This window comes from Pandoraea cepalis (assembly GCF_902459625.1).
GTDB lineage: Bacteria > Pseudomonadota > Gammaproteobacteria > Burkholderiales > Burkholderiaceae > Pandoraea > Pandoraea cepalis.
Window position 1 is genome coordinate 115,107 of the sequence record NZ_CABPRY010000005.1, and the last position, 115,343, is coordinate 230,449.

General features: G+C 64.0%; 93 protein-coding genes (1 of these 93 only partly in view). 41 read left to right on the top strand and 52 right to left on the bottom strand.

What is annotated here, in order from left to right; translation table 11 throughout:
- Nucleotides 1–820, top strand: partial view of an NAD(P)H-dependent flavin oxidoreductase gene (locus tag PCE31107_RS13070; protein ID WP_150608914.1) — the 3' portion only. 359 nt of this gene lie to the left of the window's left edge; only the last 820 of its 1,179 coding nucleotides appear in the window; the start codon falls outside the window, past its left edge; its stop codon occupies nt 818–820.
- 6 nt (nt 821–826) lie between these two features.
- Here the strand turns inward: PCE31107_RS13070 and PCE31107_RS13075 are convergent, their stop codons facing one another.
- Nucleotides 827–1,468 carry a hypothetical protein gene (locus PCE31107_RS13075; RefSeq protein WP_150608916.1) on the bottom strand — a complete coding sequence of 214 codons (642 nt, stop codon included), beginning with the start codon at nt 1,466–1,468 and terminating at the stop codon, nt 827–829.
- Between the two features lie 112 nt (nt 1,469–1,580).
- On the opposite strand from PCE31107_RS13075, the gene PCE31107_RS13080 reads away from it, so the two are divergent.
- Complete coding sequence (locus PCE31107_RS13080; RefSeq protein WP_150608918.1) at nt 1,581–1,970, top strand: LysR substrate-binding domain-containing protein; 390 nt, start codon at nt 1,581–1,583, stop codon at nt 1,968–1,970.
- Nucleotides 1,971–1,991: 21 nt separating this feature from the next.
- Here the strand turns inward: PCE31107_RS13080 and PCE31107_RS13085 are convergent, their stop codons facing one another.
- The 4 genes from PCE31107_RS13085 to PCE31107_RS13100 form a co-directional block, all read right to left on the bottom strand.
- Nucleotides 1,992–2,432 carry a hypothetical protein gene (locus tag PCE31107_RS13085; RefSeq protein WP_150608920.1) on the bottom strand — a complete coding sequence of 147 codons (441 nt, stop codon included), beginning with the start codon at nt 2,430–2,432 and terminating at the stop codon, nt 1,992–1,994.
- A 106-nt stretch (nt 2,433–2,538) separates the two neighbouring features.
- On the bottom strand, nt 2,539–3,960 hold the full coding sequence (locus PCE31107_RS13090) for a short-chain fatty acid transporter (protein ID WP_150608922.1): 1,422 nt from the start codon (nt 3,958–3,960) through the stop codon (nt 2,539–2,541).
- A 153-nt stretch (nt 3,961–4,113) separates the two neighbouring features.
- Nucleotides 4,114–5,058 (bottom strand): bifunctional Delta(1)-pyrroline-2-carboxylate/Delta(1)-piperideine-2-carboxylate reductase, encoded by a 945-nt coding sequence (lhpI, locus tag PCE31107_RS13095; RefSeq protein ID WP_150608924.1) that lies wholly within the window; start codon nt 5,056–5,058, stop codon nt 4,114–4,116.
- A gap of 34 nt (nt 5,059–5,092) precedes the next feature.
- The gene (locus PCE31107_RS13100; RefSeq protein WP_150608925.1) at nt 5,093–8,554 is read right to left on the bottom strand and encodes a molybdopterin-dependent oxidoreductase; all 3,462 of its coding nucleotides are present in this window, start codon (nt 8,552–8,554) and stop codon (nt 5,093–5,095) included.
- 98 nt (nt 8,555–8,652) lie between these two features.
- Between PCE31107_RS13100 and PCE31107_RS13105 the strand changes: the two genes are divergently transcribed.
- A complete protein-coding gene (locus PCE31107_RS13105) occupies nt 8,653–9,579 on the top strand; it encodes a LysR family transcriptional regulator (RefSeq protein WP_130025311.1) in 927 nt (308 codons plus the stop codon).
- A 41-nt stretch (nt 9,580–9,620) separates the two neighbouring features.
- Here the strand turns inward: PCE31107_RS13105 and pdxA are convergent, their stop codons facing one another.
- The 3 genes from pdxA to PCE31107_RS13120 form a co-directional block, all read right to left on the bottom strand.
- Nucleotides 9,621–10,622: a 4-hydroxythreonine-4-phosphate dehydrogenase PdxA gene (pdxA, locus tag PCE31107_RS13110; protein ID WP_150608927.1), complete on the bottom strand. Its 1,002-nt coding sequence runs from the start codon at nt 10,620–10,622 to the stop codon at nt 9,621–9,623.
- A 91-nt stretch (nt 10,623–10,713) separates the two neighbouring features.
- On the bottom strand, nt 10,714–11,988 hold the full coding sequence (locus PCE31107_RS13115; RefSeq protein WP_150608929.1) for a four-carbon acid sugar kinase family protein: 1,275 nt from the start codon (nt 11,986–11,988) through the stop codon (nt 10,714–10,716).
- Complete coding sequence (locus PCE31107_RS13120; protein WP_017235457.1) at nt 11,985–12,974, bottom strand: 2-keto-3-deoxygluconate permease; 990 nt, start codon at nt 12,972–12,974, stop codon at nt 11,985–11,987. The genes PCE31107_RS13115 and PCE31107_RS13120 overlap by 4 nt, the downstream gene beginning before the upstream one ends.
- A 337-nt stretch (nt 12,975–13,311) precedes the next feature.
- On the opposite strand from PCE31107_RS13120, the gene PCE31107_RS13125 reads away from it, so the two are divergent.
- The gene (locus PCE31107_RS13125) at nt 13,312–14,076 is read left to right on the top strand and encodes a DeoR/GlpR family DNA-binding transcription regulator (protein WP_017235456.1); all 765 of its coding nucleotides are present in this window, start codon (nt 13,312–13,314) and stop codon (nt 14,074–14,076) included.
- 54 nt (nt 14,077–14,130) lie between these two features.
- Here PCE31107_RS13125 and PCE31107_RS13130 read toward each other — a convergent pair whose 3' ends face one another.
- From PCE31107_RS13130 to PCE31107_RS13140, 3 genes are read right to left on the bottom strand one after another with little or no spacing between them, the layout of a single operon-like run.
- On the bottom strand, nt 14,131–15,456 hold the full coding sequence (locus PCE31107_RS13130; protein WP_150608931.1) for a dicarboxylate/amino acid:cation symporter: 1,326 nt from the start codon (nt 15,454–15,456) through the stop codon (nt 14,131–14,133).
- 44 nt (nt 15,457–15,500) lie between these two features.
- Nucleotides 15,501–16,415, bottom strand: a complete 915-nt coding sequence (locus tag PCE31107_RS13135) for an ornithine cyclodeaminase family protein (protein ID WP_150608933.1) — start codon at nt 16,413–16,415, stop codon at nt 15,501–15,503.
- Nucleotides 16,412–17,338 carry a PhzF family phenazine biosynthesis protein gene (locus PCE31107_RS13140; RefSeq protein ID WP_150608935.1) on the bottom strand — a complete coding sequence of 309 codons (927 nt, stop codon included), beginning with the start codon at nt 17,336–17,338 and terminating at the stop codon, nt 16,412–16,414. The genes PCE31107_RS13135 and PCE31107_RS13140 overlap by 4 nt, the downstream gene beginning before the upstream one ends.
- 322 nt (nt 17,339–17,660) lie before the next feature.
- Here PCE31107_RS13140 and PCE31107_RS13145 point away from each other — a divergent pair, with 322 nt between their 5' ends.
- Nucleotides 17,661–18,560: an AraC family transcriptional regulator gene (locus tag PCE31107_RS13145; RefSeq protein ID WP_017235452.1), complete on the top strand. Its 900-nt coding sequence runs from the start codon at nt 17,661–17,663 to the stop codon at nt 18,558–18,560.
- A gap of 21 nt (nt 18,561–18,581) precedes the next feature.
- Here the strand turns inward: PCE31107_RS13145 and PCE31107_RS13150 are convergent, their stop codons facing one another.
- The 6 genes from PCE31107_RS13150 to PCE31107_RS13175 form a co-directional block, all read right to left on the bottom strand.
- Entirely contained in the window at nt 18,582–19,334 is a 753-nt protein-coding gene (locus PCE31107_RS13150) for a cupin domain-containing protein (protein ID WP_150608937.1), read from the bottom strand.
- A gap of 89 nt (nt 19,335–19,423) precedes the next feature.
- Nucleotides 19,424–20,896, bottom strand: a complete 1,473-nt coding sequence (locus tag PCE31107_RS13155; RefSeq protein WP_150608939.1) for an NAD-dependent succinate-semialdehyde dehydrogenase — start codon at nt 20,894–20,896, stop codon at nt 19,424–19,426.
- A gap of 87 nt (nt 20,897–20,983) precedes the next feature.
- Nucleotides 20,984–21,478 (bottom strand): Lrp/AsnC family transcriptional regulator, encoded by a 495-nt coding sequence (locus PCE31107_RS13160; RefSeq protein WP_130025303.1) that lies wholly within the window; start codon nt 21,476–21,478, stop codon nt 20,984–20,986.
- Between the two features lie 119 nt (nt 21,479–21,597).
- Nucleotides 21,598–23,001 carry an aminotransferase class III-fold pyridoxal phosphate-dependent enzyme gene (locus PCE31107_RS13165; RefSeq protein ID WP_130025302.1) on the bottom strand — a complete coding sequence of 468 codons (1,404 nt, stop codon included), beginning with the start codon at nt 22,999–23,001 and terminating at the stop codon, nt 21,598–21,600.
- Nucleotides 23,002–23,165: 164 nt separating this feature from the next.
- Nucleotides 23,166–24,092 carry a 2-hydroxyacid dehydrogenase gene (locus PCE31107_RS13170; RefSeq protein WP_130025301.1) on the bottom strand — a complete coding sequence of 309 codons (927 nt, stop codon included), beginning with the start codon at nt 24,090–24,092 and terminating at the stop codon, nt 23,166–23,168.
- Nucleotides 24,093–24,105: 13 nt separating this feature from the next.
- Nucleotides 24,106–24,990: a GNAT family N-acetyltransferase gene (locus PCE31107_RS13175; RefSeq protein WP_130025300.1), complete on the bottom strand. Its 885-nt coding sequence runs from the start codon at nt 24,988–24,990 to the stop codon at nt 24,106–24,108.
- Nucleotides 24,991–25,323: 333 nt separating this feature from the next.
- Between PCE31107_RS13175 and PCE31107_RS13180 the strand changes: the two genes are divergently transcribed.
- The 11 genes from PCE31107_RS13180 (at nt 25,324) to PCE31107_RS13230 (ending at nt 38,134) form a co-directional block, all read left to right on the top strand.
- Nucleotides 25,324–26,802, top strand: a complete 1,479-nt coding sequence (locus PCE31107_RS13180) for an aldehyde dehydrogenase family protein (RefSeq protein WP_150608941.1) — start codon at nt 25,324–25,326, stop codon at nt 26,800–26,802.
- A 310-nt stretch (nt 26,803–27,112) separates the two neighbouring features.
- Nucleotides 27,113–27,781 (top strand): haloacid dehalogenase type II, encoded by a 669-nt coding sequence (locus PCE31107_RS13185; protein WP_130025298.1) that lies wholly within the window; start codon nt 27,113–27,115, stop codon nt 27,779–27,781.
- A gap of 48 nt (nt 27,782–27,829) precedes the next feature.
- Nucleotides 27,830–29,107, top strand: coding sequence for an NAD(P)/FAD-dependent oxidoreductase (locus tag PCE31107_RS13190; protein WP_130025297.1), 1,278 nt, complete (start codon nt 27,830–27,832; stop codon nt 29,105–29,107).
- 74 nt (nt 29,108–29,181) lie between these two features.
- Nucleotides 29,182–30,795: an ABC transporter substrate-binding protein gene (locus PCE31107_RS13195; RefSeq protein WP_150608943.1), complete on the top strand. Its 1,614-nt coding sequence runs from the start codon at nt 29,182–29,184 to the stop codon at nt 30,793–30,795.
- 115 nt (nt 30,796–30,910) lie between these two features.
- A complete protein-coding gene (locus tag PCE31107_RS13200; protein WP_130025295.1) occupies nt 30,911–31,867 on the top strand; it encodes an ABC transporter permease in 957 nt (318 codons plus the stop codon).
- Nucleotides 31,864–32,808, top strand: coding sequence for an ABC transporter permease (locus PCE31107_RS13205; RefSeq protein WP_130025294.1), 945 nt, complete (start codon nt 31,864–31,866; stop codon nt 32,806–32,808). Before PCE31107_RS13200 ends, PCE31107_RS13205 begins: the two co-directional genes overlap by 4 nt.
- On the top strand, nt 32,805–34,691 hold the full coding sequence (locus PCE31107_RS13210) for an ABC transporter ATP-binding protein (RefSeq protein WP_246181823.1): 1,887 nt from the start codon (nt 32,805–32,807) through the stop codon (nt 34,689–34,691). The genes PCE31107_RS13205 and PCE31107_RS13210 overlap by 4 nt, the downstream gene beginning before the upstream one ends.
- Nucleotides 34,688–35,062: a (2Fe-2S)-binding protein gene (locus PCE31107_RS13215; RefSeq protein WP_150608945.1), complete on the top strand. Its 375-nt coding sequence runs from the start codon at nt 34,688–34,690 to the stop codon at nt 35,060–35,062. Before PCE31107_RS13210 ends, PCE31107_RS13215 begins: the two co-directional genes overlap by 4 nt.
- Nucleotides 35,047–36,486 carry an FAD/NAD(P)-dependent oxidoreductase gene (locus tag PCE31107_RS13220; protein ID WP_150608947.1) on the top strand — a complete coding sequence of 480 codons (1,440 nt, stop codon included), beginning with the start codon at nt 35,047–35,049 and terminating at the stop codon, nt 36,484–36,486. Before PCE31107_RS13215 ends, PCE31107_RS13220 begins: the two co-directional genes overlap by 16 nt.
- Nucleotides 36,483–37,700, top strand: a complete 1,218-nt coding sequence (locus PCE31107_RS13225; RefSeq protein ID WP_150608949.1) for an NAD(P)/FAD-dependent oxidoreductase — start codon at nt 36,483–36,485, stop codon at nt 37,698–37,700. The genes PCE31107_RS13220 and PCE31107_RS13225 overlap by 4 nt, the downstream gene beginning before the upstream one ends.
- Nucleotides 37,701–37,792: 92 nt before the next feature.
- Nucleotides 37,793–38,134, top strand: a complete 342-nt coding sequence (locus PCE31107_RS13230; protein ID WP_240756283.1) for a helix-turn-helix domain-containing protein — start codon at nt 37,793–37,795, stop codon at nt 38,132–38,134.
- 26 nt (nt 38,135–38,160) lie between these two features.
- On the opposite strand, the gene PCE31107_RS13235 is transcribed toward PCE31107_RS13230, so the two are convergent.
- The 3 genes from PCE31107_RS13235 to sauS form a co-directional block, all read right to left on the bottom strand.
- Nucleotides 38,161–39,537 carry an MFS transporter gene (locus tag PCE31107_RS13235; RefSeq protein ID WP_017235450.1) on the bottom strand — a complete coding sequence of 459 codons (1,377 nt, stop codon included), beginning with the start codon at nt 39,535–39,537 and terminating at the stop codon, nt 38,161–38,163.
- A gap of 137 nt (nt 39,538–39,674) precedes the next feature.
- A complete protein-coding gene (locus tag PCE31107_RS13240) occupies nt 39,675–41,282 on the bottom strand; it encodes an AMP-binding protein (protein ID WP_150609119.1) in 1,608 nt (535 codons plus the stop codon).
- A gap of 8 nt (nt 41,283–41,290) precedes the next feature.
- Entirely contained in the window at nt 41,291–42,754 is a 1,464-nt protein-coding gene (sauS, locus tag PCE31107_RS13245; protein ID WP_150608951.1) for an acylating sulfoacetaldehyde dehydrogenase, read from the bottom strand.
- A 287-nt stretch (nt 42,755–43,041) separates the two neighbouring features.
- On the opposite strand from sauS, the gene PCE31107_RS13250 reads away from it, so the two are divergent.
- On the top strand, nt 43,042–43,806 hold the full coding sequence (locus tag PCE31107_RS13250; RefSeq protein WP_017235448.1) for an IclR family transcriptional regulator: 765 nt from the start codon (nt 43,042–43,044) through the stop codon (nt 43,804–43,806).
- Here PCE31107_RS13250 and PCE31107_RS13255 read toward each other — a convergent pair.
- The 6 genes from PCE31107_RS13255 to PCE31107_RS13280 form a co-directional block, all read right to left on the bottom strand.
- Nucleotides 43,796–45,184: a four-carbon acid sugar kinase family protein gene (locus PCE31107_RS13255; RefSeq protein ID WP_150608953.1), complete on the bottom strand. Its 1,389-nt coding sequence runs from the start codon at nt 45,182–45,184 to the stop codon at nt 43,796–43,798. The two genes, PCE31107_RS13250 and PCE31107_RS13255, sit on opposite strands and share 11 nt — an antisense overlap.
- Nucleotides 45,185–45,219: 35 nt before the next feature.
- Nucleotides 45,220–46,500 carry a ribulose-bisphosphate carboxylase large subunit family protein gene (locus tag PCE31107_RS13260; RefSeq protein ID WP_150608955.1) on the bottom strand — a complete coding sequence of 427 codons (1,281 nt, stop codon included), beginning with the start codon at nt 46,498–46,500 and terminating at the stop codon, nt 45,220–45,222.
- Nucleotides 46,497–47,051 carry a VOC family protein gene (locus PCE31107_RS13265; RefSeq protein ID WP_026132269.1) on the bottom strand — a complete coding sequence of 185 codons (555 nt, stop codon included), beginning with the start codon at nt 47,049–47,051 and terminating at the stop codon, nt 46,497–46,499. Before PCE31107_RS13265 ends, PCE31107_RS13260 begins: the two co-directional genes overlap by 4 nt.
- A gap of 163 nt (nt 47,052–47,214) precedes the next feature.
- Nucleotides 47,215–49,134: a TRAP transporter large permease gene (locus PCE31107_RS13270; RefSeq protein ID WP_130025285.1), complete on the bottom strand. Its 1,920-nt coding sequence runs from the start codon at nt 49,132–49,134 to the stop codon at nt 47,215–47,217.
- Nucleotide 49,135: 1 nt separating this feature from the next.
- The gene (locus PCE31107_RS13275) at nt 49,136–50,188 is read right to left on the bottom strand and encodes a TRAP transporter substrate-binding protein (RefSeq protein ID WP_130025283.1); all 1,053 of its coding nucleotides are present in this window, start codon (nt 50,186–50,188) and stop codon (nt 49,136–49,138) included.
- 112 nt (nt 50,189–50,300) lie between these two features.
- Nucleotides 50,301–51,116, bottom strand: coding sequence for an SDR family NAD(P)-dependent oxidoreductase (locus tag PCE31107_RS13280; protein WP_150608957.1), 816 nt, complete (start codon nt 51,114–51,116; stop codon nt 50,301–50,303).
- Between the two features lie 215 nt (nt 51,117–51,331).
- On the opposite strand from PCE31107_RS13280, the gene PCE31107_RS13285 reads away from it, so the two are divergent.
- Nucleotides 51,332–52,354 carry a LacI family DNA-binding transcriptional regulator gene (locus tag PCE31107_RS13285; RefSeq protein ID WP_017235441.1) on the top strand — a complete coding sequence of 341 codons (1,023 nt, stop codon included), beginning with the start codon at nt 51,332–51,334 and terminating at the stop codon, nt 52,352–52,354.
- A gap of 126 nt (nt 52,355–52,480) precedes the next feature.
- Here the strand turns inward: PCE31107_RS13285 and galE are convergent, their stop codons facing one another.
- The 11 genes from galE to PCE31107_RS13340 form a co-directional block, all read right to left on the bottom strand.
- Nucleotides 52,481–53,503 carry a UDP-glucose 4-epimerase GalE gene (gene galE / locus PCE31107_RS13290; protein ID WP_150608959.1) on the bottom strand — a complete coding sequence of 341 codons (1,023 nt, stop codon included), beginning with the start codon at nt 53,501–53,503 and terminating at the stop codon, nt 52,481–52,483.
- Nucleotides 53,504–53,533: 30 nt separating this feature from the next.
- Nucleotides 53,534–55,366 (bottom strand): glutamine--fructose-6-phosphate transaminase (isomerizing), encoded by a 1,833-nt coding sequence (gene glmS, locus PCE31107_RS13295; protein WP_017235439.1) that lies wholly within the window; start codon nt 55,364–55,366, stop codon nt 53,534–53,536.
- Between the two features lie 162 nt (nt 55,367–55,528).
- The gene (locus PCE31107_RS13300) at nt 55,529–56,428 is read right to left on the bottom strand and encodes an endo alpha-1,4 polygalactosaminidase (RefSeq protein ID WP_150608961.1); all 900 of its coding nucleotides are present in this window, start codon (nt 56,426–56,428) and stop codon (nt 55,529–55,531) included.
- A 20-nt stretch (nt 56,429–56,448) separates the two neighbouring features.
- A complete protein-coding gene (pelG, locus tag PCE31107_RS13305) occupies nt 56,449–57,828 on the bottom strand; it encodes an exopolysaccharide Pel transporter PelG (RefSeq protein WP_150608963.1) in 1,380 nt (459 codons plus the stop codon).
- The gene (gene pelF / locus PCE31107_RS13310) at nt 57,828–59,375 is read right to left on the bottom strand and encodes a GT4 family glycosyltransferase PelF (RefSeq protein WP_150608965.1); all 1,548 of its coding nucleotides are present in this window, start codon (nt 59,373–59,375) and stop codon (nt 57,828–57,830) included. Before pelF ends, pelG begins: the two co-directional genes overlap by 1 nt.
- Nucleotides 59,375–60,376 (bottom strand): tetratricopeptide repeat protein, encoded by a 1,002-nt coding sequence (locus PCE31107_RS13315; RefSeq protein WP_017235435.1) that lies wholly within the window; start codon nt 60,374–60,376, stop codon nt 59,375–59,377. The genes pelF and PCE31107_RS13315 overlap by 1 nt, the downstream gene beginning before the upstream one ends.
- A complete protein-coding gene (locus PCE31107_RS13320) occupies nt 60,369–61,781 on the bottom strand; it encodes a PelD GGDEF domain-containing protein (RefSeq protein WP_150608967.1) in 1,413 nt (470 codons plus the stop codon). Before PCE31107_RS13320 ends, PCE31107_RS13315 begins: the two co-directional genes overlap by 8 nt.
- A gap of 11 nt (nt 61,782–61,792) precedes the next feature.
- A complete protein-coding gene (locus PCE31107_RS13325) occupies nt 61,793–62,338 on the bottom strand; it encodes a penicillin-binding protein activator LpoB (protein WP_130025275.1) in 546 nt (181 codons plus the stop codon).
- 30 nt (nt 62,339–62,368) lie between these two features.
- A complete protein-coding gene (locus PCE31107_RS13330; protein WP_150608969.1) occupies nt 62,369–66,541 on the bottom strand; it encodes a tetratricopeptide repeat protein in 4,173 nt (1,390 codons plus the stop codon).
- Nucleotides 66,534–69,377, bottom strand: coding sequence for a bifunctional glycoside hydrolase/polysaccharide deacetylase family protein (locus PCE31107_RS13335; RefSeq protein ID WP_150608971.1), 2,844 nt, complete (start codon nt 69,375–69,377; stop codon nt 66,534–66,536). Before PCE31107_RS13335 ends, PCE31107_RS13330 begins: the two co-directional genes overlap by 8 nt.
- A 747-nt stretch (nt 69,378–70,124) precedes the next feature.
- Nucleotides 70,125–71,408 (bottom strand): MFS transporter, encoded by a 1,284-nt coding sequence (locus PCE31107_RS13340; RefSeq protein ID WP_150608973.1) that lies wholly within the window; start codon nt 71,406–71,408, stop codon nt 70,125–70,127.
- Nucleotides 71,409–71,523: 115 nt separating this feature from the next.
- Here PCE31107_RS13340 and PCE31107_RS13345 point away from each other — a divergent pair, with 115 nt between their 5' ends.
- The 4 genes from PCE31107_RS13345 (at nt 71,524) to PCE31107_RS13360 (ending at nt 77,020) form a co-directional block, all read left to right on the top strand.
- Nucleotides 71,524–72,471 carry a LysR family transcriptional regulator gene (locus PCE31107_RS13345; protein WP_150608975.1) on the top strand — a complete coding sequence of 316 codons (948 nt, stop codon included), beginning with the start codon at nt 71,524–71,526 and terminating at the stop codon, nt 72,469–72,471.
- A 163-nt stretch (nt 72,472–72,634) separates the two neighbouring features.
- Entirely contained in the window at nt 72,635–73,051 is a 417-nt protein-coding gene (locus tag PCE31107_RS13350) for a DUF2946 domain-containing protein (protein ID WP_130025269.1), read from the top strand.
- 82 nt (nt 73,052–73,133) lie between these two features.
- Nucleotides 73,134–75,434, top strand: coding sequence for a TonB-dependent receptor (locus PCE31107_RS13355; protein ID WP_150608977.1), 2,301 nt, complete (start codon nt 73,134–73,136; stop codon nt 75,432–75,434).
- Between the two features lie 26 nt (nt 75,435–75,460).
- The gene (locus PCE31107_RS13360) at nt 75,461–77,020 is read left to right on the top strand and encodes a PepSY-associated TM helix domain-containing protein (protein WP_246181824.1); all 1,560 of its coding nucleotides are present in this window, start codon (nt 75,461–75,463) and stop codon (nt 77,018–77,020) included.
- A gap of 192 nt (nt 77,021–77,212) precedes the next feature.
- Here PCE31107_RS13360 and PCE31107_RS13365 read toward each other — a convergent pair whose 3' ends face one another.
- Together PCE31107_RS13365 and PCE31107_RS13370 are read right to left on the bottom strand one after the other, a co-directional pair.
- Entirely contained in the window at nt 77,213–77,662 is a 450-nt protein-coding gene (locus PCE31107_RS13365; protein ID WP_174966654.1) for a DoxX family protein, read from the bottom strand.
- 44 nt (nt 77,663–77,706) lie between these two features.
- Entirely contained in the window at nt 77,707–78,528 is an 822-nt protein-coding gene (locus tag PCE31107_RS13370) for an alpha/beta fold hydrolase (RefSeq protein ID WP_150608979.1), read from the bottom strand.
- Between the two features lie 573 nt (nt 78,529–79,101).
- Here PCE31107_RS13370 and PCE31107_RS13375 point away from each other — a divergent pair.
- Both PCE31107_RS13375 and PCE31107_RS13385 read left to right on the top strand, forming a co-directional pair.
- Entirely contained in the window at nt 79,102–79,653 is a 552-nt protein-coding gene (locus PCE31107_RS13375; RefSeq protein WP_150608981.1) for an antibiotic biosynthesis monooxygenase, read from the top strand.
- 247 nt (nt 79,654–79,900) lie between these two features.
- Nucleotides 79,901–80,926 (top strand): serine hydrolase, encoded by a 1,026-nt coding sequence (locus tag PCE31107_RS13385; RefSeq protein WP_150608983.1) that lies wholly within the window; start codon nt 79,901–79,903, stop codon nt 80,924–80,926.
- Nucleotides 80,927–80,987: 61 nt separating this feature from the next.
- Here the strand turns inward: PCE31107_RS13385 and PCE31107_RS13390 are convergent, their stop codons facing one another.
- A complete protein-coding gene (locus PCE31107_RS13390; RefSeq protein ID WP_150608985.1) occupies nt 80,988–87,110 on the bottom strand; it encodes an autotransporter outer membrane beta-barrel domain-containing protein in 6,123 nt (2,040 codons plus the stop codon).
- 318 nt (nt 87,111–87,428) lie between these two features.
- On the opposite strand from PCE31107_RS13390, the gene PCE31107_RS13395 reads away from it, so the two are divergent.
- Both PCE31107_RS13395 and PCE31107_RS13400 read left to right on the top strand, forming a co-directional pair.
- Entirely contained in the window at nt 87,429–88,151 is a 723-nt protein-coding gene (locus tag PCE31107_RS13395; RefSeq protein WP_130025264.1) for a response regulator transcription factor, read from the top strand.
- A gap of 143 nt (nt 88,152–88,294) precedes the next feature.
- Nucleotides 88,295–90,112, top strand: a complete 1,818-nt coding sequence (locus PCE31107_RS13400) for a sensor histidine kinase (protein ID WP_165385248.1) — start codon at nt 88,295–88,297, stop codon at nt 90,110–90,112.
- 151 nt (nt 90,113–90,263) lie between these two features.
- Here PCE31107_RS13400 and PCE31107_RS13405 read toward each other — a convergent pair whose 3' ends face one another.
- Entirely contained in the window at nt 90,264–91,079 is an 816-nt protein-coding gene (locus tag PCE31107_RS13405; RefSeq protein WP_130025262.1) for a DNA-binding transcriptional regulator, read from the bottom strand.
- Nucleotides 91,080–91,366: 287 nt separating this feature from the next.
- On the opposite strand from PCE31107_RS13405, the gene PCE31107_RS13410 reads away from it, so the two are divergent.
- The 5 genes from PCE31107_RS13410 to PCE31107_RS13430 all read left to right on the top strand — a co-directional run bounded on the left by PCE31107_RS13410 (nt 91,367) and on the right by PCE31107_RS13430 (nt 97,370).
- Nucleotides 91,367–93,220, top strand: coding sequence for a bifunctional 3-(3-hydroxy-phenyl)propionate/3-hydroxycinnamic acid hydroxylase (locus PCE31107_RS13410; RefSeq protein WP_150608987.1), 1,854 nt, complete (start codon nt 91,367–91,369; stop codon nt 93,218–93,220).
- A gap of 3 nt (nt 93,221–93,223) precedes the next feature.
- Entirely contained in the window at nt 93,224–94,183 is a 960-nt protein-coding gene (locus tag PCE31107_RS13415; protein ID WP_130025260.1) for a 3-carboxyethylcatechol 2,3-dioxygenase, read from the top strand.
- Between the two features lie 15 nt (nt 94,184–94,198).
- Nucleotides 94,199–94,984: a 2-keto-4-pentenoate hydratase gene (gene mhpD / locus PCE31107_RS13420; RefSeq protein WP_130025259.1), complete on the top strand. Its 786-nt coding sequence runs from the start codon at nt 94,199–94,201 to the stop codon at nt 94,982–94,984.
- A gap of 109 nt (nt 94,985–95,093) precedes the next feature.
- Entirely contained in the window at nt 95,094–96,380 is a 1,287-nt protein-coding gene (gene mhpT, locus PCE31107_RS13425) for a 3-(3-hydroxy-phenyl)propionate transporter MhpT (protein ID WP_150608989.1), read from the top strand.
- Between the two features lie 111 nt (nt 96,381–96,491).
- Nucleotides 96,492–97,370, top strand: a complete 879-nt coding sequence (locus PCE31107_RS13430) for an alpha/beta fold hydrolase (RefSeq protein ID WP_150608991.1) — start codon at nt 96,492–96,494, stop codon at nt 97,368–97,370.
- A 269-nt stretch (nt 97,371–97,639) separates the two neighbouring features.
- Here PCE31107_RS13430 and PCE31107_RS13435 read toward each other — a convergent pair whose 3' ends face one another.
- Nucleotides 97,640–97,930, bottom strand: coding sequence for a YciI family protein (locus tag PCE31107_RS13435; RefSeq protein ID WP_174966655.1), 291 nt, complete (start codon nt 97,928–97,930; stop codon nt 97,640–97,642).
- Between the two features lie 21 nt (nt 97,931–97,951).
- Entirely contained in the window at nt 97,952–98,959 is a 1,008-nt protein-coding gene (locus tag PCE31107_RS13440; RefSeq protein WP_370363615.1) for a quinone oxidoreductase family protein, read from the bottom strand.
- A gap of 84 nt (nt 98,960–99,043) precedes the next feature.
- On the opposite strand from PCE31107_RS13440, the gene PCE31107_RS13445 reads away from it, so the two are divergent.
- A complete protein-coding gene (locus tag PCE31107_RS13445) occupies nt 99,044–99,958 on the top strand; it encodes a LysR family transcriptional regulator (protein WP_150609127.1) in 915 nt (304 codons plus the stop codon).
- Between the two features lie 754 nt (nt 99,959–100,712).
- Here PCE31107_RS13445 and PCE31107_RS13450 read toward each other — a convergent pair.
- Both PCE31107_RS13450 and PCE31107_RS13455 read right to left on the bottom strand, forming a co-directional pair.
- A complete protein-coding gene (locus tag PCE31107_RS13450) occupies nt 100,713–101,084 on the bottom strand; it encodes a type II toxin-antitoxin system VapC family toxin (RefSeq protein ID WP_150608993.1) in 372 nt (123 codons plus the stop codon).
- The gene (locus PCE31107_RS13455; protein ID WP_150552341.1) at nt 101,081–101,278 is read right to left on the bottom strand and encodes a type II toxin-antitoxin system VapB family antitoxin; all 198 of its coding nucleotides are present in this window, start codon (nt 101,276–101,278) and stop codon (nt 101,081–101,083) included. The genes PCE31107_RS13450 and PCE31107_RS13455 overlap by 4 nt, the downstream gene beginning before the upstream one ends.
- Before the next feature lie 295 nt (nt 101,279–101,573).
- Between PCE31107_RS13455 and PCE31107_RS13460 the strand changes: the two genes are divergently transcribed.
- Nucleotides 101,574–101,882 (top strand): hypothetical protein, encoded by a 309-nt coding sequence (locus tag PCE31107_RS13460; RefSeq protein WP_130025246.1) that lies wholly within the window; start codon nt 101,574–101,576, stop codon nt 101,880–101,882.
- A 52-nt stretch (nt 101,883–101,934) separates the two neighbouring features.
- Here PCE31107_RS13460 and PCE31107_RS13465 read toward each other — a convergent pair whose 3' ends face one another.
- A complete protein-coding gene (locus tag PCE31107_RS13465; protein WP_150608995.1) occupies nt 101,935–102,123 on the bottom strand; it encodes a hypothetical protein in 189 nt (62 codons plus the stop codon).
- A 37-nt stretch (nt 102,124–102,160) separates the two neighbouring features.
- Here PCE31107_RS13465 and PCE31107_RS23805 point away from each other — a divergent pair, with 37 nt between their 5' ends.
- Together PCE31107_RS23805 and PCE31107_RS13475 are read left to right on the top strand one after the other, a co-directional pair.
- The gene (locus tag PCE31107_RS23805; protein WP_150608997.1) at nt 102,161–102,613 is read left to right on the top strand and encodes a site-specific integrase; all 453 of its coding nucleotides are present in this window, start codon (nt 102,161–102,163) and stop codon (nt 102,611–102,613) included.
- A 220-nt stretch (nt 102,614–102,833) separates the two neighbouring features.
- Complete coding sequence (locus tag PCE31107_RS13475; RefSeq protein ID WP_150608999.1) at nt 102,834–103,187, top strand: hypothetical protein; 354 nt, start codon at nt 102,834–102,836, stop codon at nt 103,185–103,187.
- Nucleotides 103,188–103,362: 175 nt separating this feature from the next.
- Here the strand turns inward: PCE31107_RS13475 and PCE31107_RS13480 are convergent, their stop codons facing one another.
- Nucleotides 103,363–103,881 (bottom strand): helix-turn-helix domain-containing protein, encoded by a 519-nt coding sequence (locus PCE31107_RS13480; protein ID WP_174966656.1) that lies wholly within the window; start codon nt 103,879–103,881, stop codon nt 103,363–103,365.
- Between the two features lie 488 nt (nt 103,882–104,369).
- Between PCE31107_RS13480 and PCE31107_RS13485 the strand changes: the two genes are divergently transcribed.
- The 6 genes from PCE31107_RS13485 (at nt 104,370) to PCE31107_RS13510 (ending at nt 110,215) form a co-directional block, all read left to right on the top strand.
- Nucleotides 104,370–105,257 carry a transketolase gene (locus PCE31107_RS13485; RefSeq protein WP_150609129.1) on the top strand — a complete coding sequence of 296 codons (888 nt, stop codon included), beginning with the start codon at nt 104,370–104,372 and terminating at the stop codon, nt 105,255–105,257.
- Nucleotides 105,254–106,285: a transketolase family protein gene (locus PCE31107_RS13490; RefSeq protein WP_150609003.1), complete on the top strand. Its 1,032-nt coding sequence runs from the start codon at nt 105,254–105,256 to the stop codon at nt 106,283–106,285. The genes PCE31107_RS13485 and PCE31107_RS13490 overlap by 4 nt, the downstream gene beginning before the upstream one ends.
- A 13-nt stretch (nt 106,286–106,298) precedes the next feature.
- Nucleotides 106,299–107,147: an NAD(P)-dependent oxidoreductase gene (locus tag PCE31107_RS13495; RefSeq protein WP_150609005.1), complete on the top strand. Its 849-nt coding sequence runs from the start codon at nt 106,299–106,301 to the stop codon at nt 107,145–107,147.
- A gap of 115 nt (nt 107,148–107,262) precedes the next feature.
- Nucleotides 107,263–108,585 (top strand): MFS transporter, encoded by a 1,323-nt coding sequence (locus PCE31107_RS13500; protein ID WP_150609007.1) that lies wholly within the window; start codon nt 107,263–107,265, stop codon nt 108,583–108,585.
- 297 nt (nt 108,586–108,882) lie between these two features.
- Nucleotides 108,883–109,881: an aldo/keto reductase gene (locus tag PCE31107_RS13505; RefSeq protein ID WP_150609009.1), complete on the top strand. Its 999-nt coding sequence runs from the start codon at nt 108,883–108,885 to the stop codon at nt 109,879–109,881.
- Nucleotides 109,882–109,972: 91 nt separating this feature from the next.
- A complete protein-coding gene (locus tag PCE31107_RS13510; protein ID WP_150609011.1) occupies nt 109,973–110,215 on the top strand; it encodes an RraA family protein in 243 nt (80 codons plus the stop codon).
- A gap of 375 nt (nt 110,216–110,590) precedes the next feature.
- On the opposite strand, the gene PCE31107_RS13515 is transcribed toward PCE31107_RS13510, so the two are convergent.
- The 5 genes from PCE31107_RS13515 to PCE31107_RS13535 form a co-directional block, all read right to left on the bottom strand.
- A complete protein-coding gene (locus PCE31107_RS13515) occupies nt 110,591–111,247 on the bottom strand; it encodes a class II aldolase/adducin family protein (protein WP_150609013.1) in 657 nt (218 codons plus the stop codon).
- A complete protein-coding gene (gene otnK, locus PCE31107_RS13520; RefSeq protein WP_150609015.1) occupies nt 111,244–112,548 on the bottom strand; it encodes a 3-oxo-tetronate kinase in 1,305 nt (434 codons plus the stop codon). Before otnK ends, PCE31107_RS13515 begins: the two co-directional genes overlap by 4 nt.
- A 135-nt stretch (nt 112,549–112,683) precedes the next feature.
- A complete protein-coding gene (locus PCE31107_RS13525) occupies nt 112,684–113,403 on the bottom strand; it encodes a haloacid dehalogenase type II (RefSeq protein ID WP_150609017.1) in 720 nt (239 codons plus the stop codon).
- A gap of 1 nt (nt 113,404) precedes the next feature.
- Nucleotides 113,405–113,755, bottom strand: a complete 351-nt coding sequence (locus PCE31107_RS13530; protein ID WP_150609019.1) for a putative quinol monooxygenase — start codon at nt 113,753–113,755, stop codon at nt 113,405–113,407.
- The gene (locus PCE31107_RS13535) at nt 113,752–114,873 is read right to left on the bottom strand and encodes an isocitrate/isopropylmalate dehydrogenase family protein (protein ID WP_150609021.1); all 1,122 of its coding nucleotides are present in this window, start codon (nt 114,871–114,873) and stop codon (nt 113,752–113,754) included. The genes PCE31107_RS13530 and PCE31107_RS13535 overlap by 4 nt, the downstream gene beginning before the upstream one ends.
- Between the last annotated feature and the right edge of the window lie 470 nt (nt 114,874–115,343).

A 115,343-nucleotide genomic window follows, 5' to 3' on the forward strand; every position in this document is an offset into this window, starting at 1 on the left:
CGACGCCATCGTCATGGGCGCCGGATTGCCGCTCGACCTGCCGGAACTCACGGCGTCTCATCCAGGCGTCGCGCTCATCCCGATTCTGTCGGACTCGCGCGGCGTCAGCCTCGTGTTGCGCAAGTGGCAGAAGAAGGGCCGCCTGCCGGACGCCATCGTCATCGAGCATCCGGCACATGCGGGCGGGCATCTCGGGGCGTCGCGCATCGAGGAGCTCGGCGACGCGCGCTTCTCGTTCGAGCGCGTGCTCGCGGAGTGCCGCGAGATCTACGCGACGCTGGGCATCGAGTGGGCCCGCGTGCCGTTGATCGTGGCTGGCGGCATACACCGTCACGAGCAGGTTCGCCACTGGCTGGGACAAGGCGCGGCAGGCGTGCAGTTGGGCACGGCGTTTGCGGTCACCGAGGAATCGGACGCGCACCCCGCATTCAAGGCGGTGTTGGCGAGCGCACGGCCGGAAGACATTGCCGAGTTCACCAGCGTGGCCGGGCTGCCTGCGCGTGCGGTGTTGACACCGTGGTTGAGAAAGTACCTCTCGCGTGAGACCGCCCTTCAAGCAAAGGCGAAGGTGCGGCAGTGTCTGGAGGGATTCGACTGCTTGCAGGCCTGCGGGCTGCGCGACGGCGTGGCGCGCATCGGGCAGTTCTGCATTGATCTGAAACTCGCCCAGGCGGTGCGTGGCGATGTGGCGCGCGGACTCTTCTTCCGCGGCCGCGACCCGTTGCCCTTCGGTGAGCGCATTCGCCCCGTGGGCGACCTCATGCGTTACCTGCTGACGGGCGAGCGGCCGGAGGACGGCGACGCGGTCGCGGTCGCATAGCCGTGCTCACTTGGCCGGCGCCGCCGGTGCGGGCGGCGCGCTGGCGGCGGCGTCCGCCCCCGGGTTCGGAGGGCTGGCCCCCCCGGCATCGCCCGCACTCACGGGTGCGGCACGTGCCGCAATACGCCGGTCGAGGAACGCGGCGAGCGCGGGGTCGTTCACCTTGAGATCGAACTGACGGTCGTCCACCGCCGAGAAATAGCCGTCGCACAGATCCGCTTTCGCGCTCTCAGTCGGCTGATCGTCGATGCTGCGGGAATAGACGACGAACTGGCGCTCGACAAGCATCGGCAATTGGGTGCGCAGCAAGTCGTCGAAGCGCGCGCGTTCGTCGGGGTCGGTATAGGCGGATTGCAATTCGGCGCGCACGCGACGGCCCTCGGCGAGATAGTCGCGATGACGCGTCTGCCATGCGCGCAATGCCGCATTCCCGTGGGTTCGCGTGGCGTCGCCGTAGAGCCCGCACTTCTGCACGAGCCGCGCGAGCACCTCACCGACACCTTCGGGCGCCGCGATCGCCGCGCCCATCAACTCGGCGTCGTTCTTGTACTGCGGCGGTTGCGCCAGCGTGGCAGCCGTGTATAAGCCTGCCGCACCCACGATCGCGCAGGCGACCAGGCGTCGCCCACCGTTGCCAAATGGCTTCATTGCCGGATTGTCGGAATGGCGGGCTCGAACGGCCTCGCTCTCGGAGCTATCGCATCGGCCACGACGTCGATGCTTGCATCTTAGCCGAAGTGACGTTCCGAGGTGCCCCACTGTGGCGTCGCCCGCCGAACGATACGTCGCGTTCGGGCATGTCGTGGCGTCGCGGCACGGCGCCGGGCGGGGGCCTGTCGATGTCGCGCTTGACGCGTTGGGTCTGCACCGCGATATTGTCGCGGTGGTGCCAAGCTTTCCGGCCGCGTTGTCCGTGGCGCAGGCGTCCGACTTGATCGCGCTGGTGCCCGCATCACTCATGAGGCAACGCGCCGCACGGCGCGTCGCAACCTCATCCGCGTCGGTCCACGTGGTCGACCTGCCGGTGACGACCGGACAGATTGCCGTGTCGTTGATGTGGCATCCCCGAATGGACGCGGACCCCGTTCATCGCTGGCTTCGACAACAGGTGCTGTCGGTGTGCCGCCCGGACGATGCCGCATCGCGATAATCGAAAGCGGTAAGACGGCGCTTATCGTGAGGGGGTCGCCCCACATTGCACCTGCCCCGACACCGGATCTCGCTTGCAAGCGGTGGGCCCCTGCTCGTTGAAGTAGACCGCACCCTGCGCGTTCGTCGACGCGCCCGGGAAACGACCTTGCGGCGCGCGTTGCGGATCCGTCAGTTGCCTCATCTGCATATCGTTCGTCGCGGACGACTCACGCTGGCGTTGTGCCTGCCGCTCCCCCTCCGCCATGCCCTGCTTGAACCGTGCGCCAACGCCGCCCTCCCTGTCATGTGTCGACGCGGGTGGCGTAAGCCCCACGCCGGGCTGACCACCCGGCGCGGCCTGATTCGATTGGCGGATGCTGTTCAGATCGCCACTCTGCAAGTAGGATTGAGCGGCCGCGCCACCGGCCACCGATATTCCTGCGGTGGCCAGGCAGGCGATCAGCAAGGTTCTGGCTGACATGTTTCGAACTCCCCCGTGAAGTGCGCAATGACTCTTTTTCTCGGGGCACAGTGTAGCGCCAATCGCAATCCGCTTCGACGTCCGAAGTTGCGCGACAGCCTGCACCTCACGGCATCACCGGCGGGTGATACGTCAATGTCTGCGCGAGCAGCCACAGCATGACGATGACCACGGGGAAGTGCACCAACAATTGCGTGAACGTGTATCCGACAATGTCGCGCGCGCGCAGACCGAGCACCCCCAGCAGCGGGAGCATCCAAAACGGGTTGATCAGGTTCGGCAGCGCTTCGGCTGCGTTGTACACGGTCACCGCCCACCCCAGGTGCACGTGCAGGTCGTTGGCCGCCTGCATCACGTACGGGGCCTCGATGATCCACTTGCCGCCGCCCGACGGCACGAAGAAGCCCAGTACCGCCGAATACACGCCCATCACACCCGGGAAAGACGTCTGTGACGAGATCGCCACGAAGAAGCTCGACAGGTGGTGCGAAAGCGTCGCCCCATCGATGCCCGGCGCTTTGGTCAGCAGGTAGGCAATGCCGCCGTAGAGCGGGAACTGGATCAGCACGCCCGCCACGGACGGCACCGACTTCGCGATCGCATCGAGAAACCGGCGGGGACGCCAGTTCAGCAACATGCCCAACATCAGGAACACGAAGTTGTAAGTGTTCAGATTGGAGATCGCCAGCAACGGATCCTTTGTCGTGAACTCATGTCCGATCCAGAGCACACCCAGCGCCACGATCAGCACCGTGACTACCGGGCTGTGTTCAAGCCAATCCCCCGGGCGTTGCGCACGCACGTAAGGCTTCGCCATATCGTCGAGCGACACACCGAGCTGGGCCGCGACGGTGGCGCGGTCGTCGCGCGGTGCCGAGTAGTAAGCCAGCGCCACCGACACCACCGTCAGCACGGCGGCAATCGCCATCGATTGCGGCAGGAAGATGGTGTCGGCGAACGGAATGACGCCGGTGATCTCGACCAGCGCCTTCGGCAAGCTTGCCGGGTTGGCCTGCAACTGTGCCGCCGACGAACTCAGGCCGAGCGCCCACGTCGCCCCCATGCCCAGATACGCCGCGGCGCCCCCCGCACGGTAGTCCATGCGAATGTCGTCGCGGCGCGCAATCGCGCGCACCAGCAAGCCGGCAAAGACCAGGCTGATGGCCCAGTTAAACAGCGAGAGCACGATACTCACAAATGCCACATAGGCCACCGCGCTACGACCGCTGCGCGGCAGCGTGGCCATCTTGCGGATGAGCAACGCCGCGGGCGGCGAGACGGCCACCACATAGCCGGAAATCGCCACGATGGCCATCTGCATCGTGAACGGGATCAGGCTCCAGAAGCCGTCGCCAAAGGCCACGCCCACTTTGACCGCCGGGACACCGATGGCGAGCGCGCCGCCCGCGCATACGATGACGGCAAGCGCCGCGAAAAGATAGGCGTCCGGAAACCAGCGCTCGGACCAACGCGTGACCGCCGCCGCCAGACGTTCCAGAAGTCCGCCGTCCCGCGGCGTCTCCGACATGCTCGAAAGTGAATTTCCCGGTTTCATTGCCTGTGTTCCCTTAGGTTTGTCATGATCGGCACCGCCGCACCTCGCGATGCTCGCCCCGTGCCCTGCCCTGCGACAGCGACTTATCATCTCCGCCGTCGTCCATCGCCAGTTGCCTGCGTCGTGTCAAGCGTGTCGTGTCGCCTGCCAGACGAGCGTGGCGGCCGCGAGATCTTCCAGCGCTGTCCCTACGGCCTTGAATACCGTGCGCTCACCCTCGCCGTTACGACATCCGCGTCCTGCGCGACACAGGTCGGCCAGCGTGCCGCGCACGTCCGACGCGGCGAACACGCCGCGCGACATCGGGCCGAGCAACTCCCCCGATTTCGCCAGCGCTTCGTCGGTGTCGACGTACAACGACGCGCCGGCAAAGCAGAGATCGTCGGCTTCGCGCATCTGCGGCGTAAAGCTGCCGATCAGATCCAGATGGACGCCCGGCGCCAACCAGTCGCCCTGCACGACGGGCTCGGTCGCCAGCGTTGCGCAGGTGACGACGTCCGCGCCCTCGACGGCCGCCTTCGCGGTATGGCACACGACCGCGTCGAGACCTTGCGCATGCAGGCGATCGACCAGACGCCCGGACGCCTGCAAATCGCGATCCCACACGCTCACACGTGTGATGGGGCGCACCGCACGATAGGCCAGCGGCACGAGCGCCCCCACGCGTCCCGCGCCGAGCAGCGCGAGATGCGACGCATCGTCACGCGCCAGATACGATGCAGCCAGCGCAGAGGCTGCCGCCGTGCGGCGCGACGTGATCTCGTTGCCGTCCATTTGCGCCAGCGGCACGCCCGTCGTGGCGTCATAGAGCAGATAGGTCGAATGCAGACCCGGCACGCCGCGCTGCGCATTGGCCGGTGCGATGTTGACGGTCTTGATGCCGAGATATCCGCCGGGCTGCCACGCGGGCATGATGAGCACGGTCATCGCATCGCGCGAGCCCGATTCTGGGATGACGTGCGTGTGGCGCAGCGGCACTTCGCATCCGGTGACGAACAGGCTGCGAAGCGCGTCGAGCAACGGGCCGAAAGCCAATGCCTCGCGAGTGGCGTCGGCGTCGATGAATTTCATGAGTACAGCTCCTCGTCGAGGTGGAAATGAGATGTCAGGCGTCGAGCACGATGGCTTCGCGCGGCACGGCCTGACAGGCCAGACACATGCCGGGCTCGTCGAGCGCCACGTCGCCCAGGTGCTCGACCTCGCCGGCCAGCACACGCACCGCGCAACTCTCGCATTGCCCGACACGGCAACCGCTTGGCAGTGCCAGCCCCAGCGACTCGGCAAACGACAACAGGCTGCCGTGCGAAGGCGTCCAGACAGCCTCGCGGCCCGAGCGGACGAACGTAACGGGCCACGCGGCCCCGGCGTCCACACGCGCAGCGCTCGGTGAACGGAACGCCTCCTTGAACATGTCGAACGCGGGTACGCCACGCGCCGCCAACCCCTCCATCACGGCCGTCATCATGGGCGCCGGACCGCACAGGTAGAAGCGTGCGCGTCGCTTGATCAGTTCGTCGGACACCACGGCCGCAGACAGCCGTTCTGCCGATGCGTAGTCGCGACCGAGAACATCCGCCTCGCGCGGCGCGTCGTAGTAGTTGACGACGCGCACGTTGGGCAGGCGCTGCGCAAGCGCCGCCAGCCGATCCCGGAAGGCATGCGTGGCGCCATTGCGGTTGGCGTAATGCAGCCAGACCTCGGGCAGCGGCAAGGGCGCGCGCTCGGCCTGCGCCGCCAGCGATTCCAGATAGCAGAGGAAGGGCGTGATACCAATGCCGCCGGCGAAGCACACCACCGGCTGACGGCTGTGCAGCGGCATGACGAAACGCCCCGACGGCGCGCCCAGTTCGATCACGTCGCCCACGCGAGCGCCGGTGTTCAGCCAACTCGAGACCACGCCATCAAACGGTGCGCCCTCGGACGTGCGCCCCTGCTGATGACGCACGGCAATGCGATAGCCGCGACGGTCGCGCTCGCTGGAGGGACCGGTGAGCGAGTACGCGCGTGTCACGGGCTGCCCTTGCCCGGGGATCGATACGCGCACGGTCACGTGCTGTCCCGGCAGATAGTCGGGTAGCCCCACGTCGTCGAGCGGATCGAGCGCGATGGCGCACACCCCCTCGGCCGCGGCATCGAGCGCGGCAATGCGAAAGCGCGCCATGCCGCGCCATGGCCGGCGGGCCGGATCGCTCGTCGGATCGCGCGCAACGTCGCATCGAAACGAGCGCAACGGCGACGCACCGCTGATCGGGTCGATGTCCTGCGTCGTCACCAACGCGTTGAAGTTGCTCGACGCATCGCCCGCCGTCGCAAAACCGTCACGTCCCACACTGTCGCAAGCCTGCCACCAACCGTATTCGGCAAGCAGCACGTCGTCGCCCAATCCCGTATCGAACGCGGCGCGAAAGCGCGCGACCCCGGCCGGCGTCGTCACCCGTACCCAATCGCCCTCTGCGATGTGCTTTCGCGCCGCCAGCGACGGATGCAGATGCACCACGGGATCGGGGGCGCGCATGCGCAGGCTCGCGAGTCCGCGATGCTGACTGTGGCAGTAGTAGCCGTTCTTGGTCGAACCGAGCAGCAGCGGGAAGCGCTGCGCCTCGTCGTCGCTCACGGCACGGGGCGCCACGTGCACCGGTACCGGCGGATATCCGTGACGCAGCAGATGCTCGGAATAGAGCTCCACGCGCCGGGTTTCAGTGGCGAAGCCGCGCACATCGCCGGCCTCGGCACGCGCGTATTTGCGCTCATATTGCGGCTGCGGACGCGAAATGCCCTCGGGATGGGCGCGCAACGTCTGCACGTCGAGCCCGAGCGGGGCGAGTTGATGATTCCAGCCGGCATCGAGACTGCCGCCGAAAAAGGCGTCGCTCATTCCCAGGCGCACCGCGAGATCGAACACGATGTCGTTGTCGCTGCGCGACTCGCCGCGTGGCGACACCATGCGCTGGCGAAGTTGGATCAGTGCGTCGGCGCGATCGTCGATCTCGAAGCCGGCGCGCAAGCCTTCGCGTTCCCACGGCGTGTTCACCGGCAGCACGATATCGGCGAAACGCGCCGACGGCGTCTCGAACAGATCGCAATGGACGTGAAACTCGAGCGCTTCGAGCGCCTCGCGCGCCATCGCATAATCCGCCTGCGACGCCAGCACGTTGGTACCGAAGCAGAACAGCGCGCGCACACGATAGGGCGCGCCATCGAGAATCGCGCGGTAGGTATCGCGCGCGGTCACCCAGCCGCGCGCAGGCGGTCCCAGCGGACGTTCGTCGATGCCCAGCGCCCTGGCCTGCTGCTCGGGACTCAAAAGATCATGCTGACTGACGGCATTCAACGGTTGACGCGTCATCACGCGATTGCCCCCGCGTCTGTCGAAGCTGCCGGTCAGTGCATACAAGACCGCGATGGCGCGCTCGATTTGCGTCGCGTTCGCGTGCTGCGCGACACCCGACCATGCGTGATAAGCGACGCGCTGTGCCCCGGTGAAGAGGTCGGCGGCGGCGTCGAGCTGCGCCAGCGAAACGCCGCAGAGTGCGCTAACGGACGCCGCGTCGTAAGCGGCCAGCCCCGCGCAGAGATGATCGAACGCCGGCCGGCAGGCAATGCGCGATCCGTCGCTGGACGTCACCGCAAACTCGCCGCGCAGGGCGGCTTCGTTTGCCGCATCTCGGCTCAGCGTATGGGTCGTATCGTAGGGTTGCGGTGCCGAAGTCGCTTCATTCCAGATAACGAAAGCTTCCGGCGGTGCGCCAGCGTCCGTCGCCGCCAGATCGCACGCGCGCAGGAAATGGCCGTTGTCATTGCGCACGAGCAACGGCGCGTTGGTCCACCGGCGCACGAACGTCTCGTCATAGCGTCCGCTGTCGATCAGACGACGGGCGAGACCGAGCGCCAGCGCCGCGTCGGTGCCGGGCCGCACGGGCAGCCAGGCGTCGGCGTCGGCGGCAAGCGGTGTCTTGCGCGGGTCGACGACGAGCAGCTTGGCGCCACGCGCGCGCCCTCGCCCGATCGCGTTCGCCTGACTCAACCACGTACTCGTGGGGTTGTGCCCCCACACCATGATGACGTCAGCCTGCGCGTAATCGGCGGTCGGCATGCCGCACCCGAACGTGAATGCGTGCGCAAAATCCTTGTGCCAATTGCAGATTTCCGTCGCGTAAACCGTGTTCGGGCTACCGAACACCCGGATGAAGCGCTCGATCCAATCGATGCTGTCCGATAGTGGCGTGCCGCTCGGTGTCGTCACGCCAAACGCGACGGCATGCGCACCGCTCTCGCGACGGATGTCGCCCAGGCGCGCCGCAATCTCGGCGAGCGCGTCGTCCCACGAAATGGGCGTCCAACCCGGGTCGTCCGCCCCTTTCGGCGCCGTGCGGCGCAGCGGCGTGGTCAACCGGTCGGGGTGATGCACCAGCTCCGGCGCCGCCTTGCCCTTGCGGCACATCGCGGCGCCATTCGGATGCGACGGATCGGGTTCGACCGCGATCAGCGCATCGTTTTCCACGCGAGCCAGTGTGCCGCAGCGGGAGCGGCACAACGTGCAGAACCCGGGCTTGACCTCCTGAACCATGTCTCATGCGTCTCTATAGGAATCGATGTTCCGATGCTATACAGCCGTCACTTTTATTACTAATATAAAAAATATAGTTTGCAATATTGATTTTTTAAATGAAACCAACCCTGCGTCAGATCGAGTATTTCGTGGCCGTGGCCGAGACAGGACAGGTGATGCGCGCGGCCGAGCGATGCAGCGCGTCGCAGTCGTCGCTGACGATTGCCTTGCAGAATCTGGAGGTGATCGTCGGCACACCGCTTTTCGTGCGGCATGCGAAGGGGCTGCGCCCGACCGAGGCCGGCGAGCGATTTCTGCGTCACGCCTACCGAATCCTCAACGCCACCGACGACGCGCTGCAAGAGGCCCGCACGCTTCCGGACGATGCGGGTGGCCGTCTGCGACTGGCCGTCACCGAAACGATTTCGGCGTATCTGCTGCCATCGGTGGCCAGCACCTTGTCCAAGCGCTTCCCGAACGTCGAACTCACGTTGATCGAGGGCGACCGCCGCGAACTGGAAGCGGCCGTACTGGGGGGCAAGGTCGATCTGGCGTTGCTGTTAGTGTCGAACGTCGTGGCTGACGGACTCGTCTCGCACACGTTGCTGCGCTCGACGCGCCGGCTGTGGACCAGCCCCGGACATCCGCTGCTCGACAAACCAAGCGTCACGCTCGACGACGTGCGCGGACAGCGCTTCCTGCTGCTTGATATGGATGAACACGTGCAGACGGTCGAGCGCTACTGGCATGCCGCGCAAGTCGAACCGGTCGTGCACTTCCGGACTCGCTCGATCGAGGCAATTCGTAGCCTCGTGGCGCAGGGCTATGGTGTATCGATTCTCTCGGACCTCGTCTATCGCCCCTGGTCGATCGACGGTGGGCGAATTCTGCGACGGGATTTGAGCACGGGCGTGCCGTCGATGGATGTGGGACTCGTATGGGCGCAGCGACGTCCGCCTGAGGGATTGACCGAGCGCATCGTCAGCGCGTTGCGCTCGCTGATCCGCGAAATCAACGATCGCGGACACATGGGGGTGGAATGATCAACTGACGACGACGCTCGACGCGCCGGCGTCAGCGGCATTCATGCCCGACGCGTAGCCAGTTCAGACCCTTGGCGCAGCGCTTCGAGCAGGCTGCGCTCGTCGGCAATGCCCTTGCCTGCGATGTCGAACGCCGTGCCGTGGTCGACCGACGTGCGCACCACCTGCAAGCCGACCGTCACGTTCACGCCCGCCTCCAGGCCCAGCACCTTGACCGGGCCATGCCCCTGATCGTGGTACATGGCAACCACGAGATCGAAATCGCCGCGTCCGGCGCGGAAGAACAACGTATCGGCGGGCAACGGACCTTCGATATCCCAGCCGCGCTCACGCAAGCGTTGCACGGCCGGCACGATCTTCTCTTCCTCTTCCCCGTAGCCGAACAAGCCGTTCTCGCCCGCGTGCGGGTTGATGCCGCACACGGCGATGCGGGGATTCGCGATGCCCGCCTTGACGAGCGTAGCGTGACCGCGCTCGATCGTACGCTGGACCAGACCCGGCTCGATCTTGCGAATCGCATCGATGATGCCGATGTGAGTCGTGACGTGAATCACCCGCAGGTTCGGCGCGACAAGCATCATCGACACCTCGTCGATACCCGTCAGGTGAGCGAGCATCTCGGTGTGACCGGGGAACTTGTGCCCGCCCGCGTGCAGCGCTTCCTTGTTCAGCGGTGCCGTGCAGATCGCGTCGATTTCCCCGGCTTCGGCCAGCTTCGCCGCGTGCGCGATGTAGCGGTACGCGGCATCGCCCGCGATCGCCGACAGTTGGCCAAACGGCAAGTCCTCGGGAATCAGGCCCAGGTCGATGCACTCGATCACGCCTGGCGTGAAGCGCGCTTGCGCGACCGTCTCGATACGACGCACGCTCAGCGGCATCTTGACGATGGCGATGGCCTGCTCGAGACGTCGCGCGTCGCCGATCACGACGGGGCGGCATTGCTGGTAGACGCTGTCGTGCGCCAGGCTCTTGACGATAATTTCCGGGCCGACGCCAGCCGCGTCACCCATGGTGATGCCAATGACGGGGAGATATTGATTCATGGCGTTTGCGTTGATATCCATTTCGTTGGGATGACGTCCGGAACCTGTTCCGGGATGATGTTCTGTTGTTGCGCTACCGACTCGCGTTGCCTCAACGGCGCTCGCGCAGGTCGGGCGTCGTGCGCAAATATTGGTAGGCGCTATGCAGCGCCGCTTCGCCGCCGAAAGCGCCGGCCTTCGTCACGATGCGCATCGGCGCACCATTGGCCGGCCGCCCCACGGCGACACCAGGCTCCACTTCCGCGAGCAGCTCGAGCGCGCCGATACCCACCGCGCTCAACATCGCGCGCGCCGTCTCGCCGCCGGTGACGACAAGGCCCGACAGGCGCGCGAAGTGCGGCGCGATCAACGCCGCCAGCGAGGCCGACAATTGCGCCCCCTCCTGCGGATCGAAGGCATCGTCACGCCCGATTCGCACCAGCAGGTCGCTTCCCTGCCCAAGGGCATCGCCAATCGCCGCACACCAGCGTGCGCTGTCGGGATGCGACGCGCCGGCGCGCAGAACCGCGGGCGGCACGATCCATTCGACCACCGCGTGCTCCGCGCACAAACGCGCGCACTGCTGCTGCGACACGGCGGACAGACTGCCCACCAGCGTCAGCAAGGGGCCGGTCGTTCCGGCGTCGCTCGTCACATGTGCATTGTCTCGCGCGCCCCCCGTGCCATGCGTCGGCGCGAACAATGCCGATTGTTCGGCCAGTGCGCGAGCGAGACCGCCCGAGCCGACCCAGAAGATGTCCGTCAGCCCGACGCTCGCGCGCGCCAGCATGACGAGATCGTCATCTGTCTGCGCATCAACGATCAACGCCGTCACACCGTTGGCGCGCGCCTGCGCAACGACATCGGTCAACGCTTCACGCGCCGCCGCAAAATCCTTGCGCAGCAGCGCCGAGGGCACGATCTGCGCGCTCACCCCCGCCGCCGCCAACATCGGCGCGAGTCGCGCCTCCTGAGCGTCATGCTCCAGTCGCCAGGTGTCGGTCTCGGCCAATGGCACACCGCGCACGAACACTTCTCCGTCTCGCACGACACGCCCCGTGGCAGGGAAAGCCGGCGCCACAATGGCAAGGCCCGCAAGCGGCTGCAGCGCAGCGACTTCCGCGACCCAGTTGCCACGCAGTGTCGAGTCGATCTTCTTGTAGAGACGCCGTTCTGGCGCGGCAAGCCGCTGCCAAGCCGCGACTGCGCGTGCGGCGGCCTCGTGCGCCGTCAGACGGCGCGTGTCGATGTCGATCGCCACCACTTGCGCCGTCGCATTGAAGCCTTCGATATCGAGCGACACGACGCTGCGACGACCGGCGTTGGTAAAGCCGATCGCGCAGTCGGCCGCGCCGGACAAATCGTCGGCGACAATGAGCATGCTCACTGCATCGCTCCCTTGGCCGCAGCCCCCAGACCCCGGGCCGCCACACGCTTGGCGACCGCTGCCGTCAGGATCGGCGAGACGATGGCCGTCACCACCACACAGGCTGCCACCAGCAGCGTTGCGCTCTTGGCGGCGGCCTCGTAGACCGGATTGGCGGCAGCGATCAGCGCCGGTACCGCGGCGGCATTGCCAGCCGTGTTCGCGGCGGCCGTACCCGCCACGCCCGTCCCGCCCGTCAGGCGGTCGACGATGTAAAGCGGAATACCGGTGACCACGACGACGGCAAAGCCAAGCAGGATGCCCAGCAGGCCCGCCTGCCAGACCTTGTGCAGATCAAGCCCCGCGCCGAGCGCCAGCGCGAAGAACGGAATCATCACCGGCACGGCACGCCCCAGAAAATCGCGCATTTCACGATCAAGATTGCCCAGCAACATCCCTACGGCCAGCGGCAGGATACTACCCACCAGCGTCGGCCACGGGAACGCGGACAACCCCGCGACGCCCAGCGTGACCATCGTCAGAAACGGGCCCGATTCGAGCGACATGATCGTGTAGGCGCCCACGTCTTCCGAGCGACCGTACTGCCCCATCAGCGCCATGTACAGGCCACCATTGGTGTCGTTCATTGCCGCGACCACCGCCAGCGTGGAAATGCCCGCGAACATGCCCGACGCGACCGGTGCCTCACCCAGGAAATGCCCCAGCACGATACCGACCACAATCGCCGCGCCGATCTTGGCGGCGAACAACGCCCCGCCTTTCTTGATCAGGTACGGCGTTGCCTTGACATCGATACTGGCGCCCATACAGACGTAGAACACCGCGAGGATGGGCAGCGCGCCCGTGAACAGCGCGTTGGTAAACGAGCCGAAGAACGTCGGCATCCCCGGCATGAAGGTGGCTATCAACGAACCGATCAGCAAGGGAACGATCATCATCCCCCCCGGCACGCGCTCGATGGCGCGCTTGATACGAATTTGAGCCATGGTTGTCTCCCGACCAATGTGGATATAAACCAATCGATCATTATTTTGATCGATTTGATCAGACGGAAGTCTAATCGCTGCCAGAAAAATGTGCAAACATTGTGACCATCGGGGAATTTCCAGGTGAAACCCACTCCCCGAGGGCTTTCATCACGTCGGGATTGTCGACAAAATGATCGAATCAATCATTTTTTCGGCACCAGCGTGAGCGTATCGTCGTCGTTCGGGGCGGCGCGTTGGACGATTGCCGCACGCGGGGACGCTACACTATGCGCGCCGCGCGGCGAACACGTCCTTCGCTCGCATTTCTCTCGTTTTGCTCAGCACCGATCCACCCATGAAAGTTGCGAACCGCCGTGAGGCGATTTTCAAAGCCGTCCTGTCAGGCATGACGGATGTCGCTGCCTTGTGCGCCCATTTCGGCATGTCGGAGGCAACGGTGCGCCGCGATCTGCGCGCCCTGGCCGACGAGCGTCGCGTCGTGCGCACCTACGGCGGCGCCGCCGCGCCGATACGCATGCACGAACCCGAGGAATCGTTGGAGCTGCGTCGCGAGAGCTTCCGCGAACAGAAAGATGTCATCGCACGTGCCGCCGTGGCACACGTCGTCGACGGCGATACGATCTTTCTCGATGGAGGGACGACCACCGAAGCGATGGCGCGTTTTCTTGCCGGGCGTGAGGGGGTGCAGGTCGTCACGAACAACTTGCTCGTCGTCGGTGCGCTGGCGGCCAACAAGGTGCCTGTGACGCTGATCGGCGGCGACGTGCGACCGTCGAGCATGAGCGTACTCGGGCCGTTGGCACAACTGGCGCTCTCTCGCGTGTCGGTCGACAAGGCATTTCTGGGTGCCGACGGCGTCGTCGCCGGACGCGGTCTTTGCGAAGCCTCCGCCGAACAGGCGTGGCTCAAGGAGTGCATCGTCCGCCAATCGGCCGACGTGTATGTGCTGGTCACCGCCAATAAGCTCGACCGTGCGAGTCAGCAACACTGGACGCCGCTGGAACGACTCTGGACGCTCATCACGGAAGCGCGCGCCGACGATGACAGACTGGCGCAATTCCGCACGCATCCCGAGATCACGATCGAGTCCGCGGGCTGACGCACGGCCGACTCGAGAGGCCGCCGTGCCGATTCGCGCCCATGATCGACGGGTTCAAACGTGATTAGGCTCACTTTCCAACGCCAGGCCGAGCCCGGCCGGTTCGCGCAGCTCATCCGGCGTGAGGCCCAGCGAAGGCGTCGAGTCGTCGTGTGTCGCCGGGGCAAGCACCCCTTCCCATTTGGCCACGGCCGCCGAAGCCACGGCGTTGCCCAGCACGTTGGTCGCCGTGCGCCCCATGTCAAGAAAGTGATCCACGCCCATCACCAGTAACAGTCCGGCCTCCGGAATATTGAACTGGCTCAACGTCGCTGCGATCACCACAAGCGAAGCGCGCGGCACCGCCGCCATGCCTTTGCTCGTCAACATCAGGATCGCCAGCATCGACAGCTGTTCGGCAAACGACAGGTGTACGCCATAGGCCTGTGCGATAAACAGCGTCGCGAACGTGCAGTACATCATCGTGCCATCGAGATTGAATGAATAGCCGATCGGCAGCACGAAGCTCGCGATCCGCGTGGGCACACCAAACCGCTCCAGCTGTTCGAGCGTCTTTGGATAGGCGGATTCGCTGCTCGCGGTACTAAACCCCAATAGCATCGGTACGCGCATATACCTCACAAGCGAAAAGACACGGCGACCGAACATTACACCGCCGGCCAGGACAATCAGCGTCCAAAGCAGTAGCAACCCGCCGTAGAACTCGCCCATGAAGCGACCGTAGGTCACGAGGACCGACAGCCCGCGCGTCGCAACGACATTCGCCAGCGCACCGAAGACAGCGAGCGGGGCGGCGGCCATCACGTATGACGTGACCCGCAGCATCACGTGCGAGGTCTGGTCGAGCAGGCGTACGATACTCTCCCCCTTCTCGCCCAACGCCAACAGGCCGGCACTGAAAAATGCGGCAAATACGACGATCTGCAGAATCTCGTTGCTCGACATGGCCGCAACGATGCTGCTTGGCACGAGATGTACGACGAATTGATTGAGCGATAATCCGCCGGCGTTCAAACCGGTTGTCACGTCGGCGGGCGGCAACGGCAGATCCAGCGCGGCGCCGGGCTTCAGCCAATTCGCCAGACCGGCACCCAGTGCCAGCGACAGAAAGCCCGCCGCGAGAAACCACGCCAAGGTGCGCAGGCCAATGCGCCCCGCGGCACGCACATCCCCGATCTTCGTCACGCCGATCACCAGCGTACAAAAAACCAGCGGCGCGATGATCATCTTGATGAGTCGAAGGAACAGCTCGGCCAGCAGGGAGAAATAACCACCGGCACGCGCGGCTTCATTGGCCGGCAGCCAGGTGTGGCAGGCATAGCCAACGGAGATGCCAAGCAGCATCCCGATCAATATGCGTAAGGTGAGAGGAGACTTCATGGTGGATTCCTTGACTTCAGCCGGCATTGCCGGCGAATGGTGCATTACGCGGTGAGGCGCGAGTAGGCAAGATAGGCAACAGCGGCATCCTGCAACGCGATGCCGACGGCTTTATAGATCACGATGTCGGTAGCGTCCGCACTACGGTGCTCGTCCGCGGAAATCACCGTTGAGAGATCAATGAGGGCCGACGATGCGAGCCATGTCTGCGCGGGCAGGCATAGGTCTCCGGTTTCGTGCGGCGTTTGCCCCGTCCAGTCGACAACGATGCGTGATGCGCGTTGTAACGATGCATCGTCCATTTCGCGTTGATCCGGGCGCGTCGCACCGATGCTCGCCACGAAAGCGCCTTCACGCAGCCACGCGCCACGGATGACCGGCGCCGACGCACGCGTCGCAAGCACGACGATGTCGGACGAGGCGGCCGACCTGGCGTCGGTGACCTCCGCCGCCAGGCCGTGGTCACGTTCAATGTCGGAGGCGAGCGCCTGGGCGCTGGATAGGTCGTGACTATGGATTCGGACGTTGCGCAGGTTAGGACGGCTCGCAAACGCCAACGCGTGCGCCCTCGCCTGAATGCCACTTCCGATAATCCCCAGCGTGTAACTGTCGGGACGCGCCAGATGGTTCGCCGCGAGTAGCGTCGTCGCGGACGTGCGGAACCCCGTGATCGCATCGCCTTCGAGCAGCGCGATCAGCGCGCCGTCGTCGAGCGAGAGCAGCGCGACGTAAAATCGAAAACGACCATCAATCGTCGTATAGAGCTTGCTCGCCGCGATGCGCTGCGAGCCGAGCATTGCGCTCATCGCACTGAACTTGACGTCATCAAGGCCGATTCGCACACGCGGCTGCACCGCTGCGGCATTTCTCGCCATGTCGAGATAGGCTGCGCGAATCGCCTCGGCCACCGACGCAACGTCGAGAACACTGGCCACTTGTGCATTGCTGAAGGTCTTCATGTCGTCGGCTCCAGCATGGCAAACTCCACTGCGCCACTGATCCAGCACCCCGCCTCGATATGAGCGGCATCACGTAATGCCACGCGGATACACGACGGACGCCCCATCGCGAAGCCCTGATAGACCTGCATCGACGATTCGCCTTCGTTCAGCAAACCATAGTGAATCGCGCCGTACAGCGTTGCCGCGGCAGCGATACCGGTGGCCGCGTCTTCCGGATAACCCGACAACCGTGGAAACTGGCGCGCATGCAGCGTCAGAGGCCGTGCTCGCTCGAGCGCGAACGGATACAGCCCCGTCGAGTCCAGTGCGTCGCACAAGGTGCGCACGTCTTCCAGGGCGGGCGACAACGCATTGAGCACCTGCACAGATCGGACCGGAATCAGCGTTTTCGTGCGACTCGTTCGAGCGTTGACGATGCCAAAGGGCGCAAGATCGTCCGGATCGAGTCTGAGCACCCGACGTACGGCGTCCACGAGTGACCGATCGCCAATGGGCTCGACAATGCCACGCGGCTGGCCGACATCGATACGTCGCGACGTCTCGTCGTAACGTACGTCAACGAGGCCGCTTAGCGTCTCGACGGTGGCATCGGGGGTCGTCCACCGGCCGGCGTGGCGCAACAACCACATCGCGCCGAGCGTCGCATGGCCGCACATCTCCATTTCGTGCGCCGGCACGAAAAAGCGGAGCCGAACGGTGTGGCGCGGGTCGCGGCTTTTGCAGACGAAGGCGCTTTCGTGGCCATAGCGCGATGCGATGGCCATCATCTCATCGGATGACAAGCCGTCTGCGTCGAACACGACAGGCGCAGGGTTACCGCCGCCCGCACCTGCGGAAAACACGCTGACGAAACGCAAATCCGGCGCATCGTGGCGGCGCAAGGGGAAATCGGTTGGGGGGATCGTGTGTTCCAAGGTCATCGGGGCGTTCCGGGAGTCAAGTAGCGCAAGCATGCCGAAGCCCCAAAAAAACGTCGCGCCCGATCGGGCCACTCGGCACGCCCTATCCGGCCAAAGGCGGGCGACGCCCGTATTTTCGCCCCCAAGATTCGACGGTCGCCTCGCAGGGATGCGGCAGCCGTTGCCGTTTTCCGTCACCCGGCAACCTGATGCCGTCGCGCCTCTCATCGCGCTTCGTCAAGCGTTATACTGAGCGTCGACTGCCCCACGCCATCCACTGCGTTGCGTTCACGGCCGTCTGCACGGGCTGCGAGTGTGTCCCGTCACGCAAAGGAAGCGCCTGGTGAAACCCTATCCGACTGCCCCTCGTCATCTCGAAGGCGACCGCGTCGCCGATGTCCGGCATGTCTCGGTCGGCGAATACCGCACGCGTCCGCATCGGCACGACGACGAGTTCATGTTCCTTCTCCCCAGGACGGGACAACTCGTACTCAACGTCGAATCGAATGTCGCGCCGGTACGCGTTGCGCCGAAATCGTTCGTCGTCGTGCCGCCTCAACGCCTGCACGACACGCGAGGCTATCGCCCCGATCAGGCGCATGTGGCGGTGTACGTCGCCAGCGATTTCGTGGTCTTTTGCGAACGCAAGGCGCGACGCAAGCTATCGTGTGCGCGCATATCGATATGGTCGGCGCCACTGCTGTTGCTCGACGCAGCACGCGTCGCCACGGGAACGGCGCGCTCAAGTGAGGACCCGACGAGCGAGCTTGCGGAATTCCGCGCGGAGCTTGCCGCCCGCACCTTGGCCGCGAGCTGTGTGCAAGCCGGCTTGATGGCCGCCGCGTTGCCATCAAACCGCGCCGATGCACGTGCCGACATCGTGCGCGACATCTGCGCATTTCTCGATGAAACGCTTGATCAGCCCATCTCCCTGGAGCGTATCGCCTACGAATTCGGGCTATCGCAGCGTTCCCTGACGCGAGTCTTTCGCGAGGCCACCGGCGAGTCCGTCGTCGACTATCAATCCCGGCGACGCGTGCAAATCGCAGCAACGCTTCTGAACTCGCCTGGTATGACGGTGCTCGCGGCCGCTGCGGCCGTTGGCCTGGAGTCACCGTCGTATCTCGCGCGGCTATTCAGAAAGTATGGCTATGGGCCGCCTAAGGGTTATAAGGGAGACGCCACGCCGATCGGGTCTGCCGCCCCCCTTGCCGCGATTACGCGCGGCGTGCCAACGTCGTGACGTCACCGGCGGCAGGCGGCGTCAGGTGGGGCGGTAGATCGCGTACACCTTTGCCACGTTGCCCCGACTTTCCCAACTGCACTGCGCGTTCTGTTCGACGAGAAAGATGTCGCCGCACGAGAACGTGCCGCTGCGTCCGGTTTCGTCCACGAAGGTCACGCTGCCCTCGAGCAGATGCATGAGTTCGTAGTGGGCGTAACGCATCGCGATGCGATGATAAGGCGTCGAATCCCACGTGCCGCACGTGAATGTCGCATCCGATGAGCGAAAGTCCGTGAAATTGCGGCACACGGGCGCCGGCGTCAGAAGCAGTTCAGCGGCAGGCGCCCCCGAGGGCGCCAACGACGGGCTCGGATCAATCTGCACGAGACTGCGCTCGGCAACATTCCCGCCCTCGCAGCGCATGAAGACGATCGATGTGGAGCCCTGCGTCGACCACGTGAATGCCGAGCCCTGTGGGAGCACCGCGCTGCCCCCCGGCCCGAGCGTGAATGCGTGCGCCCCCTGCTGGAACATGATCGCGCCTTCGCAGACGATGACGAATTCGTCCGCCGGGTGAGACGACACCGCCCCGTTCGCCGCGTCGAGGGCAATGACGCCGACCGTCACAGGACCCGGCAGTAGATCCGCCAGACGGCGGCTTGCCAGAAAGCGGTCGTCGCTTGCCGACGTCGCCGGGGCAGTGCCCTGGCGCTCATCCGACGCAAAGGCCTTGAGGTCCAAAAACGATCGGGGGCGATCACACGGCGCCATGGCGCGTTGCAGTTCGGGCATTTTGTCTTCCAGCGAGGTTCATTGGGTGAGCGCGGTTGCCGCCCGGGACTCGGGGACGGCACCGAAAGTCTTCGTGCAGGCAAATCCCGTCAGCCCAGATTGCCCTGACAGAGATACTTGATGGCGAGATAGTCGTCCAACCCGTACTTCGATCCTTCCCGACCGTATCCCGATTCCTTGATACCGCCGAATGGCGCCGCCTCGCTCGCGAGCGCGCCCTCGTTGATACCGACAATACCGGCTTCGAGCGCGCTCGCCACCCGCTCGATGCGCCGCAGATTCTCGCTGTAAAAGTAAGCCGCGAGGCCGAAAGGCGTATCGTTGGCGCGCGCAATGCCCTCGCCTTCCGTCTCGAACCGGAACAGCGCCGCCACCGGCCCGAAGGTTTCCTCGCATGACAGCGCCATGGCTTCATGGGCGTCGCACAACACGGTGGGCGCATAGTAGTTCGGCCCCAGGGCCGCAAGACGTTGCCCGCCGGTCATCACGCGCGCCCCCTGAGCGAGCGCGTCGTCCACGTGACGCGCAATCTTCTCGACCGCTCGCGCATTGATCATCGGGCCGATCTGCGCGAGGGCATCCGTCGCGGGCGCCACCCTGAGCGAGGCCACGGCCTCGGTCAGCAACCCGGCAAAGCGGTCATAGATGCCCGCCTGGACATAGATCCGATTCGGGCTCACGCACGTCTGACCGCCATTGCGGAACTTGGCCGCCATCAGCCCGGCGACGGCCGCCGGCAGATCCGCATCGTCGAAAACAATGAACGGCGCATTGCCTCCCAGCTCCAGCGACAGCTTCTTGAGCGTGGCCGCCGACTCACGCGCCAAATGCTTGCCGACCGGTGTCGATCCCGTGAACGTCACCTTGCGCACACGCGGATCGGCGAGCCACTGCGCCACGGCATCGACCCCCTGCTCTCGCGACGCGACAATCATATTGAGTACGCCGGCCGGCAGACCCGCCTCGTGCGCGAGATAGGCCAGTGCCAGCGCAGTAAGCGGTGTGTCCTCGGCGGGTTTGGCAACCACGGTGCAACCGACGGCGAGCGCCGGGGCGATCTTTCTCGCAATCATCGCGAGCGGAAAATTCCACGGTGTGACGGCCGCGACAATCCCGATCGGTTCTTTCACGGCGCTCATGCGCTTGCCGCGCGTCTGGGTCGGGAGTAGATCGCCGTACACTCGCGTCGCTTCGTCGGCAAACCACGCGACATACGACGCGCCGTAGTTGACCTCCCCAAGTGCCTCGGCCAGCGGCTTGCCCTGCTCCCGCGAAATGAGGCGAGCAAGATCGTCGCGATGCGCCACGATCGCCGCATGCCAGCGCCGCAGGAATGCGGCGCGCTCGGCGGGTAACGTCGCTCGCCACGCCGGCAGCGCGCGTTCGGCGGCGTCGACCGCATCTCGCGCATCGGCCGGTTGCGCATCCGACACCATCGCAACGGTATCGCCCGTCGCCGGGTCGACGACCGTGAAGCGCTGCGCCGTGGCGGCGCCCCGCCAATGTCCAGCGATCCATTGTTGTGTGCGCAGCAAATCGCTACGCGTGAGGTCAAGCGTCATGATGGGGTTCTCCGACTTGCGGGATAGGGTCGCACGTCAACCGCCCCGCCATCGGGGGGCAGACGATTGCGCAAGCCGACGACGATGTCAGCCTTGCGGCGGGAATAGGGTTTCGAGCGGGTAGTGCGTCTTGACGAAGGGTGACTTGATGATCACGAAGCTGAAATACTTCTCGATGCCGATATCGCGTTCGAGCAGCCCCTCGATGATGCTTTGATAGTGACTCACGCTGCGTGTGACGAACTTGAGCAGGTAGTCGTAGCCACCACTGGCGAGATGGCATTCGACGATCTCGTCGACGTCTCGGATGGCATCGACAAAGCGGATGAAATCCTCTCGTCGATGGTCGGCGAGCGTGACCTCGGTAAACACGATCTGAATGTCGCCGAGCTTTTCGAGTTGAATCCGTGCGCCGTAGCCGACGATATAACCCGCCTTCTCCAGGCGCTTGACGCGAATCAGGCAGGGGCTGGGCGACAAGCCCACGGCGTCGGCGAGTTCCACGTTCGTGATACGCCCGCGCTTTTGCAGTTGGCAAAGAATGCGCAGATCGATGCGGTCGAGTTTGCTGTCCGTGCCCATCGTAATTTCGAAGCGCCAACAAGGGCGCGGTCAATCGTGAATCGTGAACGATCTTAACACAGCGGATTGGCCGCACAGGCTTGACCCTAACCGTATCGCCTATCACGTCAATCTCCTGTTTACGCGGCTTTCCGGGCACCTAGCGCGGCGCGCCGAGCGGCACTGACCGCATCGTCCGCCAGCACTTCGTCGAGCGTCGCTCTCACCCGCTCGACCATGAGTGCTACATCCTGTTCGGTGAAACAAAGCGCCGGCGCAAATCCCAGAATGTTGTCGGCGAACGCTCGGAAGATCACGCCGTTCCGATACGCCGCGGCCGAAATCTTGTCGGCCAGTCGCAGCGACGGATCGAAACGCGCCTTGCTTGTCTTGTCCGCAACGAGTTCAAGGGCACCCAGCAATCCGCGATGCCGCGAATCGCCGACCAGCGGATGATCGAGCAGGGAATCCAGCCCGGCTCCGAATGCGTGGGCCACGGCCTGGCCATTGGCGATCAGACCGTCTTCGTACAGGCGAATCACCTCGAGCGCCACGGCGGCACTCACGGGATGCGCGGAATAGGTCTGGCCGTGCCCCACCACCTGCCCCTGCTCGCCGTCGGCGATTGCCTGATAGATGGCGTCGCTCATGAGGACTGCGCCCATCGGCGCGTAGCCCGCGGTCAACCCCTTCGCGATCGTCATCATGTCGGGCTCGACGTGCTCCGCCTCGCATGCAAACATCGGCCCGGTACGACCGAAGCCGGTGATGACTTCGTCGGCGACGAACAGGATATCCAGGCGGCGGCAGGCATCGCGCATCGCCTTGAGCCAGCCCACGGGGGGCACGATCACACCACCGGAACCCTGTATCGGCTCACAGAAGAATGCAGCAACGTGGTCGCTGCCGCCCAGTTCGGCCACCTTGGCTTCGAGCGCGGCCACACTTGCCGCGATGAGGGCCTGCCCGTCGCGCCCGAGCGGGTCGCGATACGCATAGGGCGACGGAAGGTAGTGTTGCGTTGGCAACGGCACGTCGAAGCCGCGATGAAACGACGCGATCGCCGTCAGACCCGCGCCGATCGACGACGAACCGTGGTAGCCGCGTTCAAGCGAGATGAAATGCTTCTTCTCCGGGCGGCCCGTCACATTGCAATAGTGCGTGATGAAGCGCAGCGCTGCGTCCACGGCATCTGAACCACCGAGTGAAAAATACACATGCTGCAGCGAGCGCGGCGCGATCGACACCAGCTTCTCGGCGAGTTGCGCGGCCGGTGCGCTGCCGAAGTGAAAGTAGCCCGTGGCATACGCCAGTTTCGCCATCTGGGCCGAGGCAGCGTCGACCACACTCTGCTGTCCATACCCGACGTTGACGCACCACAACCCGGCAAAGGCATCGAGCAACTCGTTGCCGTCGATGTCGCGCAGATAAACACCGTGCCCGGATTCGAGCAGCGTCGCCCCTTGCTGCTCGTGGGCGCGAAAGCTGACGACGGGATGGATGAGATGCCGGCGGTCGGCATCGAGGAGTGATTGCTTGGACATGGGATCTCTCGGCGTGTCGGATGGGACGGGGGGATGAACCTGTGTCCATACTAAAGAGCCGGCAGCGCAGATGCGTCGCCAAATTAAGCCGTAAAAAAAACGCGCGCCGCGAAATTGCGGCGCGCGCAGCATTTTGTGCTGCCGGTGTGGGCACCCCGGCGCGCTCAGTACCCGTGTGTGCGATCGATCTGCCCGATCATCGGTAAGCCGGCGCGATGCCTGCGCAGGTTTTCCAGTACCACTTCCACCGCAGTCTCCGGTCGCGTGGCGCTGGCGATATGCGGGGTGATGCGCACCTTCGGATGCGCCCACAGCGGATGCGACGGCGGCAGCGGTTCGGGGTCGGTGACATCGAGAATCGCGCCCGACAGATGCCCGCTGTCAAGCAACTCCATGAGCGCGTATTGATTGAGATGAGGACCACGTCCGACATTGATCAGCCAAGCACCGCGCGGCAATCCGCTCAGCAAGCGCTTGTCGAGAATGCCACGGGTCGCCGACGTCAGTGGCAGCAGGCAGACAAGGATGTCGGTGCGGGCAAGGAAGGCACCGAGCGACTCGTATCCCGCGTAGCAACCGACCCCATCCACCTGCCGCGGCGTTCGGCTCCACCCCGCGCAGTCGAACCCGAAAGCATGCAGGCGCGACAGCACTGCCTGCCCGAGCATGCCGAGACCCAACACCCCCACACGGCGCTCGCTTGCCGGCACCACGCTCAGTTCCGTCCACTCACGCGTGGCTTGCTGCCGCGCATAGGCAAAGATGTCGCGGTGAATCGAAAGGACCGCCTGCGTCACGTACTCGACCATGCCTTCGACGATGCCGGGCTCGACCATGCGAACGACCGGAATATGATCCGGCACCCGCGACAGGTCGAACTGGTCGATGCCCGCCCCCGTCGAGAATACGACTTCCAGGTTCGGCAGCAGCGTGTCGATATCTTCCGGCGGCTTCCAGGCAGCGAGGTAACGCACCTCGCGCGCGTCGCCAACATCGGGCCACAGTCGGAACGCCGTCTCCGGCGCCCGCTGGGCGAACAACTGCGCCCACACCGCGCCGCGTGCCGGATCGGCCTTGTAAAGAAACGACATCTGCGCTCCCGCGTCAGCCGATGGCTTGATTGATGATGGCGAATTGCCGAACCTCGTCGTCGACGACCGGCGTGCCGTTACGGGCCATCTTCACGACCGTGTCGACGCGCTCGAGTCCAAGCACCTCGAGCCACTCGGTCAGCCCGCTGTCGGAGGGCGTGTCGATGCGCACAAAACGGCCTTCATGCAGCGTCAGCCAGTGGGCGATCATGGCCTCGGCACGCGCACGGGTGAGTGACTCGGCGTCCGAGCCGCTGACGACGACCACCGGGCCGATCGCAAAGCCGCGGCCGAATCGCCTGAACAACGAGAAGCCGAGCAGCTCGCCGTCGCGTTCGATGGCAATGCCGTCGGCGACATCGAGAAGCGCGGGCAGAATGCGCCCCCTGTCGAATCCGCTCGCGCGGCTGGCGAGGGTGACGAGCCGGTCGGGATCGTTGGTACTCAACGGCCGCAAACGTTCGCCCGGCGGCAGCTCCATGAGCGGCGGGCGACGCGCCGTTCCCTGGTGCTGGTCGATGCTGCCCACCGCTTTGAACCCGAGCTTTTCATATAGCGGTTGTCCGGCCGGGGTGGCATGCAACAGCGTCAGGCGGGTTCCCAGTTGATCAAGCATGCGCTCCATCAACGCGCGCCCGATGCCGCGCCCTTGCTGTTCCGGCGAAACGATCACCATACCGAGCGAGCCGCCGGCCTCACCGTGCTGCCAATACAGTGCGGTACCCACGACATCGTCGCCATCCAGGGCGACGAAGCCTTGTCCCTGGCGCGCCAGAAATCGCCAGTCATCGGGTTTGTGCGGCCAGCGCACGGCGCTGGACAGACGATAGCCAGCCGCCACATCCGTGTCGGTAAATGGCCGGTAGACGAGTTGGGAAGATGCATGGAATTCGGACACGCCGAGCCTCCTTGGGGCATTGCCGGATGCGAAACAGTGGGCCACGCCCACCACGACTGCACTATGGCGACCTGAACAGACGCTGCATAGGACGATTCTGTTGTTCGCCCGCACGATCGAAGGCCGCGGGACAAACGGCGCATTCATGCCGCCATCGCGCGCAAAAAACCATGCCGCGTGCGGTCCACGTCATTGTTTCGATGCAATCTGCCGGCCCGCTGCCCCTACCATGAAGAGCGTCGCCATGCTCAGGCGGCCACGATTACCCGTGCCCCTCCCCTTTGTCGATTGCCCGCCCCGGCGCGTGCGCCGTAACGGCTCCGGAGAATCATCATGGACAGTTTCGATCCCGCGCAGGTGGGTATTCCCACCGGTCATTTCATCGACGGCAAGTTAGTAGAAGCCGGCGGCACCACACTGGACGTCATCTGCCCGTCGAGCGGTCGCCCCTACGCCGACCTCTCGCTAGCCTCACCCGACACGGTAGCCCGCGCGGCAGACAGCGCGTGGCACGCCTTTCGCCACAGCGGTTGGGCCACCTGCGCACCGCGCGAGCGCGCGCGCGTGCTGCGTCGCCTCGCCGATCTCGTCGAGTCCGACGTGCGCACACTCGCGCCGCTGGAGGCCATCGGCTCTACGCGCCCGGTCCGCGAAGCAGCGGCCTGGGACGTGCCCTACACCGCCGAGTGCCTACGCTTTTACGCGGAGCACGCCGACAAACATGGGGGCGAGCTGGCGGCCACCGACCCGTCGCACCTCGGCATGACGATCACCGAGCCGATCGGCGTCGTGGCGGCCATTGCGCCGTGGAACTTCCCGCTTGTCATGGCCGCCTGGAAGATCGCCCCAGCACTGGCGGCAGGCAATGCGGTCGTGCTCAAGCCGTCGGAGATGACACCGTTCTCGGTACTGCGTCTCGCCGAACTTGCCATACAGGCGGGCGTCCCGGCCAATATTCTCAACGTCGTGCAGGGAGACGGCAGGACGGCCGGCGACGCACTCGTGCGCCACCCACGCGTCGGGAAAGTCACTTTTACCGGATCCACGCGGACCGGGGCCGCCATCATGGCGGCCTGTGCGCAATCGGGGACCAAGCCCGTGACGCTCGAACTGGGCGGCAAGAGTCCGCAAGTGGTCTTTGCCGATGTGCCCGATCTGGACGCGGTCGCACGACGCGTTGCCATGGGCATCACCGGCAATGCGGGCCAAGTGTGCAATGCGGGCTCGAGGCTTGTGGTCGAAGCGGGCATCGCCGACGCACTGCTCGAAAAGCTGCGCGCCATCTTCGCGTCACTGCATCCGGGCGCCACGTGGTCGGCGGGCACAACGCTCTCCCCCATCGTCAGCGAAGGCCAGGCGCAGCGAATCGACGCGCTTGTCGCGCGGGCACGCGACGCGGGCGCCAACGTGTACTGCGGCGCCGAGCGCGCGGCCGCCGATCAGGATGGCGCTTGGTATGCCCCCACCGTCCTGACCGGCGTCGCGCCGCACGCCGAGATCGTCCGCGAGGAAGTGTTCGGCCCCGTGCTCACGGTGCAGACGTTCACATCAGAAGAAGAAGCATTGCAACTGGCGCAGCACGACGACTACGGACTGGCGGCGGGCGTTCACACGGCCAACCTGGGGTGCGCCTTGCGCATGGTGCGCGGCATCGACGCGGGCAACATCTGGGTCAACCGTTACGGCCGGTCGTCGGACTTCGTGCTCCCCACGGGCGGCTTCAAGCGCTCCGGCCTGGGCAAGGATCTCGGCCGTCAGGCGTTCGAAGCCAATCTGCGAAGCAAAGCCGTCCTCATCGACTTGAACGGATGAGCGTCTGGCGTTCGCGTTTGCCGCAGCGCCTTGTTGCCCAGCGTTGATGCGGGTTAACACGGCATCGGAAAAGCACAAAGCATTTCGTGCTGTTCATGCCCCCCAAAACGCATCGAATTCTATTTTTGCCTTGGATATTTCAACGCCAAGCCGAGATTTTGACCTGATTTAATTTTTCACAGGGATGTCGCAGATCGCGCATCAGGCCGCAAGCCCGCTTCGCCAGTCTCGACCCACGCCGGACCGCTTTAACTCAAGCCCTTTTGCCCAAGAATCCCTCGGGATTCGCCCTACACAGAGGATAAAGATCATGATCGACTTCGAGCCGAAATTCATTACCTTCGATTGCTACGGCACGCTGGTCAAATTCCGCATGGCCGACATGGCCCGCGAGATTTACGGCAACCGTCTGCAGGGCGAGGCGCTCGAGAATTTCGTCAAGGTGTTTGCCGCCTATCGTCGCGATGAAGTTCTCGGCGCATGGAAGCCGTATCGCGACGTCGTCGTCGATTCGGTGCGCCGCACCTGCGAACGCACCGGCGTGGTGTTCAACCTCGACGAGGCCGAGCAAATCTATCTGGCCGTGCCGACCTGGGGCCCGCACCCGGACGTGCCGGAAGGCCTCTCGCGCCTGGCCAAGAAATACAAGCTGGTGGGCCTGACGAACGCCGCGAACGAACAGATCATGAGCAATATCGAGAAGCTGGGGGCCCCCTTCCACGCCGTGATCACCGCGGAAGAGGTCGGCGCTTACAAGCCTCGCATGCAGGGCTTCGAGTACATGTTCAAGAAGCTCGGCGTGCAACCGCACGAAATTCTGCACGTCTCGTCGAGCCCGCGCTACGACCTGATGACGGCCCACGACCTCGGTATCAAGCACAAGGCCATGGTGCTGCGCGGCCACGAACCCGAAGCGCCGTTCTACGAATACACGCCGGTCAAGGACATCATCGATCTTGCCGTGCAGCTCGGGTTGTAACCGACGCTTGCGTTGCCCTTCCCTGCGGCCTTGGACCCTCGCCCCGACATGAAACTCGAATCGTACTGGCTCGACACCGTTGCACGCTTTACCAGCACCCAGGAGGGCCCGGTGGAGGGTCGCGCCGACGTGGTGGTGATCGGCGCGGGCTTCACGGGACTGTCCGCTGCGCTGGCGCTGAGCCAGCGCGGTGCAACGGTCACCGTGCTCGATGCGGGCGCGGTCGGCGCGGGGGCATCAGGTCGCAACGGCGGCCACTGCAACACCGGCGTGGCGCAGGACTACGTCGCGCTCACGGCGCAACTTGGTGCCGAGCGTGCGCGGGCCTGCTATCGCGCCTATGCGGCGGCCGTCGATACCGTGGAACGTGTGATCCGGGAGGAAAGCATCGACTGCGACTACAGCCGTCGCGGCAAACTGAAGCTGGCCGCCAAGCCTCACCATATGGCGCATCTGGCGGCGACCGCCGAGTTGATCGCGCGCGATGTCGATCCCGACGTTCAACTGATCGACCGCGCCGGCATTGGCGCCGAAATCGCCTCGGACGCCTTCCACGGCGGCCTGCTGCAACGCCACGGCGGACAGATGCACATGGGCAAGTTTGCGGCAGGTCTGGCGTCGGCCGCCGTCCGTCACGGCGCTCGCCTCTACGAGCATGCGCCGGTGACACAGATTGCGCGTCAGGGCGACGGGACGTATCGGGTCAAATCGGATCGCGGCGAAGTCGTCGCCACGCAAGTCCTCGTCGCCACCGGCCCGTCCCGTCATGGCCCATTCGGTTGGTATCGCCGGCGCATGGCGCCGGTCGGTTCGTTCATCATCGTGACCGAGCCGCTTGGCGCCGCAACGCTCGACCAGCTCCTGCCGAACCGCCGCGCCTACGTCACCAGCCGCCTGATGCACAACTACTTCCGCACCACCCCGGATCACCGGCTCGTACTCGGCGGGCGAGCCCGCTTCACCGCGTCGGAGCAACCTTCGGACGAGCGCAGCGGACGCATATTGCGAGCCAACCTCGCCACGCTGTTCCCGCCGCTCGCCCAGGCACGCATCGACTACTGCTGGGGTGGACTGGTCGACATTACCGCCGACAGGCTGCCTCGCGCCGGACAGCACGACGGCATCTATTACTCCATGGGCTACAGCGGTCATGGCACGCAGATGGCCACCCACATGGGGCAAATCATGGCCGATGTGATGAACGGCCGCGTCGAGGCCAACCCCTGGCGTGATTTCGACTGGCCCGCGATCCCGGGACATACCGGCAAACCGTGGTTCCTGCCGCTCGTCGGCGCGTATTTCCGCATCAAAGATATTTTCTATTGATTTACCCGGCGCGCAATCGCCGATGAAGGCTGGCAGTCCTGATCCCTCGGCAACCCCACAAGTGGAGATGTGCAATGAATTCAGATAAATCGGTCAACGGTGTCGACCTGAGCGCAGCAGCGGATGAGAGCCTGAGTCAGCGCGGCGCCCAGCGCCGGGATCTGCTGCGCGCGATGGCCGCCAGCGGGCTGCTGACCCTGACCGGCACGGGCCTGCTGAGCGTGAGCGGTCAGGCCTTTGCCCAGACGCCGAAGCGCGGCGGCAAGATTCGCGTCGCCACGCAATCGGCGTCGGCCGCCGATACGCTCGATCCGGCCAAGGGCGCCCTCGCCACCGACTACGTCCGTGGCAACATGATCTACAACGGGCTGACCGAACTGGATTCGAAGCTTGGCGCCAAGCTTGCGCTCGCTCAGTCGATCGATACCAAGGACGCCAAGGTCTGGGTGATCAAACTGCGCAGCGGCGTGCAATTCCACGACGGCAAGCCCCTGACGCCGGCCGACGTCACGTATTCGATCCTGCGACACAAGGACCCCGCGACCGCGTCCAAGGCGAAAACGCTGGCCGACCAGATCAAGGAAGCGAAGGCGACCGGACCCAACGAGGTGACCATCACGCTCGAAGGCCCGAACGCCGACCTGCCCGTGATTCTCGCCACCTCGCACTTCCTCATCATCAAGGACGGCACCAAGGATTTCACGACGGCCGTGGGTACGGGGCCGTTCAAGGTGAAGGAATTCTCGCCGGGGGTGCGCACGGTCGGGGTGCGCAACGAGAAGTACTGGAAGTCTGGACAGCCTTATCTCGACGAAATCGAGCTGATCGGCATTGGCGACGAATCCGCCCGCGTCAATGCCCTGCTCTCCGGCGACGTTCAACTGATCAACGCCGTGAGTGCGCGCTCGACCGAGCGTATCAAGACCACGCCGGGATACACGGTGCTCGAAACCAAGACGGGGCAATACACCGACCTGATCATGCGCGACGAGGGCGGCATCACCGGCAACACGGATTTTCGCCGGGGCATGATGCATCTGTTCGACCGCGAACAGATCCGGAAGACCGTATTCCGCGGCTTTGGTGCGATCGGCAACGACCAGCCCATCGACCCGAGCAACAAGTACTACATGGCCGGACTGCCGCAACGTACCTACGACCCCGAGAAGGCGGCCTGGTACTTCAAAAAGGCCAACCTGCCCACGGCGCCGCTTCAGGTCTACGCCACGCCCGCCGCCGAAGGGTCGGTTGAAATGGCGATGATGCTTCAGCAAATCGCCCCGAAGGCCGGCCTGAATCTGCAGATCACCCGCGTACCGGCCGACGGCTATTGGTCGAACCACTGGATGAAGCACCCGCTCACTTTCGGTTCGGTGAATGCTCGCCCGAGCGCCGACGTACTGCTCACACAGTTCTTCCGCTCGGATGCCCCGTGGAACGAAGCGAACTGGAAGAACCCCAAGTTCGATCAGTTGCTCCTGGCCGCGCGTGGTGAACCCGACGATGCGAAACGCAAGGCGCTCTATGGCGACATTCAGACGCTGATTCACCAGGACGGCGGCATCGGCATTCCCATGTTCCTCTCGTCACTCGACGCCCACACCACCAAGCTCAAAGGGTTGGGGTCGATCCCGCTGGCCGGTCTCATGGGCTTCGCCTTCGCGGAACATGTCTGGCTCGACGCCTGAGATTGACCGAGCACTGCAGCAGTAAGAGGGCGATGCGCGCCGCCAGGCACGGCGCGCATCGGTCTGACACCGTCGTTTCCCCACGAACGGCGTCGTATAACGGGAGAGGTTTCCGATGAAATCCCAAGTGCAACGACTTATCGCGGCACGCTTCGGCCTGGCCTTGCTGACACTGGTGCTGGTGTCCGCAATCGTATTCACGATCACGGCCCTGCTGCCGGGCGATGCCGCCCAGATGGCGCTCGGTCAGGCCGCGACCCCCGAAGCCGTCACCGCGCTGCGTCACCAGCTCGGCCTGGACCAGCCAGCGGTGACCCGTTACTTCCAGTGGCTCGTTCACATGAGCGCGGGCAACTTCGGCGAATCGATGTCGAACAATCTGCCGGTCGCGCAACTCATCGCCAGCCGTCTGCCCAACTCGCTCGTACTCGCGGGGCTGACCACGCTCGTCTCGGTGCCGCTGGCGCTGGCCATCGGCATCGCCGCCGCCATGTGGCGCGGCTCGCTGCTCGATCGCGTACTCAATATCCTGACGCTCTCGGCGGTGGCCGTGCCGGAATTTCTGGTCGCCACCATCGCCGTGCTGATCTTCGCCGTCAAGCTGCGCTGGCTGCCGGCACTGTCGTATTTGTCGTCCGTCAATTCGTTCGACGATCTGGTACGGATCTACGCCATGCCGGTCATGACCCTGTGCTGCGTGATCGTCGCGCAGATGGCGCGAATGACACGCGCCGCGGTGATCGATCAATTGAGTTCGTCATACGTGGAGATGGCCATCCTCAAGGGGGCGTCGCCCATGCGCGTCGTCTGGCGGCACGTGCTTCCGAATGCCATCGGCCCAATCGCCAACGTGGTCGCCCTGAGCCTGTCGTATCTGTTCGGCGGCGTGGTGATCGTCGAGACGATCTTCAATTACCCGGGTCTCGCCAGTTTGCTGGTCGACGCCGTCACCAACCGCGATCTGCCGCTCGTACAAGGCTGCGTCATGGTGTTCTGCGCGGCCTATCTCTTGCTCGTGTTGATCGCCGATCTGTGTGCGGTCGTCTCCAATCCGAGGCTGCGTCAACGATGAATCCGATATCTCGCCCTCCTGTCAGCCCCGCGGAAGCCCTGCCGCCCGCCCTGCCCGCCCCTGCGGCGCCCGACACCGTCACCTCGCCTGCAGCCCCTCGATCGAGCCGCTTCGCCGGTCTGCGCGAACGCGTCTCCTGGCTTGGCATGACCGGTGCAGCGCTGGTGCTGTTCTGGCTGGTGATCGCCTGCATCGGCCCGCTGATCGCGCCGCATCCGGGCGGCGCCTTCACGTCGGCCGATGTCTTCGCGAGCTACAGCGCCGCGTATCCGCTCGGCACCGACTACCTCGGGCGCGACATACTCAGCCGGATCCTCATCGGCACGCGCTTTACCGTCGGCATCGCCTTGGCGGCCGCCGTACTCGCCAGCACGGCGGGCACCTGCTTCGGCCTGTGTGCGGCGGTCGCGCCGCGCTGGGTGGACGAGGTGCTCTCGCGCGTGTTCGATGCGCTGGTGTCCATCCCGAGCAAAGTGCTGGCGCTCGTCGTCATCGCGGCGTTCGGCTCCGGCAACACGCTCCTGATTCTGGTCACCGCATTTGCCTATATTCCGGGCGCATTTCGCATCTCGCGTTCGCTGGCGGTAAATCTCATGACGCTCGAATACGTGCAGGTCGCCCGCGCTCGCGGCGAAAAGCTGCTCTACATCGCCCGCGTGGAAGTACTGCCGAACATGATTCATCCGATGCTGGCCGACTTCGGGCTGCGCTTCGTGTTCATCGTGCTGCTGCTCTCCGGCCTGTCGTTTCTCGGCCTCGGCGTGCAACCGCCAAACGCCGATTGGGGCTCGCTGGTCCGCGAAAACATCGGCGGTCTGGCCGAAGGCTCGCCCGCCGTGCTCATGCCGGCCCTGGCGATCGCCTCGCTGACCATCGGGGTGAACCTGCTGATCGACAATCTTCGCCGGCGCGGTGCGTTCGGCACCGGAGCACCGAAATGACGATGCAGCCCTCAGCAGGCACCTCGTGCCCACCCGTGATGATCGACGTTCGCGCTCTGCGCGTCGTGGCCCGCAGCCGAGGGGTCACCACGGAGATCGTACGCGGCGTCGATTTTTCGGTACGGCGAGGCGAAGTCCTCGCGCTTATCGGTGAATCCGGTTCCGGCAAAACGACCATCGCGCTGTCCTTGCTGGGGTATGCCCGCAACGGCTGCGACATCGCGGGGGGGCAGATCCGGATCGGCGACGTCGACGTGCTCTCGCTCGACGACCGGGGCCGGCGCGCGCTTCGCGCTCGCACGGTCGCCTACGTGGCGCAAAGCGCCTCGGCGGGCTTCAACCCGGCACGCACGATCATGGATCAGGTGATCGAACCCGCCCTGCTTCATAAAACCGCCACGGCGGCGCAAGCGCGCGTGAAGGCCGTCGAGCTGTTCAGGGCGCTGGCGTTGCCGTCACCGCAAACCATTGGCGAGCGGTATCCGCACCAGGTCTCGGGTGGGCAGTTGCAGCGATTGATGGCCGCCATGGCGCTGATCACCGATCCGGCCGTGGTGGTGTTCGATGAGCCGACCACCGCGCTCGACGTCACGACGCAGATCGAAGTCCTCGCCGCGTTCAAGAAGGTGATTCGCGAGTTGGGCACCACGGCGGTGTATGTCTCGCACGATCTCGCCGTCGTGGCGCAGATGGCCGATCAGATTGTCGTGCTCAACGGCGGCACGGTCCGCGAGATCGGTACGACCGCGAAAATACTGCGCAGCCCCGACGATGCCTACACCCGCGAGTTGCTCGCCGCACGCCGGCACGACGATCTGTCGGTCGCAAGCGCGGCACGCAGCGAAACGCCCGCCCCGCCGCTGCTCGAAATTCGCGGGCTGCACGCGGGATACGGCAGTCGCGACCGGCATGGCCTGCCGGCGACGCGCGTGCTCGACGATGTCAGTCTTCGCATCGCCAAAGGCAGCGCGCTGGGCGTGATCGGCGAATCGGGTTCCGGAAAAACGACGTTGGCCCGCGTGGTCGCGGGCCTGGTATCCCGCGCGCGCGGCGAAGTGTGGTTCGACGGCCAGCCGCTGCCCGATTCGCTGAGCGAGCGCAACGCCGAGCACTATCGCCGCATCCAGATCGTCTTCCAGAACGCCGACACCGCGCTGAATCCGAGTCACACCATTGCCGACATTCTGGCGCGTCCGCTCAAGCTGTACCACGGCCTGCGCGGCAACGCCGCGAAGCAGCGAACGTTGGCGTTGCTCGACCGGGTTCGGCTACCGGCCACGCTGCTCGATCGCACACCGGGCGGCTTGTCCGGCGGGCAGAAGCAGCGCGTGAATCTGGCGCGCGCGCTGGCGGCCGAGCCGTCGCTGATCCTTTGCGACGAAGTCACCTCGGCGCTCGACACCGTCGTGGGCGCCGCGATCATCGATCTGCTCGCGGAACTGCGCCGGGAACTGGGCCTGTCGTATCTCTTCATCAGCCACGATATTTCGACGGTGCGGGCGATCTGCGACGAAGTGATGGTGCTGTATGCCGGCCAGCGAGTGGAATCGGGGGCGCGCGAAGTGCTGAGCTCGCCTCCCTGGCATCCGTACACCCGGATGCTCGTCGAGTCGGTGCCGGACTTGCGTCAGGGCTGGCTCGACGAGCGTCGCGCGTGCGTCACGAAGCCCCTCCCGCCCTTGGCAGCCAGCGCCGACGTGGCGGAATTGTGCGCGTTTCGCGATCGCTGCCCGGTGCGTATCGACGGCAAGTGCAACGTGACGCCCCCGTCGCTCAAAGTGCTCGACAACGGTGCCGCCATTCTTTGCCACCATGCGGGCGGCGACCTCGATGCGCTGCAGGTTGCTCATCGCATGCCACGCGAACCGGAGCTGAGCGCATGAGCCCCTCGCGAGATCCCTCGCAAGCACGCTTCGTACGCGTTGCCGAAACCGGGCGCGCGACGGTGTCCTTGCACGTCGATGCCCGCCCCGTGCAAGCCTACGAAGGCGATACCGTCATGGTCGCCATTCTGACGACGCAGGGCGGCCTTCGCGATGCCGAATTCGGTCCCGAGCGCCGCGCCGGCTTCTGCGTCATGGGCGCGTGCCAGGACTGCTGGGTCTGGACCCGCACCGGGCAACGGTTACGCGCCTGCACCACGCCCGTGAGGGCCGGCATGGACATCGTCACACGGCTCGTGCGCGGTGACGACGACACCGCGCCGATGCGCGCGACGACCGGCGGCGAGGAGGCACTATGGCCGCTCGCGTGATCGTCATCGGCGCCGGCCCGGCCGGCGTCCGCGCGGCCGAAGCCCTGGTCGAAGCGGGTGTGCGGCCGCTCGTGATCGACGAAGGACGCCGCGACGGCGGCCAGATCTATCGCCGTCAGCCGGACGGCTTTCGCCGCACCTACGCTGCCCTTTATGGTACGGAAGCCGCACGGGCTCAGCGCCTGCACAGTCGCTTCGACGCGCTGCGTCCCCACATCGACTATCTGCCGGAAACGCTGGTATGGAATATCCGAGAGGGCGTCGTCCATCTGGCCAATGCGCACGGTGCGAGCCACGCCCGCTTCGACGCGCTGATCGTATGCACCGGCGCCACCGACCGGCTCATGCCGGTACCGGGTTGGCAGTATGCCGGCACCTACAGTCTCGGCGGTGCCCAGGTCGCCCTCAAGTCGCAGGGTTGCGCCATCGGCGAGCGAACGGTCATGCTTGGCACCGGACCCCTGCTGTATCTGCTCGCCGCCCAGTACGTGAAGGCCGGCATGACGCCCGCCGCCGTGCTGGATACCTCTCCCGCACGTGCGCGCCTGCGCGCATTACCGCAATTGCTGGTCAAACCGGCCGTTCTGCTCAAGGGCGCGGCCCTGCTGCGCACGCTGCGCGGGGCAGGCGTACCGATACACCGTGGCGTCACGCCGGTACGCATCGACGGCGATGACGAGCTGGGCGTGCGCGGCGTCCATGTGAAATTGGCCGACGGCACAGCGCTCGACGTGCCGGCCAATGCCGTCGCGATGGGCTTTCACCTGCGCCCCGAAACGCAGATCGCCGATCTCGCCGGTTGCGCATTCGCCTTCGACGACGCCGCGGGACAGTGGCTTCCCGAGATCGACGAAGACGGGCGCAGCAGTGTCCCGGGCGTCTACCTTGCGGGAGATGGCGCACGCGTGCGCGGCGCCGATGCCGCCGAGCGCGCAGGGCGGCTTGCCGCGCTGGCCGCGTTGCGCGACGCAGGCGTCGAACCGAAACACGACGACGCCGCGCGACTGCGTGCCGAACTGGCTCGCTTCTCTCGCTTTGCGGCCGGGCTGCGTGCGGCATTTCCCTGGCCGGCCCACCATGCGCGGCAATTGCCCGACACGACGGTGGTCTGCCGCTGCGAGGGCATCACCGCCGGAGAATTGCGCCGCGTTTGCACGCAGGACGGCGCCGCGGAGGCCAATCGGGCGAAGGCGTTCTCGCGTGTCGGCATGGGGCGATGCCAGGGCCGTTTTTGCGCGCACGCAGGGGCGGAGGTGATGGCTGCCGCGCTGGCAGTGCCACTGGCCGACGTCGGCCGGCTGCGCGGTCAGGCACCGGTCAAGCCGCTCGCGGTCGCGCTCGACCCCGCGCCGTGCGCAGACGTCACCGTCGCAACACAAGACAACGCGGCGAGCGCAACGCCCCGCAGCATGGAGCTTTCATGAGCACGCATGCTTCGCACACGGCACATGCCGACGTCATCGTGATCGGTGGCGGCATCATGGGCTGCAGTACCGCCTACTTCCTGCGCCGCCACGGGCTATCCGTGGTGCTTCTTGAGCGCAACATGACCGGGCAGCAGGCCAGCGGCACCAACTTCGGCGGCGTACGCAGGCAAGGCCGGGCGCTGCCACAGTTGGCCATGTCCAATCGCGCGTTGCGGATATGGCGAGCTTCTCGCGAACTGCTCGGCAGCGACGTCGAGTTTCTGCCCTCCGGGCATACGCGCGTGGCCTATCACGCGCACGATGCCGAGTATTTCGACGACTATGCCCGGCAGGCGCGCGACTACGGGCTCGACCTCGAGGTGCTGCACGGTGCAGCGATGCGCCGCCGCTTCCCGTTTCTCGGACCGGACGTTCTCGCCGCCTCGATCTCGCCGCTCGACGGGCACGCCAACCCGCGACTGGCCGCCCCCGCTTTCGCGCGCGCGGCGCGCGCACTAGGGGCCGACATTCGGGAAAATGCGTCCGTACGCCGGGTCGAGCGAACCGCGACGGGGTTTCGCGTCGAGACCTTCTCCGGCGAGTCCTTTGTGGCCGAACGCCTCGCCATTTGTGCAGGCGCATGGACGAATGCGTTGGCATCGCAGTTCGGCGAATCCGCGCCGCTGACGTTGCGCGGTCCGCAGATGGCCGTCACCGAGCCGGTGCCCTACGTGTTTCGCTCGTCGATGGGCGTCTACACATCGATCAAGGAAGAGAGCATCTATTTCCGGCAGATCCCCCGCGGCAATCTCATTTTGGGCGGGGGCCCGCCGGGTCCGGCCGACGCGGCAACATCGCGCGCTGCCGTATTGCCCGAGAACACGCTCGGTCAGTTGCGGCAGTTCAGACGGCTGGTGCCGGGCGTTGCGCCGCTGCACATCATTCGCGTCTGGAGCGGCGTCGAGAGCTATCTGCCCGACGGCGAGCCCGTCATCGGCAAAAGCGGCACGACCGACGGACTTTATTACGCGTTTGGGTTCAGCGGTTCCGGCTTTCAGATTGGCCCAGGCGTGGGCGAGACGCTGGCGGAACTGATTGCCACCGGCCGATCGGAGATTGATCTGCAACCGTTCCGGATCCAGCGCTTCGACGCTCCCGGGCCAAGTACGCCGGCATCGGCGCCGACCATGGCGCAAGGCGGCCCGCCCTCCCCCACGGTAACCTCGTCATGAACGCGACCTCAACTTCATGCTCGTCGGCCTCAAGGGCTGTGGCGTATCGCAAACCCGCGCCGACCGGCACGCTCGACGACGCACGCGCGTTCATGGAATCGCATTTCAATGAAGCGCTCTCCGTACCGCAGTTGGCCGAGATGTGTGCGCTGTCGGTGTCGCGTTTCGCCACGGCATTTCGACAGCGATTCGGCGAGGCGCCCCATCGCTATCTGTGCAGCGTGCGCGTTGCTGCTGCGCAGCGACTCCTGCTCGCTGGGGTGCCGGGCTCCCACGTGGCCACCGATGTCGGGTTCTTCGACCAGAGTCATCTGGCACGCCATTTCAAGCGCCTGTGCGGCGAGACCCCGAGCGAGTTCGTTCAGCGGCATCGAACTCACGAGCGGCACCGCCCACGCGTGAGGTGGGCGGACACGTCCTTGCCTTTACGGTGAAGCCGGCGGCGCCGCCGCCGCCCCCCTTACCGGCGCCACCGCAACGGCCGGCGCAGCGGATGTCGCTGCGGTCCGACCCCGACCCAGGCCGGCGCGGCGTCAGCCGCTCCAGCGATCGCTTCGCGCTCCGCCGCTTCCTCATCCTTCTCGACGGTCTTGCTCGTGTCGATGAACAGTGCCGCAATCACGCCCACCCCGAGCAACGCGGCCGAGATCGCGAACGGCACGTTGTAGCTGCCGGTCGTCTCGATGAGATACCCGAACGCCACCGGCGAAATCATGCCGGCAAGGCCGAAGCCGGTGTTCATCATCCCGCCCGCGGTGCCCGCATATTTGCCCGCAATGTCGAGCGGCAGCGTCCAGAGCACCGGGTTGGTGATTTCGAGGAAGAAGAACGATGCCGAGAGCAAAAACACCGCCACCATCGGATCGGACACCCGCGTCATCGGCAACAGGAAAGCCAGCGAACCGCCCATGCCGACCACCATCACCGATACCCGCGCGAGGCGCAACCGGCCGGTCATCTTGTACAGCTTGTCCGAGACCACGCCACCGAGCGTGTCGCCAATGACGCCGGCGAGCAGCGGCAGCGACGTGAACAACGCGAGTTGCTTGAGATCGAAGCCCTGCGATTCACGCAGATAGGAAGGCATCCACGTGAGGTACACCCACAGCAGCCAGCCATAGCAGAAGTCCACGAACGTCACCAGCCACATGCGACGCACGAGCTTGCGCCACGGCGTCGACGCACGTTTCGCCCGTTCGCAATCGCCCGCGCGGTAGCCGATCTCGGCCGTCTCCTCGGGCGTGATGCGACGATGTTGCTCCGGCGTGTTGGTAAACACCTTCATGTAGAGCATCGTCCAGGCGAGGCTCACCACCCCGAGCACGATGAATGCCTCGCGCCAGCCGAACGCCACGACGATCGCCAGCACCACGGGCGGCGTGATGGCGCCCCCCAGGCGTGCGAAGCTGTGCGTGATGCCCTGCGCGAAGCCGCGTTCGCTGACCGGCATCCAGTACGTGAAGGCGCGCGTGGCCGTCGGAAACGCGCCGCCCTCGCCTACGCCCAGCACGAAGCGCAACGCCACCAGCGTCGCGATGCTGCCGGCAAACCCGGTGGCCAGCGTTGCGGCGCCCCAGATCAGCGAGAGCACCGTGAGCACCAGCTTCGGCCCGAAACGGTCAGCCAGCCACCCGCCAAAGATCTGCATCGCGGCATACGGATAGGCGAACGCTGAAAACACGAGTCCGAGTTGCACCGTCGTCAGCCCCATCTCCTGTCGGATGAACGGGCCGGCGACGGCGATGTTGACACGATCGATGTACGAGATGAAATACATCAGGCACATGACCGCCAGGATGATGTGGCGCGTCTTCACGCGACCGGTGCGCTTGTCCATGTTGTCTCCTATGTATTTACGTCACACGCGTCTTGCGCATGCGATCGTGTCCTGCAAAGTGAAGCGGGTTGCCCTCGCGGGCCTTGGGTCTTTCTTGAGTCTTGGGTCTTGAGCTTGCGTCCTTGCGCTGCCGCGCGTTAGCTTTTCAGCAGCTTGAGGCGTTGCACCTTGCCCGAGGGGCCACGGGGCAAATCCGTCACGAAACGAAATTCCTTTGGCGTCTTGTAGCGCCCCAGCGTTTGCAGGCAGTGTTCGCGAAGCGCCACCGCATCGGGCGGCGCGCAGTCGCTGCCGTTGGCGTCACTGCCCCGCTCGCGGACCACCACGAACGCCACGATGTCTTGTCCATACGCGGGATCCGGCACGCCTACCGCAGCCGCCTCCAGCACGCCCGGATGACGCATGAGGGCTTCGTCGATCTCGCGCGGCGCAATGTTTTCGCCGCCCTTGATGATCAACTCCTTGGCACGTCCGGTGATATAGAAATACCCGTCGCTGTCGCAGTAGCCAAGGTCGCCGGTACGCAGCCAACCATCGGCCGTGAAGGTGGCCGATGTCTCGTCCGGGCGCTTGTAGTAACCGCACATGACCTGTGCGCCGCGCAACACCAGTTCGCCGGTCTCGCCGGGGGCCGTCGGTGCGCCGTCGCGCCGGATCACCTTCGCCTCGCCGCCCGACGGCAAGCCGATGCTGCCCACGCGTCGCCGGGTCGCGTCGAGCGGATTGCTGAACACTGGGGCCGCCGTCTCGGTCATGCCCATCGTCTCGATGATGCCGATACCGAAGCGCGCCTCGAAGGCTCGATGGTGATCCGCCGGTAGCGCCGCCGAGGCGCTTCGGCAAAAGCGCAGCGCCGCCAGCGCGGTGCGGTCCGGCACCTCGCCTTCGAGCAGATAGGCCACGATGGTCGGCACCACATTGATCCACGAGCATTGCGCGGCCGTCACGTCGCGCCAGAACGTGCGCGCCGAAAAGCGCGGCGCCATCGCGACCGAGCCGCCGTGAAACAACGGCGCGAGCAGTGTGACCACGAGTCCGTTGATGTGATAGAGCGGCAGCGACGCGAGCACACGGTCGTGCGGCGTCAGACAATGCTCCGCGCTGATGAACCCCGCATTGGCCAGCAGGTTCCCGTGCGTGAGCATCACCCCTTTCGGCACGCCTGTCGTGCCCGACGTGTACATGAGCAACGCGACGCCGTGCATCTCCGCCGGTACCGGCGCGGCAAGTTGCGTCAGCGGGGCAATCTCGGGCAACGTTGTCGCCTCGGGCGAAGTGCAGACGAGCGCCACGGGTCGCGTCATGCCTTGCGCGCGCAACGCGTCCACCGCTTGCGCGATGGCGGGCAGCATCGCCTCGGACACGAAGATCAGGCGTGTGTCCGAGTGCTCCACGATGTACTCCATCTGCGCAGGCTGGCACAGCAGGTTGATGGGGTTGACGATCAGGCCGCTGTACATCGCCGCGAGAATCAACCGTGCCGTCTGAAGGCCGTTGCCCATGCAGACCGACACGATGTCCCCCTGGCGCAGTCCGGCGGCGGCAAATCGTCGGGCGAGTTCGCGGCAATCGTCGCGCAAGCCGGTAAAGGTGAGCGTGACGGTGTCGTCGCCCGTCTCGCGGGTCGTCAGCAGGTAGGTCTTTTGGCCGAACGCGTCGGCTTGGGTGTCGATGAGCTCGCGCAGCGTGCGCGGCGTCCTCTGGGTTTCGTGGGCTGTGACGTCGGCGACCGACGCCAGATTCATGGGCGCGTTCATCGTCCGACGCTCCCGAAATAGTCGCCCAGCAGATCGTCGACGTCGGGCACGGCCGATGCGATGGGGAACGCCACGCGTGTCACGTTCAGGTACTGACGAAAGCCGAGGTTGTCGGTGAAATTGTTCTTCCCCCAGGTGCCGCAGCCCATCGACAACGAGAACGGCAGGCCGTTGTCGAAATTACCACCCGTTGCGAAGCAATGCGCCTGGTTGACGATCACGCGTGCGACCGGCAACGTCTCGGCCAACGTCACCGCCTGCGCCGGATCCGACCCATGCAGTCCGACGGAATGGCCCGCGCCCATGTAGGCGTAGATCCGCTCGACGAGCGATGCCGCCTCGGCAAAGTTCCCGGCACGATAGACCGTGAGTACCGGCGAGAGTTTTTCGCCCGAGAACGGATGATCGGCGCCCACGCCCGACTCCTCGACCATCAGGAACGCCGGTCGCTGCGCCGCCACGTCGTCGAGCCCGGCCAACTGCGCGATCGTTTGCGCCGCTTTCGCCGTACATCCGCCCGCCAGCTTGCCGTCCACCCACATGACGTCCTGAAGTGCGCGCTTCTGGCTGGCGCTCAGCAGCACGCCGCCGGCGGCACGCAGCGCGTCGATCATGGCGTCGTAGACCGGGTTTTCGATCACGACACTGTTCTCCGACGAACAACTCGTCGCGTTATCGAAGGTCTTGGAGCGCGCAATCTTGCCCGCCGCATCGGTCAAATCGGCGCTGGCCGTCACGATCGACGCCACGTTGCCCGCTCCGACGCCGAACGCCGGCGTGCCGCTCGTATAGGCCATGCGCACGTTCGCCTGCGAGCCGGTGGCGACGATCAGGTCCGCCTGACGCATCAGCGCCGCCGTGGCGGCCTTGGTGATCGGCGCAGGCAGCATCTGCACGAGGTCCGGCGACAACCCGGCCTTGGCGAGTTCCGCGTGAATGAATTCGAGCAATAACGCGCACGCCGAATGTCCCTTGGGCGACGGCGCGACGATCACCGCATTGCCACACTTGAGCGCGTTGACAATCTTGTTCGCGGGGGTGGCCGCGGGGTTGGTGGACGGCGTGATCGCCGCGACGACGCCCACCGGACGCGCAATCTCTACGATGCCTTTCTCTGTGTCCCGCGCGATGACGCCATGCGTCTTGCGCCCGTGCAGATCGCGCAGCAGGCCGAGTGTCTTGCGGAAGTTCTTCTGGAACTTGTCGTCGACGTTGCCGAGTCCGGTGTCGCGCACCGCGAGTTCGGCCAGTTGGCGATTGCGCGACGGCTCCATGATCGCCCACGCCGCCGCGCTGGCCGCCATGTCGAGCGTGTGTTGCCCCGCGCTCGCGAAGTCGCGCTGCGCCGCTTGCGCGCGGGCGACGAGTGCCGCGACCTGAGCGTCGACGTCCTGCTGCGCAAGCGCGTCGGCGCGGGTGCCGGTTGGAGGAACGATGGCTCCGAAGGCCCGTGAATTCATGTGATGTCTCCTGATGCGCAAGGCGCCGGTTGTGGCTTGGGTTCGCGACTCCAATCTAGCCAACCGGGTGGTGTCGCAGGTCTCAAATTCCCGGACAAACCGGACACATTGGACAGGTGTATCGGTCGTCTCGATATTCGGGACCGATGTGGTCCGCAAAAGTGATGAAAACGATGCAAAATCACGTTAAACAGCGAAGCCGGAATGTGGGAGTCGCAGGTGCGGCGAGTCGGAACCCGTCGCATCGGCAGACCGGGACTGCGCGAGGCATGGCATCAGGAGACGACATGACGGCATCGAATCAATCGAACGCAGCCGCGGTGCGGGCGTTCCGCGTGCTCGAGACCCTGGCGACGGCTGGCGGGCCGCTCTCGATGATGGATCTCGTCAACGCGCTGGATTTGCCGAAGCAGACGGTGCATCGCATCCTCACCCAGCTCAAGGACGCCTGGCTCATCACGCGCAGCGCCAACGACCGCCGCTACGAATGCTCGCCGCGCGTTCGTGCGCTGGCGATCAACGTGCTGATGCAGACCGGCGCCGCCGCCGCGCGGCACGGCTTGCTCGAGCAACTGGTCACGCGTATCGGCGAGACGTGCAACCTCACGATGCTCTCGGGCAACGACGTGATTTATGTGGATCGTGTGGAGACGGAATGGCCGCTGCGCATGCACCTGCAGCCGGGTTCGCACGTGCCGATGCACTGCTCGGCCAGCGGCAAGCTGCTACTGAGCTTCCTGCCGAAGGAACGGCGTGAACGGCTGATCGAAACCCTGCCGCTGCGCAAATTCTCGGAGCAGACGTTGACCGACCGCGGTGAATTTCGCACCGAACTCGAGCGCACGCGCCGGCGCAAGATGGGCATCAACAATCAGGAACACTTGCAGGGCTTGATTGCGATTGCGGTGCCGGTCATGCTCAACCGCAATCGCGCCTGCGCGGCCATTGCGGTGCAGGCCCCCATCGGACGGCTGACGCTCGATGATCTCCTCGCCTTCGAGCCGGAGCTGAGATTCGCCGCCGAGGAGACGGCGAAAACCTTCAAGAACTGAGTGACTCGTTGCGTGACGATGTGCCACGCACCAGACGTTCGAACAGATCGACCCCGCCCATCTGCCCGCCTTTGAGCAGTATCTCCATGCCGTCGAGCGCTGGCGCATCGCTGCGAAGCCGGCACAAGGGCGCCCCCGGCGACACCATGCCCGCGTAAGCCAGCCCCCAGGCATCGAGCGCGCGCACGCCGTGGCTCGACGTGTCACCGCCGGCAATCGCCATGCGGGAGACGGGCACCTCGTCCAGCACCTGCCTGAGCAGCCGCCCGCCCGCTTGCGCCAATGCCAGCGCAGGGACCGCCCGATTCTGCGTCGACGGTTGGGGGGGGGATTCAGTCGATGCGTCGGCGAACGGCACGGTGCAGGCGAGCATGTGGCGTCCGGCGCGAAGGTGCGTGGCCAGTTGCGCGGCGGCCTCGCGGCAGTAGCGACCATCCGGCTCGATCAGTCGGGCGGCGTCGAGGCGCACGACCTCGAACGACACCGCTGCCGTCACCTGGGCCGCCGTCACCGGCGACAGGCTTCCCGCCAGCACCAGCACTGGACCCTTCGCCGGCGGGACATCGTCATTCACTGCCTCGCCGCTTCGCGACATCGCGCTTGCCAGCGCCTGCGTCACGCTGCTCGGCCCTACGGCCAGCAGCGGTGAGCGCCGCGCCGCGCCCCAGAGCTGCGCGCCGATCTGCGGCAAGTCACCCTGCCGGGCCACGTCCCAGAGCACGTTGACCACACCCTCGGCCCGTAATGCGTCGACACGCGCCGACATGGCATTGGTCGCAGCGGTCTCCCCAACGTCGTCCCCCGGCGGAGTGTCGTAGCATGTCCAAGGCACGAGACCGATATCGTTCAGGCCCTGCTGCGCCAGATGACGCCGCAGATCGGCTTCATGCATCGGCGTCACCGGATGACGGCTCATCGTCGGATGCCGGTCGATGCGTACGACTTCACCGCCCACGCCGGCCGCAGCGAAGAGATTGCCGAAAAGGCAGTAGCGGCCAAGATTGGGCTGTCCCCCGACGATCGCGACCCATGGGCTCGGCATCGACGACGACAACACACTCACGGCCTCGCCAATGCTTCCGACCTCCGGCGCGCTATCGAACGTCGAGCAGGTCTTGTAATGCAACACCGTGGGTTGCAAGTGCCGGGCCAGCGCCGCAATCGGCGCCAGCTCTTCACGCATGCGGGCCGGCGCGAGCGAGCGCGACACGCCGGCGATTCCCAGGCAATCGAGTGGCCCGAGCGTCGTGAGACGCGCCGCATCCGGGGGCGCGAACAGCAGAATGCTGCGCAAGCCTGCGCGTGCCGCACTCGCCAGGGTATCCGTCGCACCGGTGAAGTCATCGCCGTAATAAAGCAGTTGGGGACGATGTGTCATATCCGCCGGAGATTCGATAGGCATGGCAGCACCGGTCAATGGCCAAAGAATCGCAACGCGGCCGCCAACGCGGGCGCATCGCGAGACGCCTCTTCGAGCGACTGGCCGGCACGCACCGCCGCCCAAGCGTCGCGCAGACTCCGCACGCCCGCCGCCGGGCCATCGGGATGCGCCAGAATGCCGCCGCCCGCCATGAAGAGCAGATCGTCGCGGCCGACGGCGCGCCAGGTCGCCGGCACCGTGCCGGCCCATTGCCCCGACGAGAACGCCGGCATCACCTGGTCTCGCCCGATGTCCTGCTCGGCAGCATCGACGGCCAGCGGCGCATAGCAGTCGTGCGCCGACTCGATCACCTCCTCGTCGGCCTGCGCGAACTTGCCTTGCAGGCCATGCACATGCATGTGATCGACACCGGCCAGTCGCCAGAGGGTTTGATAGGCCTGAAAGCCCATGCCCAGCATCGGATCGCGCGACATCGCACCGTAGCCGTTCCGATGCGCGTGGATTGCCAGATCGGTGTGACGGCGCAGCGTCTGCACGGCAGAGAATCCGCACCAGTTCAGGCTCACCATGACGCAATTGCCGCCTTCGCGCGTCACGAGATCGGCATGACGTCGCATCGCATCCGTTTCGTCGGTGATATTGAAGGCCACCATCACCTGCTTGCCGGTGCGCGCCCGATGCTCGCGTACGGCAGCCATCACCGCGGGCACCCGCTGCGCGAGCGGCGCGTGCACGGGGTTGGCACACACTTCGTCATCCTTGATGAAGTCCACGCCCGCCGCGCACAGTCGCGCGACCAGCGCCGCCGTTTCCGCGGCGCTCATGCCGACATTCGGCTTGAGGATCGTGCCGACCAGCACGCCTTCGCGCACGCCCGTCGCCTCGCGCGTGCCTGCGATGCCGTAGCGCGGAAAGTCGAACTGCTGTCGGTAGCTCGCCGGCAACGCGATGCGCTCCAGCCGCATGCCCGTCACTTCGCCAAGGTCATACAGATTGCCCGCCAGCGTGGCCGCGAGCGTTGGCAGATTGACGCCGACGTTGTCATACGGAAACGCTATCCGAACACGGGCCCGATGCCACGGGCCACGGATGCCCTTGCGCTCGAGAAAGGCGTTCGGCAACGACGGCTGCGCAACGTCGCCCACGAGGTCGACCGCTTCGACCACGGCGCGCGCGCGCTCACGCAGCGCATCCGTCTCTCCCGCCACGCGGGTAAATGTGCCGCAGGACTGCTCGCCGGCCATGACTTCGGCGACCTTGCGCGGATCGAGCGGCGTCTCGATCAGATAGGTGGCAGACAGGGTCGCGCTCATAGCGTCGTGAGGTCCGGAAAGGCGCGCACGGGATCGGTGCCGTCCCAGGCGGCCGCAGCCTCGCGAATCATCGTGAAGAGCTTGCCCTTCGGGCCGGCGACTTCGGACAGCTCGATCGTCGTCCCGGGATGACAGCCGGGGTCGGCGCTGCGGTCCTCGAAATAAACGAAGCGGCCGTTCTCGCCGACTTCACCGCTCATGCAGACTTCGAACCCGGCGTCGCGCGCGCGCGCCAGATCGGCGTCGAAGTCCTCGGTCCAGTACGCCACGTGCTGCGCCCCGCTGCGCCCGGCATTGAGGAAGTCGCGGTACATCGACGGCACGTCGTTGCGGATCTGCAGCAATTCGATCTGCAACCCGCCCGCGTTCGCCAGCGCCACGGCGTTGTGCGGTTCGAAGCGCTCGCCGCGATAGGTGTAGTTGCGGATCGGCACCTTGGGGTTGTAGTACCACGGCCCGACACCGAGTACGTTTGACCAATAGGTCATTGCCGCCTCGATGTCCGGCACAAGGTATGCCACCTGGCGAATCTCGCCGAAGAATCTGCTCATGGTCTTCTCTGTAATCGTCTTTTGCGTAAGGTCCGGATGGGCGGCGCCACGCGAGGCGAATCGACCCCGCCCGCCGCCATCCTTGAATGTGGTGATGCATACCACTGCATGGTTCACTTGCCGCGCCGTGGTGTCGTCGGTGTCGGCGGTGTCGGCGGCTTCGTCAATGAAGGAAGCCGATCGAGATCCAGGGAATTGCCGCCACGCAGATCAAACCGACGATGAGCGCCGCGAGATAGCCCCAGATCGCCCGCATGCCTTTCGCGGGGTCGACCTTGCCGATGGCACAGGCGGCGTAATACCCCACGCCGAACGGTGGTGCGAACAGCCCCAGCCCCATCGAGAGCACCACGATCATCGCGTAATGCACCTCGTGCACGCCAACCGCGCGGGCGATCGGAAACATCAGCGGTCCGAACAGCACGATGGCCGGAATGCCCTCGAGCACGCTGCCCAGCACGATGAACGCGACGATGGACACCACGATGAAACCCGCACTTCCACCGGGCACGCGTTCCATCGCGGCCGCGAAGTCCTGCGCGAAGCCCGATTGCGTGAGTCCCCACGCCATGCCGGTCGCCGCACCAATGATGAAGATGATCGCGCCCGACAAGGCTGCCGTCTCGATCAGCATCGGCAGCAGCCGCCGCGTGTCGAACCTGCGATAGAGCAGCAAGCCCGCCACGACCGAATATGCGATGCCGATGGTCGATACCTCGGTGGCCGTCGCAATGCCCTCGACGACCGCCGCACGAATCACGAACGGCAGCGCCACCGCCGGCAATGCGTACACGAAGGCGCGCCACACATCACCCTTCTTCGCCTTCTCCACACCGGACAGATCCTCGTGGCGATAACGCCACCACACCACGCTGCACAGCGCAATGCCGAGCACCACGCCGGGCAGCAAGCCCCCGGTGAACAGCGCCGAAATCGACACCCCCGTCACCGACCCGATGGTGATCAGCACGATCGAGGGCGGAATGGTCTCGGTCTGCGCGCCCGTCGTCGAGAGCAACGCCACGAGATCGCCGGGATCCGCCCCGCGCTTCTTCATCTCGGGGAACAGCACGGGCGCGATGGCCGCCATATCGGCCGCCTTGGAGCCGGAGATACCCGACACCAGGTACATCCCGCCGATGAGCACATAGCTCAGGCCGCCACGCACATGACCGAGCAGGCTCGCGAGAAACTGCACCATCGCCCGCGCCATGCCCGTCATCTCGATCAGCAACCCGAGGAAGACGAACAGCGGCACCGCCAGCAGGATCAGGTGCGACATGCCTTCGTCCATCCGGCCCACGAGCACGACCATCGGCGTGTGCGTTGTCAGCGCGAGAAAGCCGAAGGTCGCCAGGGCGAACGAGAACGCGATCGGCACGCCCGCGAACACGCACGCCCCGACGACACCCGCGAAGAAGATGACCAGATTCCAGCGCCCGAGCGGCGCCAGCACCGGTCCGAGCAGCCAGAAGCCGACGCACACCACGCCCACCAGCGCTACGGCCTGGATCACCCGCGCGGCGGGCGCGGTGCGCAGCAGCCGCAATACGCTCACCACGAGCATCAAGGCCACGCCAACCGGCAACGCCGCCGCGCGCCAGACGTTGCTGATCTCCATCGCGGGCGTGATCACGAACGCCTCCTCCGACGCGTACTCGTACGCCGGATGCACGATGAGCAGCAGGAACGCGAGCGCGGCGGCGATCGCCAACACGTCGAGGAATGCCCGTGTCGACGGCGATGCCTTGCCGACGAACGCCGTCATGCGCATATGCTCGCCGCGCCGCAACGCGACCACGGCGCCGAGCATCGACATCCAGAGAAACAGGATGCCGGCGAGTTCGTCGCCCCAGACCAGCGGGGCATGGAACACATAGCGGGCGATGACCCCGGCGAGCATCACGAGGATGTCCGCGAGCACGAGCAGCGCCGCGGGAATCTCCGTGAGCCAACCGATGGCGCGATCGAGGCTGCCGACGAACGCCCGCCAGCCATGCAACGGCAGGTCGGCGGCACCGCTCGCCGGCAGCGAGTCCCCGGCGGGCGCGCCGTGCGGGGAATGCGCAGGACGGGGAGTCATCTCAGGCCACCTTGCCGGCCGTCGCTTCGAGAAGCGCCCACGCTTCCGGGCCGAATTTCTTCTTCCACTCGGTGTAGTAGCCCGACTTCTGCAACTGGGCGCGGAACGTCTCCGGCGCAGCGGCATTGAACGCGAGCCCCTTGCTCGAGAGCGCGTTCTGCAGGCCCGTGTTGAGCTTGTAGACGTCTTCGCGCTGCTGGATCGCGGCCTCGTTGAAGGCCCGCGCGGCAATGACCTTGAGGTCGTCCGGCAGCGCGCGCCACGAACGGCCATTCACGACAAGGTGATAGCCGTCCCAGCTATGGTTCGTGACCGAGCAGAACTTCTGCACTTCATAGAGTTTCGCCGTCTCCACGATGGCGAGCGGGTTCTCCTGCGCGTCGACAACATGCGTCTGCAGTGCTGAGTAGACCTCGCTGAACTGAAGGCTCGTCGGCGACGCCTGCAGCGACTTGAACAGCGAAATGCCCATCGGGCTCACCGGCACGCGAATCTTCATGCCGGCAAGATCGGTCGCCTTCGTGATGGGCTTGTTGCCGCTCGTGATCTGACGGAAACCGTTGTCCCACATCTTCTCGAAGGTGTAGAGCCCCGTCTTCGCGAAGGTCTCGCGAATGCTGTTGCCGAGCTTGCCGTCGACCGCGTGCCACACCTGGTCGTAGTTGGAGAACGCAAAGCCGACCGCCGTAATGGCACTGATCGGCGCGAGCGTCGCAATCACCATCGTGCCGGCGTTGAAAATGTCGATACCGCCGTTGCGCACTTGCGCGAGCATGTCGGTGTCGCCGCCGAGCTGATTGTTCGGGAAGATGCGCAGTTCCATGCGCCCCTTGCTCTCCGAAGCGATGCGCGCCGCGACCTCCTGTGCCCGCACGTTCAGCGGGTGGCTGACCGGCAGATTGTTGCCGTACTTGAACACGTATGCCGGCGCCGCGGCACGCGCCATGCGCGGCAGCGCGCCCGTCACACCGGCAACGCCCGCGACACCCAGTGCGGGCAAGGCGGAAAGCGCGCGCAGAATGTTGCGTCGGCCCTGAGAAGTTGAGTCGGTCATGCGCATGTCTCCTGATTTATGGTTTTTTACACAAGCGTCGGCGCGGCGTTAAGCGCGACGGCGCGAAATGCCGACACCCCGTTCGCCGATTGATCCTCCCGGCGGCGTGGCGTCAGTTGCAGCGAACGTGCATGCCGCCGTCGACGAGCAATTCCACGCCGTTGATGTAGCGCGCCTCGTCCGACGCCAGAAATACGGCCGCATTTGCCACGTCCCAACCATCCCCCATGCGACCGGTCGGGGACAGACGGTTGCGCGCCTCCACCATCGCCTGCGCGCTCGGGTAAAAGCCGGAAATTTGTTGATAGATGTGCGGCGTGTCCATCACGCCCGGCAGAATGCAGTTCGCCCGGATGCCCTTGGCCGCATACTGCAATGCCACGCTCTGGGTGAGCGAATTCACCGCCCCCTTCGATGCCGCATAGGCGCAATAGGCATAGCCAGTCCAGCGCACGCCGCCGAGCGCGCCGATGTTCACGATCGCGCCGCTGCCCTGGGCCTCCATGAGCGGCAGCACGGCCTTGCACGTGAGGAACATGCTCTTGACGTTGACCGTCATCACGCGATCCCAGACGTCCTCGGTGGTTTCCACGGGCCCGCCCTGGGAGGTAATGCCGACATTGTTGTGCAGAATGTCGACGCGACCGTAGGTCTCGATGGCGGACGCCACGGCACGCTGCACGTCGTCCCAGCGCGTAACATCGGCGGCCAGCGCAACGGCGTCGTTGCCTTCGTCGGCGATCACACGGCATGTGACGTCAGCCGCTTCCTGCGCTCGGTCCACGGCCACGACCTTGGCGCCGCTGCGGGCATAGGCCACGGCAGCCGCCTTGCCATTGCCCCATCCATCGCCGACCGATCCCGCGCCGAACACCAACGCCACGCGTCCCGCCAACCGACGCGGCGCCGACTCACCGACTGCTGCCATCACAATGTCTCCTGTGCATTCGCGTACCGGCCTGGCGGTACGTTCGTGGATGTCTTGAAGACGTACGATAGGTCGCAACGCCATGATCGACCAACTCTGAATCATGATGTGATTTGATGTGTTTTGATGAAGTATGCTGTGATCGTCGACGCGACGGCACGTCAAGCGAGACCGCCGCCGCACATCACATCGAGGGGAAGCAAATGAGACGAAACATGCCCAATCTGGCCGACATCGCACGTCTGGCGGGCGTTTCCACGGCCACGGTCGATCGTGTTCTGCATCGCCGCGAGGGCGTGCGGCAGACGACCGTGCAGCGCGTGCTGCATGCGGCCGGTGAGCTGCAATACCTGCCTGAGCCGGCACTGGAAGCGGTTCGCGCGGTGCCTCCCACGCAGGTGCTGTTCGTCCTGCCCGGTCGCAGCAGCAAGTTCCTTCGCATGCTGGGCGAATGGGTACAGTGCTCGCAAAACCAATGGGCGCCGTATCACGTGAACTGTCGCGTCCAGTTCATCCAGGGGTTCGATCCGGACGCACTGTCAGCCGCATTGCTGCGGCGTGGACGTGGCTGCAACGGGGTAGCCTTCATGCCGCTGGAGCATCCCAAAGTGCGCGAGGCGGTCGACACGCTGGCCGACGAGGGTGTGGCGGCCGTGACGTTGGTGTCCGACCTGTCGCACTCGCGGCGCATCGCCTATGTCGGGTTGGACAATGGCTCTGCAGGGCGAACGGCGGCGTATTTGATCGCGCGCTTCGTCGGCGCGAAGCGGCACGCGAAGGTGGCGCTCATCGCGGGCTCGCTCAGTTACAAGGCGCACGTTGAACGCGAGGCGGGATTTCTGCAGCTCTTCTCAGAGCAATACCCGCAGATGCAGGTCGTCGGGCTTCGCGAAGGCTACGACGACGAAGCGGTCAACTACCGACAGACGCGGGCGCTGCTCGAACAGCATCCGGATCTCGCGGCAATCTACAACATCGGCGGTGGTTCGGAAGGCGTTGGGCAGGCGCTCAAGGAAGCGGGAATGCAACACAAGGTGGTCTTCATCGGGCACGGACTGACGCCTGACACCCGCGCGCTGCTCATCGACGGCTCGATGGATGCCGTCATCACCCAGAGCCCGCAAAGCGCCATCATGAACTGTGTGCGCATCTTCGCCAATCTGCGCGAAAAACGCGATCTGTCCGCCGGCATCGAGGCGAATCGCAGCCAGGTGATCTTTCGCGAGAATCTGCCGTAAGCCATCGCACGGCGGCGAGGCGTTGCTCGCCGTGCCCGCAGGTTTGCGTGACGCGTACCGACGCGTCGAACCCGTGCCCCCTTCCCCGTGCTCGACACGTCGGCCGACCAAGACGAAACACCAGGCTCAGCGATAACCGTTCGGGTTGCGCATCTGCCAGCGCCAATGATCGGCGCACATGCGATCGATACCGTATTCGGCTTCCCAGCCGATGAGATCGCGCGCCATCGCGGTCGCCGCGTAGCAGCTACCGATGTCGCCGGCGCGTCGCTCGACGATTTCGTACGGCACCGGCTGGCCGCTCGCGGCTTCGAACGCCTTCACAACCTGCAGGACGGTGTAACCGTGCCCGGTGCCCAGGTTAACCGTGAAGCCGCCATCGCGTTGCTTGAGCGCATCGAGTGCGGCCAGGTGCCCGCGCGCGAGATCGACCACGTGAATGTAGTCGCGCATGCCCGTGCCGTCCGGCGTCGGCCAGTCGCCGCCGAACACCCGCAGGCGCTGGAGCTTGCCGACCGCCACTTGCGCCACGAACGGCATCAGGTTGTTCGGCACGCCGGCGGGATCCTCGCCAATGCGCCCGCTCTCGTGTGCGCCCACCGGATTGAAGTAACGCAACAGCGCGATACGCCAGCTCGGGTCCGCCTTGGCCACGTCGTTCAGGATCGTCTCGGCCATGAGCTTGGTCTGACCGTAGGGATTCGTCGCCGACAGCGGGAACGATTCGTCGATGGGTACCGTTGCCGGATTGCCATACACGGTCGCCGACGAGCTGAACACGAGATCCTTGACGCCATGCGACTGCATGGTCTCGACCAGCGTGAGCAGGCTGTCGATGTTGTTGCGATAGTAGGCGAGCGGCATCTCGACCGACTCCCCCACCGCCTTGAGCGCGGCGAAATGAATTGCGCCGGTAATGCCGAAGCGCGTGAACAGGTCGTCGAGCACGGGCTTCGAGCATGCGTCGCCTTCGATAAAGACCGGGGCGCGCCCGGCAATTTCACCGATGCGCCGCACCGCCTCCCGATGGCTGTTGACCAGATTGTCGAGAATGACCACGTCATAGCCGTGCGCGAGCAACTCGACGCAGGTATGCGAGCCGATGTAACCGGCGCCGCCGGTCACGAGAATGGTTCCGAGTGTATTCATGCTTTGCCCTTGAGGCATCTCATCCGTTGGCTATTCGACGGTCACCGATTTCGCCAGATTGCGGGGCTTGTCGACGTCGGCGCCCCGGGCACACGCCGTATGATAAGCCAGCAATTGCAGAGGCACCACGTGGAGCACCGGCGACAGCTCACCGTAATGCTCGGGCATGCGGATTACACGAATACCGTCCGCGCTGGCAATGCGCATATCGCCGTCGGCCAGCACGTAGAGTTCGCCGCCACGCGCGCGCACTTCCTGCATGTTCGACTTGAGCTTCTCCACCAGCACGTCGTTCGGGGCGACGGTCACCACCGGCATCTGCTCGCTGACCAGCGCGAGCGGGCCGTGCTTGAGTTCCCCTGCGGGGTAGGCCTCGGCGTGGATGTACGAAATCTCCTTGAGCTTCAGCGCCCCTTCGAGGGCGATCGGATAGTGCAGCCCGCGCCCGAGAAACAGCGCGCTCGGCACGTCGGCAAATTGCGCCGCCCAGGCAATGAGCTGCGGCTCGAGCGCGAGCACGCTCGTGAGCGCCGCCGGCAAGTGACGCAACTGCGCGAGGTGGCGTGCCGCTTCGTTCGCATCGATGCGCTTGCGCTCGACACCGAGCGTGACGGCCAGCATGAACAGCGACACGAGTTGCGTGGTGAACGCCTTGGTCGACGCCACGCCGATTTCCGTGCCCGCGCGCGTGATGAACGACATCGCCGTCTGCCGCACAAGCGCGCTGGTCGCCACGTTGCAGATCGCCAGCGTGCGATCGTGTCCCAGGCTCTGGGCATGCTTGAGCGCGGCAAGCGTGTCGGCCGTCTCTCCCGACTGCGAGATGGTCACGACGAGCGCTTGCGGATTGGGCACCGACTCGCGATAGCGGTACTCGCTAGCGATCTCGACCTGCGTGGGAATGCCGGCGAGCGCTTCAAGCCAGTATTTGGCGGTGAGCCCCGCGTAGTAGCTGGTGCCGCAAGCGAGAATCAGCACACCGTTCACCTGCGGCAAGACGTCGGCGGCGCCTTCGCCGAACAAGGCCGGAGAAAACTCGGTGATATCGGCAATCGTGTCCGCAATCGCCCGCGGCTGCTCGAAGATTTCCTTCTGCATGTAATGCTGATACGGTCCCAGCGAGACTTCGGACTGGTACGCCGCCATCGCGCGCACCGAACGCTCGACCTCCACGCCCTGCGCGTCGAGCACCGACACGCGCGCGGGTGTGAGCAACGCCACGTCGCCTTCCTCGAGATACATGAACCGGTCGCAGTGACCGGCGAGCGCCATGGCGTCGGAAGCGAGGAAATGCCCATCCGCCGCAAAGCCGATCACGAGCGGCGAACCTTGACGCGCGCACACCATGCGCTCCGGTTCGTCCTTGCTGATGACGGCGATGGCATAGGCGCCCCGCAATTGCGCTACGGCCGAGCGCACGGCGTGCACGAGCGTGCCACCGTCGTTCGCCGCGAAATGCGCATCGACCAGATGGGCGATGACCTCGGTGTCGGTCTGACTCGTGAACTCGTAGCCTTTGGCCCGCAGCGCTTCGCGCAGCGCCTCATGGTTCTCGATGATGCCGTTGTGCACCAGCCCGATCCTTTCGCGCGAGAAGATCGGATGCGCGTTCTCGGTCGCCGGCGCGCCGTGCGTCGCCCACCGCGTGTGCGCGATGCCCAGTCCCGCGCCCATGGCCGCGTCGGCCAGTTGCGCCTGGAGTTGCGCCACGCGCGACACGCTGCGCACGCGCGTGAGCCGATGCGCTGCGTCGAGTACGGCCACGCCGCACGAATCATAGCCACGATATTCGAGACGGCGCAGTCCTTCGACCAGCACCGGTACCACGTCACGGCGTGCCACGCCGCCCACGATTCCACACATGACTTCCCCTCAACAATCAATTGGATGAGCGCAGCACGACGCCACCGCCCGAATGGTCGGTTGCGTTCGCCTGCGTGTTGACCTGTCTGATGTCCGGCGTGGTGATGACGGCTCGCCGGGATTGTCTTTCGCCTTCTTCGTTGTCTCGCGCGGTGCGCTGCGTCAGTTCTGCGCCGCGGCGGGATTGACCTGCATGAGGTGACCGTCGCCCACGTAAGGAATGAGGCCCTGCGCACGAATCTGCGCAACGGCTTGCCTGGCGCACTCGGTATCCGAGGGGGCGCAGTAATCGATAGCAATCACCGGCAGGTCGTAGCGCTCGCGCACTTCGCGCGCCCGCGCGAGCAACCACGCGCGATCGTCTTCCGGCACCGCCACGTAGCGCTGATTCCCCTCGTCCCAACCGCGATAGAGCGATTCGAACGCCACGGCCGCCACGTCGCCGTGCACCTCGGGCATCAGCACGAAACCGCGATTCAGAATCAGTTCGGCGCGCGGGAAACGGCGCCGAATTCGCTTGATGACCGCGACCAGCCCGGCTTGCTGACGCGCACGCTCGGCATCGGTCTTGGCGACCAGTTCGTACGAATCGAGCGTGTCGAGGAAAAAGCCGCGATAGCCCTTGGCCCATAACGGCGCGATGACCTTCTCCACGAAAAACTGAGGCCAGCCCGGGGCGGCCTGATCGATCACTTCCGATTTCCAGTCGCCATTGCGGCCAATGCGCCACGCTTTCGGGATCGCGGCGTAGTAGTCGCGCGTGGACAAGACTTCGCCCACGCTGACGTAAGCGATCCAGCGCCGGCCCTTGGGCTCGGTGGCCGGGTCGACGGCCTTCGGCACGAAGCCGTTGTCGGGCTCGATCACCACCTGATCGTAGCCGGCAAGCGCCTTCGGGTCGAGCGTCGCGCCATAGAAAAACGCAATGCGCCCGAAGACAGGCGGCTGCGCCGATGCGGTGTTGAGGAAGAAGCCGGCAAAGACCCCCACCACCCCGCCCATGAATCGAGCCAGTGGGCAGCGCCACCAAGTGGCGTGCGGTTGCGTCGTGTTGTCAGACATGGCGATCGGCAGCGGCAGTGTCAGCGCTGCTGTTGCAGCATGTAGGTTTCATATTCGAGCGCATCGAGCCGGCGATCGAGCAACTGCATCGCCACCATCACGACGACCAGCAGCGCCAGCGCGAAACCGTAGCCGTAGGCATTCGGTCCGAGCATCAGCGTGGCCCACGTGAACAGGCCGTTGGCGACGACCATCGCGGCGGTGAGCGCCAGCACCGTGCCACGCCGGTCCAGATAAAAGAAGATGTTCAGAATTCCGAGGAAAAGCACTTGCAGGCTCGCGGAAATGACGTCGATGTGCAGCAGCGGCAGATACAGCACCGAAATGCCGATGAGCCGTAACAGCTTGTCGCCGAACGCGAAGATCAGCAGCGTAACGACCGCCTGGATCTTCAGGATTTCGTACAGACCGGTGCGGACCGAGCGCACCATCATGTCGCGCGATTCTTCGATGTACTTGAGCGTGCCGCCGGTGCGCACCGCGTTGAAGAATTGATCGTAGTACTCGACGAAATCCGTCTCGATACGCAGCAGAAACACCGCCATGCCCGGAATCACGCACAGGTACGAGAGGAACACCGGCAGATCGTAGATCACCGACGCGCGCAGCGGGCCAATCACGTCCTGCCCGGTGACCGGATAGAACCAGAACATCAGCTTGTCGAGCCAGATGCCCAGATTGAACAGCAAACCCACGAACATCAACGACGGATACGAGAAGCGACGCGCAAAGACCTGCCAAAGCAGATATTCGTCCGTGCGGTAGTTGCGGTGAATCAGACAGACCATGCCGAGCAACAGGATCAGGTGACCGATGACGAAACCGCCGAGCAGCCCTTCGAGTCCGTAGCGGTTGAGCAGCACCGCACTCACCACCGTCACGGTGTAGCCGACGAAGAAGATCGCCAGCACGGCACGGTATTGCTTCACGCTCGTGAGAAACAACACGCCGATCCAGATATTGCTCACGATCACGAAGCCCGTGAGCATCAACAGCCGATAGCCCGTCGACTGGCCGCGGAACACGGTCAGCGCGAGGATGAGACCGATGATGCCCGTGCCGACCGTCGTGACCAGTGCGACCGCGTTGTAGTTCGGCAGCACCAGATCGGGACGCCGCTCGAACAGCCGGTCGCTCAGAAAACGCGTGAACGAGAGTTGAAGTATGCCCGTGACGATGAGGCTGAACGCGATCAGATACGTCACCGACACCTGGAACTGCACGATGAGGCCCGGCGGTTGCACGACCGCGAGGCTCATCAGGCCGATGAGCAGAATACCGAGAATCGAGAGAATCAGCGGGCCCGCGCTGATGACCCCGGCGTAGCCATAGGCCGCCAGCGTGCTGGTCAGCGTGTCGCGCCGGAGAATCTTGCGAAGTTCAAAGCCAATACCGGCCATCAGTGGTCTCCCGCAACCACCCCGGCGGCGGGACGCGCCAGCAGTGTCTCGTACAGACTGCGATAGGCGTCCTGCATCTGGGTGATCGTGTAATAGCGTTCGACGCGCGCGATCGCCGCGCGCTGGGCCGCATGCCAGGTGGTGGGCTCGAGCACGTCGAGCAGCGCCTGGGCGAATTGCTCCGGGTTGGCGATCTGCACGACCTTGCCGGCAGGCCCGAGGGCGCGATCCTCATCGCCCAGGCCTTCGACCAGTTGACGGCACGAGCCGACGTCGGTCGTCACCACGGGCACGCCGGCCGCATAGGCCTCCAGCACCACCAGCGGCAACGCTTCGGAAATCGACGACAGCGCCATGACGCCGACCTGCGGCAGAATGTCGGACACCTTCTGAAAGCCCATGAACCGAAGGCTGTCTTCCAACCCCAGGCTCGCCGCAATGTCACGACACTCCTGCGCGTAGGCCGGATCTTCTTCCTCGGGGCCGACCACCCACCCCTGCAGCCCCGGCATGTGGCGGCTGGCGATGAAGATCGCCCGAATGAACGTCTTGATGTCCTTGATGGGCACCACCCGGCCGATCAGCGCCACCACCGGCGGGATGTCGGCCGGACGCTGCTCGCGCAGCGGCGCAAACTGCGCCACCGAGATGCCATTGGGCGTGTTGCGGGTCTTGTGCTCGGGCGCGCCGTCGGCGATCTGGCGCAGACGATTGCCCTCGAAGAGCGCGGTGATCTCGTCGGCCGCCTCGTAGCACACGCGTCCCATCGCTTCGAAGAAGCGCACCCACAGGTTCTGGAAATAACCGACCTGCGAGATGTCGCGCTCGAACAGGCCCCGGTTGTCTCGAATCCACTGGCTCTGCAGCAGATCGATCTTGCGCTCCTTGGTATAAATGCCGTGCTCCGAGACCAGCAGCGGACGCTGGTGCTTGAAGCGCAGCAACGCGCCCAGGAAGCCCGCGTACCCCGTGGAAACGGTGTGGTACACCTTGGCCGGGATCAACTGGTCGCAAATGCGCGCGAGTTGCCACAACGGCTTGTGCATGATCCGAATCGTCCAGAAATAGTCCGTGAACGACGGATCCAGGCAGTACTTCTTGTAGCGATCGGTGATCATGTCCCACGAGCGCCGGCTGTGCAGGAAATTGGCCTCGCTGATCTCGCCGTCTTCGGCGAGCATCGGAATCACGTCGTGAATCAGCTTGCCGATGCCTTGCAGGTCGTCGCGCCGACGCAGCATGTCATGCATCTTCTCCATCTTCTCGAACGCCTGCGCGTCACCCTCGGCGGCGCGCATCGGCGCGGGCGCCTCGAATTCGTAGAGATAATGCGCCTCGAAATGCACGATGTTGTCGTACATCGGATAGACCATGTCGCCATAGTCTTCGCGACGACTGCCGATGAACACGACGGCAAACGTCAGATCCGGGAATGCGCGGATCATTTGATCCACCCACGACGACACGCCGCCCCGCACATACGGGAACGTGCCTTCGAGCAGCAAAGCGATGTCGGCCGAGTCAGCGCGACGTTCGTTGGTACGCATTAGCGGGTCCAGAAACGCATGACGGGCTGCAGCATCGGGGTGGCCGTGCCATTCCCGAGCCCGGCGAGCATCTGCCCGACCCGTCCATATTGATGTTTGAGGAACGCGACTTCGGCAAGCCAGGGCACGAGTCGGTCCGCAGGAAATTGATGGAACTCGGCACGCTGCAGACACTGTTCCGCTTGCTCCGGATCGTGACGCATCAGCGCGCAACGGCCCAGCAGGTACCACATGACCGCATCGCTCTCGCGATGGGCGAGCGCCTCGCGGGCAAATCGCTCCACGCGCTCCATCGTGAATCGGTACACCTCGCCACGCACGAGGTTCTGATAAATCAGCTCCCAGTACAACTCGGCGAGCCGATGGTTCGCGTCGGCACGATCATCGTCGTTCTCTGCACGATCGCGCTGGGTGCGCGCGTCGAAAATACGCTGCATGATCTGCTTTTCCACGCCGTCGATAATCCCGTAGGCGAGCAACCGGATCTCTTCCACCGGATCGGCCAGCAGGTCACGCATGATCTCGCCGGTGGCCCGCGACGGCAGGGCCTGCACCGACACCAGTGCGGCCACGCGGTCTTCGCTGGTGCCTTGCGTGTTGCGCAAACGCGCACGCAGGCGCGCACCGGCGCCGTGCGTGACGCGCGAGACCAGATACGTCACGAACTCGGGGCGGTCAACCGCCCCGGAGCGGGCGAGCTCTTTCGGCGCGGGGAACAGCACGCTGATCGCCATCACGCCGAGGAACAGCAGCAAACCGCCCACCGGCATGAACAAGCTGATCGCCAGGCTGTGCCAAAACGCCCCGGTACGCCCGTGGTAATGCTCTGGCAGTACCGAACGAACGAAGGTCGCGGTGAGCACTGCCGTGAGCAGTTGCCATCCAAAGAAGACCACGAGCGGGTCGATCCGCCAGGCCGGCTCGAAGAGCGTGCGCACCGCCTGGGCCTGCGCGAGCAGGGCCAGGATACCGAGCGTGATCGCCAGCAGTTTTTTAAGCATGATCGCGGCAGCGCTCCAGCAATTTGCTCAGCCCCTCGCCCGGGGCGCGCTCGTCCACGCTCGCCGAGTGCACCGCCACGTGACCGGTTTGGAAATCCAGCCCGTATTGCTGACGCAGCGCGCTCTCAATGCGGATGAGGTACCCGTCGATGCCATTCTCATCGGTAATCGGCATCAGGGCGATGGCGATTTGCTGACGAGGGCCTGACTGAATCCACAAGGCGTCGAGCGCCCGGCGCGAACGCACGGTCTGCTCGAACAGCGAATCGCCGCTCGCGCCGCGCGGGAAAACGAGCGCCACGAGCGACGACTGGATGCCGCTCTGGCGCTTCATGCGAGCAAGGCGTCCCAACTCCAGCGCGAAGTCGTAGGGCACGCTTGGCACCTCGTCGCGCACGCTCGCCACCACGCCCTGCTGCGCCACGCCGTCGGCGTAATAGGCCAGCAGCACCAGCAGCAATTGCAGGTTGTCGTGATTGAGCGCGAGGAACGACATGCGGCGCACGATCAGCATGCCGTTGATGTTGCCGTCCGTGTCGGTGAGCGGTGCGCACACAATATACGCACTCCCCTCGCCGACCGTCACGTCGTCGCGCACATGCGAGAGCGTGCCTTCGCGCAGGCAAGTCTGCACGAGCGGATCACTCTCCACGGGCGTGAACGCCTCGCCCACGCACGCCACCGCCGTGGGCACCAGCCGCCCGAGGTGCACCGGGAAGACCGACGCCACTTCGATCTGGCACGTCAGCGCGGCAAACTCGAGCATCGGCTGTGCGTTGGGCAACGTTTGCGCCGCGGCGCCCGCCTTGTTGGCGGTCGTCAATTCGCGCAATCGCATGATGGCGTCGCGCATGGTGCTCGGCTTGGTGAGCAAATCGCGCTCGAGCCGTTCGTGCGAGACACGCAGCAGGTAGTGATTGTTCGTAATGGCGACGAGGCGATCGTTCAGATACGTGTTGATGCCCCGAGCCCGGGTCGCGCGGTTGCCCCAGATGTCGCAGAAGTGCCCGCCAACAACGATCATCGTGAAGCCGCCGACGAAGAACATCGCCGGGAACGGCTCGCCATGCAAGCCATACAAGCCGTACCAGACGGCGGCAAGCACGAGCCCCGCCACCACGCCGAGCAGCGCGCCGTAGCGCAGCGCCATGACCAGGGCGACGAGCCACATCCATGGAAAGCCCAGCCCGATGAGCAGCGGATCGCCGGGGCGCAGCAGCCAGGCAATCGCCACGGCGAGCGCCATGCCGGTGACCACCTCGAAGACCGCTACCGGGCGCGCCACGGCCGGCGCGATCAGTCGGCCATAGGTGCTCACGTTGCCGAACGGCTCCGAGCGTCGCACCTGTTCCGGGCCGACGGGCTTCGCGTCGATGGCAGCGTCCTGTTGAGTCGCGGTTTTCACGATGCGGCCCGTTACCGTTGCGCCAGCGGTGCCAGCAGATTGCGAATCAACGTCTGACCGACGCCGGCCAGGCTCGAACGGCTCCAGCCGCTGCGGCTGCCGGTCGCGCTCCAGACGATGCTGCCGTTCGAGACATCGATGACATCGAACGTCACGCCGGCCACCGGTTCACCATCGACGCCGACCTTGTAGCGCCATTCGGTCACAGCCCCCGAGAGCGCATACTTCGCGCCGGTCTTGCGCGCCCATTCCAGGGCACGCATGCGCGCTTGTGCGCTGTTGCCGCCGACGAGCGAATCGCCGCCGTCCGGATCGCCGACATAGCGATGCAGATCGGTAAAGCCGTTCTGGACCAGAATGCTTTGGGCAATACTCTCGGCGCGCTGGCCGGCATCCGGCGTTTCCGTCGTATTGGCGATCGGCAGAATCGCCCAGGCGGCCGTCTTGGGCAGATTCGGGGCGTCGCCGACATTCATCGTCGAACAGCCCGCCACCAGCGCGGTCAGGACGGCAGCGCCGGCCAGGCGGCGCCACAGCTTACTCACGATTGTCTTCATGGTCTTGCTCTCCCTTGCGGATGCGAAATTTCAGTAGAACAGCCGGTACGCGATGCCGACCTGCGTTGTGGCAACACCGGTGCCGTTGGTGATGTCGTGCGAGTAATACACGCGAGCGTGATCGTTGCCGAGCACCGACCCCGCGATGCCCAGGTTGACCTGCGGCCCCCAGCCCTGCTGACTGTCGTGAATGTAGCCCACGTCGAGATACGGCCGCCAGGCACGCCGGTAAGCATTCTGGTAGTCCTGCCCGAAGCCTGCCATGACACCGTACTGGGTCGTCGTGATCGGCATGAACTCCGAGGCCACCGGCGCGGTGCCGGTCGGCAGCAGCACGGCGAGCGACGGGATGGTGGCTGTGCCCGGCGTATAAATGCCGCGCTCGGCCACGAGCCTGATGTTCAGGTCCGGGTAGTCGATGCGCAGCTTGTACCCCAATTCGCCGCCGAAGCGCCAGCCACGTCCCAGATACGTGCGGTCCTGCGCGTGAAAACGGTCGTACTCGGCGTTCGCCTGACCGTACCAGCGACCATCGCCGGCCCACAGCATCTGCACACTGCCGAAGTCGCGCGTTCCGGCGACCTGCGTGTTCGGCGCAATGTCGGTGAACTGGTTGTAGCCCGCCTGGAAAGTCGTGGTCAGGGGCGTATTGCGGTTGAATGCGGCCGACGCAAGTCCGGTGAAGAAGCTGTTCAACTCGCTGCGATGCCCGACGGTGAGCGCCAGATCCCGCGCCACGGTGCGATCGCGTACGGTGAAGTTGAAGATCCGGTCATGCGACGGCACCCAGGCAAGCTGCGACGTGTCGATGGTTCGCTGATTGCGCTGGATCGCCTCGACCGTCACACCGATGCGGCTGGTGAGGTTGAGACTGCCGACCAGCGAACTCTCCAGATAGCTCAGCGGCGCCTGACGCGAATAGAAGAGATCGAAGCCCGCATTCGATCGATCGCGCAGGATTGTGTCCGTGAATGTCGTGTGCACGGCGTCGTTGTTCGGTGCACCGTCAGCCGCACGCCACGCGAGCGTCTCGGCCTGGGTCGAGCGTCCGAGCCGTTCGTTCGCATCGACCTCGCTTTCGATCGGCATGCGACCTTGGCGGCGGTCGAGCAGTTGCGCCATCTTGTCGCGGTCGTTGTTCTCGAGCGCGAGGGCAATCTCCGCATCGGCCGGGCGCAGCAGTCGATTTGCGTATTCGCGTGCCAGCCAGGCACGGGCCAGATCGAAGTGTTCGCCGGACAGCGCCCACGCCAGTCCGACGTCGCGCGTGGTCGCGCTGAGCACCGCCTGTCGCGAGAGCAACGCGGGGTCGCGCGTCGCCGGCGAGTCGGTCGCGTCGCCGGCGGGTTTGAGCGGCGCCAGCTCGGCCGATTCGCCCAGCAGCGAGTCGCCGACCTTGGCACTGTCGGCCGAACGACGGTCATCGCGCAGCAGATTTGCCAACAGCTGGCGCGACGTGTCGCCATTCGAGAACACTTGCGCGAGCGTGACACGCGCGGCTTGCGCTTCGAGCACGCCGTCGTTATCCGAGGTCTGCGCCGCAAGGCGTTGCACCACCGCGCCCGGCCGCCGGCGCGGGGCGATGCGCAGTTGTCCGGTCTGGGCACGCGTTTGCAGATCGCGCCAGGCGCCGCGACGAATGCGCCACGCGGTATGGGCATCGCCGGCCGCCTCTTCGGCGTCGGCGAGCGAGAGCATCCACAGCGGGTCGTCGTCCGAGAGCGACGCCTGTTGGCGCAAGTACGTCAACGCCTCACGTGCATTGCCCAGGCGCAGCAGACCGGCCCCGTAAGCCCCCCAGTATTCGGCGTTTCCGGCCACGAGCGGACGATAGTCATGCAGCGCCATGCCGAGCGCGTCGTCGCTGCCATAGTCGACCAGCGCCCACAGGTAGGCAACCCGCACTTCGTCACCCGCATTGTCCAGGCGGGATGCCGCACGCAGATCGGCCAGCGCCGCGTCCCAACGCTGAATCTGCTGATAATAGGTCGCGCGGGTGGAGAGCAGTTCGCTCGACTTGGCGAAGCGATCGCGCTGCTCGGCGTCGAGACCGTCGAGCAGGGCCTGCACCCGATCATAGGCGCGGGCCGTCGTGTAGAAGTAGATGGCCGACTGGAGCGCAAGATCCGAATCGTTCTGCCGGAATTCCGCTTCGGCCGTGCGGCCGGCATCAAGCGGATACCCCTGATAGAAGTAGGTCATCGCATTGAGGTCGAGCGCCTCGGCCTTGCCCGTGCGCAACAGACGCGGATACGCGTAGTTGGCATCTTCGTCGCTTTGCGCCAGGCGTGCCACTTCGGCGTACGTGCGCCAGTAGCGCGCGTCTTCCGGCAGCGTTCCGGCGATGTCGCGCACCTTGCGCAGCTCGGCCAGCGCCGGCTTCACCTGGCCCTTTTGATACATCAGGCTGGCAATGCGCAGCGCATAGTCCGGCGACGGACCGAATTCCTTTTGCAGCGTCTCGAACGTCGCCAGCGCCTCGGCGTCCTGCCCAACGCGCTGGGCGACGTCGCCCTCGCGCTCCAGCAGCGCGCGGCGCTGATTGCCCGCCGCGTGACGCTTGAGATACGTCAGCGCCTCGTCGGGGCGGCCGAGACGTTCGTAGGTGTTGACGATATCGTCCTTGAGCTTGAGATCGCTCGGCTGGCGCTCCGCTTCGAAGATCTGCGCCGCGAGATAGGCCTGATCGTCATTGAGCTGCGGCGCGAGCTGATAGACGTTCTGCCATGCTTCGGCGTTGCCCGTGGCGTCCGCGTACTTGCGCCAGTAAGTGAGCGCGACCGAGGGATGCCCGTTCCATTGCGCGACCTGCGCGAGACGGCGAGTCCAGATGAGCGGATCGAGCTTGCGTTGCAGCGCCTGCTGCGCGAGCTTCTCGGCGTCGTCGAGCTGACCCGCTTCGACAAACGCCTTGAAGGCCACGTCGTAATCGTTCGCCGTCACGCCGTTGACATTGGCACCGCTCTCGGACGGCTTCGCGGCTGCCGTACCGGCTTCCCAATCGAATTTCCCAGGAGCGTCCGGCTTGGACGTCTTGTCCGCGTTCGCCGCCTTCGTCGCTTTCGCCGCTTTCGTGGATGCGTCCGATGCGGCATCCGCCGCACTCGCACCGCGGGCCAAGCCCACATCGGCGACACGAACGATGCGATACGCGTCCATGCGCTCGCGTGCGCGCACGCCTTCCGGGCCATCGAGATAGCGCAGATGCGCACGACCGGCGCCGTCGAGCCCGCGGCCGTCGGCGGTCACCCCCGGCAACCAGCCGGCGAGCTGCACATGCGCCCCACGCGACTGCGGCACCAGGCTCGACAGTTGCGTGAGTGCCCGCGCGTACTTCGTCATCAGGTCCGGGCGGCCCGCCTGACGAGCGACATCGAGCAGATATCGCAGGGTTACCGGATCGTTGACCAGTTCACCCACGCGTTTCTCGCCTTCCGCGCATGCGCGCGAAATCTGGTTCGCCGACACGAGCACGCGGATGCCCGCGAGGAACAGGCGACGGCGATCGTCGCGCGTGGTTGCCGCGTCTTGCGCGGCGAAATAGGCATTGGCGGCATCGTCATACGCGGCGTGAGCGAAGGCGGCGTCCGCCAGCTTCTCCTGCCATTGCGCGGCGTTCTTGGCATCGGCGGCCGCCAGCAGGCGATAGTCGCGCAGCATCAAATTCTGGGCACCCGCCAGCCGGGCCTTGTCCGCCAGCATACGCAGCGTCGGCACGTCCCACTGGTACTGCGACGTTGCGTCAAGCAGTTCCACGTATCGCGCCATGCGCTCGGCGCGACGCGGATCGTCGGCGGGCACTTCGTACGCCCGCTGCTCCGTGGCCGCCAGCGCGAGCAGAATGCCGCGACGGCGGTCTGGCTCGTCGGACATGCCGCGCAGCGTCTTCGCAACGCCCATCGCGTCGTCCCAACGGCCCAGCCCCAGATATTGTTGGCCGAGCAGATCGAGATAACGGGGCGCGCCGGGTTCAATGCGCAGCCACGCTTCGAGATAGGCCACCGACAATTCGCTCGGCGGTTGCGCGGCGAGCGCGCGCGTCTGGTCGTCGTCGCTCGGGTGGGCCGCGGCAAGCGCGAGCACGATCCCTGCGCCGATCGCGACCGTCAGCCACGGCGCGCTCAGCCGTTCGCGCTTGTCGAACGGCTTTCCAGTCACTGCGTCGGCAATCCTGTCGGGATCGGGGCGAACGGCATCAGTCACAGTCGACCCCCACGGTATGCATGACGACCGGCTTCTCGGCAACGCCGGAGACCTCGGCGCGCAGGCGACCCGCGCCATCGGCGCGCCCCTTGGCCACACCGTCGACGCTGATGCGGCAACCGGCGGCATTGACCACGCTCACGAACGGCTTGTAGTAGCCGCCAAAGCGGAACGACAGATTGCGCCCGGTGCGCTGGAAGTCGCGGATGAACCCAGCGGCTTCGTCGATGTGCGGCGTGCGCTCGGCGCCCTTCGAGGCGATCGAGAACTCGGCGGTGTCGCCCCCCATGTGGATGTACAGCCCGCCCGGCCCCGGCAGATAACCGGCGACGTCATCGGACGTCCCCATGACCGGCACACCCTCGCCCGGCCAGCGCATTTCGCGCAAATCGGCACCGCTGCGCACGCGCCAGCGCGTGGCGCCGTCCGCGGCTACCTCGCGCGCCACGGCCACGCGACGCCAGTCCAGCACGCGGCGGATGTATTCCGTGGTGAAGATCGGGAACACGGGCTGCTTGAGCACCGCGTTATAGACTTCCTTGAGCGCATTGAGCGATGCGACCTTCGTGCCCGAGTACATGTGGTAATACAGGTTCACCGCCTTGAAGCGAATCGGCTTGTCGGTCATGGCGAACGTTTCGAGCACGCGCGTGTAGCCGTAGTAGGGCCCGAGCCAGTCGTTCGTGTAGACGTTTTCGTCCATCACGGCGGCATACACCTGGAACTCGGTCGGCAGGCTGCCCTTCTCTACGCCGTACGGTGCGATGTTGGTCCAGCTGTTGTTCGTCTTCGTGATGATCGTGTCGCCGCCGTTGATCGACAGCACGCCCGCGGCCCATGCCTTGCGAATCGCAATCGCGGGGGCCTGCGCATCGCCCGGCCATTGCAGCACCACGACCTTCTTGCCCGGGGGCGCAAGACGCCCGTTGATATAGTCGATCGATCCCTGGATCTCACGATCGAGGTTGAACTTGTAGTTGGGGATGTCGAGCGAGAAGGCATCGTCTCCGCCCCACTCCTTGTTCGCCTTGCCGGTGATTCGCTCGCCGGTAGTCTGGTTGATCTGCTCCAGATTAAACGGGTGCGAGAAGGTGTGCGTGCCGATCTCGACGTTCGGCAGTGCGAACATCTTGCGAGCAATCTCTTCGAGACGCGGCGAAATCTTCGGATACATCCCCTTCGCACCGACCTCGCCCTCGATCACCGACAGCGTCGTGGGCACAGGATACTTCGTGTAGATCTGTTCATACAGCGCCATCGCGCCATAGTCGACGCCCGGGAATTCCGCGCGCGAGGCAAAGCCGTCGCCGTCGACGTGCACGAACATCAGTCGGCGGCCGTTCTCGGTGGTCACGTCGGGCACCGGCATCTGCGGCAGCGCCAGCGCCTGACGCAGGAAGTCGATCGGCTGGATCGCCCAGCGCTCCTGCCCGATGCCGGACAGCGACGTCACCCCATAGGGGTTGAGCGTATAGCCGCCCCACGGCAACATGCCGGCCATGTCGTAGGTGTAGGTGCCCGCTTGCAAACGCAGCAGCGGCTGGCCGGTCGGCCCCACGCGCACACCGAGGGCGTCGCGCACGTCGGGCGTCGGCATGATCTCGAAGCCCATCATCGGCGCCTTGCTCACCACGCTCGGCACCACCGAGCCGGGCACGGTGCCCGCCACACGTTCGAGGCCCAGCACCTGAGCCGTCTGCTGATCGATCGGGAAACCGAACTGTCCGATCACCGCCACGCGCATGCCGTCATGAATTCGGGCCAGCAGCCAGCGTCGCCACGCGCCGGCATTGTTCACATTGCGATCGATGGATACGACAATGCCCGCATAGCGGTCGCTGCGCACATTGGCCGGCATCGGGCCCTTGTTCACATTGACGTATTGCACGTCGTAACCGAGGTAGTTCAGCGGCATGGAAATATCGCGCGCACCCGTCGTCAGGTCGATCGGTTCGCCGTCGCCCGGCGCCTGCACCATCAGCACTTTGCGCGGCATCACTTCGATGCGGCCAACACCGACCGTCTCAACGTCCGGATCGGTGACGAACGCACGCACGCCTGTCTGATTGAGCGTGCGCGCCGTGTCGCGGCGGCAGGCCACATCCGCGCTCGCGCAGTAGTCCATCGCAAACGTCGGAAGATGGGATTGCTCGCGCAACGCTTTCAGTTGATCGAGCGCGGATTGGCGCGCGTCGGCCGGTGTGTCGACGAAAATCATTGCGCGCGCGTCGTATCGATGCAACAGTCCGTCGGCCAGAACACCGGCAAGCGCGGGGGCCAGAGACGCCGCCAGGCCCAAATGGTTTCGCAGTACGAGACGCGCATCGGCATAACGGGCGCGCACCGCTTTCACGCGCGCGGCCATGCGCGCGTCGCTCTCGGCATCGGCCGCGAGCGGGGTACCGTCGTCGATCAGGAAATTACGATAGCCTTGCGCCCAGAGCGGCGCGACGCGCGCGTCGACAAACGCCTCTGGCGTTTGCGCGGTGTCGCGCGCATCCAGGCGTGCGAACCAGGTGGTATGTGGGGTTAGCGATGCGTCGGGCAGCGAAGTTTGTGTCGGGTCGATGACGACCCAATCGAAGGACTGCAACGCATCGACCGGCAGGTCGCGTCCGTAGTACAGCGCAATGTCGGGAACGGCGGACACGGCGGACGTCATCGGTGCCATGGCCGTCGCCAGGGTCGCCGGGGCCAGTGACGCGGGCATGCTCGGCGTCACCGATGTCCCTGCGGCCAGGGCCATGCCGGCCGGGATCATCGTCGTGAGCATGACGAACGACCGCAGCGAACCGGTGACCAGACCGCGCGTGCGGCGCAACCAACGGCCGAACACATCACGACTTCCCCGATTCCCCAAAACGCCGCGGAAATTCCCTGTCTCCGCCGCGAATGCTTGTCCCTTCGATGCCATTAGCGTGTGTGCAATCAATGATTTGCGTTCGACCCTATCACGCGTCTCACGCACTGATCAATCTTCGGAGTCTCCCCGCCGCACGGCGAAACCGTCGGACAGGAAAGTTCGTGGTGGTACGTTGGCCGCAGTTCCCCCCCCGGGGCGGTGACCGATGTCGCACGTACGCGTCAATAGCGCAATCTACGACGGGATGATGTCTGATACACGCACTCAAGCACGATGTCTGCGATTCGAACCTGGACGATCATGTGGCTTGAACTGAGCGACGGATTTCCAGATGACCCGATTCGTCCTTCCCGCGAAGGTCTGTGCGCATGCCGATTGTGGCACTTGGACTGCCCAGCGCTCCGAAATCCGGTGTCACCTCATCACAGCCACGGACTTTAAAGGGCAACCGTCCCATAAGCGTCCCCCAGACAGTTATGGGAGGATTGACGAAATTGAATGGATGGGCATCGCGCTCGTGCGCAACCGCTGCCATCGTCGTTCAGGAGCCGGTGGCCGGGCCTGCCCGAGGCGGGGAGCCGCCGATGGCGATGACCTTGCATCATCGGCTGGCCTGACATGGGTGTCAACCAGAGGTTGACGCGGAAGACAGTCGACGCCGTGGTGCAGACTCGACGAATGCCCGGTGGACGCCTCCCCGCGCACGTCCACCGCCACACATCAGTGATGCCCCGCCGCACGGTCCACGCAGCCGAGGACGAACAACGCGCCCGTGAATCCCAGCGCGACGACGCACACGCCCTGCCATCCGTCCCACGCCCACGCGGCCCCCGAGAGCACCGCGCCAAACGCGCCGCCGACGAAGAAGATCCCGACGAAGAGTGCGTTCAACCGGCCACGCGCCGACGGATTGATAAGGTTGATGGCGCGCCGTCCGAGCGTCTGGTCCGTAATGACACCGGCGTCGAGCGTTGCGGCGCCGGCAACCAGGAGCGCAAGCGCCAGGCCCGGGTGCATCGTTGGCGAGAACCCGCCCCATCCGGCGCCCGCAGCGCCAAGCATCAGCACAGCGACAATCATCGCGAGATGGGCGACGAACTGCGTCGTGCGGCCCTGCCCACGGTCCCCCAGATATCCGGCGAGCGGTGTCACGATGGCGCCCGTGGCGCCAGCCAGTGCGAAGCCCGCGATGCCCTGCATTCCAAGCGAAAACGGCGGTTGCGCGAGCAGGAGTGCGATAGCCGTCCAGAACGCGCTGAATGCGCCGAGCGCGAGCGCCGCCTGCATGGCGCGCCGTTGCAGGACCGGCTCTGTGCGCAAAAGCGTCCAGAGCGAGCGAAGCAACGCCGGGTAACGTGCCCCGGCCTGCGGTTTGCGGTTCGGTAACCGGGCGTACAGAACGATCGCAAGCAACGCGTTGGCCAACGCCGCAACGCCATAGAATGCGCGCCAGCCCCACTCGCCGGCGATCAGACTCGCGAGCGGACGCGACAGCAAAATGCCCAGCATCAGTCCGCTCATCACGTTTCCGACGGCCCGCCCTCGACGGCTCTCAGGGGCCATCGACGCAGCCATCGGCACGAGCATCTGGATCACACTCGACGTCGCGCCCGCCAGGAACACCGACACGAGAAACACGCCTCCCGAATGCGCGAACGAGGCGAGCGCAAGAAACGCGGCGCAGCAGGCGAGCGTCCGAAAGATGAGCCTGCGATTTTCGACCAGATCGCACAGCGGCACGAGCAGTAGCAAACCCGCTGCGTAGCCGAGCTGCGGCAGCATTGCGATCAGACCGGCAAGCTCCGTGGGCAGCTTCAGCGCCCGACCTACAGGCCCGGTCAGCGGTTGCGCTGCCGACAGATTCACGACGACGATGCCGACCGCGGCGGCAAAGAATACGGTCAACGGCGTGGTCAACGTGGCAGGCGTCGCTGGCGATGGTGGCGATGGTGGCATGGGCGCGGCGACGGCATCGCGCGAACAGGGGGAAGCCGGCTGAGTCATGTTTCGATTCCGATGAATGACTGAAGGTCACAAGGCGTGACGGTTCGGCCGATTGTAGAAACCGGTGCGTCATGCCACAATTGAATTATGTTTATATTCATTATGCGAGTTTGTTTTGAACACACATGACTTGCAGGCTTTCGTCGCCGTGGTTGAAAGCGATTCGATGGCACAGGCGTCGGAGAAGCTCTTCCTCACGCAACCGGGTCTCACGCGACGCGTCCAGAATCTGGAGAAGATGCTGGGCATCGAGTTGCTTGACCGGCAAAGCAAGCCGCTAAAACCGACGCCTGCCGGACGCGAGGTGTACGGATTGGCCCGCACGGTGTTGCGCGCGGTCGACGACTTGAAAGCGGTTGCCTCGCCCGATACGGAGCCGTCGGGCGAATTCCGTATTGGCGTGCCGCCATTTCTCTCCGAGCTTGCGCTGGAACAACCCATCGACTTTCTTCGCAACACTTTCCCGAAGCTGACGCTTCGCGTAACGGCGGCATGGTCGCCGGGACTGTTGCAAAGTCTCGAGCAGGCGAAGGTGGATGCCGCCGTCGTGCTACTGCCGGAGAGCGTTGCGTTGCCCGAAGGCGTGACGTCGACGCTTCTCTCGCGCAAGCCCATGGTGGTCGTCGCGCCCAGCGCCTTCGGGCTGGCCGACAAGCCGGCCACGCTCGCCGATCTTGCGAATCATCCGTGGGTACTGAATCAGGATGGCTGCGGCATGCGCTCGGGACTTGGCAGGGCGATGGCGATGGCCGGATTGCCGTTCAATGTCGCGGTAGAAGCGTTCGGCTCGGAGTTGCAGTTGTCGCTGGTTGCGCGCGGCCTCGGCGTAGGACTGGCCACCCCCGAAGTCCTTGCCCGCAGTGCGCATGCCCAGGCGCTGCAAGTCCTCGACGTGCCTGAGTTCCGAAGCGGGCTGAACGTCTGGCTCGTGCACGGCGCGTTGCCGAGCCGGCTTACTCGCCCAGTCGCGTTGATGCGCGACGCGTTGGCGGCGAGGCTGGCAGCGGATGAAGTCCGGCTGGCGCCCTCCACGCCCACACGCAAGCGACGCAAGACCTCATGAAATTCGTCGTCGCCACTTTGGGTGTGGACGGCGGACAAGCGGCGAAGCGGCGTTTGATATATCGGAGGCCCACCCTTTAGCGAATGCGACGCATTCGTGATACGATCCGGGCGAATTCCAGATTCGGCCATCCCGGCGGACCGAAAATCGGCCTTTCACAACGATGCTCACTCGCTCACGCAAACGTTTCAGCGCATGGCTTGGCTTGACCGCCATGTGCCTGGCGCTTTGCGCACCGATCGTGAGCCAGTGGCTGGCCGCGCACCGCGCCAGCGTTTCGCAGATCGACGCAACCTTCTGTACCGCAGACGGATTGACGCCGTCGGCCGTACCAACCATCGCGCACGACGATTCGCACGCGGACATGCGTCACGCACCGGCCGCCGATCATGGCGGGCACGGTGACGCCTGCGGCTATTGCTCGTTACTTGCGAACCATCCGCCGTTGGTCATGCCGCCGCACGCCAGTGCGGTGTCATTTGTCTGGATCGCCCGGGCCGGTCCGACGTCGACCGTCTCGCCGCAACTCCGTCCACTCGCCTACATTCCGCCCGCCCGGGCCCCGCCGCACCGCTCCTGATTGACGCCTTTTCGTGCCCGGCAAGCCATTGCACTGCATTGGCCTGCCGGTCGTCATTCACTCATCGCAGTCAGGAAAATCCATGCTCTCCCCCTTTGCGCGCAAGACGCCGCTGGCGCTCGCGCTGGCCGCCATGTTGCCGGCCGTCGCGTACGCCGACGACACCACTCAACCGTCCGCCGTCGAACTCGCGCCGACATCCGTCGCCGTCTCCGCCGAGCGCACGCCCAAGCACGTACTCGATCCGAACTTGCCCGCCTCGAGCGCCACGGTCACCGCGGACCAACTGCAGTACCAGAACGTCGAGACGACCGAAGACGCCTTGCGATATGTCCCCGGCATGGCCGTTCGACGCCGGTTCATCGGCGATCTGAATTCCACCATCGCCGTGCGTGGGACGAGCAACTCGCAAACGGCTCGCGGCCTTGTCTACGCCGACGGTCTGCTGCTGAGCAACTTCCTTGGCAACACCTGGACATTCGCGCCACGTTGGTCGATGGTGTTTCCGGAGGAGATCGATCAAGTCGATGTCATTTACGGGTCGTTCTCCGCGCTCTATCCGGGCAACGCCATCGGCGCGACAGTGCTCATCACGACCCGCATGCCGGAGCAGTTCGTGACCGACGCGAAGGTTCAGGGATTCACCCAGCACTTCGACCTGTTCGGGGTGAACCGAAGCTTCAACGGCAGCAACGTGAGTGCGAGCGTTGGCGACAAGTTCGGCAATCTGTCGCTGCTGGTGGGCGTGGACCACATGGAGAACACGGGACAACCGCTCCAGTTCTACACGGCGTCGCAATCGACCACGCCTGCCACGGCAAGCGCCAAGGTCGTGAGCGGCGCGTATTCCTATCGCGACCAGAACGGCGTGCCGGGTGTGGTGATGGGAGTGAACGGAGAAGGCATCGAGCGTGTGACGCAAGACCAGCTCAAGCTCAAGGCCACCTACGATTTCACGCCGACGCTGCAAGGCGGCTTCAGCTTTGGCTACTGGCATCAGAACTCCAACAGTCAGACGAGCACGTTCCTGCGCGACGCGAACGGCAATCCGGTGTATTCAGGGACGGTCAACATCAATGGCTACCAATATGTCATTCCGGCATCGGCATTTGCGCCGAGTCAGGGCGTGAGCGAGAACCTGCTTTACGGCCTGTCGCTCAAGACACGCCACAAATCCGGCTGGAATTGGGAAGCCATCGCGTCGTACTTCGATATTTCGCAAAGCGAGGCCCGCACGGCCAGCACCGGAGCGCCCGGCAACGGACCGGGGACGGTAACGTATGGCGACGGTACCGGCTGGAAGTCGATTGACCTGCGCAGCACCTATACGCCCGCCCAGGTCGGGGCGGGCGCGCATTGGCTGGCGTTCGGTTATCACTTCGACACGTATTTCCTCGATAACCGCACGTTCAATACGGCGGCATGGGTCAACGGAAGCGATACGTCGCTCGCCAATGCGTTCGGCGGCAACACGCTTACGCAGGCACTCTATGCCCAGGACACATGGCAGTTCCTGCCGCGCTGGAAACTCACAACCGGTCTGCGTTACGAAGATTGGCGCGCCTATTCGGGCGCACGCACGCTCGGCGGCGTGACGCTGCCGTATGCGGGATCGTCCGACAGCCACTTTTCGCCGAAGCTGTCGCTAGCGTTCGCGGCGACGCAAGACCTGACGCTGCGCGCGTCCATCGCACGCGCCTACCGGTTCCCGACCGTCTCCGAGCTCTTCCAGGGCTCGATCACCGGAACGAACATCGTCAACAACAACCCGGGACTGCGCCCAGAAGACGATCTCGCGAAGGAGTTGAGCGCCGAGTGGCAACTAGAGGTCGGCAAGGTGCGCGTTTCGCTGTTCCAGGACGACGTGAAAAACACGATCTTCAGTCAGACAAATACGACCGTGTTCCCCAACGTCACGAACTTCCAGAACATCGACAAGGTTCGCTCGCGTGGTATCGATGCGGCTTTCGACGGTCAGGACGTCCTCTTTCAAGGCCTCGACATCGCAGCCGGTCTGACGTACACGCAGTCAAAGATCATGGCGAATACGAATAATCCGGCTTCCGTCGGCAAATATTTCTATCGGATTCCGCTGTGGCGCGCGAATCTGGTGGCGACCTACCGCTTCAATGCGAAGACGGCAGTGACCGGCGCGATTCGTTACTCGGGCCGTCAGTACAACACGCTGACCAATACCGACAACAATCCGAACACGTTCGGCGGCACCAGCACCTACACCGTCGTCGATGCGAAGTTCACATACAAGCCGACTGCGCGCACGCAGATCGGTATCGGCGTGGATAACCTGTTCGACACGCGCTACTTCGTCTATCACCCCTACGCTGGCCGCACTTTCTTCATCGAAGGCAAGTTCGCCATCTGAATCGCAGGCCAAGGAGATCACGAATCATGGGGATATCTTTCACGGCGATGCGCGACGTGCCGCCCAATCAGGCCGCCGGCCGCTATCGCACGCTGTGGCGCTGGCACTTCTATGCCGGGCTGTTCGTCATGCCCTGGCTCATGGTGTTGGCCGTCACGGGAACGATCTACGTTTTTCAACCACAGATTGAACCGTGGCTGTATCACGACCGTATGGTCGTTGCCGCGTCGCAGGCGCCTCGTATGACCGAGCATGCGCTGATGAACCGTGCCGCGGCATCGCTGCCGCGGGGCGCCACGATCAGTTCGGTCGAGGTGAATCGCGACCCGGCACGAAGCGCGGAATTCATTTTCCGCCTACCCGACGGCGAGCGCGAGAGTGTGTACGTCAACCCGTATTCTGGCGAGGCGCTGGGTACGCTCAGCGTCGAGCATCGGCTGATGAAGCAGGTGCGCCAGTTGCATCGCGCGATGATGCTAGGCAAACCCGGGGAACTGCTCATGGAGCTGGCCGGGTGCTGGACACTGGTCATGCTGGTGACCGGCGTGGCGCTGTGGTGGCCGCGCGGCAACGCGACATGGGCGGGTGCGCTCAAACCGCGGCTTCAGTTACGTGGCCGATCTCTGCTGCGCAATCTGCATGGCGTCGCGGGCCTTTGGCTCGCGGCGGGCGGACTGGCATTCGTGCTTACCGGGTTGCCTTGGTCGGGCTCGTGGGGCAAGCAGTTCAAGGCGATCGCGACGCAAGCGGGCATGGGCTATCCTGCCGGCGCGTGGGGCGAAGCGCCGGTACGCTCGCGCATGCCGACAAAGATGGATGATCTACCGATCGCTCAAATGCCGTGGGCCGTGGGCGACACGACGGTGCCCAATTCGAAGGTACCAGCGCACGAGATGAGCGACATGCACGGCGATCACGGCGATCCAGAGCGGGCCGAAATGAAAGGCATGCGCACCTCGTCTCAAGCCGGCGGCGCAAGCGCCGCCGACGAACATGCCGCGCACGGTGGCAGTGGCGGCACGAAGGGGCTGACGATCGCTCAACTTGACGCTCAGGGTGCGCTGCCCATCGACCGCGTGATGGAAATTGCGGCGAGCAGGGGCGTGAGCACCGGATACAGCCTGGTCGTTCCGTCGCGCGCCGATGGTGTCTACACCGTTTCTTACTTCCCACCTGATCCGCGCGACGAACGCACCCTGCACATCGACCAGTACAGCGGTACGGTGCTGCGCGACATCGATTACGACGCCTATGGTGGCGTCGCGCAGGCGATCTCGTATGGCACCTCGCTGCACATGGGCCGATACTTCGGCGCCGCAAATCAATGGCTATGCGCGCTGATTTCGATGGGGCTCTTCGCAATGGCGGCCACAGGCGCCGCGATGTGGTGGATACGCCGCCCGTCTCGCTCGCTGGGCGCGCCCGCGCGAATGCCGACGCGCGTTCCCATGCGTGGCTGGATCGTGTCCCTGGTCGCGTTGGGCGTCGTGTTTCCGCTGATGGGCGCGACGATGCTCGCGGTCTGGGCACTTGACCGGATGTGGGTCAGGCGGGCCACGAAACTTGTGCGGCGGGCGGCGCAGTGAAGGCCATTGATGGGGCCGCTCGGCAGGCGCCCCCCCTAGTGCGCGTTGGGCTGCACCTGCCCATTGCGATACGGCAATAGCCTTTGTCGAGCACCCGACAGGCGCCGACCCCGAGGAACACATGCCGAGATCGCCATACATGCGCCCGCAGCCAGGCCACTCACGTGAAGTGAGACGAGCGAGCGCGTTTCGTCATGCGCTTCGGCAAACGTTTGCGCTCAGGTCATACCAAGCGACGGCGACGAATCCGCCCACCAGTCCGAGATGCTCGAAAAAGCCGTTGGCAAGCATCAGCCGCGCCTCGGGAGGCGCGGCCCAGAACCGGTTGGCGAGACACGACGCCGCCAGCGTAAAGCCGGCCAACGCCAACGCCCCCAACCACCGCCACCGGCCCGTCAGGATCAACAGTGACGCGCCGATCTCAAGCACGATAACGGCCAGTGCCATCGGCGCGGCTGGCGACAAGCCGAAGTGCCGCATCTCGGCGATGGCGCCCGGGAAATCCATCGCCTTGTCGATGCCGCCTTGCAGGTAAGCGCTACACAATAGCAACAGCGCGAGCCAGTAGATCCAGCCCGGTAGCGAACGCGTCTTGCGAGCGACCGCAGATGAAACATCCGGCGACGACGGGAGGGGAGTCATGGAGCACCTCGGTTATCACATGCTGATGAAAACGTTCAGCATGCTCACGGGTTGATGAAGGCCAGCAGGTCAGCGTTGACCTGATCGGCGTTGATCACGCACATGCCGTGGGAAGCCCCCTTGTACACCTTGAGCTTGGCGTTGGGGGCGATCTTGACCGACAGCTCGGCGGCATTGCCGATCGGGACGATCTGGTCGTCGTCGCCGTGCAGGATCAGCGTCGGGATCGTCATTTTCTTCAGATCTTCCGTGTAGTCGACTTCCGAGAATTCCTTGACGCACAGATACTGGCCAAGAATGCTGCCGGTCATGCCCTGCGCCCAGAACGCGTCGACGGTGCCCTGCGAAACTTTGGCATCCGGACGGTTGAAACCGAAGAACGGCACTGCCAGATCCTTGTAGAACTGCGAGCGATTGTCTGCCACGCTCTTGCGGATGTTGTCGAACACCTCAAGCGGCAAGCCGTTCGGATAGGCTGCGGACTTGGCCATGATCGGCGGCACCGCGCCGATCAATACCGCGCGCGCAACGCGCCGGGTACCGTGGCGGCCAATGTAGTGCGCGACTTCTCCCCCGCCCGTCGAGTGACCGACCAGCGTAGCGCCCTGAATGTCGAGCGAGTCCAGCAGCGACGCCAAGTCGTCTGCGTAGGTATCCATATCGTTGCCATGCGCCGACTGGCTGGAACGCCCATGGCCCCGACGGTCGTGCGCGATGACACGACAGCCGTGCTGCACCAGGAAGAGCATCTGCGCGTCCCAGGCGTCGGCGTTGAGCGGCCAGCCGTGCGAGAAGACCACGGGCTTGCCGCTGCCCCAGTCCTTGTAGAAGATTTGCGTGCCGTCTTGGGTGGTGATCGTATTCATCGTCTGAGCTCCGAGGAAGGAAGGGCGGACTGGCGAAAGCAGCTTCGAATTGAAACCAGTGTGGGCCGCGTTTGCATCAAAGGCCGCCACAGCGGCGGCCGCACCAAGTGTCTCCGTACTGCGGGCCATCTGCGACGGAAGTGTCGACGGTGCTGGCGGGCGTCTGGTGTTGTACCTCAACGCCTGACGGCCGATCACAAAGCAGACTAATGGCTCCGTGCCGGCGCCGCCATCATCACTTGGTATTAACCGCCCGGGCCGCACGTCTCGGACGACTCGTTAGAATGCTCCCTCCCCCGATTGAGCGTCAATCGACGATTCACGGCTGCCGATACGATATGTCTATCGCACGCGCGCCGGGCACGAACTGGTGGTCCACCTCGTGCGAGGGTCGCTGCCGGTGTTTGCGCGAGCCGACGAAGCCGACAGGTTGTTCGGCACCCCAATTGGCGGGGCGCTTGGCGGGGTGCTTGGCGGCGAGCCGGCGCGGCACACCTTTGTACTATTGGTAAGCGCGCCGGAATGTGATCTGATGATCGCGTTCTCCCCATCACGCCCTGCGCGTTGTCCATCATGACCGGCGAGCCCAACGACATCGTCACGAGCATCATTACCCACGAGATCATTCCAGAAGCGACGCAGCGCTACGAGCAATGGCTCGCCGATATCCGAAAGGCTTGTGAGCGCTTCGATGGCTATCTTTCCACCGATGTGATCCGGCCGCTCGGTAAGCAGCGCACCTATGTAGTGATCATTCGCTTTGATGGTTTCGAAAACCTCACGCGCTGGATGGAGTCTGCCGAACGTCGCGATTTCCTGAAGCGCATGCAGCCCTTTTTGCCGAAAGGCGATCGCTACCAGATCCGCACGGGACTCGAGTTCTGGTTCGAGCCTCCTGCTCACAAGCCCGCCACGCCATGGAAGCAGTGGCTGGTGACGTGGTCGGCGATCTTTCCCTTGTCGGTCCTGGTGCCTTGGATACTCGGGCCGGTATTCGCCCTGTGGCCCTTCCCCGGCGAGTCGATCGTCGCCCGGATGGGCGGTACCGCGGTGATCGTGTTGCTGATGGTCTACGTGGTCATGCCGCGCTACACCAAGGCTGTCGCCGGTTGGCTGTTTCGCTGAGGTGTAATGAACCAGCGCAGCCAGCACGGGTTAAGCGGCTAACGCGAACGCCTCACCCGGCGTTTTCACCTTTAGCGCCTGGTGGCGCCGTCGGTGGCTGCGGAAGTGAATTCAGTCGGCCCTCTGCCTACCCAAAACGAGGGATCGCGACAGCGCCGCCCGCGTGTTAACGTTGCCCCGGCCTCGCCGCAGCGGCAAGCAGCGCTCGGCACGCTGCTCACCGTCCCTTGTCCAGGAGCCTATTGCGATGACCGATTTTCGTCCCACCCGCCGAAAAGCGCTGAAACTCACGGCGGCGTCACTTGCTGCGCCGACGTTGCTGTCGCCCGCAACCAGCGCCATCGCTGCCGGGCGCGCCGATCTCGACGGCGCCATCAACCGCTTTGTCGCCCTCGCGCCGAAAACGACCAGTTGCCTCGTTGCCGCAACCCCACCCCAAGGGCCGGGCTGGCGTGCCGGCTACGCGCCGGAGCAACGCCTGTTCGTCGGCAGTGCCGTCAAAACGTATATCCTCGGCCAGTTCCTGCTCGACGTTGAGTCCGGCCGCAATCAACTCTCCGGCAACCAACTCTGCACGGTTAGTGACGCCGTGCGCACGCCGGGCAGCCCAGTGCTCATCGGCCTGAATGGACGGACGCTGTTCCGAACCGCACTCGAGTCGATGATTTCGCACAGCGACAACATCAGCACCGACATCACGCTGGCCGCTGTCGGGCCGGCGCGCGTGCGCGAACTGGTCGGGCGAATGGGACTGAACACGGTTCGCATCCCCGATTCCACGCGCGTCCTCTTTTCCTATCTGGCGGGCGCGCCGTCGGGTGTCGATCTCGGCTGGGACGGCATGCAAAAGCTGGAGCACAACGAGAAGGTCTATTACGACAATCATCTTCTCTCACCCCGCACCGATGTCATCAACGACAAGCAATCGATGACCAGTTCGGCCAACGATCTCGTGAATTGGTATCAGCAGGTGCTGGCAGGAAAGGTCTTCACGAAGCCGACGTCGCTCGTCGAATTCAAGCGAATCTCCGCGATGGCCGACGCGGTGTGGATGACGGTGCCCCAAGGGCTGCTCGCCTATGGCAAGGGCGGCAGTCTCGACTGGGGGACGTTCCACGCCCTGTGCTTCGCCGGGCAGATGCTCGTGGGCAAAACGCCGGTGACGTTCAGCTTTACGTCGAACTGGCTGGACGGCAAGACCAGCGGCGAGCGCACCGAAGCATTCATCTCGGCAGTCAGCGACGTCCTCAAGGCCGCCGCCAACGCCGTTTGAGTCATCCGTGACATCGGTCCCGAACCGTCGTTCGGGACCGCGACGTATCCCTCCTTCGGACTCAGAAGTGCTTCGCCAGCCGCAACGCGGCGCTTTGTACCGTCTGTGACGATGCGGTGCGCAGGTTGTATTCCGCCCGAACCTCGAGCCCTTTCGACGACAGCAGTTCAACCCCAAGCGCAAAGTTGCCGTAGACACGCGGCTGCGACGACGTGATGCGAAACGCCGCGCTCGGGAACTGGACGAACGACGCCTCGGCACTCACATCCCCCTTCGACGCAAAGCTCACTCCTGCCGACAGATAGGGGCGCACGGTCGTGCCGCGATAGTCGAGACGTGCGCCCACCTCGACGGCGGGACTCAACACCGCCGTTGTGCGCCCCTCGCTTTGCATCGCAAGATCGAACACGCCGGCGCCACTTTCACGGTAAGCCGAATTCCTGTCGTAGACGACGTCCAGATCGGTGTAGGGCTTCACATACCCTGCGGCGTAGTTCAATTGATAGGACAGCCGGGATCGTGTGCCGAAAAAAAAGGCGTCCGGCCGACTCGTGGCTCGCGCGGACGCCCCCGGATATTCAATCGTTCGATTCTGCGTGCCGCTCTCGTAACCGCCCAGCACGGCGAGCGCGATTTGCCACGGGCCCATCTGACGCTTCAACGTCAGTCCGCCCCGGAAGCCATCGCTCGATATGTCCAGCGAGCGATCCGACGAGCGGGCATGCGTCACCACGTAACTCGCCGAACCGCCGACAAACCAGTCAGGCGCAAACTCCCTCTGAGCCCCGAACTGATAGGTCACCTGCTGACTGCGGAAGCCCACATCATCCGCAGTTTGGAAGCGATCGGCGCGGGTGCCGATCACGCGCGCCCAGACGCAACTGCCCTCGCCCATGCGCGTGCCGTCGGTGACGAACTGCGGGCAGCTCATCAAGCGATTCAGGAAGTCGTAGTTCTCATGCCCTCGCGAACCTGCGCGCATGAGTGACGCCGCCCCGGAAAGCACGTCGAGCGTCTTGCGGTAAGACGCCGCATCGCCTGCACTCACGAACGGCTGGAACAAGGGGCCCGCCGCGACCATGCCGGCGTCCCAATGGGTCTGAAGTAGGTCCGCAAACGACGCCTGATTCGCATTGAGCGACACGCCCGGCGGCCGGAAGTTGGCGTCCACCGAAATCAGCGGATCCCGCGAGCCGCCATAGTGATCTTTCATCTGATAGTTGAAGACGAGCGCCGTACTCTTCGCGACGGCCGTCTCACCGGTCGACGCGTTGTCGAAGTGCCCGATGCCAAGCCAGATGTTCTTGACCGGATTGCGAAGGATCGGCACGACGCTGCCGCCGAACGTCAATGCCCCCGTCACCGTCAGGAAGTCGCTGTTGTGATTCGTGAAATCGAGGTCGGGCGCGTAGACGCCGGTGCCCGTCTGCGAGAAGCTGCCAATGATTTTCGACGCCTGGAACACGCCCGCCCCCCCGGGGCTGATCGTGCCGTAGTTTTGCGTCAGCCCGGCCGAGAGCGACTGCGCCGTACGTAGCTCGCCGCCCGCGCGGTTCTCAACCGTGCTGTCGGTCGTCAGTTCCACATTGCCCTGCATCAGGCCGCTGTTGATGACACTCGCGCGACTCAGCGACGCGACAGCCGTTGCCGCCGATACCGTACCGGCATTCTCGACGGTCACGCCATCGGTGTTGATGACGAGAATGCCGATCCCCGAAGTTGCATTGGCCATCACGCTCGCGCCGCTGCCGATCGTCACGCCGATCGGCTTGCCCTGCATCGAACCGCCGCCCGCGTTGCCCATGCTGATCGCCGCAATCGCGGGGGAGTCCGCGCCTAAGGCGGCAACCACGCTGCCCGGTTGAAGCGTCACGTCGATTGCGCCGCCCGTGTTGCCGCTCGCGCTCCCAGGCTGTTTCAGCCATACGCCGCCATCGCTGAACACGGCCCCGCCGCCAAGACTCATCGCAAGAATGGCCGGGGCGTGCCCGCCGTCAGTGACCACACGGCCGCTCGTATTCACCTGCACCGCGCCCCCCGCCCCCACGGCGCCGGAGACGTTGGCCTGCCGCACCATGTCGAGACCGTAGGTCACTGCGGCGGCATCGCCTGTGATACCGCCTCCACCGCCCACGGACTGCGCCAGCACGCCTGCCGCCCCTTCGCCATGCGTTTGAACGCTACCATCGACGACCACGTCCACCGTGCCGCCGTCGTTGGCGCCAGCGCGTGTGACGACATTGTTGACCGACGCTAGCGTGACGCGTCCCGGCGCGGTGGTCACGCCTGCAATGCCGCCTCCCCCGCCGACGCTTTGGGCAACGATGCCGTGCGCGTCCTGACCCAGCGTTTGCACTGCGACGTTACGCGCGACGCTCACGTCGACGTCCGCGCCGTTGCCGAACGTGTCGCCTTGCGCCCCGAGCGTCAGGCTGGTGACCGGCAGCGCCGACGGATTGCCGCCCTCAACCAGCGCGACATACCCGCCGCCACCGCCGATACTTTGCGCCAGCACGCCGAACGACAACGTCCCTCGTGTCGACACGACCGCCTGGTCGGCTGCAGGGTTCGTCAGATCGACGCTGACGCTACCGGCGTTGGCTTGCAGACTGCTGCCGCCCGCAGGCGACGCACCAAGCTTGATGACCGCGCCCCCGAGCAAGGACGCAACCGACGCGTCGACGGTCATGCCGGCGGCGCCGCCGCCCCCGGCAACGGACTGCGCGAAAATGCCGTGCGAGAGCACGCCGCTTGTATCGATGCTGCCTGAACCCACGACCGAGACCGGCGCACCATTCATGCTCGACGGCGACAGTTCGCCGCTCAGCGTGCTGCCCAACGTGATGACCGGGGCGGCGACCTGCTGCCCTGCAGCGAGATGCGTGCTCGCATTCCCCGTCAGGCCCACCGCTGCGGCACCGCCGCCGCCCGTGATGCTTTGCGCGACGACACCGCTCGCGTCGTTCCCCTGGGTCGCGATGACGCCACCACTCTTGACGTTCACGCGAGAAAACTGTCCCGCATTGCCCGCCAGATTGCCGGTGTATGTTCCCCCAAGCGCGAGCGACACCGCCGGCGATGTCGATCCGGCAACGGCCCCGAGGCTGCTCGCGCCGAAAGTGTAATCCGTCGCGGCCGCCTGCCCTCCGCCGCCGGAGATGCTTTGCGCAAGAATGCCCGGCGAACTGTCGCCGGTGGTCTGAATGCGACTGGCAGCATCGCTGGCGTCGACATTGACCGTCCCGCTGCTTCCCCCGCTGCCGCCCTGCCCCCCAACGCTGACATTGACGCTGTGTTGCGCGCTGGCGAGATTCGAGCCGAGCAGGTCGATGAGGCGGGTGACCTCATCGATGATGCCTGGCGCGTCCTTCGGTGCCCAATTCGAGAGGAAAAGCTCGAGGTTCTGCGAAGTCGCCGCTCCCGCTCCGCCACCGCCGCCCACGCTCTGCGCGACGATACCCGGCGCACCGAAGCCCGCCGTGGACAGCGTTCCGGTGTTGAGTACATTCGCTTGCCAGGCGTCGCCGCCGGAGCCACCCGATCCGCCAACGGCCACATGCGTCCCGACATTGGGTGAGACGTTGAAGTAGGTGCCAATCCTGCCAGCCATCACGCCAAGCAAGCTATCGACGCTCGAAAGCAGGCTCGACACGCTGGTCGATGCCGCCGTGCCGCCCTGACCGCCGCCACCGCCGATACTCTGCGCGACGATCGCCGCCGCGCCGGCGCCCGATGTCGTCACCGGGCCGTGGTTATTGATGGCGGCCACGTTGCCAGCCCCGCCCTCACCGCCCGTGCCACCGACGCGAACGTCCACACCAACAGTGAGTGAACCGAACGCCACGTTCATCGAATTGCCGGAGGTCGTCAGCCAATTGCCGATCGACTGCAACAGCCCCTGAACCGATCCGGGTGCGCCGAGTGTTGCGCCGAACGACTTCGCGGTTTCCTGTTGCACCATACCGCCCACGCCACCGCCGCCACCGATGCTTTGCGCAACGATGCCATACGAGTGATCGCCAGCCGTGAGCACGCTGCCGTCGACGTTATTGTTGACCAGCGCGACTGCACCATCGCCCCCGCTGCCGCCGGCACCGCCGATCGTCGCGCCCACGCTGATGTTGAAGCGACGGTTCGGCGTAGCGATCGATTGCGCCCGTAACGCGGCGGCAGCACTTCCCCCGGCACCGCCGCCCCCGCCGATGCTCTGGGCCAGTATGCCGATGCTCTTGTCACCCAGCGTCCAGATACCGCCGCTGTTGTCGACCTGGGCCAACCCGCCGCCGCCGCCGTCGCCGCCGCTACCACCGATGGAGACGTGCGGACTGAGCGTGGCGGAAGGCACCTCCGGGCCGAGATCCGGTGCGATAGTGAGCGTGGCCGAACTGGCGAGTCCGCCATAGCCGCCGCCACCGCCGATGCTTTGCACGACGACGCCATCGCTTGCGACGGCCTGCGTCGTGACGCTGCTCCCGTCGTCCAGCGTGGCATGCGCCAAGCCACCCGCGCCACCGCCCCCGGCGCTGCCGCCATGACTGACGGCAACACCCAGTCCAACACCGACGGTCATGGCGCTGGACGACCCGCCAGCGCCACCACCGCCCCCCACGCTTTGCAGCAGAACGCCGCTCGAGCCTGCGCCAGCGGTTGAGATCGCTCCGCCCAGATCCATGAGGGCATCGCCGCCGTTTCCGCCGGCACCACCGTGCCCGCCGGTGGCAATGCCAACGATGATGCCGGTCGTATCGGCGTCGCCGCCGTGCCCCCCGCCGCCACCGATGCTCTGCACCTGCACACCGGCGCTCTGATCGCCCGTGGTGAAAATCGAGCCGTTGCTGCTGAGCGTCGTGTTGCCACCGAGTCCGCCGTTGCCGCCGGACCCACCGCCAATGTTCATGATCCCCTGACTCAGTTCGGCCGCTCCCGCGCCGCCCCCCACCGCGTGCGCCAGAATACCGGCGGCGTCGTTACCCGACGTCATGATCGTGCCGTCGTTTCTGATATCGACGGCCAGATTTCCGGTGTTGCCACCCGCACCGCCATTCCCGCCATGCCCCGACCAGGGACTGGATTCGCCACCGTTCCCCCCGGCGCCCCCGACGACCGAAACCCGCATCCCCATCGCACCGACGCCGCGCGTCGCGATGCTGCCGGTGTTGGTGAGCGTGACGGCCCCCGGCGTTCCACCATCGCCGCCCTGAAATCCGTTACCGGTGACACCGCCGCCGCCATCGCCGCCGTCCCCCCCAAGGCTGTAGGCGGCAATGCCCGGTGCGTTAGCCCCATCGGTGGAAATCGCCGCGCCGTTCGTGATGGTGATGTTGCCGGCGTTACCGCCGTTCGAGCCTTTGACGTCCGTGCTATCGCTCATGCGTTTCGGGCCGTTGCCGCCGACGGAACGCGCCAGCAGGCCGACTTCGCCATCGCCATGGGCCGTCACGGTGCTGTCCGCCGTCGACACGGTGACATTGCCCGCATTCCCGCCCCATCCGGAGAGCACATAGCCGCCCTCCCAGTCGTCGATTCCCAATCCCCCCTGACCGCCCAGCGATTCGGCCCGAATGGCCGCGCCCCCGCTTCCACCGCTCGCGCTGGCGGTGACGGCGGCCCCGCCACGCACGACCACGCTGGCGTCCCCGGCGTTTCCCCCGACCCCGCCGTTCACGCCGGGCCCCCAGGGAATCGCGCTGGTCTGCCCGTTCCCGCCGATCGATTGCGCCGACAGCCCGTAGCCCACAGCGCTCACCGAGCCGCCATCGAGCGTCAGGCGTGCGAAATTGCCGTTCCCGCCGTTACCGTTGCCTTCGCCGCGATTGCCCCACAGACCGCCGTCTCCCCCCTTGGAGAGGACCGAGGCGCCAAAACCGTTGCTGATGACGGTGCTTTGCGCGAGCACGAAATCGACGATGCGTCCAAAGCCGCCGCTGCCGCCCCAGTGATCGCGGCCACTGACATCGTCGCCGTTACCGCCGTTGCCGCCGCTCACGTCGACGGCGACGCCGGTCGCCCCATGCGTCGAGAGAATGTTCAGGCCCGAGAGCGTGCGCTCGACGTCGATCTGACCGGGTGCGCCGTCGAAACCGTTGGCGTTGTGACAGCACCCGCCTGTGGCGCCGCGATAGTCGAGAAACAGCGGACCGGACGTCTGCGCAACGGCCGGCCCGGCGAGCATGAGTCCTGCCACGCCGCATATGGCCTTGAGGCGACGTGGCGTCGCCCTTGCGGAAAACCGTTCTCCCACGCTGCCCCCCAATCCGAAAGCGTATGCCCGACTCCCGGATTTGCACGCCGTGTCACGTCGATGTCGTGCGCATTGTGTTGATCCTTGCGCAGCGCGAACCCGTTTGTGCGAAACGTAGCATTCGATGTGTGATGTCTGGCATCCCCCGAATTGAGTAAATTCGGGCTCTGACTACCCTGTTTGGGGGATGGCCGCTACGATAGCGGTGCGCTAATTTGCATGACATTGTCTCCCCCGCTTAATTGTCTGGAATCCCAAGCCATGCCTGCCAGCCCGTCAGTCGATGCCGAACCGGTGCTCCCCGGACCGCTATTGCTCGTGGAAGACGACCCGGCGACACAAACGCGCATGTGCGGCATTCTGAAATCGCTGGGCTACCGCAATGAGATGGTCTGTGTGGCCGGAAGCCTCGCGCAGGCGCGCGCGCATCTGGCAAGCACGCCGTGCGCGCTGATACTGGTCGATGTGGGCCTGCCGGACGGCAGCGGCGTCGATCTGATCGGCGAGTTGCACGAAAGCGATCCCGCCCTTCCGATTCTGGTAATCTCCGCGTGGAGTACGGAGCAGATCATTGTGCGTGCACTAAGGGCAGGCGCGACCGGGTATCTGCTCAAGGAGCGCGACGACGAGGAAATTGCGCTCTCGATACGCAGCGCACTGCGCGGGGGGGCGCCGATCGATCCTTTTGTTGCCAGGCATATTCTTAGCCTAGTCGGCGTCAGCCGAGCGATGCCACACGCACCGGCGGCGACGCCAGTCACCGGTCAGTCGCCGACGGCCGAGGCCGTGCCGGCATTGAGCCCGCGAGAAATCGAGATTCTCGGGCTCGTCGCCAAAGGCATGACGAACCGCGAGATTGCAGCCCTGCTCAATATCTCCAGTCTCACGGTCGCATGCCACATCAAGAACATCTACAAGAAGCTCGCCGTCAACTCGCGCACGCAGGCCGTGTTCGAAGCGCGTACCTTCGGCTTGTTACCCTGACCCGCCGCATCGCCACGATGCATTCGGCTCGGGGCAGGTCTCTGTCTCTGCGCTGTCTTATCTCGTTTTCCTGTTTTATCGGTCTGGTCCCCGGCATCTTGGACGCCCAGGGACAGACACGCCCGCCCGAGAACAGCGCGCCGATGTTCGATCGCATCGAAGCCGTGCGCGCCACGAGCGATGGCGTCGCGAGCATGAACCCCGACGCCGCCAACTGGACTACGGTGCACGCCCCAGACGTCGGCTGGGCCGACGTCACGCTGCCCGACGTCTGGACACGCCGCTGGCCGGACTACAACGGCGTGGTCTGGTATCGGCTTACGTGGCGGGAACCGGAGCACCCACAGCCACGTGGCGTGCTGCTGGAATACGTGAATATGGCCGGTGCGGTGTACTTGAACGATGTCCTGATCTCGCGCGACAACTCGCTTGTCGAGCCACTGACGCGAGCGTGGAACACGCCGAGGTACCAAATTCTGGACACGCCGGCGTTACGTCCCGGCGTCAACACGATACTCGTACGCGTCTCGGGCCTGGCGGCATACAGCCCTGGGCTTGGCCCAGTCGTGCTGGGCAGGCCCGACGTCGTGCACGAGCGCTACGAGCGGGAGCAATGGATACGGCGCGACCTGCAACTCTTCAGTCTCGCCATCACCCTGACCCTCGGCATACTCGTTTCGATGCTTTGGTTGTATCGACGCGACGAATCGGCCTACGGCTGGTTCAGCATGATGTCGCTCACCTGGTGGCTCTATGCGGTCAATCAAGTGGTCACCCGGCCGTGGCCATTTGCGACGAACGACGCGTGGGAGATCTTCGTCTCGATCGCATTTCTCGCTTACTGCGGCAGCTTCACGATGTACGTGTTGCGCTTTTGCGGCCGACGCATGCCGCGCCTCGAAGCGTTGTTATGGACAACGTTCGGCGCCGGAGCACTCTGGCTGATCGTCATGCCACACGATCGCATCGAGACATCGCGCGCGATCTGGGCCATCGTGCCCGGCGTGACCTATCTGGCGAGTTGCGTGCTGCTTTTCGTCCTCACATGGCTTGAGCGCAGGCTGGAACAACGTATCGTCTCAATGTGCGCGTTGACCTTCGTCGTCGCCGGCACCCATGATTTTCTGGTGTATTTTGGCGTGCTCACGTCAAACGTCTATTACACGACGCAAACGTCTCAGGTGCTCATGATCGGCATGGCCATCGTGCTTGCGAGGCGCTTTGCCGAAAATGCACGGAGAATCGCGCAGTTCAACGACGAACTACGCGTGGGCATCGATAATGCGCGCGAGGAACTGGCGCATACACTCAATCGTCAGCACGAGCTCGAAGTCGTCAACGCGCGCCTCGCCGAGCGGCTGAATCTCGCACACGATTTGCACGACGGACTGGGCGGCGCATTGGTGTCGAGCATCGCGGCCATCGAACATGCGCCGCACACGTTGCCGCCGGCGCGCTTTCTCGCGTTGCTCAAGGAAATGCGCGACGAACTGCGTTTCGTCATCGACACGGCGGCCACGCATCAGCAAGGTGAGTTGGCGCTCGCCGAGCAGATTGCCCCATTGCGGCATCGGATTTCGGTGCTCTTCGAGACGCAGAACATCGAGTGCATCTGGCGGCTCGACGGCATCTCGACGTGCGTGCTGAGCGCCGCACAATCGCTGGAGTTGCTGCGCATTCTCCAGGAAACGCTGACCAACGTGCTCAAGCACGCGCAGGCAACCCGTATCATTGTCGAACTGCGGCACGACGGCAATCGGGTCACCTTGCGCGTTGAAGACAACGGTGTCGGTTTCGATATGCAGGGCATGCGAATCAATACCGACGCCCCTCAGGGCGGGCACCTTCACGGCACCGGGCTTAACAGCATGCACCGGCGTGCCCAACGATTGGGGGGCTCACTCTCGCTACTGAGGGAGAACAGTGCGACGGTCGTGATGGTGCAATTCGACCTCAGCTGACGCCCGGCGTATCACGACCAGGCCTGAAGGGCTACATCGACGACGACAACCGGCACCGCATCAAATCGAAACTTGGTGGACTGAGTCCCGTGGAATACCGGATGCAAGCGGGAAAAAATCAGCGGTTCACCGTCATGGCGAGCGGCGGCGCTTAATCGTCGGCGGGCATCGCATGCACGGGAGCGGCCGGTGCCACGGCAGCCGCCATCTGCGCCGCCGCCTCCTGAAGCGGCGGCACGAACCGCCGCACGGCCTCGGCCGCGCTCACGGCCTGATCGAGATAGATCACGTTAAGACTTGCCAGCACACGGCCCTCCGACGCAATGGCGACCGCGACCGCGCCGATCTTGCGCTGGTCGAGCCAGTCGCCATGATTCGAGCCGAAGCCATTCTCGCGTGTCTGGCGCACGAGATTGCGGATGAACGCGTCGTCGCAGGCGAACCGCTGCTGCAACTCCCCGCCCGCGCCCGTACGCAGCAAATCGAGAATGTCCTCGCGCTCCGCCTCCGGGCACATGCCGAAGTACGCCCGTCCGGCAGCGGTGAACAGCATCGGCAGACGCCGTCCGACCATGGCGCGGTGAAACGACAACGGGCTGAAACGATGCGTCGTCTCGCGGATGATCATGGCGTCGCCGTCGGGGGTGGTCAAATCGGAGGGCCACACCACACGTTGCATCAACTTCCCCATGATCGGCGGTGCGACGGTCGCGATGCGTTCGTCGTCCGTGAAGCCCTCGCTGAGCGAGCGCACCGCGAGCGCCAGTCGGAAGGTGTCGTCGGAGGTGCTGCGTCGCACGAATCCGTCTTCCAGCAATGTCTCCAGCAGTCTGCGCACGGTGGTGCGGTGAAGTCCCGTCGCTTCGCTCAACTGCTGCGGCGTCGCGCGTCCCCGCGCCATCGCGTTGAGCGCCCGCAATACCAGCAGGCCGCGCGACAAACCGCGCACGTTCGGATATTTGCTCATGAAATCGTATTTAAAATCAATGATGTGCATTCTATGCACATTTCGCTGAAATTGTTGAGCGCTTTTCGCGACCTGCCTAGACTCATCGAAAAATCAGAGCGCTAGCGGAGACACCTTCTTTTCGGTGTGAGCGAGTGTCGTCGCAGACGCCTCGCTCGACGACCGCCCCCGGCCCAACGATTAGCGGACAACACGAGCCGCGACGGAATCAACGAACGCAGCACGCCATTCGAACGCGCTAGACCGGCGTGCGGGGCGCGCTCGCGCTCAAAAAAGGAGCGAGACACATGAGTACATTCGACAAAGCCGCCAGTGCCGTGGCTGACACCACTGCCGAGATCACGACGGACGTGGCCATCGTCGGGGCCGGCCCGGTTGGGTTGATGATCGCGAATATCCTTGGCTTGCAAGGCGTGCGCGTCACGATCCTGGAAAAGCTGGATCAACTCATCGATTATCCGCGCGCCATCGGTCTGGACGACGAGGCCTTGCGTGTGTTCCAGGCCGTCGGCCTTGCCGATGCCCTGCTTCCGCACACGACCCCCGACCACTGGATGCGGTTTCTCACGAGCGATGGTCACTGCTTCGCGTCGATCGAGCCGCGCACCGACGAATTCGGCTGGTCGCGCCGAAACGCCTTCATTCAACCGCTCGCCGATCGGGTGCTGTTCGAGGGACTAGAGCGCTTCGCCCATGTGGACGTGCGCTTCGGGCACAGCGTCGAGGCGCTCGCGCAGGACGCTCGGGGGGTGACGCTGAGCACGCGAACGAGCGATGGCGAAGTCCGTACGATTCGCGCGGGTTACGTTGTCGGCGCCGACGGCGGCAACAGTGTGATTCGTCGCCTGCTTCAGGTGCCCTTCGAAGGGCGCACGAAGCCTAACCAGTGGATCGTGGTCGACGTGCGTAACGACCCGGTGGGCGCGCCTCACGTTTATCTGCACTGCGATCACGAGCGCCCGTATGTTTCGGCGGCCCTGCCGCACGGCATTCGCCGTTTCGAATTCATGGTCATGCCGGGCGAGACGGAAGAGGAACTCTCCAGACCAGAGAACATGGCGGCGCTGATTCGCAAGGTGGTCGCGCATCCGGACCGGGTCGATTACATCCGCAAGCGGGTCTACACGCACAACGCGCGGCTGGCGGAAACGTTCCGCGTGGATCGCGTGCTGCTGGCGGGCGACGCGGCGCACATCATGCCCGTATGGCAAGGTCAAGGCTACAACAGCGGCATTCGCGACGCCAACAACCTTGGCTGGAAGCTTGCAATGGTGCTCAAGGGGCAGAGTCTCCCGAGCCTGCTCGACACATACACCGCCGAGCGCCGGCCGCATGCACGCTCGATGATCCACCTCTCCGAGGTCGCGGGCGACATCTTTGCACCGACCACGCGCTTTGGCGTGCGCTTCCGGGACGCCTTCGTGCGCAGCTTCAACTGGCTTCCGTCGGTCAGGCGCTACTTCGTGGAAATGCGGTTCAAGCCGATGCCGCGCTACGAAGCGGGCGTGGTGCTGCTTCCTCCCTCGAAATCCAGCGGCGGCTGGCTGGCGCGCCTGCTAAAGCGCTCGGGCAACTCAGCGCCGGGCCGCCTGCTGGGCCTGATGAGTGAGAAGCGGGATTCGTGGCTCGGCCGCCGGGTGTATGGCCGCGACCCATTTGCCAGTTCGCCGGTTGGCCGCCTGTTCATTCAGCCCAATGTCCGCACACGGACCGGCGAGCTTCAGCGCCTCGACGACGTCATCGGCAATCACTTCGCCGTGCTCGGTTGGGGAGCGGACCCGACGTTCGGCCTGACGGTGCGTGCGCGCGCCGTTGCCGAGAAGCTTGGCGTGCGCTTCGTGCTGGCCAAGCCCGATGTCCAGATGGCGCACACCGACGATGTGCCGGAGGGCGTGATCGCGATCGGGGATCCGCTCAATCGATTGAAGGACTGGTTCGGCGCGCGTTCGCAATCTGTGGTGTTGCTGCGCCCCGATCGATTCGTCGCGGGTGTCTGCGCTCCGCAGGAAGTGTCGGACGCGCTGACCGAACTCGCTGGCAAGCTAGCGCTCTGCGACGATCCGGTGCGGCAGGTGACGCCGCTGCGTGCGCCAACGAACCCCGCCCACGCCGTCGTAATGCAGCAAGTTGCCGGAGCCTGAGTGATGCCGATTCATCTCGAATGCATTTCGCACACGCCATTGCATGGCTACTTCGATCCGCCCGAGGACATCGTGTCCGAAGTGAAGCGGGTGCAGGCGCAGGCACGCGAGCGCGTGCGAGCGTTTGATCCTGAACTGGTTGTCGTATTCGCGCCGGATCACTTCAACGGCTTCTTCTACGACGTCATGCCGCCGTTCTGCATCGGCGCGGCGGCCACGGCCATCGGCGACTTCAACAGCCTGGCCGGCAAGTTGCCGGTCCCGTCAGACATCGCGCATGCGCTTGCCGAGCACGTGCTGGCGTCGGAGGTCGATGTCGCGCTGTCGTACCGCATGCAGGTCGATCACGGCTGCGCCTATGCGTTGGAAGTGCTCACAGGCGGGCTCGATGCCTACCCGGTCGTGCCGGTGTTCATCAACTCCGTCGCGCCGCCGATGGCGACGCTGCGCCGGTCTCGCCTGCTGGGCGATGCCATCGGCCGGCACCTGGCCCGCACGGACAAGCGCGTGCTGGTGGTGGGATCGGGCGGTATCTCGCACGAGCCGCCCGTGCCCGAGCTGATCGGTGCGACCGAGGAAGTCGCCGAGCGTCTGATCGCCGGTCGCAACCCGTCCGCCGAGTCGCGCGCGGCGCGCCAGGCACGCACGGTGGCCGCCGCCGAAGCGTTCACGTTGGGAACGAGTCATCTGCATCCGCTCAATCCGCAGTGGGACCACGCGTTTCTCACGCTTCTCTGCGACGGGCATCTGAGCGCTGTCGATGACATCAGCAACGACGCGATCACGCGCGACGGCGGCAAATCGGCCCACGAAATCCGTACGTGGGTAGCCGCGTTCGCGGCGCTCGCCGCTTATGGCGAGTACGGTGCGTCCCTCGATTACTACCGTGCGATTCCCGAGTGGATCGCCGGCTTTGCCGCGATGCATGCCATGCCGCAAACGGCACTGGCCGCGGCCGCCTGATAGAAGGAGTCTCCCATGTCGAATTCCCCGCTGATTCAGACCCTCGCCGAACGTCTTCGCCGCGCCGAAGCCACGCGCCAGCCCATTGCACCGGTTCGCGGCGAAATCGCGCCCGACGACATGGCGAGCGCCTATGCGGTGCAGCAGTGCAACGTCGCCGCGCGCGCCGCCAGGGGCGAGCGCATCGTCGGCCGGAAGATCGGCCTGACATCGCTCGCGGTGCAGCGCCAGCTCGGTGTGGATCAGCCAGACTTCGGCGCGCTGTTTGCCGGCATGGCTTACGGCGACGCGCAGCCGATGCCGCTCGCGAGCCTCATCCAGCCCAAGGTTGAAGCCGAGATCGCGCTTGTGATCGAGCGTGACCTCACGTGCGAGAAACACACGTTCGCCGACATTCTGCGCGCCACCGCCTACGCGGTCGCGGCCGTGGAAGTCGTCGACAGCCGCATCGAGCAGTGGAATATCCGCTTCGTCGACACCGTGGCCGACAACGCGTCGAGCGCGCTGTTCGTGCTGGGCAGCCGCCCGGTCGCGCTCGCCGACATTGACCTGACAGCCTGCGCGATGACGCTTTCGCACAACGGCGAAGTGCGCTCGCGCGGCAACGGCGCGGCCTGTCTGGGCAACCCGCTGAATGCCGCGGTCTGGCTTGCCGATCGCATGGCGCAACTCGGCACGCCGCTGCGCGCGGGGGACGTGGTGCTCACCGGCGCGCTCGGCCCGATGGTCCCCGTTACCGAGGCAGGCACGTTCGTCACGGAAATCGAAGGTCTGGGCAGCGTACGCGCGACGTTCGCGTAAGAAAGTCCAGGCTTTGCGCCGTCGGGCATCGAGAGGTAAGGCGCGTAACGCCCAAGATTCAACCTGACCGCCGAGAAGAGCGGATTTTCCTGCAACTGGAGACAAAGCAATGCAAGCATCATCACCGCAAGGCGCGGCGCCCGCCAAGGGTCGCCTCGCGACCATCGGACTGTGTTTGGCCATCGCGCTGCTAGAGGGCCTCGATCTGCAGTCGGCGGGTGTGGCGGCGCCACGCATCGCCAAGGAGTTCGCGCTTTCCGTGGCGCAGATGGGATGGGCGTTCAGCGCCGGTGCCATCGGCTTGTTGCCCGGCGCCGCACTTGGCGGGCGTCTGGCCGACCGTTGGGGACGCAAACGGGTGCTGATGTTGTCTGTCGCCCTGTTCGGCATTTTCTCGCTCGCCACGGCACACACCTGGAATTTCGAATCGCTGCTGACGGCGCGCTTTCTGACCGGTCTCGGTCTCGGTGCCGCCATGCCCAACCTGATCGCGCTGTGCGCTGAAGCCGCACCGGAAGGCCAGCGAAGCACGGCTGTTGGCGCCATGTATTGCGGCATGCCGTTCGGCGCAGCATTCGCTGCCGTGATCGGCATCATGAGTCCTGGCGACGAAGGCTGGCGTCACGTGTTTTACGTCGGCGGCTTCGGTCCGATGTTGATGGTGCCGCTGCTGGGGCTTTATCTGCGTGAGTCTGCACAGTTTGTCGCAACGCGGGTGACGCGTGACTCCGGCGTCGGCGGCACCACCGCGCCGCACGATGTGCCCGGCGCGACACCGAGCATCACGCACGCGCTGTGGAAGGAGGGCCGCACGCGAACGACGATCGCACTGTGGACGAGCTACCTCGGCACGCTCATCGTCCTGTACTTCCTGATGAACTGGCTGCCGTCGATGGTCGTGGCCAACGGGCTGTCGCGCGCGCAGGCAGGCATGGCCATCATGATGTTCAACGTGGGGGGCGGCATCGGGGCGATCGGCATTGCGAACGTGATGGATCGTTGCTCACCGCGCCTGACCGTGATCGGCATGTACCTCGGCATTGCGTTGTCACTGGCCGGGTTGTCGGGGGCCAACGGTGCGGTGACGATGGCCTGCGGCGCCTTCTTCTGCGGATTGTTCCTGGTCGGGGGGCAGTCGGTGCTGTATTCGATGGCCGGTCAGGCGTATGCCACAGAAGTGCGGGGCACGGGCGTGGGGGCGGCGGTAGCCGTCGGGCGTCTCGGTTCGATCCTGGGGCCGCTGATCGCCGGTCAGTTGTTCGCGCTGGGGCAAAGTGCGTCGATGCTGGTGTCCTCGAGCATTCCGTTGATTGTGATCGCAGCCGTTGCCGCGCTGAGCGTGGTGAGCACGTTCGCACCGCGCATGGTCGCCGGCGTCGCTCAGCCGGGGCGGTGACCGGCCGGTGCCGAGCATCTCCGAGCGCTTGAGAAAGTCTTTGGGAGGGGGGCGCGCTTCATCGCGAAGCGCGCCATCCTCAACGATTCAATATTGGTAGAGGGAGTCATCATGACGACAACGCAATCGGCCGGCATAGCGCTCACGGAGGCGTCCACGAGTCGTTTCGTGACGATCCGCGACGCGGACGCGGAATTTCGCATTCACTACAACGATGCCGGCAGTGGCGCCGAAACGGTCGTGATGCTGCATGGTTCTGGGCCCGGTGCGACCGGCTGGGCCAATTTCAACCGCAACGTCGAGCCGATGGTCGACGCCGGCTACCGCGTGCTGCTGGTCGATTGCCCTGGCTGGGGAAAAAGCGATCCGGTCGTCAACACCGGGTCGCGCTCCGAACTGAACGCACGCGTGCTCAAGGCTGTGCTCGATGCGCTCGACATCGAGCGCGTGCACATTATCGGCAACTCGATGGGGGGACACAGTACCGTGGCGTTCGCCCTGTCGAATCCCGCGCGTGTCGGCAAGCTGATCCTGATGGGCGGCGGCACCGGCGGGCCGAGCCAATTCGTGGCCATGCCGACGGAAGGCATCAAACTGCTCAATGGTCTGTACAAGGCGCCGACCATCGAGAACCTGACGCGCATGATGAACGTGTTCGTCTTCGACGCGAGTTCGATCACCGAGGATCTGATGCAGGCCCGGCTCGACAACATGCTCGCGAATCGCGACCACCTCGACAATTTCGTGAAGAGCCTTGCCGCGAATCCGAAACAGTTCACGGACTATGGCGCACGATTGGGCGAGGTCGCGGCGCCGACACTGATCGTTTGGGGGCGTGACGACCGGTTCGTGCCGATGGATGTCGGCCTGCGACTGCTGGCCGGCTTGCCGAATGCGCAATTGCATGTGTTCAACCGTTGTGGACACTGGGTGCAGTGGGAGCACGCGGACGCGTTCAATCGCATGGTCATCGACTTTCTGGCGCACTAGAAGCAAAGCCCGCGTCGGCTTCCCTGTCATAGGGTCGTCGCATGACAGGGAGGCTTCGCGGATCGGTAAAGCGCTTTTTTCCGCGACGTGCTTGGCGGGAATGCAGAGGTCAGCGCATTCGAGCATCGGCAAATCAGTCGCCGACTTCAAGACAGGACACCGTATCGTCTGCACGGCACTTTCTCACGGCTAAACATCTGCTTGGCGAACTCGCCGGATGATTTGATGGCACTGTTCGCGGTGCTGCCGTTTAGGCATGGCGTGCGACACTACACTCGGAAGTCGGGCATGCCCTGAGCGGCCATCGTCGGTTCCCAGGCAATGATTTGGTAGCTGGCGACCCCGGCCTGATGAAAGGGGTCTTCGGCAATCCATTGCGAGACTTCGTCAAGCGCGTTGGCTCTGGCGAGAATTACGCCACCGGTTCGCGGCGCCTTCCGGCCCGAGAGCAGGAAGTGCCCCGCCGCGTAATGGCGATTCAGAAAGGCGCGATGGTCGTCCATGTGGACGTCCACTTCGGACAGCGGGCGCAGATAGTCGAGAAGGATGAGAAACAGCATGATGATCCTCGTTTCTTTTGCTTAGGGACGCAGGAGAATGGCACCGACGGTTTGCCCGGCTTCCAGCCGGCGATGTGCCTCCGCCGCTTCGCTCAATGGAAGGATATCGCCGACCGTCGGCCGCAGCCCGGCCTGCAGTTGCCGGATCGTGGCCAGTGCACCTTCGCGGTAACGTTCCAGATCCGTCATGAAACGGAAGACACCGGGCCGGGAGAGCGCCACCGAGCGCGCCGGACCGAGCAGCGACAGATCGAGCAGTCCGGGGTCACCCGCCACTTGGCCGACATTAGCGACCATACCGTAGGGACGTACGCAGCCGAGAGTATCGAGCAGGGTCTTTCCACCGATGCCGTCGATAGCGTAATCGACGCCCTGCCCATCCGTCAGCCGCAGGACCTCTGCCACGAAGTCCTGATCGCGGTAATTGATGGCGTGGTCCAATCCGTGTGCGATGGCCAGTTCCGCCTTGGCCGATGAACTAACGGTGCCGATGACGCGAGCGCCCATGGCCTTCGCCCACTGCACAAGCACTAGCCCGAGACCTCCGGCCGCGGCGTGCACGAGCACCGTTTCGCCGGCCTTCAGCGAATAGACGTAAGTCAGCAGCATGTGAGTGGTGATGCCGCGCAACAGCAGACTGGCCACCGCATCGTCGGGTACGTCGTCGGGCAATGCGATGGCCCGGTCGGCCGGCAGGTTGCGGGCGCTGGCATAGCCGCCGGTGGGTAAGCCGGCGTAGGCAATGCGTTGGCCCAGGCGCACCGTGTGGACGTCTGGCCCGAGTGCCTCGACGATGCCAGCGGCCTCGACACCGAGCACTGCGGGAAGGGAGGGCAGCCGGTAAAGGCCGATGCGGTGATAGATGTCGACATAGTTGACACCGATCGCCGTGTGCCGGACGCGGATCTCGCCGGCCGCCGGCGGAGGCAACGGTTCGTCTACGGTGGTCATTGCCGACGCGTCGCCATATTGACCGATAACGATCCGGGACGCTGCTGATGAAGCGTGAAATGATTCGCGCGGTGTCATGGTGTTCTCCTGATGGATGAGCTTGCAAGCGCAGCTTACGTCCAGCAAAATTACCCATCAATTCTCAAAAACTTGACATCGACTGTGCAAAAAAACACAGACATTGCTGGCGTTGACAAGCGTGGCCTCCAATGGGATGACGTCCGTTATTTTCTGGAACTGGCGCGCACGGGCAGCCTGTCGGGCGCGGCTCGTCGGCTCGGCGTCGAGCACTCGACCGTGGCAAGGCGCGTCGAGGCACTGGAACAGTCGCTGGGGATCAGGCTCTTCGACCGCTTGCCCAAAGCCTGGTCATTGACGGCGGAAGGAGAGACGCTGATCGCCCAGGCCGGCCGACTTGACGATGAAGCCCAGGCATTTTCGCGAGTAGCACTCGGCGTTTCATCCTTGCAGGGAACGGTCCGACTTTCGGCCCCGCCTGCCTTGGCTGGCCATTTCCTGGTGCCTCGCCTGGCCGCCATGCGCTCCAGGTGGCGGAACATCGAGCTTGAGGTTATTGGTGAAGCGCGGGATGCCAATCTGGCGCGGGGCGAGGCCGATCTGGCGATCAGAATGTCGCGGCCGACTGCTGCGGGACTGGCTGCGCGTGGCATTGGGGACATGGGTTATGGACTTTACGCAGCCCATGGTTATATTCGCCGGCCGGCGGATGCCTGGGAGTTTCTGGGTTACGACGATAGTCTTGACCAAGTACCGCAGCAGCGCTGGCTGACCCAGGTTGCCGGCAATCGGCGTTTTGTCTTCAAGAGCAACGATCTCACTGCATTGCTCAACGCCGCCCGTGTGGGTCTTGGAATCGCGGTACTCCCTCATTTCCTGGCAGCCAACGACGATGCATTGTCGTTGGTCCCAGACCCCGTCTGCACCACGGTAAGAAAGCTATGGCTGGTGATGCATCCCGATGTCAAACGCTCACCACGTGTGCGGTTGCTTGCCGATCTACTGGTGGAGGTGGTCGTCGAGGCGCAAGCGCTGCTGTTGGGAAATGCCCCCGAGTGATCTACCAAGGGTTTTTCCATCTTGCTGTCGCTGCAAAAGATTAATTCTCCAAAAAGCTCGCATCGCGGCTGGTCCGGATTTAGCCGAGCAAATCACACCCAGTCAAAGACGGGAGCCGAGTTGAAAATATTGATCTCGCCCGAGATTGATGAGTGCTTGGCTCTCGCTCGAAGCTCCGGCAAGAAAATCGCAGGCATAACCCTCCTCCACCGTAGCAATGGCAAACCCTATGCCGAGAAGCGCCTGAGCGCGACGTTCAGAGTGGCTCGTACGAAAGCAGGTATTGCGGACTTCGCGCTATAGGATCTGAAGGGCAAAGGGGCAACCGATATGTGGCTTGCAGGCGTACCATGCGAGCGTATCCAAGTGCTATGCGGACACGATGGCGTGACGACAACGGAGATCTACGTGAAGTCGCATTGGCGCGGCGTAGTAGAACCCAATCGCGTGACGCAGCAGGCGTCGTAAGTCCGGAAATATTAGACAAATGTCTAATATTCGAAGCGTACAGACGAAAAAAATGCCAGCTAGGTTAGCGGGCGCTTTTTTGCAAAGCAAGATGCTTGGCGGAGAGGGTGGGATTCGAACCCACCCGGATTGCGAGGGGTGTGAAATGCTGGGGAGGGCGGTGGAATGGACCACTCGCCAGAGCCAAAACGATCATAAAGGGATGCTGTGGTCAAAAAATCCCCCACCAAGTTCGCCATCGGCACCGGGCTTTCTGGAACGGAATTCCGACGACCGCTGATTTCTCTTAGTGAAGAATCTTTGCAGCGAGAGATAGTCGCTCGGCCGTTGCGGCTAGACGCTTATCTCGTGTCCAAATGGTGGCACCGGGCGTGAGGCGTGTTGCCGCAAGCAGATGGGCATCGACATAGCCGATGCCCAAACCGAAAAGCGTTTGCTCCCCGATGAAACGCAAGACCTCTTCATCCGTTGCCACCGTAACGCGCGGAAGATCGCCCAGCGTCGAAACGACTACATCGCGATTCTTGAGGCTGCCAAGCGCAAGTTCGCCAATCACGTAGGGATGAGCCAACACTCGTCCAGTCTCTAGCAACCGGACGAGTGTGGCGTCACCGGCCCTCAGATGGTCGATCCAAACCGATGTGTCGACCAGAATCATGCGGGCTCCGTTTGGCGGCGGGGGATATCGGTGAGGTCTGCCTCTGTTCCCCCCAGACGAGCCAAACGACGGGCGCTTTCGCGCTCGATCAAAGCCTTGAGCGCTTCACGGATCAATGCTGACTTCTCCTGCAAGCCCGTGAATGCCTGCGCTTTCGCGAGAAGTTCGTCGTCCAACGCCAAAGTAGTGCGCATATGTCACCTCCATCGATGTGAGTGGCATAATTATAGCATCAAATGATGTCATAAATCGTGCCATCAGTTGGCTGGGCACCGTGCATGTCGTCAAGCTGTCGTCTACAGACGTTTGGCCCACATTCATTTCGCCTGTCATACGACACAAACGTTTTCGCGGTGCGTCGAAACGTTTTGAGTGTCGACGCATAGGCCGGGATATTCGGAAGTTGCTGAAACGCAAGGCTCGGCACTCCTGCGATGATGAATTCAGTCGTTAGCGCGGCTAAATTCATCGACATCTCAGGAGACTTTGATGAGTGATTCAAACAGAACCAGCGGGAAGGACGAAGGAAGCGGAGGTCAGGGGGATGACCGGCTCGACCTTCCCAAGTCGTTGACGCGTGAAGGGCATGTTGTCTGGTTCCACGAATACAAGAAGTACCTCGGTTACGCTTGGGACGAGTCAGCGGGAGAAATCAGGCGAGCGCATGTGTCCGACCCCGAGCACGCAATTTACTTTGAGACGTTCGCGGAAGCGATGGTGGCAACGGATAGGTTGATGGGGCCTCACGTCATTATTCGTGCGGCGAAGCGTGGCGACAAACCGAGGTTACTTCGGTAACTTCGGTAGTCGCGGGGATGGCTCATCAAATGATGGGCCGTTCTAGAGCGGATCAGATTTTCAATACGGCACGGAACGTTGCTCGATGTCGTTGAATACGCTGCGCGTCACTTTCCGGCGCATCGTCGGATGTCCAGAAAAGATCATCCTCAAGCTGCAATTCAAGATCGTCTTCTCGCTGCTTGATTACTCGTTCCTGCGCATCAATTCTTTCCCGGTACCGTTCGAAATATCTCTTCATCGCTGACTCGTGGCCCGCGAGAATCGGGAAAGGAAGCATGCACGTAGCGCAAAATCCGAAGTGGGCTGCGGACACAAAGAACGGGTTACCCCGTCTTGTGCCGATACACCCGCGTATTGCGGCTTGTGCACGGAGCCTGAAGCAAGCCACGCCAAAGATCACGATTCAACGGGCGTTCGAGCGAGCACGACGAGATGTGGAAATGTCGCATTTGCACTTCCATGACCTGCGGCACAGTGCGGCCAGTGCGTTGGTCAATGCGGGAGTCGATCTATTCACGGTGGGACGTATCCTCGGGCATCGGGATACGCGTAGCACGCAACGGTATGCCCACCTAGCCGTCGCCTCGCTGGCAAGCGCGGTGAAAAAGACAGAACAAAAAATCCCCACCGCAAAAACAAAAATGCCCGCTTGGTTAGCGGGCACTTCTTTGCAAAGCAAGATGCTTGGCGGAGGGTGTCATTCCCATCAACAACGCAACCCATTGTAAATAATGGAGTTTGTTGACAACAAAGAATCCAGATACCCCCTAAACTACCCCCAAAGGTACCGGCTTCAGCCGGAGCACTTCGGACAAAGTCTACGTGCACGCTCTCGGAGTTGAAGTATTGGGACACACTCCACACGACTGGCCGCCTCGTTGTTCAGGTGCAACTTATGGATTGGCGAGACCGATTCTTCGTGCCGACCTTGACCAAGCCGGAGAACTCTTGGATAAACGTATCACGTGCCCTGATACCCTCTGTAACATGCTCAACCAAGCGCTGAGCGCCAGAGCCATCCGTTGGATTTCCGACCGAGATGCGCTTTTTGAGCGCCATGATGCCGTGGTGTCTGACCTAACGTACGTGTACTACCTGATCCAGGCAATCGAGTTCGCCACGTTTGAGCAGCGAGAGGCTCAGAATCTCGGCGCATCCCTGGCCACCCTTGGCTTTGAAATTCCTGAGGAAATTGGCAAGCATCGCTTCGACGAACTGATTAGGCTCCCGGACTATCTCGCTGGCACGCTGGCCGACGTGGACAGCGAGGCCATGGCTGTATCCAAGGAGATGCGACGATAGCCATACAAGCCGCGATGTGCAGCATAGACAGCCTGAATCTTCGCCTTGAGCCCACCATGCCGGTCTGGGGTGGCCAACGTTTTGACCCGATAGTAGTACGTACTGCGTGGCAACCTCGCCGCCTGGAGAAGATCGGTCAAGGGGAATTCCTGCCTCAGTTAAAGCACTATTTTGGCTATTTCTGCCGCGCCAACTTCTTTGCTAGAACCAAGGCATTGAATTTTTTTAGGTACGCGACCTCCGCGCGTAGCTGCTGATTCTCACGAAGCAGTTGGTCCGACTCATCAGATCGCGGAGCTTCCAACGACTGGTTCGAGGTCTTTTTCTTTGCTGGCACCGAAACATCCCGTCCCGACGGGCGCATGCTCTTTAGCGAACGGAGCTCTCCCCGTGCTTTCTGTTGTTGCCACATCGTGATGCTGTGCGAATTGCCGATATTGTAAATGGTAGCCAGCTCCCGCCAGGAAAGGTTCTCAGCCACGCCCCGGTGCACCACTTCAAGCTTGAACTCAATGGTGTAAGCACCACGCTGCCGGATGAGCCCAGCGTTACCATGGTGACGATATGCCGCGCCCCATCGCCTCACCATGCTTTCTGCAATACCGAATTTCGCCGCAAGGACCTTATAGCCCCCTTTGCCAGCAAGGTACTCGCGAACCACCTTCTGCTTAAGCTTTACATCGAATTTCCTCACGGAACCTCCAAGGTCGTGTCCAACTCTCGGGGGTCCGTTCAAATCCGGTGCGGCTCACTACGGCAGGACAGGCGTGAGCACTTTGCGCGCAATGCGTGGCAATCTCGCGCGCCCCTTACCTTGGAAGCGGCCCCTCGGGTCTCTCAAAGCACAAGCCCGCCAAGTGCGCAAGGTGCCGCGCCGCAGACCATCGCTGAGAATTGGCTCGCTCACGTAGGGCCAACAACCGTGATTCTCGTTTCCTCACTCGCCGCTGAGTTGGCTCGTTATGCCACCCCATAACAAGCGCCAAATGAAGAAAAAGCCTACCCACGGCGAATAGGTGAAATCAAATCACCTATAACGTCAAATGTTTCTTTTGTGGTCTCGAAAACGAGGTGATAGCCTTTATCAATCCCCGCTGTATCGAGCCATACGTGAGAGATTTTTCACGTCGCGCCTTCGGCGAAAGGGCAACAAACATGTTCTGCGAGATAGGAATGGAGACGATGACTGCAAATCCGGCACAAGAGGCGAGCAAGATTTCGCCGCAAGCCGCTGTAGCCCACCATGCGTGGCGCATCCGGCGGTTCGCACTTCGCATGGGCGAAGTGCAGGGACAAGGCTATATCGGCCAGGCGCTCGGCTATGCCGATGTGTTGGCTACGGCATACTGCCATGCCATGAAGGTCCGCCCGGGCGAACCCGGGTGGGAAGGCCGCGACCGCTTCTTGCTGTCGCATGGTCATTACGCCATAGCGCTCTACGCCGCTCTGATTGAAGCCGGCATCATCGATGAGGCGGAACTGGAGACCTACGGCTCCGATGATAGCCGCCTGCCAATGTCGGGTATGGCTACTTACACCCCGGGCATGGAAATCTCGGGCGGCTCGCTGGGCCAAGGTCTCCCCATTGGTGTGGGCATGGCGCTGGGTCTCAAGATGAAGGGCAGCTCGGCCTTCGTCTACAACTCGATGTCCGACGGCGAACTGGATGAAGGCTCAACTTGGGAAGCTGCCCTGTCGGCCTCGCACCACAAGCTCAGCAATCTGATTTGCTTGGTCGACGTCAACCGCCAGCAGGCTGACGGCGTGTCGCACGAAGTGCTTGGCTTTGAGCCGCTGCCGGACAAGTGGCAGAGCTTCGGCTGGTACACGCAGCGCGTGAATGGCAACGACCTACCTGCCGTGATTGAGGCGTTCGACCGTGCCCGTAATTTGAAGGAGCCGGTGCCTCGCGTGATTCTGTTCGACACGCTGATGGGCAAGGGTGTCCCCTTCCTCGAAACCCGCGAGAAGAACCACTTCATCCGCGTTGAAGCGGATGAATGGCAGCACGCCATTTCGGTTCTGGACGCCAACTACGCCGCCACCCAATCCAACGGAGCCGAGCAATGAGCACCGCTGCCGCGAACACAACTCCGACCCAGTCCCAAGCGCCCGCCAAGCCTCGCCTGACCACCTCGGCGATGATTGCCTCCATCGCTGCAGAGGGCCAGCGCACCACCGCGGCGCCGTTTGGCCATGCGCTGGTCGCCGAGGCCGAGAAGCGTCCGGAAATCGTCGGCATGACCGCCGATCTCTCGAAGTACACCGACCTGCACATCTTCGGTCAAGCGTTCCCCGAGCGCTTCCTCCAGATGGGCATGGCCGAGCAGTTGCTGATGGCTGCCGCCGGTGGCATGGCGAAGGAAGGCTTCACTCCGTTCGCGACCACCTATGCGGTGTTCGCCACCCGCCGCGCGTATGACTTCATCCACCAAGTCATCGCCGAGGAAAACCTCAACGTCAAGATTTGCGCGGCTCTGCCCGGCCTGACCACCGGATACGGCCCGAGCCATCAGGCGTCCGAGGACCTTGCGCTGATGCGCGCCATCCCGGGTATGACTGTCGTCGACCCCTGCGACGCCCTCGATACCGAGCAAGCCGTCGCCGCGATCGCCGAGTACAAGGGCCCGGTCTACATGCGTCTGCTGCGCGGCAAGGTGCCTCTGGTGCTGGACGAGTACAACTACAAGTTCGAGCTGGGCAAGGCCAAGCTGCTGCGCGACGGCCGTGACGTGCTGATTATCTCGTCGGGTCTCATGACGATGCGCGCGCTGGAAGTGGCTCAGGCCATGGCCGGCGGCACCGCCGACGTGGGCGTGCTGCACGTGCCGACCATCAAGCCGCTGGACGTGGTCACCATTGTTGAGCAGTGCCGCCGCAGCGGTCGGCTGGTCGTGGTAGCCGAGAACCACAGCACTGTGGGGGGGCTCAGCGAAGCTGTCGCAATGACGCTGATGCAGGCACGCGTCTACCCCGCCCTCGAAGTGGTGGCCCTGCCTGACCAGTTCCTTGACGCCGGCGCGCTGCCGACGCTACATGACAGGTACGGCATCTCGACGGAAGTCATCGTCGAGCGCATCAAAGCATGGTTGAAGTGAGGGAAAGATCGAAATGAACGTCAATTTCATCGGCTTGGGCGCCATCGGACTGCCTATGGCTATCCAGATTCGCAATGCGGGTCACGCCGTCGGCGGCTTCGACGTAGTATCCGCTGCTTGTGGCAACGCACAAGCTCAGGGCATTGCTGCCGTCAACCGGGTTTCGGACCTACCGACGGCGGACGTCGCCGTCGTGATGGTCGCTACGCCGGACCAGCTAGCAAAGCTGGTTGATGACGCTATTGGTAAGCCCATCGCCCATACGTGGGTCATCATGTCCACGGTCGGCCCTGCCAGCGTGCGCGAACAAGGCGAGCGACTGCGGCAAGCAGGCGTGCGCGTGGTGGATGCCCCGGTCACAGGTGGCGTCTCTCGTGCCCGGACCGGTCAACTCGTCATCTTTGCTGCCGGCGACGCCGCCGACATCGAGGCTGTACGGTCGGTACTCCAAGCCATGGGCGAAGTCCGCATCACGGGTGAAAAGCTTGGCGATGGGCAGGCAATCAAGGTCGTCAACCAGCACCTCTGCTCGGTCCATATCGTGGCTGCCGCTGAGGCACTGAACTTGGCCCGCTCGCTCGGTCTGGACCCGGCACAGGTCCTGGGCCTGATTGAAAAAGGCGCGGCCGGATCCTGGATGCTGTCGGACCGTGGTCCCCGCATGCTCAAGGGCACGGACGTCGAGGTGACGAGTTCCATCAACATCTTCGTGAAGGACAGCGGTTTGGTGGTTGACGCCGCTCAAGGCTGCGGCGCTCAAGTGCCACTGCTCGACATCTCCCATACACGGTACTGCCAGGCTGCCGAGGCCGGCCTAGGTCAGCGCGATGATAGCCGAGTCATCGAGACCTTTCAGCAGTAAGTAGTCAACTAGCAGGTACGGGCGGCCGTAATCTGGCCTCCCCAAGCTGGACGTGGCGCCACAAGCGCCCGTCCAGCAAATGACAAAACTATAAGCGTTTGGAGACAAAGACAATATGACATCTGCCACGACTAACGCGACGAAGAAGGATGGCGCGGTCAAGGTATCCATCGCATCCATGATTGGCTCGGCGGTTGAGAGCTACGACTTCTTCATCTACGGTACGGCTGCAGCTGGATGGTTCGGGAAAATCTTTTTCCACACAACCGAACCTCTCGTTGGCATTCTTGCGTCATTCGCGACCCTAGCCGTCGGCTTCCTGATGCGCCCACTGGGAGGTTATCTCGCCGGACACTACGGCGACCGACTTGGCCGCAAGGCAGTGTTGTTCTGGTCGCTGCTAGCCATGGGTGGCGCCACCGTATTAATTGGCGCTCTACCGACCTATGAACAGTCCGGCGTGGTCGCCCCCATTCTCCTGATTCTGCTTCGTATGATTCAGGGCGTGGGTTTCGGCGCGGAATGGGGCGGCGCTGTACTGATGGCGTGCGAGCACTCGCCACCAAATCGGCGCGGCTTCTTCGGTGCAGTGCCGCAAGTTGGTATCCCACTCGGGTTACTGATGGCGAACGGCGCGTTCCTCATGTCGGCTGTCCTCTTCGAAGGCGACTGGGTCTGGCGTATGCCATTCCTTGTCTCTATCGTCATGGTTGGCATCGGTCTCTTCATCCGTTTGGGCGTCAAAGAATCGCCTGACTTCGAGGCCATGAAGAAGAAGAACACCATCGTCAAGCAGCCCGCCCTGGACGTGCTGCGAAACGACTGGCGCAAGGTGTTGCGTATCATCGGCCTGCGCTTGGCAGAGACCGGCGGATACTACGTTACAACCAGCTTCATGCTGTCGTATGTAGTACTTACCAATATCACAACCAAGGAAAATGTACTGTGGGGCACCATGATTGGCTCGGCCATCGGCCTTGTCAGCCATCTAATATACGGCGCATGGAGCGACAGGATTGGCCGCCGCCCTGTGTATATGCTCGGTGCCTTATTTACCATCTTGTTCGGCATCCCAATGTTCATGCTCATCAACACAGGTGCCAGCATCATGGTGGTGACTGCCATCTCGTTGTCGCTAATGCTGAGCCACGACCCCATCTTTGCAGTTGAGCCCTCGTGGTTCTCGGAACAGTTTCCAGCCAACGTGCGCTCCTCAGGCATCTCTCTGGGCTACAACGGCGCATCCCTGGTGGCCGGACTAGTTCCCTTCGTCGCGACAGGCCTCTACGGCATGGTGGGCTGGATTGGACCAGCAATTCTGTTCTCGCTGTTGGGGGTTATCTCGACGTTGTGCGCGCTCTCGATGCGCGAAACCGCACCCGCTGTGGTAGGCATGGAATCAGCCTCCCAAAATACACGGCAACCCGTTTTACGCTGAAGTTCAGCTGTAGGCGAAGAAACCCGTCGCGATGGCCCGCGACGGGCATTTTCTTTTCTCGTACCTATGCGCAATGGTTTCATCCGGCTCCGTATGCGCGTTGGCATAGATGAAACTTCGTCTTCTGCACATACAATTCATCGCTTTACGGCGCGGCGCTCCTAAGCCCAATGTGGAGCAGCTCCGGGGATTACAACAGCCGAGAGACTGGCTCATGTTGTGGCTCCATACTCGGTAGGTACCGCCTCGCAGAACTGAGGACCGAATCAGAGGCTCCCTTTAACAAAGAGTTACTACATGGAATACACAAAACTCGGCTCGACCGGCCTGGACATTTCTCGTCTTTGTTTGGGTTGCATGACCTTTGGCGCCCCCGACGCCGGTGCACACCCATGGACGCTCGGCGAAGCGGATTCGCGCCCCATCCTCCGCAGTGCAATTGAGCAGGGAATCAACTTCTTCGACACCGCCAATAGCTACTCTGGGGGCACTTCTGAAGTTATCGTCGGCAAACTGATTCGTGAGTTCACGAGACGAGAGGATGTCGTTCTCGCAACCAAGGTGTACTTCCCGCCCCATGGTTTGTCTCCTTCGGAAGCCAAGCCCAACGACCGTGGCCTGTCGCGGAAAGCGATAATGAGCGCCATTGATGCGAGCCTCTCGAGGTTAGGCACAGACTATGTAGACCTCTACCAAATCCACCGATGGGACTACAAGACCCCCATCACGGAGACGATGGAGGCATTACACGACGTCGTAAAGGCCGGAAAAGCCCGCTACATCGGTGCCTCTTCAATGTTCGCTTGGCAATTCGCTAAGGCACAAGAAGTCGCCGCTCAGCACGGTTGGACAAAGTTCGTCTCAATGCAGAATCACCTCAACCTCCTCTATCGTGAGGAGGAACGAGAAATGATTCCGCTTTGCCTGGACCAAGGTATCGGTCTCATGCCCTGGAGCCCGCTGGCTCGTGGCCGGTTAAGCAGACCTTTTGGAGCTCAGACAGGCCGAATTGAGACGGACGGCGTTGGTACAGCGCTTTACGACAGAACGCAGGCAACTGACGGGAAGATAATTGACGCCGTGGAGCGGGTAGCGCGTGAGCGAGAATTGCCGATGGCTCAGGTCGCGCTGGCTTGGGTATTGACCAAAGCTGGCGTCTCTGCTCCGATCATCGGTGTATCAAAGGTGTCGCAGTTGACCGATGCAGTCAGCGCACTGTCTGTCAAGATTACAGTCGACGAGAGGCATGACCTCGAGGTCGAGTATGTGCCGCATGATGTAGCAGGCCATCAATAACGTCTGACCCAACTGGCCATCCGCACATGGACCGACCAGAGTTTCGTAGGCATCTTCGATGCCATAATTTGTGGCAACCGAGGAGGTCAATATGAGCGGCAAGCGGTACACAGATGAGTTCAAACCGTTTGTAGGCTCGGCGTTGCCTTTGACCGCGGCAGCCCACGAAATTTTTGCGGTACATGCTGCGACCCGGTTTGCTAGTCCCGGCGACGTCATGGCCGTAGCGACAAACAACAACTCAATAGCTGCAGTAGTTGGGGAGCGTACTGTCGAGCTCCTGAAGAGCAAAGGCATCGTCGCCGTAGTCACAGACGGGGTCGTCCGCGATTGAGATGACGTGCGAAATGCCGCGTTTCGCGGTGTACGCCAAGGCGGTCTCCCCTGGCATACCTGGCGAGCGCGGTGGACGTTACATTGGCTTTCCTATAGCGCAGGGGAATGTCAACTTCATTGCCGGCGACCGCGACGGTGTCGTTTCCGTTCCCTTCGCAATCGCGCGCGACTTACTCGAAACCGTGTCGAAGGCCGAGCAAGTGGATCGGGACCTCGCAGAACCCATTGCCATGTTCGAGAAAGAGCCTGCGTACATCAGTGAGGCGCGGCAACCGGGGAAACAGCTTCTACTGTGTGACGCAAACGTCAATATTCTGTGCGCATTTCCGGCGTATCTGCCCGACCGTGGGCAGATACTCTTCGGACCAGTCGCTTACCAAATCGCTCCGAAGGTCTGGCAAAGCTCATCGAGCGCTTCATCGCCCAATGGGCTGGGCTTCGGGTGAGACATCAGCCAGAGACGTGCTGTCTCTTCCAACTCCTCCAATGTCGCCATGGCACCCGCCGGTGTCGTGCCCCAAACATTAGGCCCCAGGCGGTCCAACATCACGCCTCGAATCCTGCCGCCTTGGGAATGGCGACGGGTGATGGCATCGGCAACCAGGTCAGCCGCTCGTGGGTCGCCAGGACGGTGGTAAGGGATGAGTGGAACATGGCCTACCTTCATCACGAAGTAAGGCGTGATAGGCGGCAGAATGTCCTCGGTCGCCCATACGCCAGCCAGCGTAAGAGCGACCAAGTGCGTCGAATGCGTGTGTATGACACATCGAGCTTCCGAGTCGGCATCATAGATTTTGCGATGCATCGCCAAGGTCTTGCTCGCTCGGTCGCCTGATACCTGTTCTCCGCTGCTTGCTACCTTGGCCAGCCGTTCCGGCTCGAGGAAGCCCAAGCAGGCATCGGTTGGCGTGATGAGGTATCCATCGTCAAGCCGGACACTGATATTGCCCGCGCTGCCATGCACGTACCGCCGTTCAAAAAGGCTGCGGCCAACACGGCAAATCTCCAGCCTGAGTTCTTGTTCGGTCATGCCAGCATCCCGAAGGCTTTGGTGAAGAAATCGACAGTGCCGAAGTTACCGGATTTCAGGGTCAACATAAGTCCGTCAGTACCGGCTGCAGGAGACAGGGCGTAGCACCAAGGCACTCCCGGGTCGATTTGCGGGCCGATACGCATTTGCTGAACCTCCAACGCCTGCACACATGCACCGGATGTTTCGCCTCCGGCAACGATGAGTTGACGGACGCCGCGCTCTACCAGGCCGAGAGCGATGGACGATAGCGTTCGTTCGACGAGTTCGCCTGCCTGTTCTACGCCGAGCAAGGCTTGGACTGCTTTCACAGAATCCGGTTGAGCGGTTGCATAAAAGAGCACCGGTGTATCGGAAATGCGCGTTCCCGCCCAATGCAGTGCCTCGCCGACGATGTCGCTGCCAGCCGCGATGCGAAGCGGGTCCACTGGATATGCCTCTCCACCACGCTTGATGAAGTTCACGACTTGAGCATTCGATGCCGAAGAGCAACTTCCAGAAACGATCGCGCGGGCACCATAAACCTTCGGTAGATGCGCCGCGTCTTCCCCCGGGGAGATTCCGAAATTCTGTGGCAAGCCAATAGCCACACCTGAGCCGGCGACGACCAATGGCAGGCCTGCGAATGCCTTGCCCATTGTGACGAGATCATCATAAGCGATGGCGTCGACGATTGCGAAGCGTCTATCTTCGGCGCGTAGCACTGCCAGGCGTTCGCGAACGGCGTCGGGGCCCTGCCGAACGACCGCATGGTCGACGAGGCCGACCTTACCGTCGATTTGGCGTTGTAGCACCTGAACCAAGTTCGAATCCGTCATGGGCGTAAGCGGATGTTGCCGCATGCTGCTATCGCTCAGTAGAACGTCGCCGACGTATAGGTGCCCTTTGTAGACGGTCCGATTCGCTTCAGGGAAGGCCGGACAAACCGGAACGATGCCGGCTTGCAACGCGTCGGCCAACGCCTCGGCCACCGGACCAATGTTTCCGCGGTCGGTAGAATCAAAGGTCGAACACACCTTGAAGTACAGTTGCTCCACACCCACGTGTTGCAACCACTGCGCTGCGCGAAGCGACTGCTCAACGGCTTCCGCCACAGGCGCTGTTCGCGACTTCAGCGCAACGACGATGGCGTCGGCATCTACCAGCGTCGACGCTGTTGTCGCGTCGTCCGTCGGAGCCGGAACACTGATTGTTTGGACCACGCGCATACCGGCGCGCACCAAGTTGTTTGCAAGGTCTGTCGCGCCCGTGAAGTCGTCCGCGATGCAACCGAGTAGTGGCTTATTACCGTGTGAGCGCAACTTTCTAGCTCCCAGTATGCGTGAAGGGTAGTGGTCGGCATGGTCTCACCGACCAAGGGACGAATCGCTAGGCCACCGTATCGGAGACGACGCAACTTAGCGACCAAGAGGCGCTGTACAGGGGGTTACTCTGCCTTAAACGCCCATCTTTGTGGCCAAGTCTTGCAGGTCACTGGCCACGACATCCCAGTCAGCACACGGCTCCAGGTCGGTGGTCTGCCCCGGCCCGTACTCGGTCGGCCGCGGAACAAACGCGGCACGCAGTCCGACCGACCGTGCCGCATCGAGGTCGTGGTTGTGTGCGGCGCACATGATTACCTCGTGAGGCTCCAGGTACATTTGCCTGCAGACACCCAGATATGTGTCCGGGTGCGGCTTGTAGCGTTGGAAATGCTCACAAGAAAAAATCGAGTCCCAGGGAAGCCCCGCATGCTTGGCCATGTTGACCAAAAGAGCGATATTCCCGTTGGACAACGGTCCGACAACGTATCGCTTCTTAAGCCGAGTAAGGCCAGCGACCGCATCCGGCCATGCGTTGAGTCGGTGCCAGACGCGGTTCACGTGCAAGCGCTGGGCGTCACTGAGATTGCTCAGTCCGAACTCCGGAAGCAGAGTGCACAGCGCCTCGTAGTGGAGGTCATCGATATTCGTCCACGCAATCTCTCCGCGCCGCACCCGGTCCTTTTGGGGTTCATACCGCCCGCGCCACGCGTCGACCAATTGCGCCCAATCAGCGTCAATGCCGTTGTCGTTTCCCCACTGCGTGAGGTCCGCGATGATGCTTCCCCGCCAGTCCACGACAGTCCCGAACGTGTCGAACACTATCGCCTTAACCGATGCGATGTCTGTCGTCATTTCAATCCTCTTCATGTTGCATGGCGGGGACCCCGGACGTCAGGCGTGCGTACTGCGTGACGGTTTTGTCGCTAATCCACTTCGAGCTCATTGAATCAAATGCCTTGAAATGTGTGGTCTCGAGGTGCTCCGCGAACGCGCGAGCACTCGTATAGAGTTCGTAGAGAAAGAACTTTTGTCGCTCCACATCCTCGCAGACGTCGAACGCAAGGCAACCAAACTCTAGGGTCAGGGACGCGTGAGCGTTCTCAAGAATGGCCTGTCTGAAGTCGTCCAAGTGTTCGCTGCGTACTTGGAAGTAGACGGTCACAACATGGCCGTCTGTTACCCGCGGCTTTTGTGCGGCGTTCATTTCGTTACCGCGCGCAGCGCGATTGGGAGGGCATCAATGACGGCCTTCGTCACCTCCGCCGCACCGGCAGAGCCGCCGTACTCCATGGGAACCACGCCGCCGGACGCGAGGGCGTGCTCAACGGCCTTCTCAATAACAGCCCCGCACGTTGCCAGTTGAGGCTCGTCATGCCGGAAGGCCAGCCACTCCAGCATCATCGCGGCCGACAGCAGCATTGCGCAGGGATTAGCCTTTCCTTGCCCCGCGATGTCCGGGGCTGTGCCGTGTGCCGGCTGAAATAGGCCGTGGTCATCACCGATATCTGCGGAAGATGCCATGCCCATGCCGCCGATGAGGCCTGCGGCTAGGTCCGATAGGATGTCCCCGAACATGTTCTCGGTGACCATCACATCAAGAGTCCACGGCTTCTTGACCATGGTAAGTGCCATGGCGTCGACGTAAGCATGGTCCTTCTCGATGTCTGGATATCGGGACGCAACCTCGTCGAAGACCTTGCGGAAGAATGCCATCGACGCAAAAACGTTCGCCTTGTCAACACATGTCACACGGGATGACTTCCCTTGCGCCTTACGTTGCTCTGCCAGGCGAAACGCGAAGTCGCTTACCCGCGTACTGCCGGAGCGGGTAATCTGCATCGTGTCGTATGCCTCCTGGTCGTTCTCAACCCGTCCGCGTCCTCGCGCATAGAAGAGGCCTTCGGTTTGCTCGCGCACTAGAACGAAGTCAATCTGCTTTGCCCGCTCATCTGTGAGCACTCTAGGCAAACCGGGAAACCACCGGATGGGGCGAACTCCAGCATAAAGACCCAATTCCATCCGCAAGTCGAGCTGGGGGATAATTTCGGTGCCGTCCTTGTGCCGAATGTCCGGCCAGCCCATTGCTCCGAACAAAATTGCGTTGGACTTCTTGCAAGCCCGTAGTGTCTCGTCGGGCAGAGCTACCCCGGATTTCGCGTAGTACTGTGCACCGGCATTGTAGGTGGTGCAGTGCAACATCGAAATTCCGCAAACCTTTTGCACCGCCTCCAGCACTTCAAGGCAAGCAGGCATAACTTCCTGCCCAATCCCGTCTCCCGGCAATACTGCAACATCCAGCAACTGGGTTGTCCTTTTAAGCATGCTCAAACTCCTCACCGATTAATTCCACAATGAATGCATTAATGCATACGTTATAGCATGCCTTGTAGAGGTGTCAATGATTTGCCGTAGCCGTCATGACCGAAGTTTGCTCAGTGATGTCTGACACAGAAGGAAAATAGATGCCAGCTCTGCGACAGTGCGTCGCTCGCACACCACTTCGGCACCTTTCGTCGACCAGACTGCATCCCCGCCATCGGGCGCGAGCACCGCCTGGTGCTGAGACTTCTAGACGAACCGCGAAAGGGTGTGGGGACTGGCCCGTATGCAGTCTATGAACAGTGTTCCCGCGCATGGGTCGGGGATGGAATCTCCGAGGGCATGCCCGCCGGTCTCAAGGGAATGCACCGCCTAGCTAGCAAAGGAGATTGCCAATCCTAACGATGAACACGGCATCAGCGGACATGGCGAGGAAGCTCCGTCACATCTTCTAGGACAACTGGCGGCCATCC

What these genes read in the sequence shown, in the direction of transcription:
- PCE31107_RS13155 (WP_150608939.1), bottom strand. Translation starts at nt 20,896, where the DNA reads ATGACGCTTGACCTCACGCGTAGCGATTTGCTGCGCACACAACAATGG.
- PCE31107_RS13455 (WP_150552341.1), bottom strand. Translation starts at nt 101,278, where the DNA reads ATGCGCACTACTTTGGCGTTGGACGACGAACTTCTCGCGAAAGCGCAG.
- pdxA (WP_150608927.1), bottom strand. Translation starts at nt 10,622, where the DNA reads ATGAATCAATATCTCCCCGTCATTGGCATCACCATGGGTGACGCGGCT.
- PCE31107_RS13085 (WP_150608920.1), bottom strand. Translation starts at nt 2,432, where the DNA reads ATGTCAGCCAGAACCTTGCTGATCGCCTGCCTGGCCACCGCAGGAATA.
- PCE31107_RS13275 (WP_130025283.1), bottom strand. Translation starts at nt 50,188, where the DNA reads ATGACCGACTCAACTTCTCAGGGCCGACGCAACATTCTGCGCGCGCTT.
- PCE31107_RS13185 (WP_130025298.1), top strand. Translation starts at nt 27,113, where the DNA reads ATGATCGACTTCGAGCCGAAATTCATTACCTTCGATTGCTACGGCACG.
- PCE31107_RS13180 (WP_150608941.1), top strand. Translation starts at nt 25,324, where the DNA reads ATGGACAGTTTCGATCCCGCGCAGGTGGGTATTCCCACCGGTCATTTC.
- PCE31107_RS13495 (WP_150609005.1), top strand. Translation starts at nt 106,299, where the DNA reads ATGAACGTCAATTTCATCGGCTTGGGCGCCATCGGACTGCCTATGGCT.
- PCE31107_RS13405 (WP_130025262.1), bottom strand. Translation starts at nt 91,079, where the DNA reads ATGAGCAAATATCCGAACGTGCGCGGTTTGTCGCGCGGCCTGCTGGTA.
- PCE31107_RS13200 (WP_130025295.1), top strand. Translation starts at nt 30,911, where the DNA reads ATGAAATCCCAAGTGCAACGACTTATCGCGGCACGCTTCGGCCTGGCC.
- pelG (WP_150608963.1), bottom strand. Translation starts at nt 57,828, where the DNA reads ATGGCCGGTATTGGCTTTGAACTTCGCAAGATTCTCCGGCGCGACACG.
- PCE31107_RS13105 (WP_130025311.1), top strand. Translation starts at nt 8,653, where the DNA reads ATGAAACCAACCCTGCGTCAGATCGAGTATTTCGTGGCCGTGGCCGAG.
- PCE31107_RS13430 (WP_150608991.1), top strand. Translation starts at nt 96,492, where the DNA reads ATGACGACAACGCAATCGGCCGGCATAGCGCTCACGGAGGCGTCCACG.
- PCE31107_RS13490 (WP_150609003.1), top strand. Translation starts at nt 105,254, where the DNA reads ATGAGCACCGCTGCCGCGAACACAACTCCGACCCAGTCCCAAGCGCCC.
- PCE31107_RS13385 (WP_150608983.1), top strand. Translation starts at nt 79,901, where the DNA reads ATGACCGATTTTCGTCCCACCCGCCGAAAAGCGCTGAAACTCACGGCG.
- PCE31107_RS13465 (WP_150608995.1), bottom strand. Translation starts at nt 102,123, where the DNA reads ATGAAGAGATATTTCGAACGGTACCGGGAAAGAATTGATGCGCAGGAA.
- PCE31107_RS13325 (WP_130025275.1), bottom strand. Translation starts at nt 62,338, where the DNA reads ATGAAGACAATCGTGAGTAAGCTGTGGCGCCGCCTGGCCGGCGCTGCC.
- mhpD (WP_130025259.1), top strand. Translation starts at nt 94,199, where the DNA reads ATGTCGAATTCCCCGCTGATTCAGACCCTCGCCGAACGTCTTCGCCGC.
- PCE31107_RS13280 (WP_150608957.1), bottom strand. Translation starts at nt 51,116, where the DNA reads ATGGCAGCAGTCGGTGAGTCGGCGCCGCGTCGGTTGGCGGGACGCGTG.
- galE (WP_150608959.1), bottom strand. Translation starts at nt 53,503, where the DNA reads ATGAATACACTCGGAACCATTCTCGTGACCGGCGGCGCCGGTTACATC.
- PCE31107_RS13270 (WP_130025285.1), bottom strand. Translation starts at nt 49,134, where the DNA reads ATGACTCCCCGTCCTGCGCATTCCCCGCACGGCGCGCCCGCCGGGGAC.
- PCE31107_RS13215 (WP_150608945.1), top strand. Translation starts at nt 34,688, where the DNA reads ATGAGCCCCTCGCGAGATCCCTCGCAAGCACGCTTCGTACGCGTTGCC.
- PCE31107_RS13100 (WP_150608925.1), bottom strand. Translation starts at nt 8,554, where the DNA reads ATGGTTCAGGAGGTCAAGCCCGGGTTCTGCACGTTGTGCCGCTCCCGC.
- PCE31107_RS13075 (WP_150608916.1), bottom strand. Translation starts at nt 1,468, where the DNA reads ATGAAGCCATTTGGCAACGGTGGGCGACGCCTGGTCGCCTGCGCGATC.
- PCE31107_RS13120 (WP_017235457.1), bottom strand. Translation starts at nt 12,974, where the DNA reads ATGGCTCAAATTCGTATCAAGCGCGCCATCGAGCGCGTGCCGGGGGGG.
- PCE31107_RS23805 (WP_150608997.1), top strand. Translation starts at nt 102,161, where the DNA reads ATGCACGTAGCGCAAAATCCGAAGTGGGCTGCGGACACAAAGAACGGG.
- PCE31107_RS13170 (WP_130025301.1), bottom strand. Translation starts at nt 24,092, where the DNA reads ATGTCGTTTCTTTACAAGGCCGATCCGGCACGCGGCGCGGTGTGGGCG.
- glmS (WP_017235439.1), bottom strand. Translation starts at nt 55,366, where the DNA reads ATGTGTGGAATCGTGGGCGGCGTGGCACGCCGTGACGTGGTACCGGTG.
- PCE31107_RS13355 (WP_150608977.1), top strand. Translation starts at nt 73,134, where the DNA reads ATGCTCTCCCCCTTTGCGCGCAAGACGCCGCTGGCGCTCGCGCTGGCC.
- PCE31107_RS13525 (WP_150609017.1), bottom strand. Translation starts at nt 113,403, where the DNA reads ATGACGACAGACATCGCATCGGTTAAGGCGATAGTGTTCGACACGTTC.
- PCE31107_RS13500 (WP_150609007.1), top strand. Translation starts at nt 107,263, where the DNA reads ATGACATCTGCCACGACTAACGCGACGAAGAAGGATGGCGCGGTCAAG.
- PCE31107_RS13450 (WP_150608993.1), bottom strand. Translation starts at nt 101,084, where the DNA reads ATGATTCTGGTCGACACATCGGTTTGGATCGACCATCTGAGGGCCGGT.
- PCE31107_RS13210 (WP_246181823.1), top strand. Translation starts at nt 32,805, where the DNA reads ATGACGATGCAGCCCTCAGCAGGCACCTCGTGCCCACCCGTGATGATC.
- PCE31107_RS13505 (WP_150609009.1), top strand. Translation starts at nt 108,883, where the DNA reads ATGGAATACACAAAACTCGGCTCGACCGGCCTGGACATTTCTCGTCTT.
- PCE31107_RS13460 (WP_130025246.1), top strand. Translation starts at nt 101,574, where the DNA reads ATGAGTGATTCAAACAGAACCAGCGGGAAGGACGAAGGAAGCGGAGGT.
- PCE31107_RS13240 (WP_150609119.1), bottom strand. Translation starts at nt 41,282, where the DNA reads ATGAATCTGGCGTCGGTCGCCGACGTCACAGCCCACGAAACCCAGAGG.
- PCE31107_RS13395 (WP_130025264.1), top strand. Translation starts at nt 87,429, where the DNA reads ATGCCTGCCAGCCCGTCAGTCGATGCCGAACCGGTGCTCCCCGGACCG.
- PCE31107_RS13140 (WP_150608935.1), bottom strand. Translation starts at nt 17,338, where the DNA reads ATGACCTTGGAACACACGATCCCCCCAACCGATTTCCCCTTGCGCCGC.
- PCE31107_RS13410 (WP_150608987.1), top strand. Translation starts at nt 91,367, where the DNA reads ATGAGTACATTCGACAAAGCCGCCAGTGCCGTGGCTGACACCACTGCC.
- PCE31107_RS13125 (WP_017235456.1), top strand. Translation starts at nt 13,312, where the DNA reads ATGAAAGTTGCGAACCGCCGTGAGGCGATTTTCAAAGCCGTCCTGTCA.
- PCE31107_RS13255 (WP_150608953.1), bottom strand. Translation starts at nt 45,184, where the DNA reads ATGACACATCGTCCCCAACTGCTTTATTACGGCGATGACTTCACCGGT.
- PCE31107_RS13260 (WP_150608955.1), bottom strand. Translation starts at nt 46,500, where the DNA reads ATGAGCGCGACCCTGTCTGCCACCTATCTGATCGAGACGCCGCTCGAT.
- PCE31107_RS13340 (WP_150608973.1), bottom strand. Translation starts at nt 71,408, where the DNA reads ATGACTCAGCCGGCTTCCCCCTGTTCGCGCGATGCCGTCGCCGCGCCC.
- PCE31107_RS13370 (WP_150608979.1), bottom strand. Translation starts at nt 78,528, where the DNA reads ATGAATACGATCACCACCCAAGACGGCACGCAAATCTTCTACAAGGAC.
- PCE31107_RS13220 (WP_150608947.1), top strand. Translation starts at nt 35,047, where the DNA reads ATGGCCGCTCGCGTGATCGTCATCGGCGCCGGCCCGGCCGGCGTCCGC.
- PCE31107_RS13435 (WP_174966655.1), bottom strand. Translation starts at nt 97,930, where the DNA reads ATGCTGTTTCTCATCCTTCTCGACTATCTGCGCCCGCTGTCCGAAGTG.
- PCE31107_RS13195 (WP_150608943.1), top strand. Translation starts at nt 29,182, where the DNA reads ATGAATTCAGATAAATCGGTCAACGGTGTCGACCTGAGCGCAGCAGCG.
- PCE31107_RS13375 (WP_150608981.1), top strand. Translation starts at nt 79,102, where the DNA reads ATGACCGGCGAGCCCAACGACATCGTCACGAGCATCATTACCCACGAG.
- PCE31107_RS13485 (WP_150609129.1), top strand. Translation starts at nt 104,370, where the DNA reads ATGACTGCAAATCCGGCACAAGAGGCGAGCAAGATTTCGCCGCAAGCC.
- PCE31107_RS13315 (WP_017235435.1), bottom strand. Translation starts at nt 60,376, where the DNA reads ATGCTTAAAAAACTGCTGGCGATCACGCTCGGTATCCTGGCCCTGCTC.
- PCE31107_RS13265 (WP_026132269.1), bottom strand. Translation starts at nt 47,051, where the DNA reads ATGAGCAGATTCTTCGGCGAGATTCGCCAGGTGGCATACCTTGTGCCG.
- PCE31107_RS13090 (WP_150608922.1), bottom strand. Translation starts at nt 3,960, where the DNA reads ATGTCGGAGACGCCGCGGGACGGCGGACTTCTGGAACGTCTGGCGGCG.
- sauS (WP_150608951.1), bottom strand. Translation starts at nt 42,754, where the DNA reads ATGAATTCACGGGCCTTCGGAGCCATCGTTCCTCCAACCGGCACCCGC.
- PCE31107_RS13365 (WP_174966654.1), bottom strand. Translation starts at nt 77,662, where the DNA reads ATGACTCCCCTCCCGTCGTCGCCGGATGTTTCATCTGCGGTCGCTCGC.
- PCE31107_RS13135 (WP_150608933.1), bottom strand. Translation starts at nt 16,415, where the DNA reads ATGAAGACCTTCAGCAATGCACAAGTGGCCAGTGTTCTCGACGTTGCG.
- PCE31107_RS13515 (WP_150609013.1), bottom strand. Translation starts at nt 111,247, where the DNA reads ATGACCGAACAAGAACTCAGGCTGGAGATTTGCCGTGTTGGCCGCAGC.
- lhpI (WP_150608924.1), bottom strand. Translation starts at nt 5,058, where the DNA reads ATGAAATTCATCGACGCCGACGCCACTCGCGAGGCATTGGCTTTCGGC.
- PCE31107_RS13205 (WP_130025294.1), top strand. Translation starts at nt 31,864, where the DNA reads ATGAATCCGATATCTCGCCCTCCTGTCAGCCCCGCGGAAGCCCTGCCG.
- PCE31107_RS13510 (WP_150609011.1), top strand. Translation starts at nt 109,973, where the DNA reads ATGAGCGGCAAGCGGTACACAGATGAGTTCAAACCGTTTGTAGGCTCG.
- PCE31107_RS13235 (WP_017235450.1), bottom strand. Translation starts at nt 39,537, where the DNA reads ATGGACAAGCGCACCGGTCGCGTGAAGACGCGCCACATCATCCTGGCG.
- PCE31107_RS13440 (WP_370363615.1), bottom strand. Translation starts at nt 98,959, where the DNA reads ATGACACCGCGCGAATCATTTCACGCTTCATCAGCAGCGTCCCGGATC.
- PCE31107_RS13160 (WP_130025303.1), bottom strand. Translation starts at nt 21,478, where the DNA reads ATGGGCACGGACAGCAAACTCGACCGCATCGATCTGCGCATTCTTTGC.
- PCE31107_RS13150 (WP_150608937.1), bottom strand. Translation starts at nt 19,334, where the DNA reads ATGCCCGAACTGCAACGCGCCATGGCGCCGTGTGATCGCCCCCGATCG.
- PCE31107_RS13165 (WP_130025302.1), bottom strand. Translation starts at nt 23,001, where the DNA reads ATGTCCAAGCAATCACTCCTCGATGCCGACCGCCGGCATCTCATCCAT.
- PCE31107_RS13530 (WP_150609019.1), bottom strand. Translation starts at nt 113,755, where the DNA reads ATGAACGCCGCACAAAAGCCGCGGGTAACAGACGGCCATGTTGTGACC.
- PCE31107_RS13250 (WP_017235448.1), top strand. Translation starts at nt 43,042, where the DNA reads ATGACGGCATCGAATCAATCGAACGCAGCCGCGGTGCGGGCGTTCCGC.
- PCE31107_RS13350 (WP_130025269.1), top strand. Translation starts at nt 72,635, where the DNA reads ATGCTCACTCGCTCACGCAAACGTTTCAGCGCATGGCTTGGCTTGACC.
- PCE31107_RS13225 (WP_150608949.1), top strand. Translation starts at nt 36,483, where the DNA reads ATGAGCACGCATGCTTCGCACACGGCACATGCCGACGTCATCGTGATC.
- PCE31107_RS13535 (WP_150609021.1), bottom strand. Translation starts at nt 114,873, where the DNA reads ATGCTTAAAAGGACAACCCAGTTGCTGGATGTTGCAGTATTGCCGGGA.
- PCE31107_RS13360 (WP_246181824.1), top strand. Translation starts at nt 75,461, where the DNA reads ATGGGGATATCTTTCACGGCGATGCGCGACGTGCCGCCCAATCAGGCC.
- PCE31107_RS13415 (WP_130025260.1), top strand. Translation starts at nt 93,224, where the DNA reads ATGCCGATTCATCTCGAATGCATTTCGCACACGCCATTGCATGGCTAC.
- PCE31107_RS13190 (WP_130025297.1), top strand. Translation starts at nt 27,830, where the DNA reads ATGAAACTCGAATCGTACTGGCTCGACACCGTTGCACGCTTTACCAGC.
- PCE31107_RS13230 (WP_240756283.1), top strand. Translation starts at nt 37,793, where the DNA reads ATGGAATCGCATTTCAATGAAGCGCTCTCCGTACCGCAGTTGGCCGAG.
- PCE31107_RS13130 (WP_150608931.1), bottom strand. Translation starts at nt 15,456, where the DNA reads ATGAAGTCTCCTCTCACCTTACGCATATTGATCGGGATGCTGCTTGGC.
- pelF (WP_150608965.1), bottom strand. Translation starts at nt 59,375, where the DNA reads ATGCGTACCAACGAACGTCGCGCTGACTCGGCCGACATCGCTTTGCTG.
- mhpT (WP_150608989.1), top strand. Translation starts at nt 95,094, where the DNA reads ATGCAAGCATCATCACCGCAAGGCGCGGCGCCCGCCAAGGGTCGCCTC.
- PCE31107_RS13400 (WP_165385248.1), top strand. Translation starts at nt 88,295, where the DNA reads ATGTTCGATCGCATCGAAGCCGTGCGCGCCACGAGCGATGGCGTCGCG.
- PCE31107_RS13300 (WP_150608961.1), bottom strand. Translation starts at nt 56,428, where the DNA reads ATGTCTGACAACACGACGCAACCGCACGCCACTTGGTGGCGCTGCCCA.
- PCE31107_RS13285 (WP_017235441.1), top strand. Translation starts at nt 51,332, where the DNA reads ATGCCCAATCTGGCCGACATCGCACGTCTGGCGGGCGTTTCCACGGCC.